Annotated in this window: 103 protein-coding genes and 8 tRNA genes; 44 read left to right on the plus strand and 67 right to left on the minus strand. The window is 64.8% G+C overall.

Annotation, left to right across the window (positions count from 1 at the left end):
• Positions 1 to 335 precede the first annotated feature (335 nt).
• Positions 336 to 1,913, plus strand: a complete 1,578-nt coding sequence (gene nadB, locus DWG20_RS14725; protein ID WP_115434828.1) for an L-aspartate oxidase — start codon at positions 336 to 338, stop codon at positions 1,911 to 1,913.
• Positions 1,914 to 1,927: 14 nt separating this feature from the next.
• On the opposite strand, the gene DWG20_RS14730 is transcribed toward nadB, so the two are convergent.
• Positions 1,928 to 4,243 carry an ATP-binding protein gene (locus tag DWG20_RS14730; protein WP_115434507.1) on the minus strand — a complete coding sequence of 772 codons (2,316 nt, stop codon included), beginning with the start codon at positions 4,241 to 4,243 and terminating at the stop codon, positions 1,928 to 1,930.
• 130 nt (positions 4,244 to 4,373) lie between these two features.
• Between DWG20_RS14730 and DWG20_RS14735 the strand changes: the two genes are divergently transcribed.
• From DWG20_RS14735 to dnaE, 4 genes are all read left to right on the plus strand, one after another.
• On the plus strand, positions 4,374 to 5,378 hold the full coding sequence (locus DWG20_RS14735) for a TRAP transporter substrate-binding protein (protein WP_115434508.1): 1,005 nt from the start codon (positions 4,374 to 4,376) through the stop codon (positions 5,376 to 5,378).
• A 390-nt stretch (positions 5,379 to 5,768) separates the two neighbouring features.
• Positions 5,769 to 8,048 carry an NADP-dependent malic enzyme gene (locus DWG20_RS14740; protein WP_115434509.1) on the plus strand — a complete coding sequence of 760 codons (2,280 nt, stop codon included), beginning with the start codon at positions 5,769 to 5,771 and terminating at the stop codon, positions 8,046 to 8,048.
• Positions 8,049 to 8,147: 99 nt separating this feature from the next.
• The gene (locus DWG20_RS14745; protein WP_115434510.1) at positions 8,148 to 8,396 is read left to right on the plus strand and encodes a PhaM family polyhydroxyalkanoate granule multifunctional regulatory protein; all 249 of its coding nucleotides are present in this window, start codon (positions 8,148 to 8,150) and stop codon (positions 8,394 to 8,396) included.
• Between the two features lie 129 nt (positions 8,397 to 8,525).
• Positions 8,526 to 11,969 carry a DNA polymerase III subunit alpha gene (dnaE, locus tag DWG20_RS14750; protein ID WP_115434511.1) on the plus strand — a complete coding sequence of 1,148 codons (3,444 nt, stop codon included), beginning with the start codon at positions 8,526 to 8,528 and terminating at the stop codon, positions 11,967 to 11,969.
• Between the two features lie 3 nt (positions 11,970 to 11,972).
• On the opposite strand, the gene DWG20_RS14755 is transcribed toward dnaE, so the two are convergent.
• Positions 11,973 to 12,821 carry a CHAD domain-containing protein gene (locus tag DWG20_RS14755; RefSeq protein ID WP_115434512.1) on the minus strand — a complete coding sequence of 283 codons (849 nt, stop codon included), beginning with the start codon at positions 12,819 to 12,821 and terminating at the stop codon, positions 11,973 to 11,975.
• Between the two features lie 494 nt (positions 12,822 to 13,315).
• Here DWG20_RS14755 and DWG20_RS14760 point away from each other — a divergent pair, with 494 nt between their 5' ends.
• The 4 genes from DWG20_RS14760 (at position 13,316) to DWG20_RS14775 (ending at position 15,764) form a co-directional block, all read left to right on the plus strand.
• Positions 13,316 to 14,059 (plus strand): hypothetical protein, encoded by a 744-nt coding sequence (locus DWG20_RS14760; protein WP_115434513.1) that lies wholly within the window; start codon positions 13,316 to 13,318, stop codon positions 14,057 to 14,059.
• 108 nt (positions 14,060 to 14,167) lie between these two features.
• Entirely contained in the window at positions 14,168 to 14,560 is a 393-nt protein-coding gene (locus tag DWG20_RS14765) for a hypothetical protein (protein WP_115434514.1), read from the plus strand.
• A 58-nt stretch (positions 14,561 to 14,618) separates the two neighbouring features.
• Positions 14,619 to 15,308: a C39 family peptidase gene (locus DWG20_RS14770; protein WP_220271970.1), complete on the plus strand. Its 690-nt coding sequence runs from the start codon at positions 14,619 to 14,621 to the stop codon at positions 15,306 to 15,308.
• Between the two features lie 9 nt (positions 15,309 to 15,317).
• Positions 15,318 to 15,764 carry a hypothetical protein gene (locus tag DWG20_RS14775; protein WP_115434515.1) on the plus strand — a complete coding sequence of 149 codons (447 nt, stop codon included), beginning with the start codon at positions 15,318 to 15,320 and terminating at the stop codon, positions 15,762 to 15,764.
• A gap of 67 nt (positions 15,765 to 15,831) precedes the next feature.
• On the opposite strand, the gene DWG20_RS14780 is transcribed toward DWG20_RS14775, so the two are convergent.
• From DWG20_RS14780 to DWG20_RS14825, 10 genes are all read right to left on the minus strand, one after another.
• Positions 15,832 to 17,007, minus strand: a complete 1,176-nt coding sequence (locus DWG20_RS14780; protein WP_115434516.1) for a transporter — start codon at positions 17,005 to 17,007, stop codon at positions 15,832 to 15,834.
• Positions 17,008 to 17,203: 196 nt separating this feature from the next.
• On the minus strand, positions 17,204 to 18,550 hold the full coding sequence (locus DWG20_RS14785) for a sigma-54 dependent transcriptional regulator (RefSeq protein WP_115434517.1): 1,347 nt from the start codon (positions 18,548 to 18,550) through the stop codon (positions 17,204 to 17,206).
• Positions 18,551 to 18,962: 412 nt separating this feature from the next.
• Positions 18,963 to 19,724: an endonuclease/exonuclease/phosphatase family protein gene (locus DWG20_RS14790; RefSeq protein WP_115434518.1), complete on the minus strand. Its 762-nt coding sequence runs from the start codon at positions 19,722 to 19,724 to the stop codon at positions 18,963 to 18,965.
• A complete protein-coding gene (gene nudB / locus DWG20_RS14795; protein WP_115434519.1) occupies positions 19,712 to 20,167 on the minus strand; it encodes a dihydroneopterin triphosphate diphosphatase in 456 nt (151 codons plus the stop codon). Before nudB ends, DWG20_RS14790 begins: the two co-directional genes overlap by 13 nt.
• Positions 20,164 to 20,805 (minus strand): response regulator transcription factor, encoded by a 642-nt coding sequence (locus tag DWG20_RS14800; RefSeq protein ID WP_115434520.1) that lies wholly within the window; start codon positions 20,803 to 20,805, stop codon positions 20,164 to 20,166. Before DWG20_RS14800 ends, nudB begins: the two co-directional genes overlap by 4 nt.
• A complete protein-coding gene (locus DWG20_RS14805) occupies positions 20,790 to 22,121 on the minus strand; it encodes a mechanosensitive ion channel family protein (RefSeq protein WP_245944730.1) in 1,332 nt (443 codons plus the stop codon). Before DWG20_RS14805 ends, DWG20_RS14800 begins: the two co-directional genes overlap by 16 nt.
• A 53-nt stretch (positions 22,122 to 22,174) precedes the next feature.
• The gene (gene lolD / locus DWG20_RS14810) at positions 22,175 to 22,858 is read right to left on the minus strand and encodes a lipoprotein-releasing ABC transporter ATP-binding protein LolD (RefSeq protein WP_115434521.1); all 684 of its coding nucleotides are present in this window, start codon (positions 22,856 to 22,858) and stop codon (positions 22,175 to 22,177) included.
• Positions 22,851 to 24,098, minus strand: a complete 1,248-nt coding sequence (locus tag DWG20_RS14815; protein WP_115434522.1) for a lipoprotein-releasing ABC transporter permease subunit — start codon at positions 24,096 to 24,098, stop codon at positions 22,851 to 22,853. The genes lolD and DWG20_RS14815 overlap by 8 nt, the downstream gene beginning before the upstream one ends.
• A gap of 9 nt (positions 24,099 to 24,107) precedes the next feature.
• Positions 24,108 to 24,326, minus strand: a complete 219-nt coding sequence (locus DWG20_RS14820) for a hypothetical protein (RefSeq protein WP_115434831.1) — start codon at positions 24,324 to 24,326, stop codon at positions 24,108 to 24,110.
• Positions 24,327 to 24,393: 67 nt separating this feature from the next.
• Positions 24,394 to 25,335, minus strand: coding sequence for a C40 family peptidase (locus DWG20_RS14825; RefSeq protein WP_115434523.1), 942 nt, complete (start codon positions 25,333 to 25,335; stop codon positions 24,394 to 24,396).
• Between the two features lie 114 nt (positions 25,336 to 25,449).
• Between DWG20_RS14825 and DWG20_RS14830 the strand changes: the two genes are divergently transcribed.
• Together DWG20_RS14830 and DWG20_RS14835 are read left to right on the plus strand one after the other, a co-directional pair.
• Positions 25,450 to 27,138, plus strand: a complete 1,689-nt coding sequence (locus DWG20_RS14830; protein ID WP_115434524.1) for an ABC1 kinase family protein — start codon at positions 25,450 to 25,452, stop codon at positions 27,136 to 27,138.
• Positions 27,135 to 27,923 (plus strand): hypothetical protein, encoded by a 789-nt coding sequence (locus DWG20_RS14835; RefSeq protein WP_115434525.1) that lies wholly within the window; start codon positions 27,135 to 27,137, stop codon positions 27,921 to 27,923. The genes DWG20_RS14830 and DWG20_RS14835 overlap by 4 nt, the downstream gene beginning before the upstream one ends.
• Positions 27,924 to 28,006: 83 nt before the next feature.
• Here the strand turns inward: DWG20_RS14835 and DWG20_RS16205 are convergent, their stop codons facing one another.
• Positions 28,007 to 28,174, minus strand: a complete 168-nt coding sequence (locus tag DWG20_RS16205) for a hypothetical protein (RefSeq protein WP_181880940.1) — start codon at positions 28,172 to 28,174, stop codon at positions 28,007 to 28,009.
• A 78-nt stretch (positions 28,175 to 28,252) separates the two neighbouring features.
• Between DWG20_RS16205 and DWG20_RS14840 the strand changes: the two genes are divergently transcribed.
• Entirely contained in the window at positions 28,253 to 28,600 is a 348-nt protein-coding gene (locus DWG20_RS14840; protein WP_115434526.1) for a DUF2325 domain-containing protein, read from the plus strand.
• A 130-nt stretch (positions 28,601 to 28,730) separates the two neighbouring features.
• Here the strand turns inward: DWG20_RS14840 and DWG20_RS14845 are convergent, their stop codons facing one another.
• Genes DWG20_RS14845 through hpnC form a run of 8 tightly spaced genes read right to left on the minus strand, consistent with a single transcriptional unit; the run spans position 28,731 to position 35,126 of the window.
• On the minus strand, positions 28,731 to 28,913 hold the full coding sequence (locus DWG20_RS14845) for a zf-HC2 domain-containing protein (RefSeq protein WP_115434527.1): 183 nt from the start codon (positions 28,911 to 28,913) through the stop codon (positions 28,731 to 28,733).
• 10 nt (positions 28,914 to 28,923) lie between these two features.
• Positions 28,924 to 29,469 (minus strand): sigma-70 family RNA polymerase sigma factor, encoded by a 546-nt coding sequence (locus DWG20_RS14850; RefSeq protein ID WP_115434528.1) that lies wholly within the window; start codon positions 29,467 to 29,469, stop codon positions 28,924 to 28,926.
• A 13-nt stretch (positions 29,470 to 29,482) separates the two neighbouring features.
• Positions 29,483 to 30,844 carry a DNA repair protein RadA gene (gene radA, locus DWG20_RS14855; RefSeq protein ID WP_115434529.1) on the minus strand — a complete coding sequence of 454 codons (1,362 nt, stop codon included), beginning with the start codon at positions 30,842 to 30,844 and terminating at the stop codon, positions 29,483 to 29,485.
• Positions 30,845 to 30,852: 8 nt separating this feature from the next.
• Positions 30,853 to 31,386, minus strand: a complete 534-nt coding sequence (locus DWG20_RS14860) for a hypothetical protein (protein WP_115434530.1) — start codon at positions 31,384 to 31,386, stop codon at positions 30,853 to 30,855.
• A gap of 25 nt (positions 31,387 to 31,411) precedes the next feature.
• Positions 31,412 to 32,170 carry an SDR family oxidoreductase gene (locus DWG20_RS14865; RefSeq protein ID WP_115434531.1) on the minus strand — a complete coding sequence of 253 codons (759 nt, stop codon included), beginning with the start codon at positions 32,168 to 32,170 and terminating at the stop codon, positions 31,412 to 31,414.
• Positions 32,160 to 33,446 carry a hydroxysqualene dehydroxylase HpnE gene (hpnE, locus tag DWG20_RS14870; protein ID WP_115434532.1) on the minus strand — a complete coding sequence of 429 codons (1,287 nt, stop codon included), beginning with the start codon at positions 33,444 to 33,446 and terminating at the stop codon, positions 32,160 to 32,162. Before hpnE ends, DWG20_RS14865 begins: the two co-directional genes overlap by 11 nt.
• Entirely contained in the window at positions 33,443 to 34,288 is an 846-nt protein-coding gene (hpnD, locus tag DWG20_RS14875; RefSeq protein ID WP_115434533.1) for a presqualene diphosphate synthase HpnD, read from the minus strand. Before hpnD ends, hpnE begins: the two co-directional genes overlap by 4 nt.
• A gap of 25 nt (positions 34,289 to 34,313) precedes the next feature.
• Positions 34,314 to 35,126 (minus strand): squalene synthase HpnC, encoded by an 813-nt coding sequence (gene hpnC / locus DWG20_RS14880; RefSeq protein ID WP_115434534.1) that lies wholly within the window; start codon positions 35,124 to 35,126, stop codon positions 34,314 to 34,316.
• A gap of 139 nt (positions 35,127 to 35,265) precedes the next feature.
• On the opposite strand from hpnC, the gene DWG20_RS14885 reads away from it, so the two are divergent.
• The 14 genes from DWG20_RS14885 to DWG20_RS14950 all read left to right on the plus strand — a co-directional run bounded on the left by DWG20_RS14885 (position 35,266) and on the right by DWG20_RS14950 (position 42,864).
• A tRNA-Ala gene (locus tag DWG20_RS14885) sits at positions 35,266 to 35,341 on the plus strand.
• Positions 35,342 to 35,378: 37 nt separating this feature from the next.
• Positions 35,379 to 35,454 (plus strand) — tRNA-Glu (locus DWG20_RS14890).
• 11 nt (positions 35,455 to 35,465) lie between these two features.
• Positions 35,466 to 35,541, plus strand: a tRNA-Ala gene (locus DWG20_RS14895).
• Positions 35,542 to 35,567: 26 nt separating this feature from the next.
• Positions 35,568 to 35,643, plus strand: a tRNA-Glu gene (locus DWG20_RS14900).
• Positions 35,644 to 35,645: 2 nt separating this feature from the next.
• Positions 35,646 to 35,722 (plus strand) — tRNA-Arg (locus DWG20_RS14905).
• A 6-nt stretch (positions 35,723 to 35,728) separates the two neighbouring features.
• Positions 35,729 to 35,803, plus strand: a tRNA-Glu gene (locus DWG20_RS14910).
• A gap of 463 nt (positions 35,804 to 36,266) precedes the next feature.
• Positions 36,267 to 36,446, plus strand: coding sequence for a hypothetical protein (locus DWG20_RS14915; protein WP_115434535.1), 180 nt, complete (start codon positions 36,267 to 36,269; stop codon positions 36,444 to 36,446).
• Between the two features lie 83 nt (positions 36,447 to 36,529).
• On the plus strand, positions 36,530 to 37,450 hold the full coding sequence (locus tag DWG20_RS14920) for a LysR substrate-binding domain-containing protein (protein ID WP_115434536.1): 921 nt from the start codon (positions 36,530 to 36,532) through the stop codon (positions 37,448 to 37,450).
• Between the two features lie 83 nt (positions 37,451 to 37,533).
• A complete protein-coding gene (gene aguA / locus DWG20_RS14925) occupies positions 37,534 to 38,640 on the plus strand; it encodes an agmatine deiminase (RefSeq protein WP_115434537.1) in 1,107 nt (368 codons plus the stop codon).
• 64 nt (positions 38,641 to 38,704) lie between these two features.
• Entirely contained in the window at positions 38,705 to 39,793 is a 1,089-nt protein-coding gene (locus DWG20_RS14930) for a polyamine ABC transporter substrate-binding protein (RefSeq protein ID WP_115434832.1), read from the plus strand.
• 100 nt (positions 39,794 to 39,893) lie between these two features.
• Positions 39,894 to 40,352 carry a YaiI/YqxD family protein gene (locus tag DWG20_RS14935; RefSeq protein ID WP_115434538.1) on the plus strand — a complete coding sequence of 153 codons (459 nt, stop codon included), beginning with the start codon at positions 39,894 to 39,896 and terminating at the stop codon, positions 40,350 to 40,352.
• Positions 40,353 to 40,369: 17 nt separating this feature from the next.
• The gene (locus DWG20_RS14940) at positions 40,370 to 40,951 is read left to right on the plus strand and encodes a DUF1415 domain-containing protein (RefSeq protein WP_115434539.1); all 582 of its coding nucleotides are present in this window, start codon (positions 40,370 to 40,372) and stop codon (positions 40,949 to 40,951) included.
• A gap of 88 nt (positions 40,952 to 41,039) precedes the next feature.
• Complete coding sequence (locus DWG20_RS14945; protein WP_115434540.1) at positions 41,040 to 41,306, plus strand: GlsB/YeaQ/YmgE family stress response membrane protein; 267 nt, start codon at positions 41,040 to 41,042, stop codon at positions 41,304 to 41,306.
• A gap of 262 nt (positions 41,307 to 41,568) precedes the next feature.
• A complete protein-coding gene (locus tag DWG20_RS14950) occupies positions 41,569 to 42,864 on the plus strand; it encodes an NCS2 family permease (protein ID WP_115434541.1) in 1,296 nt (431 codons plus the stop codon).
• Between the two features lie 79 nt (positions 42,865 to 42,943).
• Here the strand turns inward: DWG20_RS14950 and DWG20_RS14955 are convergent, their stop codons facing one another.
• The 10 genes from DWG20_RS14955 to acnB all read right to left on the minus strand — a co-directional run bounded on the left by DWG20_RS14955 (position 42,944) and on the right by acnB (position 60,003).
• Entirely contained in the window at positions 42,944 to 43,963 is a 1,020-nt protein-coding gene (locus DWG20_RS14955; protein WP_115434542.1) for an adenosine deaminase, read from the minus strand.
• 200 nt (positions 43,964 to 44,163) lie between these two features.
• Positions 44,164 to 45,387: a branched-chain amino acid ABC transporter substrate-binding protein gene (locus DWG20_RS14960; protein ID WP_115434543.1), complete on the minus strand. Its 1,224-nt coding sequence runs from the start codon at positions 45,385 to 45,387 to the stop codon at positions 44,164 to 44,166.
• A gap of 165 nt (positions 45,388 to 45,552) precedes the next feature.
• Positions 45,553 to 49,176, minus strand: coding sequence for a trifunctional transcriptional regulator/proline dehydrogenase/L-glutamate gamma-semialdehyde dehydrogenase (putA, locus tag DWG20_RS14965; RefSeq protein ID WP_115434544.1), 3,624 nt, complete (start codon positions 49,174 to 49,176; stop codon positions 45,553 to 45,555).
• Positions 49,177 to 49,439: 263 nt separating this feature from the next.
• Positions 49,440 to 52,574 carry an efflux RND transporter permease subunit gene (locus DWG20_RS14970; RefSeq protein WP_115434545.1) on the minus strand — a complete coding sequence of 1,045 codons (3,135 nt, stop codon included), beginning with the start codon at positions 52,572 to 52,574 and terminating at the stop codon, positions 49,440 to 49,442.
• A complete protein-coding gene (locus tag DWG20_RS14975) occupies positions 52,571 to 54,037 on the minus strand; it encodes an efflux RND transporter periplasmic adaptor subunit (RefSeq protein ID WP_115434546.1) in 1,467 nt (488 codons plus the stop codon). The genes DWG20_RS14970 and DWG20_RS14975 overlap by 4 nt, the downstream gene beginning before the upstream one ends.
• Complete coding sequence (locus DWG20_RS14980) at positions 54,034 to 55,272, minus strand: TolC family protein (protein WP_115434547.1); 1,239 nt, start codon at positions 55,270 to 55,272, stop codon at positions 54,034 to 54,036. Before DWG20_RS14980 ends, DWG20_RS14975 begins: the two co-directional genes overlap by 4 nt.
• A gap of 88 nt (positions 55,273 to 55,360) precedes the next feature.
• Positions 55,361 to 55,726, minus strand: a complete 366-nt coding sequence (locus tag DWG20_RS14985; RefSeq protein WP_115434548.1) for a hypothetical protein — start codon at positions 55,724 to 55,726, stop codon at positions 55,361 to 55,363.
• 159 nt (positions 55,727 to 55,885) lie between these two features.
• Positions 55,886 to 56,851 carry a beta/alpha barrel domain-containing protein gene (locus DWG20_RS14990; RefSeq protein ID WP_181880941.1) on the minus strand — a complete coding sequence of 322 codons (966 nt, stop codon included), beginning with the start codon at positions 56,849 to 56,851 and terminating at the stop codon, positions 55,886 to 55,888.
• A gap of 110 nt (positions 56,852 to 56,961) precedes the next feature.
• Positions 56,962 to 57,294, minus strand: coding sequence for a tetratricopeptide repeat protein (locus DWG20_RS14995; RefSeq protein WP_115434550.1), 333 nt, complete (start codon positions 57,292 to 57,294; stop codon positions 56,962 to 56,964).
• A 123-nt stretch (positions 57,295 to 57,417) separates the two neighbouring features.
• Positions 57,418 to 60,003 carry a bifunctional aconitate hydratase 2/2-methylisocitrate dehydratase gene (acnB, locus tag DWG20_RS15000; RefSeq protein ID WP_115434551.1) on the minus strand — a complete coding sequence of 862 codons (2,586 nt, stop codon included), beginning with the start codon at positions 60,001 to 60,003 and terminating at the stop codon, positions 57,418 to 57,420.
• 166 nt (positions 60,004 to 60,169) lie between these two features.
• On the opposite strand from acnB, the gene gcvA reads away from it, so the two are divergent.
• The 4 genes from gcvA (at position 60,170) to DWG20_RS15020 (ending at position 64,779) form a co-directional block, all read left to right on the plus strand.
• Positions 60,170 to 61,072, plus strand: coding sequence for a transcriptional regulator GcvA (gene gcvA, locus DWG20_RS15005; RefSeq protein ID WP_115434552.1), 903 nt, complete (start codon positions 60,170 to 60,172; stop codon positions 61,070 to 61,072).
• Positions 61,073 to 61,208: 136 nt separating this feature from the next.
• Entirely contained in the window at positions 61,209 to 64,028 is a 2,820-nt protein-coding gene (locus DWG20_RS15010; RefSeq protein ID WP_115434553.1) for an aconitate hydratase, read from the plus strand.
• Positions 64,029 to 64,097: 69 nt separating this feature from the next.
• Positions 64,098 to 64,367, plus strand: a complete 270-nt coding sequence (locus DWG20_RS15015) for a heavy metal-binding domain-containing protein (RefSeq protein WP_342767280.1) — start codon at positions 64,098 to 64,100, stop codon at positions 64,365 to 64,367.
• Between the two features lie 121 nt (positions 64,368 to 64,488).
• Entirely contained in the window at positions 64,489 to 64,779 is a 291-nt protein-coding gene (locus tag DWG20_RS15020; RefSeq protein WP_115434554.1) for a hypothetical protein, read from the plus strand.
• 79 nt (positions 64,780 to 64,858) lie between these two features.
• Here the strand turns inward: DWG20_RS15020 and DWG20_RS15025 are convergent, their stop codons facing one another.
• A complete protein-coding gene (locus DWG20_RS15025; protein ID WP_115434555.1) occupies positions 64,859 to 65,629 on the minus strand; it encodes an FCD domain-containing protein in 771 nt (256 codons plus the stop codon).
• A gap of 269 nt (positions 65,630 to 65,898) precedes the next feature.
• On the opposite strand from DWG20_RS15025, the gene DWG20_RS15030 reads away from it, so the two are divergent.
• The 5 genes from DWG20_RS15030 (at position 65,899) to DWG20_RS15050 (ending at position 73,497) form a co-directional block, all read left to right on the plus strand.
• A complete protein-coding gene (locus tag DWG20_RS15030; protein WP_115434833.1) occupies positions 65,899 to 66,672 on the plus strand; it encodes a (Fe-S)-binding protein in 774 nt (257 codons plus the stop codon).
• The gene (locus DWG20_RS15035; protein ID WP_115434556.1) at positions 66,669 to 67,367 is read left to right on the plus strand and encodes a LutC/YkgG family protein; all 699 of its coding nucleotides are present in this window, start codon (positions 66,669 to 66,671) and stop codon (positions 67,365 to 67,367) included. The genes DWG20_RS15030 and DWG20_RS15035 overlap by 4 nt, the downstream gene beginning before the upstream one ends.
• On the plus strand, positions 67,364 to 68,815 hold the full coding sequence (locus DWG20_RS15040; protein ID WP_115434557.1) for a LutB/LldF family L-lactate oxidation iron-sulfur protein: 1,452 nt from the start codon (positions 67,364 to 67,366) through the stop codon (positions 68,813 to 68,815). Before DWG20_RS15035 ends, DWG20_RS15040 begins: the two co-directional genes overlap by 4 nt.
• Positions 68,812 to 71,643 (plus strand): FAD-binding and (Fe-S)-binding domain-containing protein, encoded by a 2,832-nt coding sequence (locus tag DWG20_RS15045; protein WP_115434558.1) that lies wholly within the window; start codon positions 68,812 to 68,814, stop codon positions 71,641 to 71,643. The genes DWG20_RS15040 and DWG20_RS15045 overlap by 4 nt, the downstream gene beginning before the upstream one ends.
• A gap of 159 nt (positions 71,644 to 71,802) precedes the next feature.
• Positions 71,803 to 73,497: a lactate permease LctP family transporter gene (locus DWG20_RS15050; protein WP_115434559.1), complete on the plus strand. Its 1,695-nt coding sequence runs from the start codon at positions 71,803 to 71,805 to the stop codon at positions 73,495 to 73,497.
• 23 nt (positions 73,498 to 73,520) lie between these two features.
• On the opposite strand, the gene DWG20_RS15055 is transcribed toward DWG20_RS15050, so the two are convergent.
• From DWG20_RS15055 to DWG20_RS15085, 7 genes are all read right to left on the minus strand, one after another.
• Positions 73,521 to 74,048, minus strand: a complete 528-nt coding sequence (locus tag DWG20_RS15055; protein WP_220271971.1) for a putative antibiotic biosynthesis monooxygenase — start codon at positions 74,046 to 74,048, stop codon at positions 73,521 to 73,523.
• A 215-nt stretch (positions 74,049 to 74,263) separates the two neighbouring features.
• Positions 74,264 to 76,165: a M60 family metallopeptidase gene (locus DWG20_RS15060; protein WP_115434560.1), complete on the minus strand. Its 1,902-nt coding sequence runs from the start codon at positions 76,163 to 76,165 to the stop codon at positions 74,264 to 74,266.
• A 93-nt stretch (positions 76,166 to 76,258) separates the two neighbouring features.
• Positions 76,259 to 76,642 (minus strand): cytochrome C oxidase subunit IV family protein, encoded by a 384-nt coding sequence (locus DWG20_RS15065; RefSeq protein WP_115434561.1) that lies wholly within the window; start codon positions 76,640 to 76,642, stop codon positions 76,259 to 76,261.
• 9 nt (positions 76,643 to 76,651) lie between these two features.
• Positions 76,652 to 77,347, minus strand: a complete 696-nt coding sequence (locus DWG20_RS15070) for a heme-copper oxidase subunit III family protein (protein ID WP_115434562.1) — start codon at positions 77,345 to 77,347, stop codon at positions 76,652 to 76,654.
• Between the two features lie 32 nt (positions 77,348 to 77,379).
• Entirely contained in the window at positions 77,380 to 78,003 is a 624-nt protein-coding gene (locus DWG20_RS15075; protein ID WP_220271972.1) for a cytochrome c oxidase subunit 3, read from the minus strand.
• A 9-nt stretch (positions 78,004 to 78,012) separates the two neighbouring features.
• Positions 78,013 to 79,752, minus strand: coding sequence for a cytochrome c oxidase subunit I (gene ctaD / locus DWG20_RS15080; protein WP_115434564.1), 1,740 nt, complete (start codon positions 79,750 to 79,752; stop codon positions 78,013 to 78,015).
• 32 nt (positions 79,753 to 79,784) lie between these two features.
• Complete coding sequence (locus DWG20_RS15085; RefSeq protein WP_115434565.1) at positions 79,785 to 80,897, minus strand: c-type cytochrome; 1,113 nt, start codon at positions 80,895 to 80,897, stop codon at positions 79,785 to 79,787.
• 337 nt (positions 80,898 to 81,234) lie between these two features.
• Here DWG20_RS15085 and DWG20_RS15090 point away from each other — a divergent pair, with 337 nt between their 5' ends.
• The 3 genes from DWG20_RS15090 (at position 81,235) to DWG20_RS15100 (ending at position 82,358) form a co-directional block, all read left to right on the plus strand.
• On the plus strand, positions 81,235 to 81,756 hold the full coding sequence (locus tag DWG20_RS15090; RefSeq protein ID WP_115434566.1) for a DUF1269 domain-containing protein: 522 nt from the start codon (positions 81,235 to 81,237) through the stop codon (positions 81,754 to 81,756).
• 153 nt (positions 81,757 to 81,909) lie between these two features.
• Positions 81,910 to 82,122, plus strand: a complete 213-nt coding sequence (locus DWG20_RS15095; protein ID WP_115434567.1) for a hypothetical protein — start codon at positions 81,910 to 81,912, stop codon at positions 82,120 to 82,122.
• 160 nt (positions 82,123 to 82,282) lie between these two features.
• A tRNA-Ala gene (locus DWG20_RS15100) sits at positions 82,283 to 82,358 on the plus strand.
• 224 nt (positions 82,359 to 82,582) lie between these two features.
• Here DWG20_RS15100 and ribA read toward each other — a convergent pair.
• From ribA to DWG20_RS15175, 15 genes are all read right to left on the minus strand, one after another.
• Positions 82,583 to 83,188 carry a GTP cyclohydrolase II gene (gene ribA / locus DWG20_RS15105; protein ID WP_115434568.1) on the minus strand — a complete coding sequence of 202 codons (606 nt, stop codon included), beginning with the start codon at positions 83,186 to 83,188 and terminating at the stop codon, positions 82,583 to 82,585.
• Positions 83,189 to 83,394: 206 nt separating this feature from the next.
• Positions 83,395 to 83,877, minus strand: a complete 483-nt coding sequence (locus DWG20_RS15110; protein WP_115434569.1) for a GlcG/HbpS family heme-binding protein — start codon at positions 83,875 to 83,877, stop codon at positions 83,395 to 83,397.
• 153 nt (positions 83,878 to 84,030) lie between these two features.
• Positions 84,031 to 84,645: a response regulator transcription factor gene (locus DWG20_RS15115; protein ID WP_115434570.1), complete on the minus strand. Its 615-nt coding sequence runs from the start codon at positions 84,643 to 84,645 to the stop codon at positions 84,031 to 84,033.
• Entirely contained in the window at positions 84,614 to 86,131 is a 1,518-nt protein-coding gene (locus tag DWG20_RS15120; RefSeq protein ID WP_115434571.1) for a sensor histidine kinase, read from the minus strand. The genes DWG20_RS15115 and DWG20_RS15120 overlap by 32 nt, the downstream gene beginning before the upstream one ends.
• Positions 86,128 to 87,087 (minus strand): ABC transporter ATP-binding protein, encoded by a 960-nt coding sequence (locus tag DWG20_RS15125; protein WP_115434572.1) that lies wholly within the window; start codon positions 87,085 to 87,087, stop codon positions 86,128 to 86,130. Before DWG20_RS15125 ends, DWG20_RS15120 begins: the two co-directional genes overlap by 4 nt.
• Complete coding sequence (locus DWG20_RS15130; protein WP_115434573.1) at positions 87,071 to 88,591, minus strand: ABC transporter permease; 1,521 nt, start codon at positions 88,589 to 88,591, stop codon at positions 87,071 to 87,073. Before DWG20_RS15130 ends, DWG20_RS15125 begins: the two co-directional genes overlap by 17 nt.
• Positions 88,591 to 89,613 (minus strand): thiamine ABC transporter substrate-binding protein, encoded by a 1,023-nt coding sequence (locus DWG20_RS15135; RefSeq protein WP_115434574.1) that lies wholly within the window; start codon positions 89,611 to 89,613, stop codon positions 88,591 to 88,593. The genes DWG20_RS15130 and DWG20_RS15135 overlap by 1 nt, the downstream gene beginning before the upstream one ends.
• 118 nt (positions 89,614 to 89,731) lie before the next feature.
• A complete protein-coding gene (locus DWG20_RS15140) occupies positions 89,732 to 90,013 on the minus strand; it encodes an acylphosphatase (protein WP_115434575.1) in 282 nt (93 codons plus the stop codon).
• Positions 90,010 to 91,077 (minus strand): NAD(P)H-dependent flavin oxidoreductase, encoded by a 1,068-nt coding sequence (locus DWG20_RS15145; RefSeq protein WP_115434576.1) that lies wholly within the window; start codon positions 91,075 to 91,077, stop codon positions 90,010 to 90,012. Before DWG20_RS15145 ends, DWG20_RS15140 begins: the two co-directional genes overlap by 4 nt.
• Positions 91,078 to 91,336: 259 nt before the next feature.
• The gene (locus DWG20_RS15150; protein WP_181880942.1) at positions 91,337 to 92,494 is read right to left on the minus strand and encodes an MFS transporter; all 1,158 of its coding nucleotides are present in this window, start codon (positions 92,492 to 92,494) and stop codon (positions 91,337 to 91,339) included.
• Positions 92,495 to 92,727: 233 nt separating this feature from the next.
• Positions 92,728 to 92,910: a hypothetical protein gene (locus DWG20_RS15155; RefSeq protein WP_115434578.1), complete on the minus strand. Its 183-nt coding sequence runs from the start codon at positions 92,908 to 92,910 to the stop codon at positions 92,728 to 92,730.
• 217 nt (positions 92,911 to 93,127) lie between these two features.
• Complete coding sequence (metG, locus tag DWG20_RS15160; RefSeq protein WP_115434579.1) at positions 93,128 to 95,191, minus strand: methionine--tRNA ligase; 2,064 nt, start codon at positions 95,189 to 95,191, stop codon at positions 93,128 to 93,130.
• Positions 95,192 to 95,301: 110 nt separating this feature from the next.
• The gene (locus DWG20_RS15165) at positions 95,302 to 95,664 is read right to left on the minus strand and encodes a nucleotide pyrophosphohydrolase (RefSeq protein WP_115434580.1); all 363 of its coding nucleotides are present in this window, start codon (positions 95,662 to 95,664) and stop codon (positions 95,302 to 95,304) included.
• A gap of 77 nt (positions 95,665 to 95,741) precedes the next feature.
• Positions 95,742 to 96,983, minus strand: a complete 1,242-nt coding sequence (locus tag DWG20_RS15170; RefSeq protein WP_115434581.1) for an MFS transporter — start codon at positions 96,981 to 96,983, stop codon at positions 95,742 to 95,744.
• A 160-nt stretch (positions 96,984 to 97,143) separates the two neighbouring features.
• On the minus strand, positions 97,144 to 97,977 hold the full coding sequence (locus tag DWG20_RS15175; RefSeq protein ID WP_115434582.1) for an aldo/keto reductase: 834 nt from the start codon (positions 97,975 to 97,977) through the stop codon (positions 97,144 to 97,146).
• Positions 97,978 to 98,144: 167 nt separating this feature from the next.
• On the opposite strand from DWG20_RS15175, the gene apbC reads away from it, so the two are divergent.
• The 3 genes from apbC (at position 98,145) to DWG20_RS15190 (ending at position 100,160) form a co-directional block, all read left to right on the plus strand.
• Positions 98,145 to 99,239, plus strand: a complete 1,095-nt coding sequence (gene apbC, locus DWG20_RS15180) for an iron-sulfur cluster carrier protein ApbC (protein ID WP_220271973.1) — start codon at positions 98,145 to 98,147, stop codon at positions 99,237 to 99,239.
• Between the two features lie 187 nt (positions 99,240 to 99,426).
• Positions 99,427 to 99,891: a ribonuclease domain-containing protein gene (locus DWG20_RS15185; RefSeq protein ID WP_115434584.1), complete on the plus strand. Its 465-nt coding sequence runs from the start codon at positions 99,427 to 99,429 to the stop codon at positions 99,889 to 99,891.
• Entirely contained in the window at positions 99,879 to 100,160 is a 282-nt protein-coding gene (locus DWG20_RS15190; RefSeq protein ID WP_245944731.1) for a barstar family protein, read from the plus strand. The genes DWG20_RS15185 and DWG20_RS15190 overlap by 13 nt, the downstream gene beginning before the upstream one ends.
• A 58-nt stretch (positions 100,161 to 100,218) precedes the next feature.
• On the opposite strand, the gene DWG20_RS15195 is transcribed toward DWG20_RS15190, so the two are convergent.
• Positions 100,219 to 101,373 carry a pyridoxal phosphate-dependent aminotransferase gene (locus DWG20_RS15195; protein ID WP_245944732.1) on the minus strand — a complete coding sequence of 385 codons (1,155 nt, stop codon included), beginning with the start codon at positions 101,371 to 101,373 and terminating at the stop codon, positions 100,219 to 100,221.
• Positions 101,374 to 101,458: 85 nt separating this feature from the next.
• Between DWG20_RS15195 and DWG20_RS15200 the strand changes: the two genes are divergently transcribed.
• The gene (locus tag DWG20_RS15200; RefSeq protein ID WP_115434586.1) at positions 101,459 to 101,788 is read left to right on the plus strand and encodes a YegP family protein; all 330 of its coding nucleotides are present in this window, start codon (positions 101,459 to 101,461) and stop codon (positions 101,786 to 101,788) included.
• A 67-nt stretch (positions 101,789 to 101,855) separates the two neighbouring features.
• Positions 101,856 to 101,946, plus strand: a tRNA-Ser gene (locus DWG20_RS15205).
• A 518-nt stretch (positions 101,947 to 102,464) separates the two neighbouring features.
• Here the strand turns inward: DWG20_RS15205 and pxpA are convergent.
• The 4 genes from pxpA to DWG20_RS15225 all read right to left on the minus strand — a co-directional run bounded on the left by pxpA (position 102,465) and on the right by DWG20_RS15225 (position 105,538).
• Complete coding sequence (pxpA, locus tag DWG20_RS15210; RefSeq protein ID WP_115434587.1) at positions 102,465 to 103,202, minus strand: 5-oxoprolinase subunit PxpA; 738 nt, start codon at positions 103,200 to 103,202, stop codon at positions 102,465 to 102,467.
• Complete coding sequence (locus DWG20_RS15215) at positions 103,171 to 104,118, minus strand: 5-oxoprolinase subunit C family protein (protein ID WP_115434588.1); 948 nt, start codon at positions 104,116 to 104,118, stop codon at positions 103,171 to 103,173. Before DWG20_RS15215 ends, pxpA begins: the two co-directional genes overlap by 32 nt.
• Positions 104,111 to 104,881: a 5-oxoprolinase subunit PxpB gene (gene pxpB, locus DWG20_RS15220; protein ID WP_245944733.1), complete on the minus strand. Its 771-nt coding sequence runs from the start codon at positions 104,879 to 104,881 to the stop codon at positions 104,111 to 104,113. The genes DWG20_RS15215 and pxpB overlap by 8 nt, the downstream gene beginning before the upstream one ends.
• A gap of 303 nt (positions 104,882 to 105,184) precedes the next feature.
• Entirely contained in the window at positions 105,185 to 105,538 is a 354-nt protein-coding gene (locus tag DWG20_RS15225) for a DUF1428 domain-containing protein (RefSeq protein ID WP_115434590.1), read from the minus strand.
• Between the two features lie 197 nt (positions 105,539 to 105,735).
• Here DWG20_RS15225 and DWG20_RS15230 point away from each other — a divergent pair, with 197 nt between their 5' ends.
• Positions 105,736 to 106,755: an IS110 family RNA-guided transposase gene (locus DWG20_RS15230; RefSeq protein WP_115434591.1), complete on the plus strand. Its 1,020-nt coding sequence runs from the start codon at positions 105,736 to 105,738 to the stop codon at positions 106,753 to 106,755.
• Positions 106,756 to 107,143: 388 nt separating this feature from the next.
• Here the strand turns inward: DWG20_RS15230 and DWG20_RS15235 are convergent, their stop codons facing one another.
• The 8 genes from DWG20_RS15235 to DWG20_RS15265 all read right to left on the minus strand — a co-directional run bounded on the left by DWG20_RS15235 (position 107,144) and on the right by DWG20_RS15265 (position 113,945).
• Positions 107,144 to 107,551: a DCC1-like thiol-disulfide oxidoreductase family protein gene (locus DWG20_RS15235; RefSeq protein ID WP_115434592.1), complete on the minus strand. Its 408-nt coding sequence runs from the start codon at positions 107,549 to 107,551 to the stop codon at positions 107,144 to 107,146.
• Positions 107,552 to 107,656: 105 nt separating this feature from the next.
• Positions 107,657 to 108,121, minus strand: coding sequence for a GNAT family N-acetyltransferase (locus DWG20_RS15240; protein WP_115434593.1), 465 nt, complete (start codon positions 108,119 to 108,121; stop codon positions 107,657 to 107,659).
• Between the two features lie 93 nt (positions 108,122 to 108,214).
• Entirely contained in the window at positions 108,215 to 108,646 is a 432-nt protein-coding gene (locus DWG20_RS15245; protein WP_115434594.1) for a hypothetical protein, read from the minus strand.
• Positions 108,647 to 108,771: 125 nt separating this feature from the next.
• Positions 108,772 to 109,365: a hypothetical protein gene (locus DWG20_RS16040; protein WP_147289974.1), complete on the minus strand. Its 594-nt coding sequence runs from the start codon at positions 109,363 to 109,365 to the stop codon at positions 108,772 to 108,774.
• Between the two features lie 489 nt (positions 109,366 to 109,854).
• A complete protein-coding gene (locus DWG20_RS15250; RefSeq protein WP_147289975.1) occupies positions 109,855 to 110,961 on the minus strand; it encodes a hypothetical protein in 1,107 nt (368 codons plus the stop codon).
• Positions 110,962 to 111,105: 144 nt separating this feature from the next.
• Positions 111,106 to 111,585 (minus strand): hypothetical protein, encoded by a 480-nt coding sequence (locus DWG20_RS15255; protein WP_115434835.1) that lies wholly within the window; start codon positions 111,583 to 111,585, stop codon positions 111,106 to 111,108.
• Between the two features lie 433 nt (positions 111,586 to 112,018).
• Entirely contained in the window at positions 112,019 to 112,693 is a 675-nt protein-coding gene (locus tag DWG20_RS15260; protein ID WP_147289976.1) for a hypothetical protein, read from the minus strand.
• Positions 112,694 to 113,438: 745 nt separating this feature from the next.
• On the minus strand, positions 113,439 to 113,945 hold the full coding sequence (locus DWG20_RS15265) for an anthrone oxygenase family protein (RefSeq protein ID WP_115434597.1): 507 nt from the start codon (positions 113,943 to 113,945) through the stop codon (positions 113,439 to 113,441).
• Positions 113,946 to 113,996: the final 51 nt, after the last annotated feature.

Genomic DNA, 113,996 nt, shown 5'->3' on the forward strand with positions numbered 1-113,996 from the left:
GGTCCGCAAGGCTTGCGATCCGAAGATCGCTTGTCTTGCTGGTGCCAGTTTCTCGCCTCGGCCAGAAACTCACACCTATCGGTTGTCCATGTTCTTAAAGATCGGCGCCGCTTTCGCTTGGTTGCGTCTGCAGCAGAGGAGGCGAACTATACCCAGACCCGACCGAGCCGTCAACACCTTTGTGAAAGAATCTTGAAAGCACCGCTACACCCAAGGTTGGCCGAGCCCTGCAAGCCCTTTGACTATCGGGGTTTCCGCCCGTCAGACCCCCTGCCCCTTCGCCCGCGCTTTCTGCTAGTCTTGCCTGCTGAAGATCTTTTCGGGACATGATCGCGATGTTGAAGTTTGACGTACTGATTATCGGCAGCGGCCTGGCCGGGATGACGCTGGCGCTACACTTGGCCGAACACCGCAAGGTTGGCCTGGTCACCAAGCGTGACCTTCTTGAAGGCAGCTCGACCTACGCGCAGGGCGGGATCGCCGCCGTACTCGACACCGGCGACTCCGTAGAGGCGCATATCCAGGACACGCTGGTCGCCGGCGCAGGCCTGTGCAATGAAGACACGACGCGCTTCATCGTCGAGCACTCTAAGGAGGCGATCGACTGGCTGATCGAGCTCGGCGTGCCGTTCACCAAGGACGAGACGCACAAGACCGGCTACCACCTGACGCGCGAAGGCGGTCACAGCCACCGGCGCATCATCCATGCGGCCGACGCCACCGGCGCAGCGGTGACCAGCACGCTCGGCCAGAAGATCAAGGCACACCCGAACATCACGGTGCTCGAGGACCACATCGCGATCGACCTGATCACGTCGAAGAAGCTCGGCCTCGATGGCAACCGCTGCTTCGGCGCGTACGCGCTCGACAAGCAGGCCGACGAGGTGGTGACGCTGGCCGCCAGCCATACCATTCTCGCGTCGGGCGGCGCCGGCAAGGTCTATCTGTATACGACCAACCCGGATACCGCGACCGGCGACGGCATCGCGATGGGCTGGCGCGCCGGCTGCCGCGTATCGAACATGGAGTTCATCCAGTTCCACCCGACCTGCCTCTACCACCCGCACACCAAGTCCTTCCTGATCACCGAAGCGGTGCGCGGGGAAGGTGGCATCCTGCGCCTGCCGGATGGCACGCGCTTCATGCCCTCGCACGACGAGCGCGCCGAACTCGCGCCGCGCGACGTGGTCGCACGCGCGATCGACTTCGAGATGAAGCGCCACGGCCTCGACTGCGTCTATCTGGACATCTCTTATAAGCCGGCGAGCTTCATCCAGGAGCACTTCCCGAACATCTACGCGCATTGCCTCGAACTGGGCATCGACATCACCAAGGAGCCGATCCCGGTGGTGCCGGCGGTGCACTTCACCTGCGGCGGCCTGGTGACCGATCTCGACGGCCACACCGACGTCGACAGCCTGTACGCGGTCGGCGAGGTCGCGTGTACCGGCCTGCACGGCGCGAACCGGCTGGCGAGCAACTCGCTGCTGGAATGCATGGTGATCGGCCGCGCCGCCGCCGCCGAGATCCTCAACGCCCAGCCCGCCGAGTTGCCCGTGATCCCGAGCTGGGACGACAGCCGCGTCACCGACCCGGACGAGGAGGTGGTGATCTCGCACAACTGGGACGAGCTGCGCCGCGCGATGTGGGACTACGTCGGCATCGTGCGCACCAACAAACGGCTGGAGCGCGCGCTGAACCGGATCAAGCTCTTGTCCGAGGAGATCAACGAGTACTACAGCAACTTCCACGTCAGCAACGACCTGATCGAACTCAGGAACCTGGTGCAGACCGCCGAACTGATCGTGCGCTCGGCGCTATTGAGGAAGGAAAGCCGTGGCCTGCACTACAGCCGCGACTACCCCGAAATGTTGGCCGAGCCTCACGACACGATGCTGAGCCCGAGCGCGTAAGTCCATCCGGCGACTCATTCGACGGCGTCTTCGGACGCCGTTTTGTTTTCCGGGCCGGGGCGCGACAAGGGCAGCGTGAACCAGAACACGCAGCCGCCCGACAGCGTGCTGTGCACGCCGAACTCGCCGCGGTGGAACTCGACGATCGAGCGGCAGATGTTGAGGCCGATGCCCATACCTTCGGGCTTGGTCGAATAGAACGGCGTGAACAGATTGGCCTGCATCGCGTCGGACAGGCCCGGCCCGTTGTCGGCGACCTCGACGCGCCAGTACGCCGCGCCGACGTGCGTCCGCACCTGCACGTGCGGCCGTGCGGTACGCGCCGACACCAGCGCCTCGACCGCGTTTTTTATCAGATTGATCAGCACCTGCTCGATCAGCACCGGGTCGACCTGCAGCGACAGCGGCCGCGCGTCGGGCTCGAGCGTCAGCCGCACGCCGTGCTTGTTCGCCAGCGGCTCGGCCAAGCTCACCGCACGCGACACCATGCGCTCGGGGTCCGACCATTCGAGCTGCGGCTCGTGCTTCTTGATGAAGGCGCGGATGCTGTTGACGATCTGGCCGGCGCGCCGCGCCTGCTCGGCGATCGCCTCGACCGCGCCGTACGTGCCTTTGGGCAGGCTGCCATCGTCTGGCAAGCGGCGGATCAGGCCCGACGCGTAGGTATTGATCGCGGTCAGCGGCTGGTTGAGTTCGTGCGCCAGGCTGGACGCCATCTCCCCCATCGCGATCAGCCGCGACGTGGTCTGGAAACGCTCGGCCTGCGCGCGCTCGCGCGCCTCGCGCTCGTGCGCCTCGGTCACGTCGGCGAGGATATCGAGCCACGCCTCGGTGCCGTCGACCCAGGCGATGCGGCGACGCTGCAGCTGAAACCAGCGCCGGCCGTCGTCGAGCGTGAACTCGAGCGGCGCGCCGCCGGGCTCGGCCAACCTTGGCAGCAGCGGGCAATATCCGGCGTCGGGCTCGACGCGCCACCACAGGCGACCGAACGCCGGGTTCGCATACAGCAGCTCGCCGTGGTCGCAACCGGTGACGCATACGCCGGCGTCGAGGCCGTTGAGTACTGCGAGAAAGCGCTCGTGCGCGGCCTTGAGTTCGATGCGCTGGCGCCGCACCTCGGTCACGTCGTACAGCGACGCGATCCAGCCGCGCTGCGTGCCGCCACCAATCAGCGGCGTGATGAACAGCCGCACCTCGACCCGCTCGCCGCTGGCGCGCAGGAAGGACAGCTCGAGCCCCTGTTCGGGCACGTCCCCGACCAGCGCCCGCGCGAACACCTCTTCCTGTGCGACCGCCTCGTCGGCCGGCCAGAACGGGTACGGCCGCGTCAGGCCGACCAGCGCGTCGGCGTCGTAACCGGTCAGCTGGCAGAACGCCCGGTTGACGCGTTCGATGCGCCCGGCGCGGTCGAGCGACACCAGCCCGCCCTTCATGCTGTCTTCCATCGCCTGGCGGAACGACACCTCGTGCGCGAGCGTGCGCTCTGCCGCGGCGCGCTCGCGCACGTGACGGCGGATGCGCCACACGGTGAACGCGAGCGACAGCGTGAGGAACAGGATGAAGCCGCTCATCACCGGCAAGGTCAGGCCGATGCCGACCCGGTACGAGACGGCCCTCAAGGACAGACCGTGGCCGGGCGGGTCGAAGCCGATCTGGTAGGCCACGCCGTCAGGGTGCGCCGCTTGCTCGGACTTGCTCGCCAAGAGCTTTCCGCCGACGTCGACGATGCCGACGTGGTACTTCGACGCGATCCACCACGGCACCTGCTGCTGCAGCAGCAGGTCGAGCTGATAGGTGAGGCGCACGCTGCCCTGGTAGCGGCCGTCCTTGACCAACGGCACCGCCAGGTCGATGCGCACCTTGTTCTCGGCGCCGCCGCGGTAGGGTTCGCCGTAGGCCGGGCGCAACAGGCGGCTCGCGCGCCACACCGCGTCGTATTGGTCGCCGGCGAGCTTTGCCGGTTTTTCCAGCACACGCCTGCCGTCCCACCTCACCTCGCCGTGATCGCCGATGCGCTGCACCTCGGCCAACTCGCGGTTCTCGCGCAGGAAGGCTCGCACGTTGCGCCGGAACTGCTCCTCGTCTAGCCGCCCCTCGGCGATGTCGAGTGCCTGTCCCTCGCCCCACTCGCGGTGACTCTGCATCTGCAGCCGCAGCGACTGCTCGAGCCACAGCATTTCCTGAATCAGCCCGTCACGCTGCTCGTCGACCCAGTCGCGGTACAGCAGGTAAAAGAGGCCCGACAGCGTGAACAACAGCGCGAGCAACGACAGCGCGCTCATCAGCCACAGCGGACGAGGCGAGCGTTTGGGTTCGAGGGTAGGCTTCATCTAGTGAATGATGCGACTTGGCGCGAAAGGCGCAATGCGGAATTCCCCAATGGCATGTTCGGCGCCGCCGCGCCTAGTGTATAAAGGCGCGTCCTCGTGCCGTCGGACGCCCGACAGGAGAACCCGCAAGATGAAGCTGAAAGTTGCCGCCCTGCTGCTTGGCGCCACCCTCGGTCTGGCCGGCTGCATGCCGCGCGATGGCGAGATCGTGATCAAGTTCAGCCACGTCGTCGCGCCGGACACCCCGAAAGGCAAGGCGGCCGACTACTTCAAAAGGTTGGCCGAGCAGCGGACAAACGGCCGCGTCAAGGTCCAGGTCTACCCGAACAGCCAGCTCTACAAGGACAAGGAAGAACTCGAGGCGCTGCAACTGGGTGCGGTGCAGATGCTCGCCCCCAGCCTCGCCAAGTTCGGCCCCTTGGGTGTGCGCGAGTTCGAGGCGTTCGACCTGCCCTACCTGTTCGACAATTATCAGGATCTGCACAAGGTCACCGAGGGGCCGGTCGGCGAGAAACTGCTCGCCAAGCTCGAGAGCAAGGGCATCAAGGGCCTCGCGTTCTGGGACAACGGCTTCAAGGACTTCTCGGCCAACCGGCCGCTCAGGACGCCGGCCGACTTCCGGGGCCTGAAGATGCGCATCCAGAACTCCAAGGTGCTCGAGGAACAGATGCGCGCGCTCGGCGCGCTGCCGCAGGTGATGGCCTTTTCCGAGGTCTACCAGGCGCTGGAAACCGGCGTGGTCGACGGGACCGAGAACCCGCCGTCCAACCTGTACACGCAGAACATGCACTCCGTGCAGCGCCACCTGACGCTGTCGCAGCACGGCTACCTCGGTTACGCGGTGATCGTGAACACGACGTTCTGGGACGGCTTGCCGGGCGACGTCCGCGCCACGCTAGAAGGCGCGATGCGCGACGCGACGCGCTACGCCAACCAGATCGCCAAGACCGAGAACGACGTCGACCTCGCCAAGATCAGGGACTCGGGCAAGACGCAGATCTACACGCCGACCCCGGTCGAGCGCGCAGCGCTGAAGAAGGCGATGATGCCGGTGCACGCGAAAATGGCCGACCGCATCGGCCGCGACGTGATCCAGACGATTTACAAGGAAACCGCCTTCAACCCGAACCATTGACCACAAGAGGCTTCACCCTTCGGCGCAAGCGGACAGTCTAACGTCATGACTCTCTATTGCCGCGTATGCGGGGTGTTCCTGATCGCAGCGACGATCGGCGACCTTTAGAATGGTGCCCTCACCCGAGCCCGAAGACGTGGTCGGACGCTGCCGGTCATCACCCGCATGGGCCATAGAATCGCCGGTTCGTGCGTGGCGAAGGCCGCAGAAACTCGGGGCGAGACAGCTGTCAAAAAGCTCGGCCAACTTCGATGGCGCGCGGCGCGGAGGAACGCACCACTTTGCGCGCTTATAGGCGCTATAGCCTGGAGCCATAGCCCTAGAGAAGGGTTGGCCGTATAATAATGGAAACGTGTTCCAAACCTGCCCAAAGCCCTCAGGAGCTCCCAGATGGATGAGCAATTGCGCCAGAGCGCACTCGATTTTCACCAGTTCCCCACCCCCGGTAAGATCCAGGTCGCCCCGACCAAACCGCTAGCCACCCAACGTGACCTCGCCCTCGCCTATTCCCCGGGCGTGGCCGCGCCGTGCATGGCTATCGTCGAAGATCCGCTGAACGCGTACAAATACACCGCCCGCGGCAACCTGGTCGCGGTGATCTCCAACGGCACCGCGGTGCTGGGCCTCGGCAACATCGGCGCGCTCGCCGGCAAGCCGGTGATGGAAGGCAAGGGCGTGCTGTTCAAGAAGTTCGCCGGCATCGACGTGTTCGACCTCGAGGTCAACGAGCTCGACCCGGACAAGCTGGTCGACATCATCTGCTCGCTCGAGCCGACCTTCGGCGGCATCAACCTCGAAGACATCAAGGCGCCGGAGTGCTTCTACATCGAGAAGAAGTGCCGTGAGCGCATGAACATTCCGGTGTTCCACGACGACCAGCACGGCACCGCCATCGTCGCCGCCGCCGCCGTCCTGAACAGCCTGCGCCTGACCAACAAGGACATCGCCGACGTGCGCGTCGTCGCCTCCGGCGCCGGCGCGGCCGCGATCGCGTGTCTGGACCTCTTGGTCGCACTCGGCGTGACCCGCGAGAACGTCACCGTCTGCGACTCGAAGGGCGTGATCTTCGAAGGCCGCGACGAGAAGATGGACGACTCGAAGAAGCGCTACGCGATCAAGGACAACGGCCAGCGCAAGCTCGCCGACGCCATGGTCGGCGCCGACATCTTCATGGGCCTGTCCGGCCCGAAGCTGGTTTCGCAGGACATGGTGAAGTCCATGGCCGCCCACCCGCTGATCCTGGCGATGGCCAACCCGGAACCGGAAATCCTGCCGTCGCTGGTCAAGGAAGTCCGCCCGGACGCGATCATCGGCACCGGCCGTTCGGACTACCCGAACCAGGTCAACAACGTGCTGTGCTTCCCGTTCATCTTCCGCGGTGCGATGGACGTCGGCGCGACGACCATCAACGAAGAGATGAAGATCGCCTGCGTGCGCGCGATCGCCGACCTGGCGATGGCCGAGCAAAACGAAGTCGTCGCCTCCGCCTACGGCGGCCAGGAACTGACCTTCGGCCCGGAATACCTGATCCCGGTCCCGTTCGACCCGCGCCTGATCGTCAAGATCGCGCCGGCCGTCGCCAAGGCCGCGATGGACTCCGGCGTCGCCACGCGTCCGATCGAGGACTTCGCCGCCTACAACGAGCAGCTGTCGCAGTTCGTCTACAAGACCAACCTGTTCATGAAGCCGGTGTTCACCGCCGCCAAGCAGAACACCAAGCGTATCGTGCTGACCGAAGGCGAAGACGAGCGCGTGCTGCACGCCACGCAGGAAATCGTGTCGCAAGGCATCGCCTTCCCGGTGCTGGTCGGCCGCCCGAGCGTGATCGAGAAGCGCATCGAGCGCCTGGGTCTGAAGATCGAGGCGGGCCGCGACTTCGAACTCGTGAACAACGAGTCCGACCCGCGCTACGCCGAGTACTGGAAAGAGTACTACGAGATCATGAAGCGTCGCGGCGTGTCGCAAGAGCAGGCGCGTCGCCGCGTGATCGGCAACACCACGCTGATCGGCGCGCTGATGGTGCGTCGCGGCGAGGCCGACGCGCTGATCTGCGGCACCTACGGCGCCTACCGCCAGCACTTCGAGATCATCCAGGACGTCCTGGGTTACGACAATCCGAAGAAACTGGCCGCCGCGGTGAACGCGCTGATGCTGCCGACCGGCAACATCTTCATCGCCGACACCTACGTGAACGCCGACCCGACCGCCGAACAGCTCGCCGACATCACGCTGATGGCCGCCGAGACGGTGAAACGCTTTGGCATCCAGCCGAAGGTAGCGATGCTGTCCAACTCCAGCTTCGGCACCATCAACAGCGTCTCGGCGCAGAAGATGCGCGAAGCGCTGGCGATCGTCCAGCAACGCGCGCCGGACCTGGAAATCGACGGCGAAATGCAGGGCGACGCCGCGGTGAACGAGAGCCTGCGCCAGCAGACCATGCCGGACAGCACGCTGAAGGGCTCGGCCAACCTCTTGATCATGCCGAACGTCGAGGCAGCCAACATCAGCTACAACCTGCTGCGCGTATCGGCCGCCGACGGCGTGACCATCGGCCCGATCCTGATGGGCATCGCCAAGCCGGCGCACATCGTGACCTCCATCTCGTCGGTGCGTCGCATCGTCAACATGGTGGCGCTCGCGGCCGTCGAAGCGCAGGTGGCCCAGGCCTAAGCCTGACACCCGGCGCTATACTCAACGGGCAAGCTCAGGCTTGCCCGTTTTTGTTTTGGGCCGCATAAGCCGCTTCACCAATACCCAAAGGGAGACCGCATGAGCGCCGACTTCAACCCGAACGACCCCTTCGCGCTGCTGCGCCAGTTCTGGCAGAACGCCACGCCGCCCGGCGCGCAACCCTTCCTGCCGCCGATGAGCGAGGAAGAGATCGAAAGGCGCATCACCGAACTCAAGGTCGTCGAAGGCTGGCTGACGATGAACCTCGGCGCGCTGGCGATGCAGATCAAGACGCTCGAGATGCAAAAGGCCACGCTCGCCGCGCTGAAGCCCAAGTCCGACGGCTGAGCGCCCCTCTCGAACCGGGCTCGGCCAACCCTCAACCACTCACCCTCCTTAAGCAAGCCTAGCCGAGGCCAAGCACCGGCTAGGCCAAGCCTGCACGCAGCCGGTCGGGCGCGCGGTACAATAGCGCCCATGAATGCACCGGCTTTTATCCACCTCCGTCTCCACACCGAGTTCTCCGTCAGCGACGGCATCGTCCGCATCGACGATGCGGTCAAGCGCGCCAAGGCGCTCGGCCTGCCCGCGCTCGGCATGTCCGACCTGATGAACCTGTTCGGCATGGTCAAGTTCTACAAGGCCTGCCGCGGCGCCGGCGTCAAACCGATCGTGTCGGTCGACGCCTGGCTGGAAAACGAGGAAGACCGCGACAAGCCGTTCCGGCTGATGCTGATCGCCAAGAACCGCGACGGCTACGGCCGCCTGTCCGAACTGTTGGCCGAGGCCTTCCTGTCGAACCAGCACCGCGGCCGCGCGGAACTCAAGCGCGAGTGGCTGGAGGCCGGCGACAACAGCAACCTCTTGTGCCTGTCTGGCGCGCACCTGGGCGACGTCGGCATGGCGCTGGTCAACGGCAACCCCGACGAAGCGCGCCGCCGCGCCGAGTACTGGGCCGGCGTCTTCCCCGGCGGCTTCTATCTGGAACTGCAGCGCCTCGACAACCGCGAGGTCGAGCAGGTGGTTCAGGCGACCTTGTGGCTCGCCGGCGAGACCGGCCTGCCGGTGGTCGCGACGCACCCGATCCAGTTCATGGCAGCGGACGACTTCAAGGCGCACGAGGCGCGCGTGTGCATCGCCGAGGGCTACACGCTGGGCGACAAGCGCCGCCCTAAGAACTTCGCCGAATGCCAGTATTTCCTGTCGGCCGACGAGATGGCAGAACGCTTCGCCGACATCCCCGAGGCGCTCGCCAACTCGGTGGAAATCGCCAAGCGCTGCAACATCACCGTGCAGCTGGGCACCAACTACCTGCCCGACTTCCCGACGCCGGACGGCATGACGCTCGACGACTACCTGGTCGACTGCGCGCAAAAGGGCCTGGAGGAACGGCTGGAAAAGCTGTTCCCCGACCCCGAGCTGCGCGCCGAACGCCGTCCCGAATACGACGCGCGGCTGAAGATCGAGACCGACACCATCATCCAGATGGGCTTCCCCGGCTACTTCCTGATCGTCGCCGACTTCATCGTCTGGGCGAAGAACAACGGCTGCCCGGTCGGCCCGGGCCGCGGCTCGGGCGCCGGTAGCTTGGTCGCGTACAGCCTCGGCATCACCGACATCGACCCGCTCGCCTACGCGCTGCTGTTCGAGCGCTTCCTGAACCCGGAGCGGGTGTCGATGCCCGACTTCGACGTCGACTTCTGCCAGGACAACCGCTACCGGGTGATCGAATACGTGCGCCAGAAGTACGGCGCCGAGGCGGTGTCGCAGATCGCGACCTTCGGCACCATGGCGGCCAAGGCCGTGGTGCGCGACGTCGGCCGAGTCTTGGATCTTCCGTACATGTTCTGCGACGGCGTGTCCAAGCTGATCCCGGCCGCGCCGGGCAAGCAGTACTCGCTCGACGACGCGGTCGAGATGGAGCCCATCCTCAAGGAAAGGCTGGAAAACGAGGAAGAACTGCGCGAACTGTGGGAGCTCGCGCTCAAGCTCGAGGGCCTGACGCGCAACATCGGCATGCACGCCGGCGGTGTGCTGATCGCGCCGGGCAGGCTGACCGACTTCTGCCCGCTGTACCAGGCGTCCGGCGACGACGCGGTGCCGGTGTCGATGTACGACAAGGACGACGTCGAGGCTATCGGCCTGGTGAAGTTCGACTTCCTGGGCCTCAGAAACCTGACGATCATCGACCTCGCGGTCCGTTACATCAAAGACCTCGATGCGAGCTTCACCACCGACCTGAACCTGCTCGCCTTCACCGACCCGGCTGCGTACAAGGTGCTGCAGGACGCGAACACCACCGCGGTGTTCCAGCTGGAATCGGACGGCATGAAGCGCTTGCTGGAGAAGCTCAAGCCCGACCGTTTCGAGGACATCATCGCCGTCCTGGCGCTGTACCGTCCGGGTCCGCTCGGCTCGGGCATGGTCGACGACTTCATCCTGCGGAAGGCCGGCAAGCAGGAGGTCGACTACTTCCACCCCGACCTGACCGCGTGTCTCGAGCCGACCTACGGCGTGATCGTGTATCAGGAACAGGTGATGCAGATCTCGCAGATCATCGGCGGCTACACGCTCGGCGGCGCCGACATGCTGCGCCGCGCGATGGGCAAGAAGAAGCCCGAGGAGATGGCCGAGCACCGCGGCAAGATCGCGCAGGGCGCGGCGGCCAAGGGCTACGACCCGAAGTTGGCCGAGCAATTGTTCGACCTGATGGCGAAGTTCGCCGAGTACGGCTTCAACAAGTCGCACACGGCGGCATACGCGGTGGTGTCCTACCAGACCGCGTGGCTGAAGGCGCACCACTGCGCCGCGTTCATGGCGGCGACCATGTCGTCGGAACTGGACAACACCGACCAACTCAAAGTGTTCTATGACGATTCGCTCGCCAACAAGCTGGTCTTCCTGCCGCCGGACGTCAACGAGAGCTTCTATCGCTTCGTTCCGGTCGACCGCCGACACATCCGCTATGCGCTCGGCGCGGTCAAGGGCACCGGCGAGGCGGCGGTCGACCATATCGTCGCCGTGCGCCAGGAAGGCGGGCCGTTCACCGACCTGTTCGATTTCTGCCGCCGCACCGACAAGAAGCTCGTCAACAAGCGCGCAATCGAATCGCTGATCCGCGCCGGTGCCTTCGATCGCGTAGAAGCCAACCGTGCCAAGCTGATCGCCAACGTTGGCCTCGCGATCGAAGCGGCCGACCAGGAAGCGGCCAACGCCAACCAGGGCGGGCTGTTCGACCTGCTCGACGCCGGCTCGGCGCCGACCGTGGAGATGGTCGACACCAAGCCGTGGGACGACGCGACCCAGTTGGCGGAGGAAAAGCTCGCGATCGGCTACTACCTGTCGGGCCACCCGTTCACCGCGTACGAGAAGGAAGTGCGCGCGTTCATCAAGACGCCGCTGTCGCGGCTGATCCCGAGGAAGGAGCCGCAGCTGCTGGCCGGTTTCGTGACCGGCATCCGCACCAAGGTCGGCAACCGCGGCAAGATGGCCTTCGTGCAGCTGGACGACGGCAGCACCAAGCTCGAAGTGTCGGTATTCGCCGAGGCGTTCGACGCCAACCGCGCCAAGCTCAAGGAAGATACGGTGCTGGTGGTCGAAGGCAAGGTCAGCGAGGACAACTTCTCGGGCGGCTTGCGCATCATCGCCGACAAGCTGCTGGACCTCGGCGAGGCGCGCAGCCGTTTCGCGCGCGGCCTGCGTATCACGATGAACGGCAACAGCGACGTGATGAAGCTCAAAACGCTGATCCAGCCGTTCCGGAGCGAGGAAGGCGGCTGCCCGGTGCGCGTCGACTACCACAACGGTTCGGCGCGCGGCGATATCGCGCTACCTCAACGATGGGGCGTGCGCCTCGACGAAGGGCTGCTGATCTCCCTTCGGGACTGGCTGGGCAATTCGTCCGTCAAGGTGATGTGGTAAGGCTCAGTGCCGGCGTCGGGCCTTGGCAAGCTGCGGCTTGAGCTCGGCCAAGACCTTGACCGCCGCGCACTCGCTCTTCGCCTGATGGCGGCCGATCGCCGTCAACCACTCGGCCGGCGGCGCGTCTCCCTCGGCCAACCTGCCTTGCAGCACCGCCAGGTCCTGCAAATTTCCCAGGCTCAGCTGCAGAAAACGCAGCGGCTTGGCCAAGCGCCGCTGCCCGCGCGGCAGGCACTCCGAAAACCCTTCCACCCAGTAACGCAGGCGTTTGCCGAGCAGGCGCACCGGATGCCAGTCCGATAGCGCGGCCCCCTCCTTCGGCAGGGCAAGACAGGCCTTGTTCATGCGCGTGCTAAGCCTGAGCGCGCGCCGACGCACCCTTTGCAGCAGCGCTTTGCGCCTGATGCGGTTGAGCGCCTTGAACCAGGCGAGTTCGGCGTCGACCAGCGCTTCGTCCAGACGCGCGTGCTGCAGCCCCGCCATCAGCTCGGCCCGCGCACCGGCCAACTGCTCGGCCAAACTTTGCCGCGCCTCCGCCCCGACGCCGGTTTCAGCGAGCAAGGAATCTGCCCAGACCAGCGACACCTCCAGATCCCGCACCGCATTGCTCAGCCTGGCCGCCTCGGCCAACCTTCCGCTCGCCTCGGCCACCGACGCACGGCCGCGAAACGCCACCAACAGTACGCGCTGACTGCGCAGGCTTACCCGCAAGTCGTGCAGCGCCTCCGGATCGGCGTCCGCGTTCAGCCTGGCCATGGCGTGAAAGGCCATCTCCACCAGCGCCTCGTAATGCTGCGCCAGCCTGGCGCGCATCTCTTCCGGCTGACGGGTGCGCGACACGGTTTTCTTCATACCGCCACTCCTGTGCTGTCCTGCTTCATGCTATCAGCCCACCCCGCGCACCCCCAACCGCTAACTGCCTGCGCCGTCGCGACATGAACAAGACTGCGTTTCCCGCCGGAATGCCGCTCTGGTTCCCGCCATCAAAGTCAGAACAGACGCAGCCGGCATGGGCTACACCGCTTCTGAAACACTCCGCGAAACTGTTTCAGCTTTGAAACACTCATGCCACCTCACTGAAACCGCTCGCAACACCCCGGTTTTATTGGGGCCGCCGCAAAAACACCCCATAAGGAAACGCCACGGTGCTCCATTTTTGAGACACCGACCTGAACTGAAAAAAATGTCACAGGCAACACCAAACGCGAAGAAAGCCATTGCAAATCAATGCATTGGCAAATTCTTTTCGTGGTGGCACGGCGGTTGCGTATAGGAGAGTGCGCACAACGAAGCGCCTAGCTGAATCAACAACCTGTTACTCAAGATGAAACTTCAGGAGAACGATCATGAGAAAGCTTGCACTCGCCGCTGCTATCGCCCTGGCTTTTGCCGTACCGGCCGCGATGGCCGAAGAAGAGGGAATCGCGGACAACGAAGTGTCCGCTGAAGAGGGCAGCGTTGCCGCGCTGGGCGACGCTGAACAAAACAACTTTGAACTTGAAGACAACAGCGAGCATGAAACCGATAACAGCAATAACAGCGAGAATGAAGACAACAGTGATAACAGCACCGAAACCGATGACAACAGCGATAACAGCACCGATAACAGCGATAACAGCGATCACAGCATCGACAACAGCGTCGACGTCGATGTTGACGTCGACTGGGACTATGAAAACACCGTAGAGTCGAGCGTGGACGCCGACATGGAAGGCGAAGTGGGCGATACCGACATCAGCGGTGGCGATGCCGATGCCGGCGCGGATGCAGAGACGAGCGCGGATGCGGAAGGGGGGGCGGACTCCGAGGCCGACGCGACTGCGGAAGCAGACGCGGAGGAAGAAGAAGTCGGCGCGGACGCCGCGGCAGATGCTCATGCAGAGGCGGCTGCGGGTGCGGCCGGCGGAGAAGCGGGAGCGAATGGCGAAGCGGCCTCGATCAATTCCGTGATCACCGGTAACAACGAGATGGCTGGCGTTACTGTCCAGGGTATCGCCAACGCAGCGCAAAACACCGGCATCAACGCCATGATCCAGCAGCAGAACAACGTGAGCGCCGCGTTCAACCAGTCGGGTAACACTGGCCAATAATAACCTTCATCGGTAACGCCAATGGGCAAGAGCGAACGGAAAGCGGTTCTGCATCCTTACCGCTTTCCGTTTACCCCTTTTTGCCGGTGGATCACGCGGAGTGCCATCATGTTCAGGTTCTATCGATCCCTTATTGCCGGCGCATTGGGGCTGGCCGCCTTGGCCGGCCCGGCGCATTCCGGGACGGTCGAGGACGAATCGCCCGCGACGGTCTCCATGTCCTCGTCCTTCTCCAGGCTGTCGCTAGCACCAAGCCTGGAGAAGCAAAGGGGCAAGCAGGGCAGTCGCACCCTAGCCATCACCAATACCACCAGCGAGGCCGATATCGATGGGACGGTCGGCGATACAAACATTGCCGACTCGGCGAAGGTGCTCACGGGTAAAAACACGATTGCCGATGGGGCTTTCACTGGCATGACGGGTATCGGTACGGTCTTCCAGAACAGCGGCAATAACGTGCTGATGCAGAATATCACCACCGTCAACGTGACCATGCAGTAGCCGTTGTCCTCACAGCAGGCCGCGCACGCGGCCTGCTCTTCCAAGAGAGGAGCCGTCCATGCGCAGCAAGACTCTGGCATATTGCCTTGCCGTTGCCGGACTCACCTGGATGGCATCGGTCAACGCTGACGTCATCATATCCGGGCCGAATGCAATATATTCGCTGAATGTCACGAGCTACAAAGAGCAGGCTTTTCGCAACATCGTACGGCAGCAATACGACTTCAGCTGCGGGTCGGCGGCGCTGGCCACGCTGCTGAAGTACCACTACAAGTATCCGGTCGGCGAAAAACAGGTCTTCTTGGCGATGTTCAAAAAGGGAGATCAAAAGGAGATCCGCCGTTCCGGCTTCTCGATGGGCGACATGAAGCGCTATCTGGAAAGCCGGAGCATGTCATCGGACGGTTACGAAGTCAGTCTGGACGATTTGGCGGAACTGGGCGTCCCGGCCATCGTCTTGTTGAATACCGGCGGTTACAAGCACTTCGTCGTAGTAACCGGCATCCGTAAGAATAGCGTGCTCGTCAGCGACCCGTCCATAGGTGCGAAGATTTACCCGCGCGACCAGTTCGAAAAAATGTGGGGAAAGATAGCGCTGCTGATCACCGCCCGCGAGGAAGTGGGTAAAAAACATTTCAACCGCTCCCGTGACTGGCAAATCGTCGCAAAGGCCCCGTTGCGCACGGCCCTTCCCGACGCCAGCCTCTCCACATGGAGCCTGATGATGCGTGGGCCAACTGATTTTTAGGAGCCGACCATGTCTATGTCAGTCAAAAAACGCCTCGGCCTCGCCAGAGCCGCCCTGGTCTGCCTCACGGGCCTGCTCGCGCCGATGCAATTCGCGCAGGCCGACGACGCTGGTCCCGACCGTCTTACAGCCCGCAAAGTCGACGCGGCAAAGATGGACACGCTCAGGGGGGGCATGGCATTCAGCAACCTCGGCGTCGACATCAATCTGCGGCGATCGGTCTATATCAACGGCGTCCTGCAGGCGGAAAACCAGTTTCAATGGAACAGCAACGACGGGCTGGCCACCTCCCAGGCGCCCTTCCCCACCGCGCTGGTCATCCAGAATGTCGTGAACGACCAGATAATCCGGACGATCACGACGATCGATGCGCAAGTTGCCAACCTCTCTATCTTCCGGCAAATGATAAATAATTATTCAGTCAACCAGTCCCTCGTCCATGGCATCATACGCTGACCCTTCGGGTGCTTGAAAAAAGGCTGTCACTTCCGTGACAGCCTTTTTCGCCACTCCTGTCTCGCGATCACAACGAAAACGGAGCCCTCAACGTGATCTGCACGTCGGGAGAATCTCTGGTCGTACCGACCCCCAATATCAGGTTGACCGATTCCCTCGGATTCGTCGTATAAGAATAGCCGAACAGCAACGAGCCGACATGAATCAGCCTCTGCGCATCGGCGGCATATTGACCATTGATCTTCGTACGGAAGATCGCATTGTGGTCATAACCGATGCTGAAGGACGACTTGTTATTGATGGCGAAACCCATGCCGAAGTTGAACTGGAACACATCACCGGGATCCACCCTGCCGATACGCTGAGTCACATTATTGCCCGGCGTAATATTCAGCGTCTTGTCGACATCTTCGGGACGGTTCCACTGGTAGCTGACCCCACCGAAGAAGACCGCCGGATCGGACGGCAAGACTGCCGACCCGCCGACCTGCACCCCCCAAAAACCCGAACCGGTGGGCACCTTGGTCTGCAGATTCGTAGCGCTGTCGTATGGAACGTCGAACGGCCCTTCGCCGGTCGGCGCCTGCACACGCAGGCTGGCGATATAGAACGGGTCACCTCCTACCGGATCGTTCAATTGGTAGCGCAGCCCCACTTGAACGTCGCCGATACCGTTGCCATTGGTATTGAATACCTTATCACTAACTGCAGGATCCCCGATGGGTCGGCTGACCGACGAATCGTGCTGGTTCACATAAGGGATGCGCCCTTCTATTTCGAGGCGGTTGGTCACGCCGTAGCGGCCGCCCAAGGCGACGACGAAGGTGTTGCGGCTCACCGAACGGACGTCAACCACCCCAACGGTCAGCGCGGGAACGATCGTGTAGCCGAGTATCGCGACGCGGTTCGACGAGGTCGTCGAGAACTGTATTGAGGGGTCGAAGACGAACGAGCCCCTCGGCGTCAGCACCCCCGGCTTCTCGAAGGCCGTCGAGATATTCTTGACCCTTTGCGGAACGGACGATTGCGAAGACGCCTTAGACGAGGAAGCCGACGGCTGCCCCTGATCGGTCGACATCAACTCCGGGTCGTTTGCGGCGATCTTGATGGGGAAGATCTCGCCGCCGCCTGCGGTTTGCGGCGAGTGATCGGAGGTCGAAAGGGCAAATGCGGGCAAGGAAAAGAAACCGGCGGCCAAGGCTAGGCACAACGGTTTGGTGGAAAACGACGAGATCGGATTCATAAAACCCCCTTGAGCAATAGTCGTTAAAAAGAACGGCCAGGCCGGTTGGTCACTCCCTATGGCATCAACGCCATATGACAAAAATCATTCAAATCCAAATTCTTATCCGCGCGAATCACGACCGGGCTCCGATCCAGCCCTGAGCGGCATATCCTCTATCGCCCTGGTTGACGTAGTCCGCTTTCGGAGGGCAACGCTATTCTTTTTGAAGCTCAAGCTTGTTCATCATCCGGTACAGGGTGGAACGGGACAGCCCCAGCTGCCTGGCAGTTGCTGCCACATTTTGCTTGTTCAGCTGCAGCACCTGCTGAATAAGGCTTCGCTCCAACCTCCCACGCGCAACATCTAGCGCATTTACAGTGGCATCGCAAAACCCATTCTCGACGATCAGCCCCAAGTCTTCCGGCCGTATCAAACGGCTCTCACTCATCACCATCGCGCTACGTACCCGGTTAATCAGTTCACGTACATTGCCCGGCCATGAGTAATCACGCATCACCTGCAGAGCCTTATTGCTGAACCCTTGGACTTTGCTGTTTTTTTCTAGAGAGAATTCGTTAAAACACCAGCGAGCCAAAATTTCAATATCGTCACAACGTTCACGCAGGGGGGGCACGCTCAAGACCAGCACACTCAAACGATAGTAAAGATCCTCACGAAAACGTTTTTCAGCGATGGCCTTGCCAAGATCCACATGCGTGGCCGCGATCACGCGAACGTCGACACCGATACGCAGCACCGACCCGACCCGCTCTATTGTCTTTTCTTGCAAGAACCTCAGAAAATTGACCTGAAGGTCGAGCGGAAGATCACCGATTTCATCAAGAAAAATGGTTCCACCGTTGGACGACTCGATCAACCCTATCTTGCGCTGATGGGCTCCGGTAAACGCGCCCTTTTCATGACCAAACAGTTCTGTTTGTACCAAATGGGCAGGAATGGCTCCACAATTGACTGCAATAAACGGACCATCGGCACGCGGCGACGACATATGCACTGCCTTGGCAACCAGTTCTTTTCCCGTTCCGCTTTCACCATGAACGAGAACAGGAGCGTCGCTGCCACTGACTTTTCCGAGGCTAGCAAACAGTTTTTTCATTGCTTCGCTTGAGCCCACCATATTGAACTGGTTCGGTTTGCTGTACTGGCGACTGTGCCTGAGACGCAACTCTGCCCGTCCATGGGCATGCCCCAAAGTAATGGCCAAGCGCGAAGCGTCCAAGGGAAGCGTATGAAAGTCGTAGCAGTGATCTGAAATAAAGTGACAGACTTGGCCGGCACTAAGATGTTCTCTTTCGACCAAGGCGATCCACTCCATCACACCCGCTGCAACGCTAATGTTTTCCAAGGCATTGAGCGGGTCGATGTCATTTACATCGATGTGAATCAAGCCGATGATGGGACGAACCAAGTCTCCAATGCTGGCAAGCGCCTCGCCTACATTGTGTGCTGTGATGATCCGCCAGCCCGGGAGCGCCTGCGTCAACTCTTCGGCGACTCCCACACACCGCTGGCCGAGAACCAATACCTCACGCTGACTCACGGTGGCACCCCTAACTAAGCTTCCGCCGCTCCTCTAGCGGGAAGTCGGGAGCACAAACTCGGCATGAGGGGGGCCGACGTTTCTAACGAAAAGGGGGTTCCCTATCCATCGCTCCCTGCATCGCGGACACTTTTCAGTTGTTCAGTTTTCCAGAGCCGGCCGAATCGTAAAAAACGTAGCGCCGACCAAAGCGGAACACGCTATCAGTTCCAGCTTGATGAAAGTCTTTCAAGCAGTTCCTGATCAGTCCTTATCAGCAGAATGGTTCATGCCAGAAGTGAAATCAAGGAAAGAGACAAATTGACTGTCACGCCTTGATTACATTGGGAAATACAACGAGGAGCAATTGCAAGGACAATGTCAATGGCAAACGCAAAGGAGGCTGACTTCACTTCGGTATAGCGGATACCGTTCAGCTTTGCGAAGGCAAGAGAACGAGCTTGGCGGTGAGGGGGAGATGGTCGGACAAGGCCGCCCACGGCAGCCCCTGATGCACTTCGGCCGCAACCGGCGACAGGCCGCGGACGTAGATGCGGTCGAGCGGCAGCATGGGCATGCGGGCCGGGAAACTCCGCGCGTGGCGGCCGTACAGGCTCTCGAAAACCTCGTTCAGACCCAGCTCACCCGCGAGGATCGAGCTTGCCTCTCCGCGCCAGTCGTTGAAGTCGCCGGCCATGATCAACGCGGTATCGGTGGGAATGGCGTGGTCGATATAGGAGCGCAGCTTGGCCAGCTGTTTACGGCGGTCGTGCGCCAGCAGGTTGAGGTGCACGCAAAGCGCGGCGACCTTCACCGGCCAGCCGGTAAGCTGCAAATCGCAGTGCAGCAGGCCACGCTGTTCGAGGCGGTTGACCGAGATGTCGACGTTGCAGCGGGTGCTCAGCGGATAGCGCGACAGGATAGCGTTGCCATGATGGCCGTGATTGTAAGCCGCGTTCAGGCCGTAGGCAGCCTTGTGCGACAGCCTTCGCGCCAAGTAATGGTGTTGCGCCTCGCTCGGCCAGTCTGAAAAACGCAAGGAACGCAGCGCGTTCTTGCCCTGCACTTCCTGCAGGAACAGCAGGTCGGGCGACAGCTTGGCCAGGCCGTGGGCGATATTGGGCAGCTGCACGCGCCGGTTGAGCGGCGACATGCCCTTGTGCATATTAAAGGTCGTGATCGTCAGCGACCGCATACGACCACCCGGGTCGTCAGTTGGGTAATCGCCTCGGCGTTCGACGGCGAGAACACCTTGTCTCGAGCGGCCTCCCACGGCAACCATTCGAAATCCACGTGTTCGCCCGGCGCCAGCCTGACCGGCAACGGCTCGGGGACCTCGAGGCCGAACACGTGTTCGACATTGTGCGTCGTACCCGGCGCGTAGCGCGCGCGCCAGTGGTCGAAGATCTCGTAGGTATTGGTGTGCTGCCAGTCCTCTAAGCGATAAAGCGCGGCGTCGAGCCCGGTCTCTTCCTGCACCTCGCGGCGTGCGGTCTCGGCCAACGTTTCAAAACCCTCGCGGCTGCCGGTCACCGACTGCCAGTAGCCGGCCTTGTCGGCGCGTTCGATCAAGAGCACATCGAGTGCCGGCGTGTAGATCACCACCAGGACCGACACCGGCTGCTTGTAGCCGCTCATGCGCCCTCCCCGCCCAGCCCGAAACGGCTGGCCGTCTCGTCGCCGAGCACCGCCACCAGGTTGGCAAGTTCGACCGCAGACTTGACGCCCATCTTGTCGAACACACGCGCACGGTGCACTTCGACCGTTTTCATGCTGATCGCGAGCGTATCGGCGATCTGCTTGTTGAGCTTGCCGGCCAGCACCAGCGCCATCACCTGCTTTTCGCGTTCGGTCAGCGAGGCCAGTGCGGCTTCGACGCGCGACAGCCTCTGGTGCCTGCCGCGCGCGTCGTCGTCCTTCTGGATGCCGGCTTCGACGAGGGCCAGTAGCCTCGCGTTGTCGAACGGTTTTTCCAGGAAGTCGAAGGCGCCGAGCTTGAGCGCCGCCACGGCGTGCGGCACGTCGCCGTGAGCGGTCAGCATGATGACCGGCGGCACGTAGGCGAGCTCGACCAAGCTTTCGAGCAGCATGATGCCGCTCATGCCGGCCAGCCTGAGGTCGAGCACGATGCACTGATAGCTGTCGACCACGCCGGCACAGAGGAAGGCCTCTGCGCTGTCATAGCCGTCCACTTCGAAACCGTGGCCTTCGAGCAGCCACAGGAGCGCGTCGCGTACCGCGGCGTCGTCGTCGATGATCGCTAGCCTTCGCTGCACGGCGGTCCCTCTTGAATGGATGGGCTTGGGCCCGGCATCGCAGCCGGGTTGAGGATGCGGACTTCACGCTGCGGGAACGGCATCGCTACGCCATGTTCTTTGAAACTGCGCCAGATGGCGAGGTTGAGGTCGGACTTCAGACCCATGAAGCCGTTTTCCGGATCGGCGACCCAGAAGCCGAGCTCGAGCATGATGCCGTTGTCGCCAAAAGCGGTGACGAAGGCCGCCGGCGCCGGGTTTTTCAACAGCCTCGGATGCTGAGCCGCGTCGCCCATCAGCTTGAGCGCGAGGTCGAGGTCGGTGCCGTAGGCGACCTGCACTTGCAGGCTAGTCCAGATCGCCTTGTCGGAGTAGGACTGGTTGATCACGGTATTGGCGATCAGCGTGTCGTTCGGCACCAAGGCTTCCGAGCCGTCCAGGCCCTTGAGCACGACGTAACGCGCGGTGATCTGCGACACGTAGCCGACGCGGTTGTCGACCATCAGCCTATCGCCGATGCGGATCGAACGGTCGAGCAGGATGATAAAGCCGGACACGTAGTTGCTGGCGATCTTCTGCAGGCCGAAACCCAAGCCGACGCCGAGCGCGCCGCCGAACACCGACAGCACGGTCAGGTCGATGCCGACGATGGGCAGCGCGATCAGCACGGCGGCGACGATCAGGATGGTGCGCGCCAGCTTCGAGAACACGATGCGCAGGTTCATGTCGAGCTCGCCGATGCGCATCAGCCGGTTGTCGATCAGCCGGCTGACCCACATCGCGCCGACCAGGATCACCGCGACCCACAGGATGGCGGTGATCACGATCAACAGGTCGAGCTTCGACTTGCCGACGTGGAAGGTCACCGACTGCAGCCAGTCGATCACCAGGCTGTCGGCGCCGATCGCCCAGGTGATGAACGCCAGCCACAGCAGCACCGACAGCGACTGTTCGCTGCCGCGTTCGAACTTGCCCTTGGGCATCGCCTGGCGCAGCATCGCCGCGAGCACGCGGATCGCCGCCAGCCAGAACAGCATCGCCGATACGATAGGCAGCACGTGCGCCGGGCGCTTGAGCAGCAACACCCACACCGCCGCCGACACGATCACCAGGATCTGCGACGCGATAGGCAGCACGACGCGGAAGCCGACGTAGGGCAGGAAGCGGTCGAGCCGCCCTGGGTGTGGCTCGAAGAAGCGACGGTAGACCCGGCGCGCGATCAGCCAGCCCGCGCCGATACAGGCGAGCGTGATGGCAAGCTCCATCAGCCCCGACGCTGTCTGCAGCGCGTCCCACAGGATGTCGATGGTGAGTTCGTCGCGGTGGTAAATCAGCAAACCTTGCTCTCCCTTCAAAAGGTTGGCCGAGCCTTTGGCGCTCGGCCAGGCTTTCAGCCTTGCTCCGACAAGCCCGCTTCAGAGAGGTGCAGCACGCGGCCGGTGCGGGCGGCGAGGTCGTGGTCGTGGGTGACGATGACGAGCGCGGTGCCGAGGCTACGGTTCAATTCCAGCATCAGTTCGAACACCGCATCGGCGTTGCCGCGGTCGAGGTTACCGGTCGGCTCGTCGGCCAACAGGCAGGCCGGACGCGTGACCAGGGCGCGCGCGATCGCCGCGCGCTGACGCTCGCCGCCGGACAGCTCGCCCGGCTTGTGTTCTAACCTCGCGGCCAAGCCGACCCGCGTCAGCATTTCGCCCGCCGCGCGGGCCGCGTCGTCGCGCGACATGCGGCGGATCAACAGCGGCATCATCACGTTTTCCAGCGCCGAAAACTCGGGCAGCAGGTGATGGAACTGGTAGACGAAGCCGAGGTCGCGGTTGCGCAGCTCGCCGCGACGCTTTTCCGACAGCGTGTACAGATCCTCACCCGACAGCGTGACGCGGCCGTGGGTCGGCGTATCGAGCCCGCCCAACAGGTGCAACAGCGTGCTTTTTCCCGAGCCGGACGCGCCGACCACGGCGAGCATGTCGCCCTTGTCCACCTTCAGATCGATGCCGGACAGCACGGTCAGCGCGCGCCGGCCCTCTTCATAGGTCTTGGCGAGGCCGAAGGCCTCGAGTACCGGACTATTCATAGCGCAATGCCTCCGCCGGCTGCAGCCGCGCGGCGTGCCAGCTCGGATACAGGGTGGCGAGGAAGGACAGCACCAGCGAGATCAGCGCAATCGTGGTGACATCGCCCGACAGCACCTGCGACGGCAGGTGGTCGATCAGGTAGACGTCGCCCGAGATCAGCTTGGTGCCGAGCACGCGTTCGATCGCCGGGACAATAATGTCCAGATTCAGCGCCACCAGCACCCCGCCGGCGACGCCCGACAAAGTGCCGAGAATGCCGGACACCGAACCCTGGATCACGAAGATCTTCATGATGCTGGCCGGGCTCGCACCCAGCGTGCGCAGGATCGCGATGTCGGCCTGCTTGTCGGTGACGACCATCACCAGCGTCGACACCAGGTTGAACGCCGCGACGGCGACGATCAGCGTCAGGATGATGAACATCATCCGTTTCTCGATCTGCACCGCGCGGAAGTAGTTGGCGTTCATGTCGGACCAGTCGGTCGCCGTCGCCTCGGGCGGCAGCTTGCCGGCCAGCCTGATCTTCAGGTCGGGCGCGAGCATCGGGTCGGACAGTTTCAGCCGCACGCCGGACACCGCGTCGCCCATGCGGAACAAGAGCTGCGCGTCCTTCAGATCGACCATCGCCAGCGACGAGTCGAACTCGAACATGTCGACCTTGAACACGCCGACGACGGTGAACTGCTTGAGCCGCGGCATCAGCCCGGCCGGCGTCACGTTGCCCTGCGGCGTCAACAGCGTCACCTTGTCACCGACCGAGACGCCCAGCTGGCGCGCCAGTTCGACGCCGAGCACGATGCCGAAGCCGCCCGGTTTCAGGTCGGCAAGGCGCCCGGATAGCATCTTCTGGCCGACCTCGACCACCTTGTCCTCGCGCGCCGGCTCGACCCCGCGCACCAGCGCGCCTCGCACCACGCCGCGCGACGTCAACAGGCCCTGCGCGTTGACGAAGGGCGCGACCGCGCGCACCTCGGGCTCGCGCTCGGCCAACTTGACGTACGCCGGCCAGTCGGAAAGCCTGGCGTCGTAGGTGCTGATTTCGAGGTGGGACGCGACACCGAGGATGCGGCCGCGGATTTCCTTCTGAAAGCCGTTCATCACCGACAAGACGATGATGAGCGCCGCGACGCCGAGCGCGATGCCTATCATCGACACCAGCGAAATGAAGGAAATGAAACCATTGCGGCGGCGCGCACGCAGATATCTCAGGCCGATGAAGGCCTCGAACGGGAGGGACATGCGGGCCCTTCAGGATTGGTAGGGGTTTTCGAGGCGCTGCATCAGTTGCACGAGAACCTCGCGCACCTGGGTCTCGTCGCAGCCCATCAGGATCGCGTCTTCGAATGCGTCCTGCGCCAGCTGCGCCAGCTCCTCGAGGTTCTCGCGCATCACCTTGATCTTTTCCACGCAGGCGACGGTGTTGCCCTGCGGATCGCGCCAAACCGGCAAATCGAGATTGCTGCTCATCGTAATATCGTGCTTCAAAACGGCGATGCCCGCTCTTGCGGGCATCGCGGGGTTCATCTTCGTGCCACTAGCCGCGGCTGCTGGGCTGGGATTTCTTGTGACGGCCTGTCTCCGGCTTGTCCTTGCCGCCCTTCTTCGAGTTCGTGCTCTTCTCGCTCGACTTCTCGGCGGACCTCTTCTTCGATTGCCTCGTGCTTTTTTCTTCGGGCGGGTCCTTTTCGCGGCCCTTCTTCTTGCTCTTGGGCGCGTCGGCGACGTCCGCCTTTACCGCGGGGCAGCGCCGGCCCTTCTTGCACTTGACCGGTTCAGCCTCGGCCTTGTCGACCTTGCGGTAGCGCGATTCGGCCTTCGATTCCGGCTTCTGGGACCCAGCCTTCTTCGATTCTACGAGCCGCCTCGGTTCGGCCTCATACCTTGCCGGCGAGACGGCGACCGTTTCGCGCTCGCGCACCGGCTTTTCGGCCCGCTCGACCCGCGCCGGCTTCTCGGTCAGCTCGCTCGCGGCCGAGCCCCGTTGCACGCGACGGGCGCCGTTGTAGCGCTGCGTCCAGTAGCCGATGTTCAGGCTGGTGATCTCGACGCTCTTGCCGGTGCGCGGCGAATGGATGAAACGCCCGTTGCCCATATAGATGCCGGCATGGGAATAGGCGAAGCCGCGCGTGTTGAAGAAGACCAGATCACCGGGCACAAGTTCGCCCTTGTCGACCGGCTTGCCGACGCGCGCCATCTCGGCGGCGGTGCGTGGCAGGTTCACCTTTAGCGACTTCTGGAACACATACTGGATAAAACCGCTGCAATCGAGGCCGGAACTGGGGGTGCTGCCGCCGAAACGATAGGCGACGCCGATCAGGCTCATCGCCTGCAGCAACAGGTCGCCCACCGCCTCTTCTCCGGGCGAGGAGAATCGGGAAATCGGGTCGTCGTCGCCCTGGGACTTGTCTGGTGCCGCGTAGGCGCAGGCCATGAACGCGGCCAGCAGCGCAGCGAGTAAGCGCAGGTGCAATTTCATAGACCGCACTCTAACCAACGAGGCTAGGCGTGTAAAGCCGGCCCGCCGGCATGTTATGCTGCCGTCAGACCCTTGTCTGACAGGGGATGGTAACGATCGGCCACGGAATCATCCATGCTCCGCGAAACCCTGATCGCCATGCGCGACCTGCCGCGTTTGAAACAAATCAGCGGCGTTCTGATACGACACGGCCTCGGCGAATTCACGCAGCGGCTGGGCCTGCCCCGCGCGCTGGAAAAGGCCGGCGAATGGCTGCACCTGTCGCAGGCGGCCGAAGCGGAAGCCGGCCTGCCGACGCCGGTGCGCCTACGGCTCGCGTTCGAGGAGCTCGGCCCGACCTTCATCAAGCTCGGCCAGATCCTGTCGACCCGCGTCGACGTGTTCTCGCCCGACTGGATCGCCGAGTTCGAAAAACTGCAGAGCCGTGTGCCGCCGATTCCGCCGGCCGACGTCCCCCGCTTGTTGGCCAGCGCACTCGGCCAACCTCTGGAAGACATCTTCAGCCGTTTCGACAACGCGCCGATCGGTTCGGCGTCGATCGCGCAGGTGCACCGCGCCGAGCTCTTGGACGGCACGGTGGTCGCGGTCAAACTGCGCCGGCCGGGCATCGTCGACAAGGTCGAGGCGGACCTGCGCATCCTCAGCCACATCGCTTACCTGGTCGAACTCGAATTCCCCGACAGCCGCCGCTACCAGCCGACCGAGATCGTCAACCAGTTCGCGCGCTCGCTGCACCGCGAACTCGACCTCGCCGTCGAGGCGCGCAATATGGATCGCTTCGGGCGCGATTTCGCCGACGATATCGACATCACCGTGCCGCGCGTGTACTGGCCGTATACCAATGCGGCGGTCAACGTGCAGGACTATGTCGACGGGCTGCCGGCGACCCAGCTCGGCGAGGTCGCCGCCGCCGGGCTCGACGCGGTGCTGCTCGCTAAGCGCGGTGCCGACGCGGTGCTGCGCATGATCCTCGTCAACGGCTTCTTCCACGCCGACCCACATCCGGGCAACGTGTTCTTCCTGCCGGAAAACCGGCTCGCCTTCATCGACTTCGGCATGGTCGGCCGGCTATCGCACGCGCGGCGCGACGAGATCGTCGACCTGTTGGCTGCGCTCGCCGACCGTGACGAGCGCGCGATGCTCGACGTGCTGATCGAATGGACCGGCAGCAGCCCGGTCGACGAGACCAAGTTCGCCTACGACATCGGCGAGTTTATGTTCGCCTACGAGCATGTGCCGCTGAAGAACCTCAACCTCAGCCAGCTGATCAACGACATCATGGCGCTGGTGCGCGAGCACTCGATCGTGCTGCCATCGGAACTCACGCTGCTATTCAAGGCGCTGATCACGCTCGAGGGCCTCGGCCGCCAGCTCGACCCGAATTTCCAGCTGGTCGAGCACATCACGCCCTTCGTGCGCCAGCTGATGGTCGAGCGCTATCATCCGAAGGCGCTGCTGCAGCGCGGCAAGCACACGATGGCCGAGACGGTGTCGATGCTCGCGTCCTTGCCGCGCGACCTGATCCGCATCGGCAAGGACGTGCGCCACGGCAAGTTCCGCGTCAACCTCGACCTCCAACGCCTCGACCAGTTCGGCCGCCAACTCGACAAGAGCTCCAACCGGCTGACGATGGGCATCGTCACCGGCTGCCTGATCATCGGCTCGGCGATCGTGATCACGGTCGACGCCGGGCCGAAGCTGTTCGGCCTGCCCTTCTTCGGCTTCATGGGCTTCATGGTCGCCTTCTTCAACAGCGTCTGGCTGCTGTGGTCGATCTGGCGCGCCGGCAAGGAATGGCCATGAAAACGCCCGCCCTTAAATGCAGCCTGGTGCTGCTGCTCGCACTCGGGCTCGGCCAAGCCGCGCTCGCGATCGAAGTGATCACGCTCAACTGGCGCGATGCGAACGAGGTCGCCGACGCGCTCGCGCCGCACCTTAGGGCCGACGAGTCGGCCAGCGCGCTCGACAACCGGCTGATCCTCGACGTCAGCCCGGCCCGCGCCGCACAACTGCGCCAGATCGTGTCCTCGCTCGACGTGCGTCCGGTGTCCTTGCTGGTGGAGGTGGAACAACAGAGCAGCAGGCGCGGCGGCTCGGCCACCATCGACTGGGGAGGCAAGATCAGCGGCAGCGACGTCGAGATCGGCACCGGTGACGGCGTCGACCTGCGTGCCAAGGGACGCGACAGCCGCGCCGACAGTCGCCTGACGCTCAGGCTGCTAGACAATCGCAGCGCTTATATCGCGATGTCCGACAGCCGGCCGCTGCCGTGGCAGGTGGTAGGCCCGCGCGGCCCTATCGGCGGCATCGACTACCGCGAAGCGATCCGCGGCTTTCACGTCCGGCCGCGGCTGGCCGGCGGCGACCGGGTGCTGGTCGACATCGCCACGCGCGACGACGCTTTCCGCGGCCGTACGCTCGACGCGTCACGACTCGCGACCACGGTAGAAGGCAGGCTCGGCGACTGGATAGTCCTCGGCGGCGTCGGTCAGGACAATCGCGGCCGCGAGGTCGTGTTGTTCGGCGCCGGCGCGGCGCGCGCCAACGTCGCGCGCCAGGTGCGTCTGCGCATCACGCGTTTACCCTAGGCTTGCGGCGTGTGTCGCCGCCGCGCCACACGCCTTTCCTCCCCCCTTTCCTCCCCCTGTCTCTTTTTGGCTCTCCACGCACGTCAAAACTTGAGCAAAGCTCCATTCTCCTTGCCGCCCGTGCCGAGGCGATTTTTATATCCAATGGTTATTTTTAATAATTTTTCATAATTATTTCGATATAAGAAACCCGTATTGGACGCTATGCCGCCAGGCTTCTTACCTTGTGAGGCACGCAAGTCATTCCACATGGAATAATGTGCTTGCCAACAAAAATGAGAGTTATTATCATTAACTCGATCAGCGGACGACCTCACAAGGAGCAGCCCATGAAAGCCATGCTGGTAGGCGCCGATCAACTCGGCAACATTCCCGACGTGCTGAACGGCTTCGGCATCGACATCCACCGGCATCTGACCGGTCGCAACAGCTCGCACCAGCGCAAGGTCGACCGCCTGCCGGCCGGGACCGATCTGTTGATCCTGTTCACCGACTTTCTCGGCCACAACGTGATGAAGCACTTCCGCGAACTCGCGAACGCCGAGAACATCCGCTTCATCGCTTGCCGCCGCTCGGCGTGCGCGCTCAAGCAGACGCTCGAAGGCTGCGGCCTCGGCGAGGCCGGCCGGTGCGCCACCTGCCCGAACGCGGCCGCGAAGAAAAAAGGCCGCAAGTGAGCGCGCTCGTCGCGCGCTTTAGGCCCCGGCAGAACGCAAACAGGTTGGCCGAGCACTAAAGCTCGGCCAACCTGTTTGCGTATTTTCGTCCCCTCAAAGCGCCACCAGGCGCTCTCAGCGCTCCCTGCGTTCAGACCTCGCCGTTTCCGGCGCGTCGCGCGGCGACGCGGATCTGCCGCATCTGCCTGGTGAACTCGCGGCAGTTCACGCACAGGAACAGGTGGAAACGCAGCTTGCCCTGCTCCCATCTCGAGAGCGGGCGGTCGAGCGAGGCCGAAATCAGCCGGCTCGCTTCCCGGCAACTCATCATCATCAATCTTCCCCTACAGCCAGCGGATGGAAAAACATTCGCGCAGACTCATCCTTGCCCGGTACAGCAGCACTGAACAGTTGGTCGCGCTGATCTCGAGTTGCTTACAGATGTCGGCGATTTCGAGCCCCATCATCTCGCGCATCACGAACACCATCGCGGTACGGCGCGGCATCGCCTCCGAGCAGCGCTCGAACACCGCCCAGAATTCGCGCGAGATCAGCTCCTGTTCCGGCTGGCCCCAGGCCTTGACCGGCTCGCGCCAGCGGCCGGAGCGGTCGAACAGGCCGTCGAAGTCCGAGTCGTCGATTTCGTCGGGCAGCGGCTCGAATCGCTCGTCGCGCTTCTTGGCGCGCAAGGTGTCGAGCAGCTTGAAGCGCAATATCGACGTCAGCCACGTGCGCAAGGAAGACGCGCCCTTGAAGCTCGCCAGCGATTCGAGCGCGGCGAGCAGGGTCTCCTGCACCACCTCCTCGGCGGCGCCGCGGTCGCGTAACTGGGCGAGCGCATAGCGCAACAGGTAGTCGCGCTCGGCCTCGATCATTTCCGGTGTCGCCATTCCTGCTTCCCTTTCAGCCGCGGCAGTAGTCGACCGCCTCGGCCAACCTCTCGACGCCGATCACTTCCATGCCTTCGATCGCCTGGCGCGGCCGGTTGGCCGAGGGCACGATCGCGCGGGTGAAGCCGAGCTTGGCGGCCTCCTTGAGTCTTTCCTGGCCGCGCGCGACCGGCCGCACCTCGCCCGACAGACCAATCTCGCCGAACACCACCATCTTTTCCGGCAGCGGCTGGTTGCGCAAAGACGACACCATAGCCAGCACGACGGCCAAGTCGGCCGCCGGCTCGCCGATCTTCACGCCGCCGACCGCGTTGAGGAACACGTCCTGGTCGAAGCACGCGACGCCGGCGTGGCGGTGCAGCACCGCCATCAGCATCGCGAGCCGGTTCTGCTCGAGGCCTACGGTCAGCCGCTTGGGCTGGAAGCCGTGCGCGTCGTCGACCAGCGCCTGAATCTCGACCAGCAAGGGCCGCGACCCTTCCTGGGTGGCCAGCACGCTGGAACCCGGCACGTCGTCGCGGTACGACGACAGGAAGATCGCCGACGGGTTCGACACGCCCTTCAGCCCCTTCTCGGTCATCGCGAACACGCCGAGCTCGTTGGCGGCGCCGAAGCGGTTCTTGATCGCGCGGATCATCCGGTAGCTCGAGTGCGCATCGCCCTCGAAGTACAGCACAGTGTCGACGATGTGTTCGAGCACGCGCGGGCCGGCGATCGCGCCTTCCTTGGTCACGTGGCCGACCAAGAGGATGGTCGTACCGGTCTGCTTGGCGACGCGCGTCAGCTGCGCCGCGCACTCGCGCACCTGGCTCACCGAGCCGGGCGCCGAGGTGACCGCCTCGGTGTACAAGGTCTGGATCGAGTCGATCACCGCGACCTCGGGCGCCTCGGCCTGCAGCGTCGCGAGGATCGTCTCCAGCCGGATCTCGGCCAGCAAATGCACGCGGCCCGGGTCGACCGCGAGCCGGCTTGCGCGCAGCGCAATCTGCTGCGGCGATTCCTCGCCCGACACGTAAAGCACCTTCTTCGTCGCGCCGAGGCTGGAGAGCGCCTGCAGCAAGAGCGTCGACTTGCCGATACCCGGATCGCCGCCCAAGAGGATCACCGCGCCCTTCACGATGCCGCCGCCGAGCACGCGGTCGAGCTCGTCGATGCCCGACGGCGTGCGCGGCAGCTCCTCGGCCTGCACCTCGGACAAGAGCTGCACCGCGCTCGCGTTGGCGGTCCAGGTCTGGAAGCGCGGGTTGGCGGACGGCGCCGCGACCGTGGTCTCGGTCAGCGTGTTCCACGCGTTGCAGTGCGGGCACTGCCCCTGCCATTTGGGGCTCTGTCCGCCGCATTCGCTGCAGCTGTAAACGGTCTTGATCTTGGCCATGCGCGGCCCTAGCTGTTGGCCTGGCCCGGCGTCTTGCCCGGCTGGCCCTGGTTGAGTTCGCGGATCAGGTTGAGCATGCGGCCCTGCTCGTTCGCCTCGCCGTCGAGCTTGGGCGCCGCCTTGGGCTTGATCGCCGACAGTACCGCCTCGACCTGCGGGTCGGCCTCTGCGGCCTTGTCGGCCGCCTCGTCGGTCAGTGGTGAACGCTGGGTGACCGGGGCGCCCGGCTTGATGACGGACGTCTCATTCCTGCCGTCCGCCGGCTTCTTGGGCGGGCCGCCCTGCGGCGCCGGCTCGGGCAGCGGTTCCATCGTCGCCAGCCTGTGCTTTTCCATGTACTCGTGCATCTCGCGCCAGCCCGAATAGACCTGCGCCTTGTCGGCGTCCGGGTTGCGCAGATAGCACTCCTCGAGCGACCGCCCGGTCTGGCGGCAGGACGCGCCGACCGCCTTGTTGGCGTCCTTGCCGAGGCCGGTCACGTTGTTGATCCAGTTGCAGCCGGCCACGAGGCCCAGCATCGGCAACCACAGCGCGCTACGCATGACGCCCTCCTTGTTCTTGTGAGACTCAGCCCTGCTGCGGACGCAGGTCGAGTTCGATGATCTCGCCCGAACGGCCGGCGCTGTCCTCGCCGATCCAGTAAGTCAGGTGCGGCAACAGGTCGGCGATCGTGCCGCGCTCGTAGCGCGCTTCACCCGGGTGGGTGCGGGTGCGCAAGGGCGAGTCGATCGAGCCTGGCACCAACAGGTTCACACGCAGGTTCGGGTACGCGTCCCACTCGTTGGCCGCCACCTGGGTGAGATACACGAGGCCGGCCTTGGACGCGCCGAACGCGCCCCAGAACGGGCCGGCCTTCAGGCCGTGCGTCTCGCCGAGGAACAGCACCGACGCGTCCGGCGCCGCCTTCAACAGCGGCAGGCACGCGCGCGTCAGCGCGAACGGCGCGACGGTGTTGACCCGGTACTGGTTCATCCATTCGTCGATGCGCTGGTCGACGAGCGGCGACGCCGCGTAGAAATGGCTGGCCGAGTGCAGGATGCCGTCCAGACGCCCGAGCGTCTGCTTGATCTGCATCGCGAGGTTCATAAACTCTTCGTCGCTCGCGGTGAACAGGTCGAGCGCGATCGCCACCGGCTCCGGACCGCCGGCCGCGACGATCGCGTCGTACACCGCCTCGAGGTTGCGCTGGCTGCGCGCGAGCAGCACCACGGTCGCACCGCGACGGGCGAAGTCGAGCGCGGCCGCGCGGCCGACGCCCTGCGTCGCGCCGGTGACGAGGATCACGCGGCCGTCGAGCCGGTTCGCGCCAAATTCTTTATCGTTCATCAGTTACACCCAAATCGTCGATCAGGGCGCGGGCGGCGGTCACGCCGCTTTGTACCGCGCCTTCCAGCGTGGCCGGGTAATCCGGATGCATCCAGTCACCGGCCAGATAAGCGTATTGTATCCCGAGCCGCACGTCGGGGCGGGCAAGGCCGGGCTCGGCGGCGAAGGTCGCGCGTTTTTCGGCGATCACGCGGGATTGCAAAGCTTGGCCGAGCCCGGCGTCGACCTTGTGCATATCGGCCAGCACGCGCGCGGCGACCTCGTCGTGCGACAGCTCGGCCAAGTCGCCCGCGGTGCTGACGACGGCGGCGACCCAGCCTTTTTCGCCGGTCAGCGCGCCCTTGTCGAACAGCCAGTGCGCGGTGCCATGCGCGAGGCCGGTGATGGCCGACGGCAAGCGCGGCGCGCGGGCAAACTGCAGGTACACGGTATATATCGGCTCGAAACGCCAGCGCTTGACGGCGTCGTGCCACGGCGCTTCGTCGGTGAGCCGCACCGCGTGGTAGGGCGCGACCGCCATGACCACCGCATCGAATGCCTCACCGTCGACCGACACGCCGACCTGGCATGCATCTATGCGTTCAATACGTTGGCCGAGCCTTATCGTCGCGCCCTGTCCCGAGAGCCAGGCCAGCGCCGGCGTCGGAAACAGGCTCGACAGGTCGACGCGCGGCAGCAAGAGTTCGCCGTCCTGCCGGCTGCCGCCGAGGCTGTCGCGCAGCATCTTTGCACACGTCTTCATCGAAGCACGTTCAAGCGGCGTGTTCATGCCCGACAGCACCAGGGGGCGCCAGAAGGTATCGATCAGGCGTGCAGGTTGGCCGAGCGTTTCCAGCCAGCCGGCGACGGTGAGTTTGTCGTCGACGCGCCAGTTTTCTTTCTTGAGCTTCGACAGCGCGCGCGCCAGCGCCAGCTTGTCGCGCCACGTCAGTCCCTTTGCCGTCAGCAGCCCCGCCGCCAGATGCAGCGGAGCCGGCAGCGGCAGGCAGCGCATCGCGACACCGTCGGCCTGCAGCCATTGCAGCGGCAGGCGCCGGAAGGCCTCGTCGGGGTCGACGCCGACCACGCGCATCATGCGCAGGCATTCGCGATAGGCGCCGATCAGGATGTGCTGGCCGTTGTCGAGCGTCACGCCGTCCACCTCGACCGCGCGCGCCCGCCCGCCGGGCATCCGCCCGGCCTCGAACACCGTCACGTCGCAGGAGTGGACGAGCTCTACCGCGGCGGCGAGGCCCGCCCAGCCGGCGCCGACGATAGCAATCCTTGGACGCGTCACGCCTTGTAGCCGAAGGTCGCCGTTTTCCACGCGAGCCACAGCTTGCGCAGCGGCGTCAGCGACAGGCGCTGGTTCAGCACGCGCTCGGGGCCGTCGATCCTGATTTCCTCGAGCGTCGCGCGGTAGATCGCCGCCATCGCGAGGCCGACCTTCTGCGGCTTGCGGTCGACGGCCGGCAGCAGTTCCCACGCCTGGCGGTAATGGCCGAGCGCGCGCTCGATTTGGAATGCCATCAAGGCCTTGAACTCGGGCGTTTCGCGGTAGTTCTGGATGTCGGCGGCCGGCACGTTGAAGCGTTCGAGCTCTTCGACCGGCAGATAGATGCGGCCGCGGCGCGCGTCCTCGCCGACGTCACGGATGATGTTGGTCAGCTGGAAGGCGACACCAAGCTCGTGCGCGTACTTTAGCGTCTTCTTGTCCTGATAGCCGAAGATCTGCGCCGACAGTTGGCCGACCACGCCGGCGACGCGGTGGCAGTACAGCAACAGGTCGGAAAAGCCCGAGTAGCGCGCATAGTTGAGGTCCATCTCCATGCCGTCGACGATCTCGAGGAACCACGCCTCGGGCAGGTCGAACGCCTGGATATGCGGTTGCAGCGCGCGCGTCACCGGATGGTTCGGTGCGCCGGTGTACAGCCGCGACAGCTCGAGCCGCCACCATGCGAGCTTGGCGCGCGCGACGGCCTCGTCCTTGCACTCGTCGACGACGTCATCGACCTCGCGGCAATACGCGTAGAGCGCGGTCAGCGCGCGCCGCTGCGCGTCGGGCAGAAAGCGGAAGCTGTAATAGAAGCTCGAACCGCTCTTCGCGGTCTTGTCCTCGCAATACTCGTCGGGCGTCACGCGCCACTCCTCTCCATGTCTATTGTCATTTTGCCCGCAGCGCGCGCCAGACCATATACCCCCAGTCGCGCCGGCTCAGCACCGGGCGCTGGTGGAACACGTCGCCGCCCGACTCGTGCAGCTTCTGCAGCATGCGCTCGCCGCCGAGGATGATCATCCGCAACTCGAAGCCGATCCGCCCCTTCAGCTTTTTCCCGAGCGGCGCGCCGGCGGCGAGCATGGCCCTCGCGCGCTCGATTTCTTTCATCATCAGCGCGCGCCACAGGCCGCCCGCGTCGCCGGCGGCGATCTGCTCTTCGCGGATGCGGAAACGCGCGAGGTCTTCCTGCGGGATATACACGCGCCCCTTCTTCCAGTCGATCGCGACGTCCTGCCAGAAGTTGATCAATTGCAGCGCGGTGCAGATGCCGTCGCCCATCGCGACGCTTTTCGCGTCGGTCTCGCCGTAGAGCGCGAGCATCAGCCGGCCGACCGGGTTGGCCGAGCGACGGCAGTAGTCGATGAGCTCGGCAAACGTCGCATAACGCGTCTTGACCACGTCCTGGCTGAACGCCGACAACAGGTCGTAGAACGGCGCGAGCGGCAAGCGCTGTCTCTCGATAACGGCGGCCAGCTCCTGCATCAGCGCCGTTTGCGGCGCCTCGCCGCGCGCGATGCGGTCGAGCTCGGCGGACAACGCGGCCAGCTCGGCCAACCTTTGCTCGGGGCTGGCGTCGCCCTCGTCGGCAATGTCGTCGGCAGTACGGGCGAAGCGATAGATCGCGTGCACCGGCGCGCGCAAGGCGCGAGGCAGCGCGAGCGAGCCGACCGGGAAGTTCTCGTAATGCCCGACGCCCATGACAGAATCCCGAAACCAAAGCCCAACATTATAACCGAGCTGGCCTTCCTTTTTTTCGCAAAACCCCCTTTACAAGCCCGAAACCCCTCCCTATAATCCGCCTCCACTTGCGAAACGCAACAAACGCGCAAGGCACCGTGGGGGTATAGCTCAGCTGGGAGAGCGCTTGCATGGCATGCAAGAGGTCAGCGGTTCGATCCCGCTTACCTCCACCAAAGATTGACGGTTTTGGTTTATTCCGGAACCGGTTTTGTCCCCATCGTCTAGAGGCCTAGGACACTACCCTTTCACGGTAGGTACCGGGGTTCGAATCCCCGTGGGGACGCCACAGTTCACCGTGGGGCTATAGCTCAGCTGGGAGAGCGCTTGCATGGCATGCAAGAGGTCAGCGGTTCGATCCCGCTTAGCTCCACCATTAGTTTCTCGAAAGAGAAAAACGACGTCCCCATCGTCTAGAGGCCTAGGACACTACCCTTTCACGGTAGGTACCGGGGTTCGAATCCCCGTGGGGACGCCAGTGCACCCGTAGCTCAGTTGGATAGAGTATCTGGCTACGAACCAGAGGGTCGGGCGTTCGAATCGCTCCGGGTGCACCACCCGCAGTCCCTATAGTTTAGCGGTTAGAACACCGCCCTTTCACGGCGGTAGCCGGGGTTCGATTCCCCGTGGGGACGCCAGTTAAATCGACGAGTTGGACAGCAGCTGTTAAGACTCGTCGGTAGTAATTAAGCAATACGCACAAAAGCGCTCAAGCCATCTTGAGCGCTTTTTATTTTTCTGCCTGCATCCCGACGACCGACTTTTCCGGAAGGCCGATCGCTTCGCGCCATCTATTCACTGGCAGCACCTCACCCGCCCGGTCACCGGGGCACTGGCCGCTTCGACCTTCCCCCTGCATCGCCTCAAGACCGGCCCCGCCCAGTCACCGGCCATGGCGTGTTCTGCAAGCGTTTCCCGGGTGATCCGCCGGGCTCGCCACGATGATCGCCGGCATCCGCAGCGCCACCGACGAGCTGTCGCGCACCGCCGTGTCGCTCACGCGCGAGCTGGGCCAGCTCGACGGCAGCGCCGCGCGCGCCAGCGGCGACGCTCGACGCGCTGACGCGTCAGGCCGGGGACTGCCTGGCGCAGATCCGCAGCGTGGCCGCCGCGGCCGCCGAACAGAGCCAGACCGGCGTCGCCCTGGCCGGCAATATCGAGCAGGTGGCGGCCATGGTAGAGGACACGCAGCGCGCGGCCGGCCAGACGGTCGGCGCGGTGCGCCGCATCGACACGCTGTCGGCCACGCTCAAGCACTCGGTCGACCGCTTCCGGCTGTAGCTGCAACGTTGGCCGAGCCTGCCGGTTCCGCGCCGGCGACGCTTGGCCTATCATCGGGCCGTCTGCCCACGACGGTCCCTTATATGCGCAAACTCCCGCCGCTCAGCGCCCTCAAGGCCTTCGAGGCCGCCGCCCGCCACCGCCACTTCGGCCGCGCCGCCGACGAACTCTTCGTCACGCACAGCGCGATCAGCCATCAGGTGCGCTCGCTCGAAGACGCGCTCGGCGTCGCGCTGTTCGAGAAGCAGGGGCGGCAGGTCGCGTTGACCCACGTCGGCACGCGGATGCTGCACGCGGTCGAACAGGCGCTCGACATCATGGCCGAGGCGTGCGCCGACGCAAGCCACCCGGGCATGCGCGGCGACCTGACGCTATCGGCGCCGCCCGAGCTCGCGCACCGCCTCTTCACGCGCATCGCGGCCGAATTCGCCGACCGCTACTCCGACCTGACGCTACGCCTCTTGGTGCACGACAGCGACAGCCGCGAAGTGAATCCTTCGGCCGACCTCACCCTGCTCTACGACCTGCCGGCGACCGACTGGGACCGCTACTGGGCGGTGCCGATGAGGGCGATCGACTTCTTCCCGGTTTGCCACCCGGCGCTGGTGCAGCAGGAAAACCATCTCGCCCAACCTTCCGATCTCGCGCGCCACCGCCTGCTGCACGATGACCAGGACGGCAAGAACTGGGCGACCTGGCTCGGCGCGTTCGCGCCCGAGATCGCGCCGCCGCGCGGAAACCTGCATTTCGCGCACTCGGGGCTCGCCATCGAGGCGGCGCTGTTGAAAACGGGCGTCGCGCTCGCCGACGAGCTGACCGCCGGCGAGGAACTCAAGAGCGGCCGCCTGGTGCGCCCCTTCACCGGCGGCGTGCCGTCGCCCGGCCAGTACTATCTCGTCTACGAACGCCGCAAGCGAGACGACGCGCGCCTCGCCGCCTTCCTCGCCTTTCCCGCGCTCGCGCCGTACCTGTGTGAATCCAACTCACCGATCATCGAAAATTGATCGTTAGTCGGTAAGAAAATCTAACCCTACGATACGTCCATGAGCAGCGGCGCCCCGCCGCCTGCCTCCCTCTGGAGACCCTCATGGCGCGTACCCTTACCTCCCTGCCCCGCGACGACGGCTTCACCGTGCCCGGTGAATTCGAGCCCAAGGCCGGCTGCTGGCTCGGCTGGCCCGAACGGCCCGACGTGTGGCGCAACGGCGGCAAGCCGGCGCAGAAGGTCTGGGTCGACATCGCCGCCGCGATCGCTAAGACCGACCCGGTCACCGTCTGCGTGTCGGCCCAGCAGTACGCCAATGCGCGCGTCATGCTGCCCGCGCATATCCGCGTGCTCGAGATGAGCGTCAACGACTCGTGGTTCCGCGACAGCGGCCCGGCCTGGCTCGTGAACGATTCCGGCGACGTGCGCGGCGTCGACTTCCGCTTCAATGCCTACGGCGGCTTCGACGGCGGCCTCTACTTCCCGTGGGACAAGGACGAAGAGATCGCGCAGAAGATCCTCGAGGCCGAGCGCGCCGACCGCTACCGCTGCCCGCTCATCGCCGAGATGGGCGGCATCCAGAGCGACGGCGAAGGCACGATCCTGACCACCGAGCAGTGCCTGTTGAACGCCAACCGCAACGGCCACCTGGGTAAGGATGCCGTCACCGATACGCTGCTCGACTACCTCGGCGCCGACAAGGTGATCTGGCTGCCGCGCGGCTGCAAGTTCGACGAGACCGACGGCCACATCGACGACCTCGCGTGCTTCGTGCGCCCCGGCGAAGTCGTCATGCAGTGGACCGACGACGCGAGCGACCCGCAGTATGAGATCTACCAGGAGGCATACGCGATCCTGTCGACCAGCACCGATGCCAAAGGCCGCAAGCTGAAGATCCACAAGATGCACGCGCCCAAGCCGCTCGTATGGACCGAAGAAGAAGCCGCCGGCCTTGACCACGGCGATGCGGCGATGGCGCGCGTCGCCGGCACGACGATCTGCGCGTCGTACATCAATTACTACGTCGGCAACGGCGTCGTCGTCGTCCCCGAGTTCGGCGACGCGAACGACAAACCGGCGCAGCAGCTGCTCGCCGACCTGTTCCCGACGCACGAGGTCGTCGGCATCGCCAACACGCGCGAGATCCTGCTCGGCGGCGGCAACATCGCGTGCATCACCTCGCCGCAGTACGCCGCCCGCCGCCGCTGAACCGTTCAAGGAAAAAGCTCGGCCAACGTTGGCCGAGCCCCGCCGCCGTTTGAAGGAGATCAAGATGAAAACGCGTGTGCTCGCCGCCGTCTTCTGTGCGCTGCCTGGCTTCGCCCATTCCGACGCGGTGCTCAACGTCTACAATTGGTCGGACTACATCGCGCCGGACACGGTGAAGAACTTCGAGAAGGAGACCGGCATCAAGGTGCGCTACGACCTGTTCGACTCGAACGAGATCCTGCAGGCGAAGATGCTGACCGGCCATTCGAGCTACGACCTCGTCGTGCCGTCCAACGGTTTCCTCGCGCGGCAGATCCCCGCCGGCGTCTACCAGAAGCTCGACAAGGGCAAACTCAAGAACTACGGCAACCTCAAGCCCGACATCCTCGAGGCGATGGCCGAATTCGACCCGGGCAACGCCTATGCCATCCCCTACCTGGTGTCGACGATCACGCTCGGCGTCAACGTCGACAAGGTGAAGGCGGCGCTAGGCCAACTGCCGATGCCGGCCAACGAGTGGGACCTGCTGTTCGACCCGCAATACGTGTCGAAGCTGAAGTCCTGCGGCGTGTCGGTGCTCGACACGCCGTCCGAATCGCTGTTGATCGCCATGCACTACCTCGGCAAGTCGCCGAAGAGCACCGACCCGGCCGACTGGCGCGCCGCGGCGGCGCTCTACCGCGACAAGGTGCGGCCGTCGATCACGCGCTTCTCGTCGTCGGGCTACGTCAACGAATTCGCCAAGGGCAGCCTGTGCCTGGTGATGGGCTACGGCAGCGACCTCAACATCGCCAAACGGCGCGCCGCCGACGCCAGGCCGCCGGTGAGGCTGAAGACGCTCGCGCCTTCGCGTGGCGTGATGATAGGCATCGAGAGCCTGGTGATCCCGCGCGACGCGCCCAACGCCGCCAACGCGCACCGCTTCATCGACTACCTGTTGCGCCCCGACGTCGCGGTCAAGATCGCTGAGGCGGTCACCGCGACCACGCCGAATAGCTTGGCCGAGGCGCGGCTGCCACAATCGGCAAAGGACGACCCGACGCGCACGCTGCCGCCGGCGATGCTGAAAGCGAGCTTCCTGCAACCGCCTGCCGACGCCGCGCTGCAGCGGCTGCAAACGCGGCTGTGGACCGGGGTCAAGACGCGCAAGTAGGCTCGGCCAACGTTGGGCCGAATCGTCGGCAGGCGATCCGTTACAATGGCAAGGCCGGCACGCCTCTCGCGCGCCGGCCTTGCCATTTCAGGATTCCACCATGCATATCTGGGTCGACGCCGACGCCTGCCCGAAGGTGATCAAGGAAACGCTGTTCCGCGTCGCCGAACGCACCCGCATCGCGACCGTACTCGTCGCCAACCAGCTCTTGCGGGTGCCGCCGTCGGCGCATATCCGCGCGGTGCAGGTACCGGCCGGCTTCGACGTCGCCGACAAGCACATCGCACAGGCGGTCGAAGCAGGCGACCTAGTGATCACCGCCGACATCCCGCTCGCCGCCGCGGTCGTCGACAAGGGCGCGCTGGCGCTGAGCCCGCGCGGCGAACTGTTCAGCGCCGACAACATCGCATCGCTGTTGACGATGCGCAACTTCATGACCGGGCTGCGCGATTCCGGCGTCGACACCGGCGGCCCGGCGGCGATCAGCCAGGCCGACCGCCAGGCTTTCGCCAACCAGCTCGACCGGCTCTTGACCCGTCTCGCGGCGCGCCGTCCCTGATCACACGAAAGGCCACCATGTACCAAGCCCCCGCACAAGACGATGCATCGCAAGACGAAACCGTCGTCGACATCACCCGTCAATGGCTGGAAAAAGCCGTGATCGGCCTGAATCTCTGCCCGTTCGCCAAGGCGGTCCACGTCAAGAAACAGATCCGCTACGTCGTCAGCCACGCCAAGAACATCGACACGCTGCTGGAAGAGCTCACTATCGAACTGGAAACCCTGGCCGAGGCCAGTCCCGACGCGATCGACACTACCTTGCTGATCCACCCGTGGGCGCTGTCTGACTTCCTCGACTACAACGATTTTCTCGACATCGCCGACGCGGTCGTCGAGGAACTCGAGCTCGACGGCATCCTGCAGGTGGCGAGCTTCCATCCCGACTACCAGTTCGAAGGCACCGAAGCGGACGACATCGAGAACTTCAGCAACCGGGCGCCCTTCCCCACGCTGCACCTTCTGCGCGAGGACAGCATCGAACGCGCGGTCGAGGCCTTCCCCGACGCCGGCGACATCTACGAGCGCAATATCGAAACGCTAAAGAAGCTCGGCCACGACGGCTGGAACGCGCTCGGCATCGGCCAGAAGAAGCACTGAACGCCGCACGGCCCCCGGTCTGCTGGCCTAATTCCGATTCATTGCCTACGGTTGAGAAAAACCCCTAACGCATGACAAGGAGCACAGCATGGGCTGGATCCTCACGATCATCGTCGGCGGCCTCATAGGCTGGCTGGCCAGCAAGATCATGAACACCGACGCTCAGCAGGGCATCATCGCCAACATCCTCGTCGGCGTCGTCGGCGCGGCGCTCGGCCGCTGGCTGTTCGCCGACGTGCTCGGCATCGGTTCGGCGGGCGCCGCCGGCGCGTCCTCGCTCACGGGTCTGCTGTTCGGCGTGCTCGGCGCGGTCGTACTGATCTTCCTGCTCAAGCTCGTCGGCGTATTCAAATAGCGCGAACGCTGTCATCAAGAAAATAGCCTGCCGCTCGGCAGGCTATTTTCTTGGATCCGTGCCTTGGCTGGCCCCGGGGGCCAAGCGCGCCATCCCGCCCTCTCAATATCTCTAGGTAAAACCCTGATTTCTTCCAGCCAGCCCCCATACCGTCCGGCAGACTGAAATCGCCCACATATAATTCTTCTTATGAAAAAGTAATTTGTGCCACCAAGACGCTGATTACACAAAATAAAAGCATCACGCCACGAGGAGAACCGACATGCTGGACAGGATCTTCAAGCTGCAGGAACACGATACCAACACCCGCACCGAGATCATCGCGGGCGTCACCACCTTCCTGACGATGGCCTACATCATCTTCGTGAACCCGACCATCCTCGGGACCACCGGCATGGACAAGAACGCGGTCTTCGTCGCGACTTGCCTGGCGGCGGCGACGGGCTCTCTGATCATGGCCTTCGTCGCGAACTGGCCGATCGGCATGGCGCCGGGCATGGGACTGAACGCCTTCTTCGCCTTCACCGTGGTCGGCGCGATGGGCTACACCTGGCAGCAGGCCTTGGGCGCGGTCTTCATCTCGGGCTGCATCTTCATCGTGCTGACCATCACCGGCGCGCGATCGTGGCTGATCGCCGGCGTCCCCAAGTCGCTGCGCTGTGCAATCGGTGCAGGTATCGGCCTCTTCCTCGCGATCATCGCACTCGGCAACGCCGGCATCGTCGTCGCCAACCCCGCGACCAAGGTCGGCCTCGGCAATCTGCATTCGCCTCAGGCGCTGATGGCCATCTTCGGATTTTTCCTGATCGCCGTACTCGACGCCATGCGGGTGCGCGGAGCCATCCTGATCGGCATCATCGCCGTAACCGTCCTCAGTATGGTGCTGGGCTACAACCAGTTCACTGGGATATTCTCGATGCCGCCTAGCCTCGAACCCACCTTCCTGAAGCTGGATATCACCAGCGCTCTAAGTGGCGGCCTCCTGCAGGTGATTCTGGTGTTCGTGCTCGTCGAGGTGTTCGACGCCACCGGTACGCTGATGGGCGTGGCGCGCCGCGCCGGCCTGCTCGAAGGCGACCGCTACAAGGGGCTCGGCCGTGCGCTGTTCGGCGACAGCATCGCTATCTTCCTCGGCTCGCTGCTCGGCACCAGCAGCACGACCGCCTATATCGAGAGCGCCTCGGGCGTGCAGGCCGGCGGCCGAACCGGGCTGACGGCGCTGACCATCGCCGTACTCTTTCTGGCCGCGCTGTTCCTGTCGCCACTCGCGGGCTCCGTGCCGGCTTACGCGACCGCGCCCGCACTCTTGTACGTCGCAGGCCTGATGCTGCACGAACTGCTTGAAGTGGAGTGGGGTGACATCACCGAAGCGACCCCCGCCGCGCTGGCCGTGCTGGCGATGCCGTTCACCTACTCGATCGCCAACGGCCTCGCGTTCGGCTTCATCACCTACGCCGTCCTGAAACTGTTCACCGGCCGCGCGAAGGAAGTCCACCCGGCGGCCTGGACCATCGCCGTGCTGTTCCTGATCCGCTACGCCTTCTTCGCCGGCGAATAGCTCGGCATGTTGGCCGAGCCGCAAAAAAGCTCTTCACGCATCGCCGTGAAGAGCTTTTTTTATTCGCCTGTCGACGATCTCAGGCGATGAATTTCTCGGCGATGATGTCGCACTCGCCCATCCACCAGCCGCGCTCGCCCTCTTCCAGCCAGCACGCCTCGAAGCCGTTCTTCACCAGTTGCAGGATTTCCTCGACGGACAGCTTCAGTTCTCGCGCACAGCCCAGATAGTTCTCCTGCACGTAGCCGCCGAAGTAGGCCGGATCGTCCGAGTTGACCGTCGCGCACAGACCCTTGGCCAAGAGATCGCGCAGATTGTGGTCGGCTAGTCGATCGAACACCTTGAGCTTGACGTTGGAGTAGGGGCAGACGGTCAGCGGCAGGCGGGTCTCGGCCAAGCTTTCTACCAGTTTCTCGTCCTCGAGCGCGCGTACCCCGTGGTCGATGCGGCACACGTCCAGAAGCTTGATCGCCTCCCACACATACTCGGGCGGGCCCTCCTCGCCGGCGTGAGCGACGCGCGGCAGGCCGAGCGCCTTGCATTCGGCGAACAGGCGCTCGAACTTGGACGGCGGGTGACCGACCTCGCTCGAATCGAGACCGACGCCGTCGATCTGCTCGAGGTAAGGACGCGCCATCTCCAGCGTCTTGAAACCCTCTTCTTCTGACAGGTGGCGCAGGAAGGACATGATCAGCTTCGAGCTGATCCGCAATTGCTCGTTGCCGTCTTTCAACGCGCGCCGGATGCCGTTCAGCACCGTCTCGAACGCGATACCGCGGTCGGTATGCGTTTGCGGGTCGAAAAATATTTCCGTGTGCACCACCTTGTCGGCTTCGCAACGCTTGAGATAGGCCCACGTCAGGTCATAGAAGTCCTGCTCGGTGATCAGCACGCCGGCGCCGGCGTAATACAGGTCGAGGAAGGACTGCAGGTTGTCGAAGTCGTACGCCTCGCGCACCGCCTCCACGCTGTCGTACGGCAGCTTGATGCCGTTGCGGCGCGCCAGCTCGAACATCATCTCCGGCTCCAGCGAGCCCTCGATGTGCAGATGGAGCTCCACCTTGGGCAGAGCGCGGATCAGGGCTTCTTGCTGCGTCATGCTTTTCTCCTTCTTGTTCTGGGTTTCGGCCTTGCGGGTGGTGCCCGTCCCTCTTGCCCAGACAAGGCGCTATGGCGCCTCAGCTATTGTGGACCCGTTTTCGGCACTTTTGTCGAGCCCTGCCTGGGCTTGGCAATGAAAAAAACGGCGCAAGCAACGCTTGCGCCGTCGAACTTCGGCCAGGGCCGAAAATCAGCAGCTTATTGAGCGGCCGAAGCGCCGGCAGCCGCCGGTGCAGCGCCGCCGCCCATGGTCTGGAGCACTTTCCACTCGCCGTTTTCCACCTTGTAAACGGTGATGTCGCCGTCCTTCAGGTCGCCCTTATCGTCGTAGGCCCAGCTGGACGAGGTCACGCCGGTGTAGTTGATCTTGGCGAGCACCGGCAAATACTTGGCCGGATCGGACGAGTTGGCCTGTTTCATCGCGTCGATCATCGCGCGGGTCGCATCGTAACCGTACGGCGAGTAGGTCGCCACATCCATATTGAAGCGCGACTTGTAGCGGCTCTCATAGTCCTTGCCTTTGGGCATCTGCTCGAGAGGCAGGCCGGCCAGCGAAGCGATCGTGCCGTCACCTTCCTTGCCGGCCAGCTTCAGGAAGTTCGGGGTCTTGGTCATCTCGCCCGACACCAGCGGCGCCTTCAGGCCCAGGCGCTTCATCTGCTTGGCCATCGGGGCGGACTGCGAATCGGCGCCGCCGTAGAAGATGACGTCCGGGTTGACGCCCTTGATCGAGGTCAGGATCGCGGCGAAGTCGGTCGCCTTGTCGTTGGTGAATTCACGTTTCACGACGTTGCCGCCGGCGGCCTTCACCGCCTTCTCGAACTCGTCGGCCAGACCCTGACCGTAGGCGGTACGGTCGTCGACGATCACGATGTTCTTGGCGCCGAGCTTGTCGACGACGAAACGCCCCATCACCGAGCCTTGCTGGGTGTCGGACGTCATCGAACGGAAGGTGGTCTTGTAGCCTTGCGAGGTGAACACCGGCGACGTCGCCATCGCGATCATCGGGATGCCGGCGTCGGAGTAGATCTTGGACGCCGGGATCGAGGTGCCCGAGTTGAAGTGACCGATGATGCCGTTCACCTTCTGGTCGACGAATTTCTGCGCGAGCTGGGTCGCGGTCTTCGGGTCGGCCTGGTCGTCTTCGGCGACCAGTTCAAAAGCGACAGGCTTGCCGTCGATGCTCGGTTTCTCGGCGTTGGCGTCTTCGATGGCGAGCGTCACGCCATTCTTGTATTCCTCGCCGTAGTGGGCTTGCGGGCCGGTGAGCGGCGCGGCGAAGCCGATCTTCACCACCTGAGCGCCAGCTTCGACGTTCGAGGCCTGACCGCCGGCCGGCGCTTCTTCTTTTTTACCGCAGGCCGAGATCGCCAGGGCGGCGGCTACCGCGACGGACAGCGTCGTGAGTTTGGTCAATTGCATGGTTTCCCTCTGATGTTTGCAGACTTGCTTTTTTCCCGCCCGTCAAGCTTGTTCCGGGCAGGTTCCGACCACGTTTGGTAAACGTAGCAAACATTATTTCAACGCCGTGACGCGATGGCAAGCCGCCCCGCCCCGGGACTACCCGCATCCCGGGGCGGTCCAGGCTTACGCTTCCAGACTCATCAGGCTGGCGTTGCCGCCCGCCGCGGTGGTGTTCACGCTGACAGCACGCTCGACGATCAGACGATGCAGATTCCATTCGCCCTCGTCGTTCGCGGTGACGAGGGACACCAGCGCACCCTCACGCGTGGCCAGGCGCTGCCGCAAGGCGGCGGCCTCGGCCGCCACGCCGTCGAACAGCAGTACGGCGATGTCGGCGGAGGCCAGATCCGGCGCGACGGAAACCGCGGCGCCAAGACCCGCCTTAAGCGTAGACGAGATTCCGCCGTCGGCCAGTACCGCCTTGTTGCCGGTGGCGAAGGCGGCGATCAGCATCGCAACCAGCGCGGCGTCGTTCGACGCGAGGCAGCCGACGGCACCGCGCGGCGCGAAGCGCAGCGAGTTGTTTTCGCCGGTCGGACCGGGCAGTTCGACGTCGTCCCAGAGCGGCGATGCAGCACGCGCCTGCGCCAGTTGGCGAGCGAGCCGGTGCTGCGTTTCGGGCGTCAACGGCAGGCGCGGCAGGAGCTCGGCCAAGCTTTCGAGCGCCGGCAACTTGACTTCGCTGCGGCGCGCCTTCAGCGATGGGTGCCATTCCCCGGCGCCGGAGAGACGGTAGAGATAGAACGGACCGCCAGCCTTCGGGCCGCTACCCGACAGCCCTTCGCCGCCGAATGGCTGCACGCCGACGACAGCGCCGACGATGTTGCGGTTGACGTAGACGTTGCCGGCGGCGACGCGCGACACGATCGCGTCGATCGTTTCGTCGATGCGGCTGTGCACGCCGTGCGTCAGGCCGTAGCCGCTGCTGTTGACCTCGTCGATCACGCGGTCCAGCTCGCTCGCGTCGAAACGGATCACGTGCAGCACCGGGCCGAACACCTCGCGCTTGAGCCGGCCGATGTGGTCGATCTCGAACAGCGTCGGCGGCACGAAGGTGCCGTCTGCGCACTCGGTGGTCAGCGCGGCCTGGTGGCAGCGTTTCGCGACGCCCTTCATCGCGTCGATGTGGTTCATCAGGTTCTGGCGCGCCTCGGCGTCGATCACCGGGCCGACGTCGGTAGCCAGACGCGCCGGGTTGCCGACGGCCAGCTCGTCCATTGCACCCTCGATCATCTCGACCACCTTGTCGGCGATGTCCGATTGAAGATAAAGCACCCTGAGTGCCGAGCAGCGCTGGCCGGCCGAGTCGAACGCCGAGCTCAACACGTCGGCGACCACCTGCTCGGGCAGTGACGAGGAATCGACGATCATCACGTTCTGGCCGCCGGTCTCGGCGATCAGCACGGTGTCGGTGTCGCGCTCGGCCAACGTTTTATTGATGATCTGCGCGACCTCGGTCGAACCGGTGAAGATCACGCCTTTGACGCGCGCATCGCGCGTCAGCGCGGCGCCGACGGTCTCGCCGCGGCCCGGCATGAACTGCAGCACCGCGCGCGGCACGCCGGCCTCGTGGAACAGGCGCACCGCCTCGGCGGCGATCAGCGCGGTCTGCTCGGCCGGCTTGGCCAGCACCGGGTTGCCGGCGGCGAGCGCGGCCGACACCTCGCCGATGAAGATGGCGAGCGGGAAGTTCCACGGGCTGATCGCGACGACCGGGCCGATCGCCGGCTGCGACACGTTGTCGAAATTCACGCGCACCTGCGACGCGTAGTAGCGGCAGAAGTCGACCGCCTCGCGCACTTCGGAGATCGCGTTCGGCAGCGTCTTGCCGGCCTCGCGCACCGCGATGCCCATCAGCACGCCCATCCGTTCTTCCATCAGGTCGGCCATACGCTCGAGACAGTCGGCGCGCTCGTCGACCGGCGTCGCCGCCCATTCGTCGGCGGCGTCGTGCGCGGCGGCGAGCGCCGCCTCGACGTCGGCGGCGCTGGCCTCGATCACCTCGCCGACGATGTCGTGCCGGTTGGCCGGGTTCAGCACCGCTTGAACCTCGCCGTGTTCGACGTCGCGCTCGGCCAGCATCGGCACCGCGCGCCACACCGTCTCCTGCGAGACGAGCAGGTCTTGCTGCAGCCGCGAGAGGACCTGTTCGTTGGAGAGGTCAATGCCGGCCGAATTGAGGCGCACGCCGCCGTACAGGTCGACCGGCAGTGGGATCTTGGCGTGCGGCACGCCGTCGAGCGCTATCGTCTCGGCGACCGGGTCGGCGACGAGTTCGTCGATCGACACCGACTCGTCGACGATGCGGTTGACGAACGAACTGTTGGCGCCGTTCTCGAGCAGGCGGCGCACGAGGTAGGCCAGCAGCGTCTCGTGCGAGCCGACCGGCGCGTAGATGCGGCACGGCTTGTTAAGGTTGGCCGAGCCGACCACCTGGTCGTACAAGGTCTCGCCCATGCCGTGCAGGCACTGGAATTCGTAATCCTTGCCCTGGGCCATCTGGTAGACCGCCGCCAGCGTGTGCGCGTTGTGCGTGGCGAACTGCGGGTAGATCGCGTCCTGCGCGGCCAGCAGCTTCTTCGAGCACGCGAGGTAAGCGACGTCGGTGTACACCTTGCGCGTGTAGACCGGGTAGCCGTCGAGGCCGTCGACCTGCGCGCGCTTGATCTCGGCGTCCCAGTACGCGCCCTTCACCAGGCGCACCATGAAGCGGTTGTGGGTAGCGCGCGCCAGGTCTACCAGGTAGTCGATCACGTAGGGGCAGCGTTTCTGGTAGGCCTGCACGACGACGCCGATGCCCTTGAAACCGGCCAGTTGCGGGTCGCGCGCGATCTCGGCGACGAGATCCAAGGACAGCTCGAGCCGGTCGGCCTCTTCGGCGTCGATATTCAGGCCGATGCCGTACTGGCGGGCCAACAAGAACAGCTGCTTCAGGCGCGGCAACAGCTCGGTCATCACGCGCTCGTGCTTGGCGCGCGCGTAGCGCGGGTGGATCGCCGACAGCTTGACCGAAATGCCCGGCCCTTCGTAGACGCCGCGGCCATTCGACGCGCGGCCGATCGCGTGGATCGCGGTCTCGTAGTCTTTCAGATAGCGCTGCGCGTCGGCCTCGGTCATCGCCGCCTCGCCGAGCATGTCATAGCTGAAGCGGTAGCCGCGCGCCTCGCGTTCGCGGCCGTTGGCGAGCGCCTCCTCGATCGTCTCGCCGGTCACGAACTGTTTGCCGAGCATGCGCATCGCGAGGTCCACGCCCTTGCGGATCAGCGGCTCGCCGCCCTTGGCGATCAGCCGCGTCAGCGCGCTCGACAAGCCCTTCTCACTCGCCGACGACACCAGCTTGCCGGTGACGAGCAAGCCCCATGCCGCCGCGTTGACGAACAAGGACGCGCTATTGCCCAGGTGCGACCTCCAGTCGCCGCGCGAAATCTTGTCGCGGATCAGCTTGTCGGCGGTTTCGCGGTCGGGGATGCGCAGCAGCGCCTCGGCGAGACACATCAGCGCGACGCCCTCCTCGCTCGCCAGCGAGAACTCGTGCATCAGCGCGTCGACGCCGCTCGACTTGGTGCGCTCGCGGCGCACCTGCGACACCAGACGGCGCGCCAGGTCCTGGATGGCGGCGACCTGATCGGCGGGCAGGGCCGCCTGCGGCAGCAGCGCGCGGACGCAGTCGCGTTCGTCCAGACGGTAGGCGGCGGTGATGGCGTCGCGCAGCTCGGACTGCGCGTGGGCGAAAGGCTCGAAAGTCATGGAATCGGCTCCAGCAAAGACAGGCCCCGTCATGGGGCGATCATGGCGCGCATCTTAACATTGAAGAAAATATATTGTCTGACAATATAAAATATCTACTCCCTCAAATCAGGTCCTGAACGCAGAAATGCGACAAGGGGTTTTCCCGGCATCGGGGATACGAAGCGACCGGCGCCAACATGGCGGCGCCCTTTCTTTTTAGTCGAGCGGAGCACTCAAGTTGGCGATGCCTTGCGGGACATCGCCGGGAGGGAGTCAAACCATCATGAAGCGGCCCGGCGCCGGCCGTGCATCAGCCGGTACGCGGCGGGGATCACAAACATCGACAGCAGCGGCGCGGTGATCATGCCGCCGACCATCGGCGCCGCGATGCGGCTCATCACCTCGGAGCCGGCGCCGCTGCCCCAAAGGATAGGCACGAGGCCGGCCAGGATCACCGCCACCGTCATCGCCTTCGGCCGCACGCGCAGCACCGCGCCCTGGCGGATAGCCTGGTCGAGCGTATGCGCGCTCAGCGCCATCCCATGTTCCTGCCTCTGTGCCGCCGCCTGCTTCAGATACAGCAGCATCACCACGCCGAACTCGGCCGACACGCCGGCCAGCGCGATGAAGCCGACGCCGGTCGCCACTGACAGGTTGTAGCCCGCCAGATACAGGAACCACACGCCGCCTACCAGCGCGAACGGCAAGGTCGCCATGATCAGCGCCGCCTCGTCGAGACGTCGGAAGGTCAGATACAGCAGCACGAAGATGATGACCAGCGTCGCCGGCACGACGAGCTTGAGCCGCGCGTTGGCGCGTTCCATGAACTCGAACTGCCCCGAGTAGGCGAGGCCGATGCCCGGCTCGAGCTTCACCTGTTGCGCGACGGCGGCGCGCAGGTCGGCGACGACCGATGCGAGGTCGCGGTCTCGCACGTCTATATACACCCAACCGGAAGGCCGCGCGTTCTCGCTCTTGAGCATCGGCGGACCGTCGCTGACTCGTATATTCGCGACGGTGCCGAGCGTGATCTGCTGGCCGGCGTCGGTCAGGATCGACAGATTGCGCAGACCGTCGAGCGAGTCGCGAATCTCGCGCGGATAGCGCACGTTGATCGGATAGCGCGCCAGACCTTCTACCGTCTCGCCGACGTTCTCGCCGCCGATAGCCGACGAAATGACCTGCTGCACGTCGGCGATGTTGAGTCCGTAGCGGGCGGCGGCGGCGCGATCGATGTCCACATCGACGTAGCGGCCGCCGGTCAGGCGCTCGGCCAACGCCGAACTGACGCCCGGCACACCTTTGGCCACCCGTTCGATCTGCTGCGCGACGCGGTCGATCGCGGCCAGCTCGGTGCCCGACACCTTGACCCCGATCGGGCTCTTGATGCCGGTCGCCAGCATGTCGATGCGGTTGCGGATCGGCGGCACCCAGATGTTGGACAGCCCCGGCACCCTGACCACGCGGTCGAGCTCTTCTACCAGCATCGAAGGGGTCATGCCCGGCCGCCACTGATCGCGCGGCTTGAACTGGATGGTGGTCTCGAACATCTCGATCGGCGCCGGGTCGGTGGCGGTTTCGGCTCGGCCGGCCTTGCCGAACACGCTTTGCACCTCGGGCACGGTCTTGATCAGCCGGTCGGTCTGCTGCAGCAGTTCGGACGCCTTCGCCGCCGACAGGCCGGGCAGCGCCGACGGCATATAGAGCAGATCGCCCTCGTCCAGCGGCGGCATGAACTCGCCGCCGAGCCGGGTGACCGGCCAGATCGTGGTCAACAGCACCAGGCCGGCGACGACCAGCGTCGCCTTCGGCCGGCGCAGCACCGCGTCGAGCAGCGGGCGGTAGCCGCGGATCAGCCAGCGATTCAGCGGGTTCTGGTGCTCGTCGGGGATGCGGCCGCGGATCCAGTAGCCCATCAGGATCGGGATCAGCGTGACCGACAGTCCGGCCGCGGCGGCCATCGCGTAGGTCTTGGTGAACGCGAGCGGCCCGAACAGCCGGCCCTCCTGCGCCTCCAGCGTGAACACCGGGATGAACGACAGCGTGATGATCAGCAAGGAAAAGAACAGCGCCGGCCCGACCTCGGCCGCCGCCTCGGTCATCACCCGCCAGTGCGCTTCGCCGTGCAAGGTTTCGCCCGGATGCCGGTCATGCCAGGTCTCGATGTGCTTGTGCGCGTTCTCGATCATCACCACCGCCGCGTCGACCATCGCGCCGATGGCGATCGCAATGCCGCCGAGCGACATGATGTTGGCGTTGACGCCCTGAAAGCGCATCACGACGAACGCGATCAGTATCCCGAGCGGCAGCGACACGATGGCGACCAGCGCCGAGCGCAGGTGCCACAGGAACAGACCGCAGACCACCGCCACCACGATGAACTCCTCGACGAGCTTGTGGCTGAGGTTGTCGATCGCGCGGTCGATCAGCTGGCTGCGGTCGTAGGTCGGCACGATCTCCACCCCCGGCGGCAGGCCCTTCTTCAGCTCGGCCAACCTTGTCTTGACCGCGCCTATCGTCTCGCGCGCGTTCTTGCCGCTACGCAATATCACGACGCCGCCGACGGTTTCACCCTGGCCGTCGAGTTCGGCGATGCCGCGCCGCATCTCCGGCCCCAGTTGCACCGTGGCGACGTCGCCCAGCCGCACCGGGATGCCGGTTTGCGAAACATTCAGCGGGATGTTGCTAAAGTCGGCTAGCGTCTTCAGGTAGCCACTGGCGCGCACCATGTACTCGGTCTCGGCCATCTCGAGCACCGAGCCGCCGGTCTCCTGGTTGGCCTTCTTGATCGCGTCGATCACCTTGCCTTGCGGGATGCGGTAGGCGGCCAGCTTCAAGGGGTCGAGAATGACTTGGTACTGCTTGACCATGCCGCCGACGGTCGCGACCTCGGCGACGCCCGGCAGGCTCTTGAGCTCGAACTTCAGGAACCAGTCCTGCAGGCTGCGCAATTGGGCAAGATCATGCCGGCCGGTCTTGTCGACCAGCGCGTACTCGTAGACCCAGCCGACGCCGGTCGCGTCCGGGCCCAGCGATGACTTGGCCGAGGCCGGCAGGCGCCCCTGCACCTGGTTCAGGTATTCGAGCACGCGCGAGCGCGCCCAGTACAGGTCGGTCCCGTCCTCGAACAGCACGTAGACGAAGGAGTCGCCGAAGAACGAGTAGGCCCGTACCGTCTTCGCACCCGGCACCGACAGCATCGTCGTCGCCAGCGGGTAGGTCACCTGATTCTCTACGATCTGCGGCGCCTGGCCCGGGAGACTCGTACGGATGATGACCTGCACGTCGGACAGGTCCGGCAGCGCATCGAGCGGCGTGGTCTTGACCGCCCACACGCCCCATACGGCGAGGAACAGGGTGGCCAGCAACACCAGGAAGCGGTTGGCTACCGACCAGCGGATAAGTTTCTCGATCATGGTCGGCTCCCGCTCTTCGCCAGCTTCTCGATGACGTAGCCGCCGTCACCCTGCCGGAAGCCGAAGTCGACCGTATCGCCCGGTTTGAGCGAAGCGGCCATGTCGGGACGCGCCAGCTTGAACGGCATGGTCATAGCCCCCCAGCCGAGCGACGCGACCGGGCCGTGCGAGAGGGTGATTTCACCGTCCTTGATCGATTCGACCTTGCCTACCGCTTCATAGAGCGCAGTAGCCTTGTCGCCCGATGTCGCAGCCGAGCCCTCTTGCATGCGGGCCATCACGCCCTTGAGACTGGCCTCCGAGTCGATCAGGAACTGACCGGAAGCGACGACCTTCTGGCCTTTGGTGAGGCCGCTCAGCACGGCGACCTTGCCGCCGGCCTCTTTGCCGAGTTGGACTTCTACCGGCTGGAAGCGGCCGCCGGCTAGCTCCACCAGCACCACGTTGCGGGTGCCGGTGCGGATCACCGCCTCGGCCGGCACCAACAGCACGGGCTGGCTGATGCCTGCGTCGAGGCGAACCTGGGCGAACATCCCCGGCTTTAGCCGCCCGTCACGGTTCGGCAGTTCGACCCGTACGCGCAGCGTACGGCTTTCGGCGTTCATTTCCGGCAGCACCGCGACGACCTTGCCCTTGAAGACGTCGCCCGGGTAGGCGGCGAGGCGGGCTTCCACCCCTTGCTTGGCCGCCACCTGTCCGGCCTGGGCTTCGGGCAGGGCGGCCTCCAGCCAGACGGTCTCGAGACCGTTGATCTTGAACAGCGGCGCGCCCGGGCCGACGCTCATGCCGGCGCGTACGTCCAGGGTCTGGATCAGGCCGCTAATCGGCGACGAGATCGTGACCACCGGACGCGCTTGCCGGGTCTTCTCGACGCGGGCGATCAGCTCAGATGGCATGCCGAGCAACTTCAACCGCTCGCGGGCGGCCTGTGCCAACGAGGGGTCGCCGGTTCGCAGCAGCGCCAGGAATTCGTGCTGCGCGCCGGCCCAGTCCGGCACCAACAAATCTACGATCGGCGCGCCGCGCGCGATCACGTCGCCAGGGGCGCGCGCATAGACGCGCTCGACGAAGCCGCCGCTACGCGCCTGCACGATCGCCACCTGGCGTTCGTTGAGCTGCACGGTGGCCGCCACGTCGGTGGTGTCGGCCAAGGTGCCGAATTCCACCGTGGCCCAGCGGATGCCGAGGTTCTGCACCACCGAAGGATCGATCTTGACGCCGGCCGCTTCGCCGCCTTCGTCGGCGTACTTCGGGACCAGCAGCATGTCCATGAAGGGCGACTTGCCCGGCTTGTCGAAGTGCTGGTTCGGCACCATCGGGTCGTACCAGTAGAGCACCTTGGGGCCTGCGCCGGCTTCCTGCGCCGGAGCCTCGCGCTGTACCGCGACCCAATAGCCCGCCCCGCCGCTTGCCGCGGCCACAACGGCGACCAGCACCGCGAGCTTGATCGTGTTCTTTCTCATCGTTCGGTCTCCCCGTAGGCGAAATGGAGTCGGGCGGCGAGCGCGGCGCGCTGGCCCTCGAGGTCGATCACCTTCAGGCGCTGGTCGATGAGCTCGCGGCGTGCCGCCAGCAGCGCGGCCAGATCGCCCTTGCCGGCCTGGTAACTGGCGGTTTGCAGATCGATCTTCTCGCGGGCGAGCGGCAGCGAGGTCTGCCTGGCCCGCTCGACCTGATGCGTGACGGCGGCCAGCTCGGCGAGGGTGTTTTCCAGCTCAAAGGTACGCTCACGCCGCATGGCTTCGCGCTCGGCGTCGATCCGCACCAGTTCCTGCCGCTTCGCTTCGATCAGCGGGTCCTGACGCGTCGACGGGGAGACGGGAAGGTCGACGGTGAACTGCACCGAAACCATGTTGCCGAACTGCGGCGCGCGACGCTGGTACGCCAGTTCGACGCCCCAGTCCGGCTTCTTCATCGCGTCGGCTTCGCGCAATTCGGCTTCGGCGCGGCGGATCGCGGACCCGAACGCATGCAGTTCGGCTTGTTGATCCAGCCGTTCGCGGAAGCGTTGCGCGTCGACCGGCAGTGCGGGGGGCTCGCCCGCCAGCGCTTCGTCCGCTTCGGCGCCGACGTAGCGACGCAGATCTGCCCTGGCCTTGGCGATGTCGCGCTGCAGTTCATCACTCCGGTCCGCCAGTTGGGCGGCTTCCTGCTTCGGCATCACGGCATCGGCGATCTGGCCGCGCCCCGCCGCGATCTGGGCCTTCACCGCGATGGCCAGCACGCGGTTCTCGCGCGCCAGTTCGTCATACAGCGAGACCTTGCGTTCGACGTAGAAACGGTTGAGCCAGGCTAACGCGGTTTCTCGCCGCACTTTCAGGCGCTCGATGCGGCGCTGCGCCTCGGCCACGTCGACGTTGGCCGAGGCGACGTCTTCCCGCGCCCGGCGCTTGGCCGGGTTCGGGAACTCCTGCATCAGACCGATCTTCTGCATCGTCATGAAATCGCGCTTCAGGTGCCCGGCGTCCATGCCGGACACCGGGTAGTTGTCGACCCCGGCGATGAGCTTAGGGTCCGGCAACGCGCCGGCGGGAACAGCCGTAGACTGCGCGGCGCCGGTCTGGGCGGCGTTGGCCGCGAGGATGGGGGATTGCCGCTCGGCGATCTCGAGCGTGCGGTTGAACGATAGCGGCGCGGCGTGGACGAGGCCGGCCAGCCCTGCCAACGGCAGGGTCCAAAGCATCCAGCGAGGGGACATGCTCCAACTCCATGTTTTTGACGGCGCGCGAAAACCGCGCGCATACACCCCTAAGGCTAGGCCTAAGGGCGCAACGAATGAATGGGAGTCAGAGCGAGCGAGGGGGACGCCACCAGCCGGACGGGTCGCGGGAAAGGACGACCGCGTCGGAATGAACCACGACAGCCAGCGTCGCAGACACGGGCCAGACGCCGGCCGACGCGAACACCGGCGAGTAGACATGGCCGATCTTGCATTCCTGCCCGGGCTTGCACGGGCTGGACGATTCGGCCTTCGCAGACGGGCCGGCCTGGCTACCGTCCGCGTCCATCTGGCAGCAATCCGCCGGCATCGCCATGGTCATGTCGTGCTGCATCGGGCAGGGGCTGGGCATCATCATGACGACGGCCGGCGCTCCCATGGCAGGGATAGCCAGCGTCAGCAGGAAGATGAGGGCCAGCCGCAGGAGCTTCATAGTGGGCGATTATAGGCAATCCGTTTGCCGCCTGCACCGGATTGATGGGACTGACCCTGCATGGGCCGGGATGGGTCTGAGGAGCGAATGCGCCATCCCGTACGTAAGGAACGGCCCGGCGGCTCCCGATGAGAGCAGAGGCATGCAAGCTCGCTCGGCTTACCGCGCCAGCGAATGGAGGACCGGGAGGTCGTCGGCACAGGAAACGGCCGGAAAGGAAAAGAGTGAGGCGCCGGTGTCTGCCGGCATCAGGCTGTCGGCGACGCCGAGGCCGAGGCTCAGTGGCTGCGCGACCGACCAGCTGGCCGATACCGGCAGCGCCGGCGCCTGCATCAGGTCGGGCACGATCAGCCAGTCGAGCCCGCACGCCGCGTAGCGCGCCCAGCCGGCGTCGCCGGATGGCACACAGCAGGCGAGCCGCGTGCGCGGCGACAGCCGGTGCACCGACTTGCACAGCTCGGCCAACTTCGAGAGCGGGAGACAGGGCAGTTCGAGGAAATCGGGTTCGGCGCGCGCGAGCCTGAGCGTCTCGCTCTCGCTGCCGGCGATCAGCGTGAGCGGCTTGCCGCCGGCCGAGCGCTTCAGGCGTGCGATGCGCGGCAACAGGCCTTCGATGCCGCCGACGAACTGCCAGTGTTCGCGGCCGATCTCGATGCTTTCCGACAGGCCGAGGCGCAGCGCCTGGCCGCCGCCGGCGAGTACCGCCTGAGCGGCGAGCCGGCGCGTGCCGGGAAAGCCCTGACGCGGCAGCGCGACGACCAGCTCCGGGTTGACGCGCTGCGCGCTCTCGACCAGCGTGCGCGTCTTGCTCGCGATGCCGGAAAACCGCTCAATGAGATTCAGCGCCTGGCGTGCCGCCAGGTGCAACGCCGACGCCGGGCCGCTGGCGGTCAACAGCGTCGCACCGGGCAACAGCGCGTCCCCTTCGTCGACCCTCGCTTCGGCCCTGACCCCGAGGTAGGCGAACAAGTCGAGCGCCGCCTCCACCCCCGACGCGACCCCGCCGTCGCGCGCCACGACGGTCAGGTGCGCGCTCTGGCGGCGCACGCCGAGCAGGCGACAGGTCAGATCCTGGTAGGGCGCGTCTTCGCGGAACAAGCCCTCGATTTCGCTGGGCAGCAGCACGCAAGCTCCTTGGGCGACGGGTGGGTTCGGACAGGGTAAAACAGCCGTCCGACGTGAGGCTGCCAGCATAAATCTTTAATAGTTCCGATGACAATCTCGGCGCCGAGAAATCAGCCACCGTCCGCCGCCTTCTCCAGCCGGCGCAGGAACACGTGCATTTCCTTGGCCGCCTGCACGTCGCCTCGCGCTTCGGCGACCTCTATCCCGCGCCGGTAGGCGGCGATCGCCGCCGCCGTGTCGCCGGCCTCGGCGCACGCACGCCCCAAGAGCTTCCATGCAGCCGAGTAGTCGGCCTGCCAGGCGACCGCCTGTTCGAGGTGCGGCACCGCGTCGGCGAAACGGCCGGCCGACACCAGCGCGTTGCCGATCGCGAAGCGCAGCAGTGCGTTGTCGCGCGGCCCGCCGACCATTTTCATCAGCGCGTCGATCTGGCTCGCCTGCATGGATGCCTCCTCGATGTTCGCAATGGCCGTCAGTCTAGCCCAGGCCGAGCCCAAGCGTACGGGCAAGAAAAAACCCCGCCCTTCATATCGAAGGCGGGGTTTTGCATCGGACCTCGGTCGCGTTTACGCCTTGACGGCGTCGGCCACTTCCTTGAAGTCATCGATCTGGTCGAAGTTCAGATACTGGTAGACGTCGTCGGCCTGCTTGTCGATGACGCCGATGTCGGCCATGTACTCGTCCTTGCTCGGGATGCGGCCGAGCTTGGAGCAGATCGCCGCCAGTTCCGCCGAGCCCAGATACACGTTGGTGTTCTTGCCCAGACGGTTCGGGAAGTTGCGGGTCGAAGTCGACATCACGGTCGCGCCTTCGCGCACCTGCGCCTGGTTGCCCATGCACAGCGAGCAGCCCGGCATCTCGGTGCGGGCACCGGCGGTGCCGAACACGCCATAGTGGCCTTCCTTGGTCAACTGCTGCGCGTCCATCTTGGTCGGCGGCGCGATCCACAGCTTCACCGGGATGTCGCGCTTGCCTTCCAGGAGCTTACTTGCAGCGCGGAAGTGACCGATGTTGGTCATGCACGAACCGATGAACACCTCGTCGATGGTGGCGCCGGCGACTTCGGACAGCGTCTTCACGTCGTCCGGGTCGTTCGGGCACGCGACGATCGGCTCGTGGATGTCGGCCAGGTCGATCTCGATCACGGCGGCGTACTCGGCGTCGGCGTCCGGCTGCAACAGTTCGCCGCCCTCGATCCACTCTTCCATCGCCTTGATGCGGCGCGCCAGCGTACGGGCATCCTGATAGCCTTCGGCGATCATCACCTTCATCAAGGTGATGTTCGACTTCATGTACTCGACGATCGGCTCCTTGGCGAGGCGCACGGTGCAGCCGGCGGCCGAACGCTCGGCCGACGCGTCGGACAGCTCGAACGCCTGCTCGACCTTCAGGTTCGGCAGCCCTTCGATCTCGAGGATCTTGCCCGAGAACTCGTTCTTCTTGCCGGCCTTGGCGACGGTCAACAGGCCCTGCTTGATCGCGTAGAGCGGGATCGCGTTGACGAGGTCACGCAGCGTGACGCCCGGCTGCAGTTCACCCTTGAAGCGCACCAGCACCGATTCGGGCATGTCGAGCGGCATCACACCGGTCGCGGCGGCGAAGGCCACGAGGCCCGAACCGGCCGGGAAGGAGATGCCTACGGGGAAGCGGGTGTGCGAGTCGCCGCCGGTGCCGACGGTATCCGGCAGCAACAGGCGGTTGAGCCACGAGTGGATCACGCCGTCGCCCGGGCGCAGCGAAACGCCGCCACGGGTCGAGATGAACGCCGGCAGCTCCTTGTGCGTCTTCACGTCGACCGGCTTCGGGTACGCCGCTGTGTGGCAGAACGACTGCATCACGAGGTCGGCCGAGAAGCCGAGGCAGGCGAGGTCTTTCAGCTCGTCGCGCGTCATCGGGCCGGTGGTGTCCTGCGAGCCGACGGTGGTCATCTTCGGTTCGCAGTAGGTGCCCGGGCGCACGCCCTGGCCTTCAGGCAGGCCACAGGCTCGGCCGACCATCTTCTGCGCGAGCGTGAAACCCTTGGTCGACGCCGCCGGCGCTTGCGGCAGGCGGAACTCGCTCGACGCCGGAAGATTCAGCGCTTCGCGCGCCTTGCCGGTCAGGCCACGGCCGATGATCAGGTTGATACGGCCGCCGGCGCGCACTTCGTCGAGGATCACGTCGGACTTAAGCGCGAAGGTCGAAATCACTTCGCCGTTCTTCTCGATCTTGCCTTCGTACGGGTAGATGTCGACCACGTCGCCCATGTCCATCTTCGACACGTCGACCTCGATCGGCAGCGCGCCCGAGTCTTCCTGCGTGTTGAAGAAGATCGGCGCGATCTTGCCGCCGAGGCACACGCCGCCGAAGCGTTTGTTCGGCACGAACGGGATGTCTTCGCCGGTCGCCCAGATCACACTGTTGGTCGCGGATTTGCGCGAGGAGCCGGTGCCGACCACGTCGCCGACGTAGGCGACCAGGTTGCCCTTCTTCTTCAGGTCTTCGATGAACTGGATCGGGCCGCGCTTGCCGTCTTCTTCCGGGACGATGCCGGGACGGGCGTTCTTCAGCATCGCGAGATAATGCAGCGGGATGTCCGGGCGGGACCACGCATCAGGCGCCGGCGACAGGTCGTCGGTGTTGGTTTCGCCGGTGACCTTGAACACGGTCACGGTGATCTTGTCGGCCACTTCCGGACGGCTGGTGAACCACTCGGCGTTGGCCCAGGATTCGATCACTTCTCGCGCGAAGGCGTTGCCCTGGTCCAGCTTCTCCTTCACGTCGTGGAAGGCGTCGAACATCAGCAGGGTTTTCTTCAGCGCGTTGGCGGCGATTTGCGCCAGCGCGGCGTCGTCCAAGAGGTCGATCAGCGGCTTGATGTTGTAACCGCCCACCATGGTGCCCAAGAGTTCGGTCGCCTTCTCGCGCGAAATCAGGCCACAGGCGACGCTGCCTTCGGCGACCGCGGCAAGGAAGGACGCCTTCACCTTGGCCGCATCGTCGACGCCCGGCGGTACGCGGTACGTGATCAGGTCTACGAGGACGTCTTCTTCGCCGGCCGGCGGATTCTTCAACAGTTCGACCAGTTCTTCGGTCTGGCGCGCGGTGAGCGGGAGCGGCGGAATGCCCAGCGCGGCGCGCTCGGCAACATGCTGACGGTAGACTTCGAGCATAGATTTAACCTTTTTGCGGGGTTGGCAATGCGTTCGCCGGCGGCGTCACCACCGCCTGTCGGCAAACAAGGAATTCGGGCCAATGATGATCGCACGAAGAGTACGCGCTCCGACTAGTCCAGACAAACGAGTAATCGCCACAGCGACTGTGAGATAAAATCACAGCATGAGTACCTACCCTCCCCTCAACGCGCTGCGCATTTTCGAGGCCGCGGCACGGCTGGAAAGCTTTTCCGCCGCCGCCAACGAACTCTTCGTCACCCACGGCGCTGTGAGCAAGCAGATCAAGCAGCTCGAAGACTGGCTGGGCGTGAAACTGTTCGAGCGCGCCGGCGGGCGTGTCAGGCTGACCGACACCGGCTGGCGCTACCTGGTGCAGGTTCAGGACGGGCTCGACCTGATCGCCAACGCGACGTCGCAATTGTTGCAGCCCGACCGGCAGCGCCGCTTGACGATCAACTCGACGCCGACGCTGGCGATGTACTGGCTGCTGCCGCGACTGCCGGCTTTCCGCGAACGGTTTCCCGAGATCGAGTTCCGAATCATGACCTCCGACCGCGACATCAGCCGGCTCGACACGCCGTTCGACGTCGCGATCCGCCGCGGCCCCGGCGACTGGCCCGGCTACATCGCCAAGCCTTTTCTCGACGAATGGGAACTGCCCTTATGCAGTTCGGGTCTGCTGGACAAGGCGCCGATCGCGTCGCCCGCCGATCTCGCCGCGCATACGCTGCTATACGCCGACACGCGCCCTACCGCGTGGCAGCGCTGGCTGACGCTGGCCGGCGTGCCCGAACTCAAACCCGCGAGCACGCTGCACTTCGACCATTTTTATCTGGCGCTGCAGGCGGCGATGGATGGCCTCGGCGTCGTACTCGGGCCGCTGCCGATGGCGCAGAGCCTGATCGACGCCGGACGTCTCGTCGCACCGCTGTCCGTGCCGGTGGTGCCGGTGCGCGATTACTGCTGGGTGGTGCCGCGCGCCGCGATCGACGATGCTGCGACGAACGCCTTCTGCCAGTGGCTGGAAGACTGCGCCGAGCGCCTGAAAACGAAACACGTGGTTTGATCAGCGGCGTCGGACTTGCCCCACAGCCTTCGCCGAGCCATAGATTTAAAGGATAGCCGCACCCGCCTTTCCCCCATCCCCCGGCAACGGCGGAGGCCGCACGCGCCCCCGACCGCGACGGAACAAGGAGCCTGCCATGACCCACCGTTTCGAGAACACCCGCCAGACACTGTCGCTGCCCGGCGGCAACTTCGATTACTTCAGCCTGCCGGCGCTCGAGGCCGCCGGCGTCGGCCCGGTGTCCCGGCTGCCGGTGTCGATCCGCATCGTGCTCGAAGCGGTGCTGCGCAACTGCGACGGCAAGAAGGTGACGGCCGAGCATGTGAAGCAGCTGGCCAACTGGGGCCCGACCGCGCCGCGCGTCGACGAGATTCCCTTCGTCGTCGCGCGCGTCGTGCTGCAGGACTTCACCGGCGTGCCGCTCCTGGCCGACCTCGCCGCGATGCGCAACGTCGCCGACGCGCAAGGCAAGAACCCGAAGACGATCGAACCGCTGGTACCGGTAGACCTGGTGGTCGACCACTCGGTGATGATCGACGAGTACGGCACGCCGCAGGCGCTGCAACACAATATGGAGCTGGAATTCACTCGCAATAACGAGCGCTACCAGTTCATGAAGTGGGGAATGCAGGCGTTCGATACTTTTAAAGTGGTTCCGCCCGGCGTCGGCATCGTCCACCAGGTGAACCTGGAATACCTGTTCCGTGGCGTGCAACAGAAGGACGGCGTGCTCTACCCCGACACGCTGGTCGGCACCGACAGCCACACGACGATGATCAACGGCGTCGGCGTGGTCGGCTGGGGCGTCGGCGGCATCGAGGCCGAGGCCGGCATGCTCGGCCAACCCGTGTATTTCCTGACGCCCGACGTGGTCGGCGTCGAGCTGACCGGCAAGTTGAATGAGGGCATCACCGCGACCGACCTGGTGCTGACGATCACCGAGCTGTTGCGCCGCGAGAAGGTGGTCGGCAAGTTCGTCGAGTTCTTCGGCTCCGGCACCGCCAGCCTCACCGTCACCGACCGCGCGACGATCGCCAATATGGCGCCCGAGTACGGCGCGACGATGGGCTTCTTCCCGGTCGACGAGAAGACGGTCGACTACATGAAACGGACCGGCCGCGAGGACGCCGAGGTCGAGCGCTTCGAAGCCTACTTCCGCGCGCAGCAGCTGTTCGGCGTGCCGAAGCAAGGCGACATCGACTACAGCAAGACGCTGAAGCTCGATCTATCCACCATCGTCCCCAGCCTCGCCGGCCCGAAACGGCCGCAGGACCGCATCGAGCTGCCTGAGATGCGCGCCACCTTCGAACGGCTGTTGTCGGCGCCGATCGCCGACAACGGCTTCGGCCGCGCCGCCGCCGAGCTCGGCCGACGTTATACGACCGGGCCCAACGGCCAGGAGTGTTCCGACGACACGCAGCAGCTCACACAGGACACGCCCGCGCCGGCCGATCTGGTCGAGATGGTCGACAACCGGCCGACGTCCGACCATGTCGCGCCGCACGACGGCGGGCAGATCGACCTCGGCCACGGCGACGTGCTGATCGCGGCGATCACCAGTTGCACCAACACGTCGAACCCGGGCGTGCTGCTCGCGGCGGGCCTCTTGGCCAAGAAAGCGGTAGAGAAAGGCCTCACCGTCCACCCACGCGTGAAGACCAGCCTCGCACCGGGCTCGCGCGTCGTCAGCGAATACCTCTCCAAGACCGGCCTGCAGCCTTATCTGGACAAGCTCGGTTTCAACGTCGCCGCCTACGGCTGCACGACCTGCATCGGCAACGCCGGCGACCTGAGGCCCGAGTTCAACGACACGATCAACAAGAACAACCTCGTCTGCGCGGCGGTGCTGTCGGGCAACCGCAACTTCGAGGCGCGCATCCACCCGAACATCAAGGCCAACTTCCTCGCCTCGCCGCCCTTGGTGGTCGCGTTCGCGCTCGCCGGCCGCGCCAATATCGACCTGACGACCGAGCCCTTGGGCAGCGACGACAAGGGCGCGCCGGTCTTCCTCAAGGACGTCTGGCCGACGAGCGACGAGGTCGGCGCCCTCTTGGATACCGCGCTCGACGCCAACACCTACCGGCGCCTGTACGCCGACTTCACACGCGACCACGACCTGTGGAACGCGATCGCCGCGCCATCCGGCCAGGTCTACAGCTGGCCGAAGTCGACGTATATCGCGCGTCCGCCGTTCTTCGACGGCTTCTTGATGACGCCTGGCGCCTTGCCCGATATCAAGGGCGCGCGCGCGCTGTTGCTGCTCGGCGACTCGGTGACCACCGACCACATCTCGCCGGCCGGTTCGTTCAAGGAGACCACGCCGGCCGGGCGTTATCTGTTGGCCGAGGGCGTGCAGAAGCCCGACTTCAACAGCTACGGCAGCCGGCGCGGCAACCACGACGTGATGATCCGCGGCACCTTCGCCAACGTTCGCGTGAAGAACCTGATGCTGCCGGCAAACGCCGACGGCAGCCGCGTAGAGGGCGGCTTCACGCTGCTCGACGGCAAGCAGGCCACGGTGTACGACGCGGCGATGGAATACATCCAACGTGGCGTGCCGACCGTGGTGTTCGCCGGCGAGGAATACGGCACCGGCTCGAGCCGCGACTGGGCGGCCAAGGGCACGCAGCTTCTCGGCGTGAAGGCGGTCGTCGCCAAGAGCTTCGAGCGCATCCACAGGAACAACCTCGTCGGCATGGGTGTATTGCCCTTGCAGTTCAAGGACGGCGGCAGCTGGGAAGGCCTAGGCATCGACGGAACGGAAAGCTTCGACATCGAAGGCGTCACCGACGCGCTCAAACCGCAGCAGGACCTGACGCTGGTGATCAAACGGGCCGACGGCAAGGTCGACCGGGTGACGGTGCTGTGCCGCATCGACACGCCGATCGAAGTCGACTACTACCGCCACGGCGGCATCCTGCCCTACGTGCTGCGCGAGCTGCTGAGCCGCACCTAAAGTCCCCCTGCCCCGGCCGAACGGCCGGGGCTCGGTCAAGCTTTCCCTCAAAATTCACGGAGAACATTCATGATCGTGACCAGCACGCCTAGCGTCGAAGGCCAGCGCATCGTCGAGTACAAGGGCATCGTCACCGGCGAGGCCATCGTCGGCGCCAACATCTTCAAGGACCTGTTCGCGAGCATCCGCGACATCGTCGGCGGGCGCTCGGCCGCATACGAGAACGAGCTGAAGAAGGCACGCCAGATCGCGCTGTCCGAGATTGAGGAAGCCGCACGCGCGATCGGCGCCAACGCGGTGGTCACTATGAGGTCGTCGGCCAGTCGGGCAGCATGCTGATGGTCAGCGTCAGCGGCACCGCGGTGCGCGTCGACTAGCCGCGCGCCAAACGCAAAGCCCGCTGCGCGCCACCCTCGCCCCCCCCCCCCGGCGGGTGCACCACCCCGCAAGAAGGAAAATCATGAACAAGCTGCTGATCCTTGCCGCGCTCGCGGCGCTGGCCGGCTGCGCGACGCCCGGTCCGCAAGCCGCTTCTCACGCCGCTCCCGGCCCGGCGTGCGCCGCCGCCAAGATGGACGACGCGTCGCTGGTCGGCAAGGCCGAGGCCGAGGCCGACGCGCTGCTCGCCGGCTGCCCGTGGCGGGTCTCCCAGCGCGACGGCCAGAGCCTGCCCGGCACGATGGACTACCGGCCGGACCGGCGCAACCTCGGCGTCGAGAACGGCAAGGTGGTCTGGGTGCGGCGCGGCTGACCCGCTTTCGCCGCACGGAATAAAGGCTCGGCCAACCTTGCGAGGTTGGCCGAGCCTTTTATGTCCCGACGCCGGCGCGTCAGCGCCCGGCGTCGTGGTGGGCGAGCCGCGCCAGCGCGCGCTCGCGCCGCTCGGCCTCGGTCTTGAGCTGGTCGAGCGTCTCGGCGACGAAGTCGATGTGCGCCTCGGCCGCCTCGCGCGCCGCCGCCGGGCGCCGGTCGTTGATCGCGCGCCAGATCGCGCGGTGCTGCGACAACAGTTCGTCCGACACCGGGCCGACGTCGAACAGACCGGCGATATTGTTCTTCACATGCGTGTTCAGCGTGGTCAGCAGGCTGGAGATCAGGTGCGCGAACAGCAGGTTGTGCGAGGCCTCGGCGACGCCGAGGTGGAAGGCGACGTCGGCCTCCGCCTGCGCGGCGAGGTCGCCGCCGGCGTAGGCGCTTTCCAGCGTATTCATCAAGCCTTCGAGGCGGACCAGGTCGGCGTCGGTCGCGCGCTGCGCGGCGAACGCCGCCGCCGTGCCCTCGAGCACGCGGCGGAACTCGAGCACGTCGTCCTGCAGGTGCGGGTGACTGGAGAGCATCTGCTGCCACGGGTCTGTGAAGGACGCGCCGAGCTGGTCGGTGACGTAGGTGCCGCCGCCCTGACGGCTTTGCAGCAGGCCGCGCGCGGCGAGCTTCTGGATCGCCTCCCTGAGCGACGGGCGCGACACGCCGAGCTCCTCGGCCAGCACCCGCTCGGGCGGCAGCCGGTCGCCGGGCTTGAGCGCGCCGCCGAGGATGCGCTCCTCCAGTTGCCGCATGATTTCGTCGGACAGACGCGGCACGTTCACCCGCTGATACCCCATCGCACTCACCTGTTGCTCAAAGACGACATTCTGCCAGCCGCAACACGCCGGCGGCCAGCCCGGACGGCGCGTCGCGGCGACACAGGAAACGGCGTCCCGCGCGCCGGGCGGCTTGTCGATCCGCCCCGACGGCACAAAATACAAATTGGTCTTACCAATTATAAACCCTCTCATCCTCCACGCAATCGGCGAATACGCCGAAAACACGCATTGACAGCCCAGATCGTTCGCTCTAGATTGCAGTTATCGCAAAAATATTGGTCTTACCAATTAACCAACGGGACGCAGCCGTGAGCCACCCTCCGAAGCCAGCCGACGTGTACTTCTTCGGCACCTGTCTGATCGACGTGTTCCAGCCGCAGGCCGGACTCGACGCCGTCACGCTGATCGAGCGCGAGGGTGTGCGGGTGCACTACCCGGACGCGCAAAGCTGCTGCGGCCAGCCGGCCTACACCAGCGGCGAGACCGCCGCCGCGCGCCGGGTGGCGCGCGCCCAGCTCGCGCTGTTCCCCGAGCCCTGGCCCATCGTCGTGCCGTCCGGCTCCTGCGCCGGCATGATGAAGCACCACTGGCCCACCCTGTTCGCCGGCACGCCCGACGAGGCGCGCGCGCTCGAGGTCGCCGGCCGCATCGTCGAATTCGCCGGCTTCCTGCTGAACGCGCTCGACTGGTGGCCGACCGACCTCGGCCAACCTTTGACGCTGGCCGTGCACACCTCCTGCAGCGCGCGCCGCGAGATGGACACCCACGTCAAGGGCTGGGCGCTGGTCGACCGCCTCGCCAACGTCAGGCGCGTGGTGCACGAGCGCGAGGCCGAATGCTGCGGCTTCGGCGGCGTGTTCTCGGTTCGCCACCCGGACATCGCCGGCGCGATGGTCGCCGACAAGGCCGCCGCGCTGAAGGACAGCGGCGCCGAACAATTCGTGACGGCCGACTGCGGCTGCATGATGAACATCAACGGCAAGCTCGAAAAGGACGGCGACGCCTTCGCCGGCGAACACCTGGCGAGCTTCCTGCTGAAGCGGACCGGAGGGGCGGCATGAGCGCGCGCGACACCATCCTCGGCAAGCTGCGCGCCGCGCCGCGATCGGCGCCCGTCGAAGCCGACGTCGCCGCCTACTACGCCGGCACCGAAAAACTCGTGGGGCTTACGGCGCTGAAACACTGGGCCGCGCTGATGCGCGCGGTGCGCACCGAAGTGCTGTGGGTGCGCGAGTCCGACTGGCCGCAGACATTGGCCGAGGAGGTCGCCACGCGTGGCGTCAGGACGCTGCTGCTGGCGCCGTCTACCGCGCACGGCGCGCGCGCCGCCGCCGCGCTGGCCGAACTGGCCGAGCCGCCGCTGCGCCTCGGCTTTGACCGGCCGATCGACGGCTGGAAGGCGACGCTGTTCAACACGGTCGACGCCGCGTTCACCCGCGTGCGCGCCGGCATCGCGCTGACCGGCTCGCTGATCGCTTGGCCCGGCCAGGACGAGCCGCGCACGATGAGCCTGGTGCCGCCTATCCACTTCGCGCTGTTCGACACCCGCACGCTCCACCCGGACTTCTTCTCGGCGATGAGCACCGAGAACTGGGCCGCCGGCATGCCGACCAACGCGCTGCTGATTTCCGGCCCGTCCAAGACCTCGGACATCCAGCAGACCGTCGCCTACGGCGCGCACGGCCCGCGCGAACTGGTGGTGCTGGCCGTGGTGCCCGACGACATCGACCTTGCCGACCTGGAGGCCGACGCATGAACGAAGCCACCCTCACCTACTACCCGTCGCGCGACTTCAAGGCCAACGCCCGCGCGGCGCTGGCCGATTCGAACCTGCGGCAAAGCTTCCGCGGCGCGATGGACTTCCTGATGGGCAAGCGCGCCGCGCAATTCCCGGACGCGCACGAGTTGGCCGAACTCAGGAAACTGGGCGAGAGCATCCGCCAGAAGAGCCTCGCCAGGCTGCCGGAGCTGCTCGAACGGCTGGAAGCGAAGCTGAACGAGAACGGCGTCACCGTGCACTGGGCCGAGACGACAGAGGAAGCCAACGCCATCATCCACGGCCTGATCGCCGCGAAGGGCGGCAAGCTCGCGGTCAAGGGCAAGTCTATGGTCAGCGAGGAGACCGAACTCAACCACTATCTCGAGGCGCGCGGCGTGACCGCGATCGAGAGCGACATGGGCGAGTACATCGTCCAGCTCGCCGGCGAGAAGCCGAGCCACATCATCATGCCGGCCATCCACAAGACCCGTGCCGACATCGCCAAATTATTCAGCGAGCACATCCCGGACACCCCGTACACCGAGGACGTCGACGCGCTGATCCAGATCGGCCGCCAGGCGCTGCGCCAGATGTACGTGACCGCCGACGTCGGCGTCTCGGGTGTCAACTTCGCCATCGCCGAGACCGGCACGCTGTGCCTCGTCGAGAACGAGGGCAACGGCCGCATGTGCACCACCGTGCCCGACATGCACATCGCGATCACCGGCATCGAGAAGGTGATCGAGAAGCTGGCCGACGTGGTGCCGCTTTACAGCCTGCTGACCCGCTCGGCGACCGGCCAGCCGGTGACGACCTACTTCAACATGATCAGCAGCCCGCGCCGCGAGGGCGAGATGGATGGCCCGCGCGAAGTGCACCTGGTGCTGCTCGACAACGGCCGCTCGCAGGCCTATTCGGATGAGCAGCTCAGGAAGACGCTGCAGTGCATCCGCTGCGGCGCGTGCATGAACCACTGCCCGGTCTACACCCGCATCGGCGGGCACGCCTACGGCACCGTCTACCCGGGCCCGATCGGCCAGATCATCTCGCCGCACATGCTGGGGCTCGAGAACACCGTCGACCTGCCGACCGCGTCGAGCCTGTGCGGCGCCTGCGGCGAGGTCTGCCCGGTCAAGATCCCGATCCCCGAGATGCTGATGCGCCTCAGGGAGGAGTCGGTGCGCGACCCGCACGAGAAAGTCGCGCATCCGCTGCGCGGCCAGGGCGCCGGCGTCGACCGCGAGGTCAAGCTCGCCTGGCGGCTGTGGTCCGGCGTCTACAGCAAGCCCGGCGCGTATAGATTCTTCGGCTGGGCGGCGACCCGCCTCAGGGGCCTGACACCCAGACACCAGCTCGGCTGGACGCAGAACCACGTGCCGATGAAGCCGGCGCCGAAGACGCTGCACGAGCTGATGCGCGAACGCCGCAAGGAGACCGCGCGATGAGCCCGGCGCACCAGGCATTCGCCCGGGAGCTCGCCGGCTTCGTACCGGCGAACCGGATCTACACCGACCCGGTTTCGACGCTGGCCTTCGGCACCGACGCGAGCTTCTACCGGCTCGTGCCGCAGGCCGTCGTCAAGGTCGACAACGAGGCCGAGGTCGGCCACGTGCTACGCCTCGCCCGCGAGCACAAGGTCGCGGTGACCTTCCGCGCCGCCGGCACCAGCCTGTCGGGCCAGGCGGTCAGCGACTCGGTGCTGGTGGTACTCGGCGACGGCTTCGCGCACGGCGAGGTGCTGGACGGCGGCGCGCGCGTGCGCCTTGCGCCCGGCCTGATCGGCAGCCGCGCCAACGCGCTTCTGGCGCCGTTCGGCCGCAAGATCGGCCCGGACCCGGCGTCGATCGCCACCGCCAAGATCGGCGGCATCGCGGCCAACAACTCGTCCGGCATGTGCTGCGGCACCCGCCAGAACAGCTACCACACGCTCGATACGCTGCGCGTGACGCTGGCCGACGGCACGCTGCTCGACACCGGCGACGCGGCGAGCGTCGCGGCCTTCCGAGCCAGCCACGCGACGCTGCTTGCCACCTTGGCCGAGCTCTCTGCCGACATCCGCGCCGACGCCGCGCTCGAAGAAAAAATCCGCCACAAGTACCGGCTGAAGAACACCACCGGCTACGGCATCAACGCGCTGGTCGACTTTGCCGACCCGGTCGACATGCTCGCGCACCTGATGATCGGCTCGGAGGGCACGCTCGGCTTCATCGGCGAGATCACCTACCACACCGTGCCCGACCAGCCGCACAAGGCGAGCGCGCTGGTGCTGTTCGACGAACTGGACCGTTGCTGCCGCGCGGTCACCGCGCTCAAGCAGTCCGCGCCGGTGGAGTCGGTCGAACTGATCGACGCGCGGAGCCTCAGGGCGATCCAGGGCAAGAAGGGCCTGCCCGACTTCATCTACGGCGAGATCGGCGACGCGACCGCGTGCCTGCTGATCGAGACGCGCGCCGAGAGCGCGGCAAGGTTGGCCGAGCAGATCGCCGCCAGCAACGCGGTGCTCGCCGGTTTTTCGCCGAGCGCGCACAGCGGCTTCTCGACCGACGCCGGCGTCTGCGACACCTACTGGGCGGTGCGCAAGGGGCTGTTCCCGGCGGTCGGCGCGGTGCGCCCGGTCGGCACGACGGTCGTCATCGAGGACGTCGCCTTCCCGATCGAATACCTGGCCGACGGCGTGCGCCGCCTGACCGCGCTGTTCGACCGCTACGGCTACGCCGAGGCGCTGATCTTCGGCCATGCGCTCGAGGGCAATCTGCACTTCTGCTTCACGCCGAGCTTCGACACCCGGGCCGAGATCGACCGCTACGACGGCTTCATGCAGGCGGTGGCCGACCTGGTCGCCGGCGAATACGGCGGCTCGCTGAAGGCCGAGCACGGCACCGGCCGCAACGTCGCGCCGTTCGTGCGCCAGGAATGGGGCGACGCGGCCTACGCGGTGATGTGCGCGATCAAGGCGGCGTTCGACCCGGACAACTTGCTGAACCCGGACGTGATCATCAGCGGCAACGCGCGCGTCCACCTGGAAAACCTGAAGGCGATGCCGGCGGCCGACGCGATCGTCGACCACTGCATCGAATGCGGCTTCTGCGAGCCGGCCTGCCCGTCCAACGGCCTCACGCTGACGCCGCGCCAGCGCATCGTGCTGTGGCGCCGCATGCAGCAGCTGTCGCGCACCGAGCCGGACTCCGAAGAGCTAGCCGCCTACCGCGCGCGCTACCGCTACGTCGGCGTCGACAGCTGCGCGGCGACCGGCATGTGCGCGACGCGCTGCCCGGTCGGCATCAACACCGGCCTCTTGATGAAGAAGCTCGGCGCGCCCGCATCGCCGTCGCCGCTGGCCGGCCTCGCGCAGCGCCACATGGCGGCGGCGACCGCCGGCGCGCGCTTCGGACTGTTCCTCAACCGCCAGCTCGGCGACAGCTCGGCCAGGGTCGCCCGCACGCTGAAAAAGACCTTCCCGCTCTTGCCGGTGCCGCCCGAGGGCACGCCGGGCCCAGCCGCCGCCCTGCCCGACCCCAAGCCGATGCGTTCGGCCGGCTCGCCGCAGGTGGTGTACCTGGTCAGCTGCGTGAACCGGACGTTGGCCGAGGGCCGCGACGGGACCGAAAGCGTCGCGGCAAGCACGCTGCGCCTGTTCGCGCGCGCCGGCATCGCGGCAGTCTACCCGGACGGCCAGGCCAGCCTGTGCTGCGGCCAGCCGTTCGAGTCGGCCGGCGCGACAGCCGCCGCCGACGCGGCGCTCGCCGCCGTCGAGGCGGCGCTGCTGAAGGCGTCGAAAACCGGCGCGATCCCGGTCTACCTGGACAACAGCCCGTGCTCGCTGCGGCTGATCGACGCGCAGAAGGCCGGACGGCTCGACGCGCGGCTCAAGCTCCACGACCCGGCCAGCTACCTCGCCGAGGCGGTGCTGCTGCGCCTGACCATCGCCGCGAAGCTGCCGCGGCTGGCGGTCCACGTGCCGTGCAGCGCCAGCAAGATGGGCGTCGGCGGCAAGCTGCTGGCGCTGGCGCGCGCCTGCGCCGACGAGATTGTCGTGCCCGACATCGCCTGCTGCGGCTTCGCCGGCGGCAAGGGCTTCACGCTGCCGGAATTGAACGCCAACGGCCTGCGCGGACTGAAGGCCAGCCTGCCCGACGACTGCGGCGCCGGCGTGTCGATGAGCCGCACCTGCCAGATCGGCCTGAGCACCCACTCGGGCCGCGACTACCACAGCATCGAGGCGCTGCTCGACTTCTGCACCACCCCGACACCCGAACCGAGCCGGCAGCGATAAGCCGGCCGCAACACCACGACCCGCATCAAAGGAGAGAACCATGAAGATCCCCGACGACGCCCTCGGCTGAACCTCGGCCAACCTTGCCGCCCGCGCGGCCCCCTTCCGATTGTTTTGACCGAGCCCCGCCTTGCGCCGGGGCAAGAGGAGTGTTTGACCATGCAGACCTGGACCCAGGTGTACGCCCCCTTGGGCAGCCTCGGCCTTTCGGCCCTGGTAGCCGCCATCCCGATCGCCTTCTTCTTCGTCGCGCTCGCCGTGCTGCGCATGAAGGGCCACGTCGCCGGCACCATCACCGTCGCCATCTCGCTGGCGATCGCGATCTTCGTCTACCAGATGCCGGCCGACATGGCCTTCGCCGCCGCCGGCTTCGGCTTCGCCTACGGCATCTGGCCGATCGCGTGGATCATCGTCGCCGCGGTGTTCCTGTACAAGATCACCGTCAAGACCGGCCAGTTCGACATCATCCGCGCGTCGGTGCTGTCGGTGACCGAGGACCAGCGCCTGCAGATGCTGCTGGTCGGCTTCTCATTCGGCGCCTTCCTCGAGGGCGCGGCCGGCTTCGGCGCGCCGGTGGCGATCACCGCCGCGCTGCTCGTCGGCCTCGGCTTCAACCCGCTGTACGCGGCCGGCCTGTGCCTGATCGCCAACACCGCGCCGGTGGCGTTCGGCGCGATGGGCATCCCGATCATCGTCGCCGGCCAGGTCACCGGCCTCGACCCGTTCCACATCGGCGCGGCCGCCGGTCACCAGCTGCCCATCCTGTCGGTCATCGTGCCGTTCTGGCTGGTCATGATGATGGACGGCGTCAAGGGCGTGAAGGAGACCTGGCCCGCCGCGCTGGTCGCGGGGGTGTCGTTCGCGGTGACGCAGTACTTCACGTCGAACTACATCGGCCCGGAGCTGCCGGACATCACCTCGGCGCTGGTGAGCCTGGTGTGCCTGACCGCCTTCCTCAAGGTATGGCAGCCGAAGCAGGTGTTCACCTTCGCCGCCGCCGGCATGGGCGGCATCGGCGGTTCGGTCAGCGTCGGCGGCTTTGGCGGCGGCGCGCAGCGTCCCGACAAGAAACCGCTCGAGTACAGCCTCGGCCAGGTCGCCAAGGCGTGGTCGCCGTTCATCATCCTGACCGTCATCGTCACCATCTGGAGCCTGAAGCCGTTCAAGGCGCTGTTCGCGAAGGACGGCGCGCTCGCCTCGTGGGTGTTCAAGTTCCACGTGCCGCACCTGGACAACCTGGTGGTCAAGGTCGCCCCGATCGTGACCGACGCCAAGCCCTACGAGGCGGTGTTCAAGCTCGACCTGTTCTCGGCCACCGGCACCGCGATCTTCTTCTCGGCGCTGATCGCGATGGCGGTGCTGAAGATGAAACCGGCCGACGGCGCGAAGACCTTCTTCGAAACGCTCGTCGAACTGAAGCGCCCGATCTACTCGATCGGCATGGTGCTCGCGTTCGCCTTCGTCGCCAACTATTCGGGCCTGTCGTCGACGCTGGCGCTGGTGCTGGCCGGCACCGGCGGCGCCTTCCCGTTCTTCTCGCCCTTCCTCGGCTGGCTCGGCGTGTTCCTGACCGGCTCGGACACCTCGTCGAACGCGCTGTTCGGCTCGCTGCAGGCGACCACCGCGCACCAGATCGGCGTGTCGGACACCCTGCTCGTCGCGGCGAACACCACCGGCGGCGTGACCGGCAAGATGATCTCGCCGCAATCGATCGCCGTCGCGTGCGCCGCCGTGGGCCTCGTGGGCAAGGAGGCCGACCTGTTCCGCTTCACCGTCAAGCACAGCCTGATCTTCTGCGCCTTCGTCGGCGTGCTGACCTACGCGATGGCCTACTACTTCCCGCTGGGCTTCTAAGCCCCGCCCGTTTGCTTCGACCCTCATTCGGGCGGCCTCGGCCGCCCGTTTTTTTTGACAGCCCTCAGTCGCTCGCGACGCGCCGCGCCGGCAGCGCGGCCGGCTGCAGCCAGCGCCGCAACAGCCGTGTCGCGAACGGGATGAAGACGAAGACCATCACCGGGGGTCAGGATCGCCGTGCTCGACAGCACGCGCCAGAACACCGGCAGCGCGGCCAGACGCTCGCCCAGCAGCAGCGTGAAGGCCAGCGACACCGGGAAGAAGGCCAGCCAGATCGCCACCGCCTGCTTCCAGCGCGGCGGCGCCGACGGCGCGGGGCCGAACCAGGCGTCGAGCCCACTCGCGCAGCGCACGCGACTGTCGTGCACCAGTTCGGCGCCTTCGCGCAGCCAGTCGCGCCGCTCGGCCGAGTCGGCCCAGCACGCGAGGCACGCCTCGTCGGCGAAGCGGAACACGACCTGGTATTCGTCGCCGCCCTCGGGCGGCAAGAACATTCCGGCGCCGAGAAAGCCGGCGAAGCCGGCCGCGAGGCGCTCTCCGCGCCGGGTCACGCGAGAAAGCCGCGGTAGCGCGCCGGCGCGACGCGCCGCGAAACGAGCAAGGTAACGGGTTCGATGGGCGATGCGGACATGTCGGGTTCTCCTGCTTGTCGTCGGAAGCGGGCCCACGGTGGCGGGCCGCTCAAGCCCCACCCCCGGTCGGGGCGGGCCTTAGCATTGAACAAGCAAACGCCGCTCCTGTCATTGGCCGTTCGCTATCGGCGCGTTCATTCCGGATTGACCAGCCAGGTGGGAAACGACGGCGCGGGCAGACCCCGCGACCTGACGCGCGACAGCGCGCCGGCCGACACCGGCACGCCCCAGTTCAGGAAGTGGGACGAGAGGTCGCGGCCGACGACGTCGGACAGCAATTCGAGCAGCGTGTCGGTCTGCCTCGCCTCGCTCGCGCAGATCGCGCGCTGCCCGGAGGCCGGCAGTTCGCGGTAGCGGCGGTTCAGTTGCCGGAACAGCGCCCAGCCCAGGTCAGGGAACGCGTAGCGCAGCTGGGCGAGAAAGACGAGCTTGTCGTCCTTGTCGGCGTTGCGGTCGAAGTCGAAGCCCGGACCGAGCTTGGCGATCGCCCTCGAAAAGCGCAGCGTGCCGATCAGCGCAGGCCGGCCGCGCAGCGTCTCGGCGACGTAGAGCGGGATCAGGTTCACCGTCGACTCCAGCCCGTAACGCGCCGCCCACAGGCAGAGCGCCTGGTAGTTGTGGCCGGTTTCGTGCATCACGCCCCAGTTGGTCGCCGCGTCGACGCTGGCGAGCCTCCAGTCGAGCCGCGTCATGATCGGGAAGCCGGCATGGCCGTAGCCGACGCTGATCTGCCGGTCTTCGACGAACCACTGCCGGCCGTGCAGCCTGGGATGCAGGGACGACGAGCCGTCGAAACCGGCCAGGTCCATCGCCGCTTGCTGCGCGGTGTCGTAGGCCTTCATCACGCTTTGTGCGTCTTCGAGTTCTCTGACCTGGCTCGACGGCACGACCAGCAGCGCCTTGTCGCCTTCGAGCACCGCCCACGGCGCCGGATTGTTGCGCGCGAGCGCCCAGTCGGCGTTGCTGTCGGTGCCCAGCCTGAAGCGCGGCGCCTTCACCGCGCCGGCGATCGTCAGCGGCAGCGTCACGTTGGCCGAGCCTGCCGACTCGACGATCACGAGGCCGCCATACTGGCTGCGCACGCGGTTCACGCCGGGTTTGAGCGGTACGGCAAGGCTGACGCTGGCGTAGCGGTCTACCGTCTCGCCGGGCTTCGTGCGTGCGATCACGTCGGTGTTCGCGCCGATGCGCAGCGACACGCCGGCCAGCGCGGCCGCGTCGTCCGACGCGGTGACGGTGACGACTTCGCCGGCCGGCGCGTAGAGGCCGGTCGCCAGCCAGTTCTTCGGCTTCTGGCTCCAGCCGACGTGGCTGAAGCGCGTAAAACGGCGGTCGAGCGACACGGTTTCGGTGACGCGAGGCGCGTCGGCGGGCACCTCGCCGGGGAAGGCCGACACGTCGCGCGGCGCCGGCAAGGGCTCGTCCGGCGGGGTCAGCTGGTTCACGACGTGGCGCGCGCGTTCCAGTTCGAGCGACGCGGTATCGGTCGCCGCGATCGGGTACTGGATGACGACCGACCTGCCCGCGTCGACCCGGGCGGCGAGCTCTGACAGCCGCGTCCAACGTGGCTCGAACCCCGCGTCGTTTGTCGCCACCACGACCAGCTTGTTGTCGCGCGAGAGCGTCAGCGCCGCTTCGCCGAGATGCAGACCCTGCTCGGCCAACGTCCACGGCTGCGTCCCGCTGCGGCTGTCGCAAGCGGCCAGCGCCAACGCGCCGCCGTCGCCGGGACGACCGGACAGGCACAGCGCCGGATCGCTGGCCGGCTGCACCGCCGCCGCGTCGAACACCCAGCGCTGGCGCGGATCGCTACCGTCGCACGCGGCGGCGATGACTTTGTCGGTGGGCGCCGCCGCATCGCCCGCTCGCGCGACGCACCAGCCGCGAGCGCCGGAAATCAGCAGGTCGCCCGGCAGCTGCGCGAAGGCGAACGCCGGCCAGACCAGCACGCCGGCGGCGAGCCCCTTGCCGAGCATGGCAAGCCGGGCTTGTGATCTACCCCTGATGGACGGTTGATTCAACTGCGAGTCGCTCATTGCGCCCCTCGAACGCCATCGCGCGCAGGCACGCTAAAGATCGAATGACGGCTCGTTTCCCGGCCTCAGCGCCCCTAGACCACCGCGGCCAGTCTAACGTCTTTCCTGCCCCGTTCCGGGGTGCACCGCCGTCTGCTGAACGTCGCTCGTGAAATAGGCGCCGCGCGTCGAGAAGGTGTAGTCCGCCTCGACATGCATCAGCCCGACCAGCACCAGGAGGCAAAACGGCGGCAGCAGGATCGCGACGATCAGCGCCAGCCGCTCCCAGCGCATATGCATGAAGACGGCGATGATCAGCCCGGCCTTCATCAGCATGAAGGCGACGATCAAAAACCAGCGCAGATAGCCTTCGATGCGGAAGTAGTCGACCAGATAAGACAGCGTACTGAGCACGAACAGCAGCGCCCAGACCCTCAGGTAGAGCCCGATCGGATGCTGCTGGCCGGACGCGTGCTCTGCGGCGGGAACGGTTTGCATGGCGCGGCCTCACCACAGGTAGAAGAACGCGAAGATGAACACCCATACCAGGTCGACGAAGTGCCAGTAGAGGCCGGCGATCTCGACGATCTGGTAGTTTCCACTGCGCTCGTAACGGCCCAACAGCACCTTCAGCGCGACGACAAGCAGATAGATCACGCCGGCCGAAACATGCAGACCGTGAAAGCCGGTGATCGTAAAAAAGGCGGCGCCGAACTGCGCCGCGCCCATCGCGTTGCCCCACGGCCGCACGCCTTCGTCGACGATCAGATGGGTCCACTCGAACGCCTGCAGACCGACGAAAGAGGCCCCGAACGCGGCGGTCGCCAGCATCAGCAAAGCCGTTTTCACGCGCTCGCGGCGGTAGGCGTAGTTGACCGCCATCGCCATCGTGCCGCTGCTGCTGATCAGGATGAAGGTCATGATCGCGATCAGGATCAACGGGACCGACGTGCCGCCTATCGTCAGCGCGAAGACTTCGCTCGGGTTGGGCCAGACGGCGGTGGTCGACACGCGCACCGTCATGTAGCCGACGAGGAAACAGCTGAAGACGAAGGTGTCGCTGACGAGGAAGATCCACATCATCGCCTTGCCCCACGGCACCTTGAACGCCTCGCGGTCGGCCGACCAGTCGGCGACGAAGCCCTGCCAGCCGGCGGGCGACGCGAGCAGATCTTCGCGGGAAGTCGGGGGACGTTGCGCCATGGCTCACCTCGTACGAAAACCGTGCTTCCCCCTCAGGAAGCGCCGCAAATGAAAGCGACGATGGCCGGCGTCAGGAAGGACAACGCAGCGTAGAGCACCAGCCACAGCGCGAGCAGGAAGTGCCAGTAGCGCGCGCACAAGGCGATGCTGGCCTGAACCCGCGCCGCCGCCCCGCTTAGACGGCTGTGCGCGACGGCCCGCCCCAGCGCCACCAGACCGCCTGCCAGATGCAGGCCGTGCAGACCGGTGATCAGGTAGAAAAAACCGTTGGCCGGGTTGGCCGAGGCCAGGTAGCCGAATTCGACGAGCCGCTGCCACACCCAAAGCTGCGACGCCAAGAAAGCGACGGCGAACACGGCGGTGGCGAGCAGCGCCTTGTTAAGGCTTTTTCGCTCGCCACGTCGTGCCGCTACACTCGCCCACTGCAGCGAGGCGCTACTCAAAATCAGCATAGCCGTGCTCAAACCCAGCTGCCACGGCACCGGCAGCGTCCGCCAGTCGCCGGTGCGCATGCGCATCGCGTAGGCGACGATCAACAGCGAAAAGAGCACGCCGACCACGCCGATGAAGACCGACAGCGCGACCGACTCCGGCGTGCTCTCGCGACAGGCCCGGCCAAGCCTGCCCCGCCCCGATGTCCGCATCGACGTTTCCATCATCGCTCCTCAGCCTGCCGGCCGTTCGGCCACGGCCGGGCCTTCGGGCGCGGCGTTCTGCGGCACGAAGTCGCGCTCGTCGCCGGGCACGCTGTATTCGTACGCCCAGCGGTACACCACCGGCTGCGCAGACCCCCAGTTGCCGTGGCCGGGCGGCGTCTCGGGCGTCTGCCATTCGAGCGTGGTCGCGCCCCACGGGTTGCCGCCGGCACGCCTGCCGCGAAAAGCGCTCCACGCGAGGTTGAACAGGAACAAGAGTTGCGTCGCGCCGACGATCAGCGCGGCGACGGTGATGAAGGCGTTCAGCGACTGCGCCGATGCCGGGATCGTCTGATAGCCGTCGTACGCGTAGTAGCGGCGCGGCATGCCGAGAAAGCCGAGGTAGTGCATCGGGAAGAAGATCGCGTAGGCGCCGACGAAGGTCACCCAGAAGTGCAGCTTGCCGAGCGTGTCGTTCAGCATCCGCCCGGTGACCTTGGGGAACCAGTGATAGATGCCGCCGAACACGACGAGTATCGGCGCGACGCCCATCACCATGTGGAAGTGCGCGACGACGAAATAGGTGTCCGACAAGGGGATGTCGACGCTGACGTTGCCGAGGAACAGGCCGGTCAGCCCGCCGATCACGAACATGCTGATGAAGCCGATCGCGAACAGCATCGGCACCGTCAGATGGATGTCGCCGCGCCACAACGTCAACAGCCAATTGTAGACCTTGATCGCGGTCGGGATCGCGATCACCAGCGTGGTGATCGCGAAGAAGAAGCCGAAGTACGGGTTCATGCCGCTGACGAACATGTGGTGCGCCCACACGACGACGCTCAAAACGCCGATCGCGACGATCGCCCACACCATCATCCGGTAGCCGAAGATGTTCTTCCTCGCGTGCGTGCTGATCAGGTCGGACACGATACCGAACGCCGGCAGCGCGACGATGTAGACCTCGGGATGGCCGAAGAACCAGAACAGGTGCTGGAACAGCAGCGGGCTGCCGCCCTGATAGTCGAGCTGCTGCCCCATCGACACGATCGCCGGCATGAAGAAGCTGGTGCCGAGCACCTTGTCGAACAGCATCATCACGCCGCTGACGAACAGCGCCGGAAAAGCGATCAGCGCGAGCACCGTCGCCATGAAGATGCCCCACACCGTCAGCGGCAGGCGCATCAGCGACATGCCCTCGGTGCGCGCCTGCAGCACCGTCGTCACGTAGTTGAGCCCGCCCATCGTCGCCGCGACGATGAAGATGATCAGCGACACCAGCATCAGGACGATGCCCCAGTCGGCGCCCGGCGTGCCGGGCAGGATCGCCTGCGGCGGGTACAGCGTCCAGCCGGCGCCGGTCGGCCCGCCGGGCACGAAGAAGCTCGCGACCAGCACCAGCACCGCGACCAGATACACCCAGTAGCTCAGCATGTTGAGGAAGGGAAACACCATGTCGCGCGCGCCGACCATCAGCGGGATCAGGTAATTGCCGAAGCCGCCGAGGAACAGCGCCGTCAGCAGATAGATCACCATGATCATCCCGTGCATGGTGACGAACTGGTAGTAGTGATTCGCGTCGATGAAATCGAAACGGCCGGGAAAGCCGAGCTGCAGCCGCATCAGGCTGGACAGCGCGAGCCCGACGATGCCGATCAGGATCGCCGTCAGCGTGTACTGGACGGCGATGACCTTGTGGTCCTGGCTCCAGACGTAACGCGTCCAGAAGCCGTGCGGCTCGGGGTGGCCTTCGCCGGTGGAGTAAGCCATCGTCCTCTCTCCTCGCTTGCACGGATCGCCCGTCACTCGCCGCCGCTCACGGCATTTTTGCCCAGGCCCGCGATGTAGGCGCCGATCGCGTCGACGTCGGCATCGTCAAGCGCGAACGGCGGCATGATAGGCGCGTAGCCCTTCACGAGCTTGGCCGCCGGCTTGCGGATCGATTCGGCGATATAGGCCTGGTCGGCGACGAGGCGGCTGCCGTCGGCCAGGGTCACGGTCCTCCCGAACAGCCCCTTCCAGCCCGGACCGACGCTCGCGCTGCCGTCGACGCTGTGGCAGGCGAAACAGCCGCGCGCCTCGGCGATGCCACGGCCCTGCTCGGCCGCGCTCATCGCGGCCTTCACGGCCCGCGCGCCGGCGAAGGTCGGCTGCGCTTTCAGCCACGCGCGGAAAGCCGCCCCGTCCTCGACCACCACCTCGCCGCGCATATTGGAGTGGCCGACGCCGCACAGCTCGGCGCACAGGATCTCGAAGCGGCCGGCCTTGGTCGGCGTGAACCAGAAATACGTGACCATGCCCGGCACCATGTCCATGCGCGCGCGAAACGGCGGCACGAAGAAGCCGTGCAGCACGTCTTTCGAGCGCAGCAGCACCTTTATCGGCCTGCCCAGCGGCAGGTGCACTTCCGAGCCCGCCACCAAGACATCGTCGCGGCCGCGAAAGTCGGCGGGATTCAGCCCGAAAGGATTGTCGGCGCCGACATACTGCGCGCCGGATGCGCCGAGCCGGCCGTCTTCGCCGGGAAAGCGGAAGCTCCACTGCCACTGCTGGCCGACCACCTCGAGCACCCACGCGTCCTTCGGCGGCGTGACGTATTCGGCGTAGACGAGCAGCCCCGGCGCCAGCATCGCGACGATGCCGACGGCGGTGATGCCGGTCAGCCAGCGCTCGAGCTTCCTGTTTTCGGGTTCGTAGGCGGCGCGATGGCCGGCGCGGTGGCGATAGCGGATCAGCGCGTAGGCGATGAAGACGTTGATGGCGACGAAGACGGCGCCGGTGATGACGAGCGTGATGATCAGCGTGTTGTCGATCTGGCCCCAATTGGACGCGAGCGGCGTGAGCCACCACGGGCTCAGCGCGTGGAACAGCAGGGCGGCGACGGCGATGCCGATCAAGACGATTGCGAGTGCCATGTGCTGTCGCCCCTCTCCCGTCGTCGCCGAGGCCGCGCGCTCAGGGCCCGGCCAACCTTGGGACCGCGCACGCCGCGCCCGCCCCGCCTTTCTCAACTTAGCACATCGATCGCAGCGGGCATGAAAACAACGATGTCTGCTTGCCAGACGCAAAAACCGGCGCGGGAATTGCGTCGAAAACGCGGATCGTGGCGGGGGGTCTTTCGAGGAGAGCGGCGCGTCCGGTACGCGGAGGACCCCGGGTTTGAAGCGTCAAACGGCGGGGTATATATATAAAGGTATCGCCGGGGCGGTTCTCTACCGCCTTGTTTTCAATCGGCATCCGGGAGGTGCGGCCATGCTCAAACGGAAACGGATCTACTACCTGATCCCCGATCTACCCAGCGCGCAGCGGATGATGAACGACCTCCTGCTCGCCCGGATCGAGGAAAGACACATCCACTTCCTCGCGCGCGAAGGCGCGGACCTCTCCAGCCTGCACCGCGCCAACCTGCTGCAAGAATCGGACATCGTGCACGGCGCCGAAATGGGCCTCGCTGTCGGCGGCGCAACCGGCCTGTTCGCCGGGCTGGTCGCGGCCTTCTTCATGCTGTCGGGCAGCGGCCTGCCATGGGGCGGCGTGGTGCTGGCGACCTGCCTGCTCGGCGCGTTGTTCGGCGCGTGGACGGCGAGCATGATAGGCAGTTCGGCCCCCAACAGCCGGCTCAAACCGTTCCGCGCGGCGATCGAACGCGGCCAGATCCTGTTGATGGTCGACGTGCGCTACGACCAGGTCGAAGACATCGAGCAACTGCTGCGCAAGATCCACCCCGAAGCGCACCTTGAGGGCACCGAGCCGACGATCCCGGCCTTCCCGTAGCGATAAGCTTGGCCGAGCCCCCGGCCATGAAGGACAAAGCGCCCGGCAGCTTGCGGGCGCTTTTTGCTGGGCTCGGCCACCCCCTTGTCCAGCGCGCGCGCGACGGACGATAATGGCGCGCAGTCCCTGCCCTACCCGTTCCAGGAAGCCCCCGTGGGAAAACACATCGACAAGATCGTTCTCGATCCGCAACGCACTCGCGAACTCATAGACGACGGCTACCGCTACGCGGTGGTGGTGATCGACGGCTACGGCGACATCGCCACCGGCGACGTCATCAGCGTGCACAAGCTGCTCGAAGTCGCGCAACGCAAGGCCAACTACACCGGCCACTGGGCGGTCCAGCCGCTCGATAACTATCTGTAGGCTCGGCCAACGTCAGCCAGCATCGCACCCAGGCCCACCCGCACCGCGCGCGGCGTAGGGGCCGAGTCCCGGCGGTGGTTGACGCGTCGATCCGCGCCGGTTATAGTTCATCCCTCTCGCACGACGCCGGGCAGCAAGCCGGCGCGGGCAGCAGTTTTCTGGGGGTATAGCTCAGCTGGGAGAGCGCTTGCATGGCATGCAAGAGGTCAGCGGTTCGATCCCGCTTACCTCCACCAGACAGAACCCGAGGCTCAGGCCTCGGGTTTTTTCTTTGTCCGTTCTCGAAGACTTCACCCCCTTCCTGCATCACGCCACCCTGCGAGCCCCTCTTGAAGGCGCTTGAGCAACAGCGGGACCGCGCACCCCGGCCTCACCTTCTCAGCCACACCGCCCCCGCCTTCTGACGGAATGAAAAACGCCCGGCAACCCCGGGCGTCTCGACGTTCGACCTTGACCTAGCCTACAGGCCGAACAGGTGGCCGAGCTTGTCGGCCTTGGTGTCCAGGTACTTGTCGTTGTACGGGTTGCGGCCAACTTCGAGCGGCACGCGCTCGACCACCTCGATGCCGACGCGCTTGAGCGTGTCGATCTTGCGCGGGTTGTTGGTCATCACTCGCACCTTGCAGATCTTGAGCTCGGCCAACATGTCGCGCGCGATGCGGAAGTCGCGCGCGTCGGCCGGAAAGCCGAGCTGCTCGTTCGCCTCTACCGTATCGGCGCCGCCGTCCTGCAGCCGGTACGCGCGGATCTTGTTGATCAGGCCGATGCCGCGCCCTTCTTGTCTGAGATAAAGCAAGGCGCCGCGGCCTTCCTTGGCGATCGCCTCGAGCGCGGCGGCGAGCTGGAAACCGCAATCGCAGCGCAGCGAGAACAGCGCATCGCCGGTCAGGCATTCGGAGTGCAGCCTCACCAGCGCCGGTTCGCCGTCGCCGAAGTCACCCAGCGTCAGCGCGACGTGTTCCTTGCCGCTACCGGCTTCCTCGAAGCCGTGCATGGTGAATTCGCCCCACTGCGTGGGCAGCTTGCAACGGGCGACATGGCGGACGGCGGCGGAGTGCTCTTGCATGGTGTGTTCCTGCTGAAATCTTGTCTGGCGATAAAGAGGCCCGATGGTAACGGGCTTGGCCGGGGAAGAAAAGCCGACGGCGTCATTCGGGGGTCCCAGTGAGCGCCGGCCCCACCCTACCGCTTGGGACAAAAAAAATGCCCCGGGGTTGCCGGGGCAAGAGAAACGTCGGTAACTACACCGACTGCGCGGGGTTCTGTACGGGCTTACTTGAGCTCGCCCTTGGCCTTGTCGAGCGCGGCCACGGCGCATTGCTCGTCGAGATGGCCGCCGGGGGCGCCGCCGACGCCGATCGCGCCGATCACCTCGTTGCCAACTTTTACCGGCACCCCGCCACCCAAGAGCAGGAAGCCGGGGATATCGGTCAGGTTCTGTGCGCCCGGATTCTTCTGGGCGGTTTCCATCATGGCCGACGTCGGGCTCTTCGCCGACGCGGCGGTGTACGCCTTCTTCAGGCTGGAGTCGATCGTGTGCGGGCCGGCGTTGTCGGCGCGCAGCAGCGCCTTGACCTGGCCTGCGCGGTCGACCACGGCCGCGGTCACGGCGTAGCCCTTGTCCTTGCAAGCGGCGACGGTGTTGGCCGCCAGCGTCTGCGCGAGGTTGGCCGAGATAGTCTTCTCGGTGCGCACCTCGGCGTGGGCGGCGAAAGCGGCGCTCAGCAGTGCGGCGGTCAGCAGGATCTTCTTCATCTCTTTGTCTCCATCTCTGGTTGATAGCGTAGTCGCCGGCGGGTCCGGCGCCTATCCGTTCGACTACGCGAGGGCATCCGTAATATTACGGATGTAATCGCATGAATGCCGCTAAATTACAAGGGTATACCCTGAAATTCGCCGAAAACACGCTTAGGACTCGGACAACAGGCCGCAATAGCTGCGGATCAGCTGCACCAGCGACTCGACCTCGAGCTTGGAAAAGAGATGAGCGCGGTGCGTCTCGACGGTGCGCGGCGACAGGCCGAGTTCCTTGGCGATCTGCTTGGTCGACAGGCCCTCGGCCATCAAGACGAACACCTCGCGCTCGCGCTCGGACAGCCGCTCGAACTTCTGGCGCGCCTCGAGCGACACGCGCTGCTTCTCGCGCGTCGCGATGTGCTGCTTGACCGCCTTTTGCAAGGTGTCGAGGAAGAGCTGGTCGTCGATCGGCTTTTGCAGGAACTCCATCGCGCCGGTCTTGAACGCGCGCCGGCACAGATCGACGCTGCCGTGGCCGGTGATCATCACCACCGGGTGGGTGACGCGCGCCTTGTCGAGGCGCTCTAGCACCTCGAAGCCGCCCATGCCCGGCATGCGGATGTCGAGCACGACGCAGCCGATCGCGTTCGCGTCGTAGGCGGCGAGAAAATCCTCCGGCCGGGCGAACGCCTCGACCTGCAGGCCGACGGTGCGGATCAACAGCGACAGGCCCTGCCGCACCGCTTCGTCGTCGTCAACCAGATAGATGATCGGGGAGTGATCCATGGTAGCGGTCTTCCTTGGTTTCTACGCGCGGCAGGGTCACGACGAAGCGCGCCCCGCCGACGGCTCGGTTGTCGGCGGCGACCACCCCGCCCATTTCGCCGATCAGCGTCTCGCAGATCGACAGCCCCAGCCCCATGCCGGTCTGGCGGGTGGTGAAGAAGGGTTCGAACAGGCGCGGCAGCACCTCGGGCGGGATGCCCGGGCCGCGGTCGCTGACGGTCAGCATGACTTCCTTGCCGCGCGACACGACGGCCAGCTCGATCAGCCGGCGCTCGGGCGGCGTGTCGCGCATCGCCTCGAGCGCATTGGAGAGCAGGTTGTGGATCACCTGCTCGAGCGCGACGCGGTCGGCGCGCACGAAGAGGCTGTCGTCGCGGCGGTTGAATTTCACCCTGACCTCGCGCTTGCGGCATTCGGGCTCGACGAGGAACACCGTCTCGTCGACCACCTGTGCCAGCGCCAGGATCTGCGTGCGGCGCGCCTCGCGCGGACGCAGCACGTCTTCGCGCAGGCGCGCGATGATCTCGCCGGCGCGCTTGGCCTGCGTCACCGACAGAGACAGCGCCTCGCGGATCAGCGCGGTGTCGGGCTCTTCGTCGTCGAGCACCCTGAGCGACGCCTGGCAGTTGGCGAGGATGGACGTCAAGGGCTGGTTCAGTTCGTGCGCCATGCCGGCGGCCATCTCGCCGAGCGTGTTGAGCCGCGCGACCTGGACGAAGCGCGCCTGGCGCCTGGCGCGCAGCACCGTCTGGCGCTGGTCGAGGAAGGCGTTCAGCCCCCACAGGATGAAGCCGGTGGCCAGCGCCAGGCTCGCCACCGTCGCCCACGGCAGCTGTTTCGGCAGGATGCGCGTCTCGGCCTGCATCAGCATCGGCTGGCTTACGCTGGCGAGGTTGCGCGTGAGCACGAGGCGTACCGCGAGGGGCGCGTCCGGGCCGGCCTGCACCAGCGGGATCGTGCCGTGGCCGTCGCGCAGCAGCACCGGCTTCAGCGTGTTCGGCCATTCGTTGCCGGCGACGAAGCGCGCCGGGTCGAGCCACAAGGCGTAGGCGGCGCCGTCGTCGCGGGTACGCACCAGCCAGTAGCGCGCCGGGCGGCCGGAAAAACGCGTCATCACGCTGCGCGACAGCGTCGCGCTCTTCGCGTAGGCCTCGGCCAACTCAGACGGCGCGGCGCGGCCGCTCGAGAGCCGCCAGCCGCGCCCGGGCAGCGAGAAGGCGATGTCGGCGATCTGCGGGTAGATCGCGGCCAGCTGCGCGTCGAGCCTCTCGAGCGCCTCGGGCGTGTCGGCGCGCGGGTGCGCCGCGACCAGCGTGTTGAGCACCGCGTCGAGCTCTACCGCCTCCTGGCTCAACAGCCGGTGCGCGATGCGCGCGTCCTGCTCGAACTGCAATTCGAGCGCGTCGAGCCGGTTGCCCATCATCAGGCCGGCGAACACCGCCTGGATGAACACCCACAGCAGCACCAGCTGCAGTTGGCGGCTCATGCGATGTCCTTCGCCGCGAAGCGCCGGAACGCCTCGGGCCGCAGCGCTACCGGCACGCGAGCGCCGACGACGGGCGGCTCGGCCAACGCCGCCGCCTCGCGCAGCGACAGCTCGACGATAAAGCGCCCCTCGGGCAGCGCGACCTCGAGCGTCAGCCCGTCGGCGCGCGGCGTCAAAGCGACGACCTCGGCCAAGGTCTGCCCACCCAGCTGTAGCGCCTGCTGCGGCCAGTAGCCTTGGCCGGTGACGTTGGCGAGCCCGAGAAAGCGCGCGACACGCTCGTTCGCCGGCGCGGCCATCAGCTCGGATGCCGGCGCGATCTGCGCGATGCGGCCGGCGTCGAGCACCGCGACGCGGTCGGCCATCGCCAGCGCCTCGTCTCTATCGTGCGTGACAAGCAAAGCCGGGATGTTCGCCTCGGCCAACCTCTGGCGCGTCGCCGCCTGTAACGATGCTCTAAGATGCGCGTCGAGGCTGGAGAACGGTTCGTCGAGCAGCATCAGCCGCGGGTCGGTAGCCAGTGCCCTCGCCAGCGCGACGCGCTGCTTCTCGCCGCCGGACAAGGCCCCGATGCGGCGCGCCTCGAAACTGGCCAGCCCTACCGCTTCGAGCTCGGCCCTCGCGCGTTCGCGCGCGGCCTTTTTCGGTACGCGCCGCTCTGCGAGGCCGAACATCACGTTATCGAGTACCGACAGATGCGGGAATAGCGCGAAGTCCTGGAACATCAGCGCGAAGCCGCGCCTCTCCGCCGGCAGCATGTCGATGCGTTCTTTATTGAAATAAATCGCTCCCGCATCCGGCGCGACGAGGCCGGCGACCATATTGAGCAGCGTGCTCTTGCCGCAACCGGACGGTCCGAGCAGCGCGACGAGTTCGCCCGGCGCGAGCTTGAGCGACACCGAATCGGCGACGACGCGTTCACCGTAGCGCTTGGACAGCTCAGCGAGTTCGAGCATGGGCGGCCTGCCTTTCGATCAGCCAGAACGCGATGAGCGACAGCGCCATCAGCAAGGTGGCGAGCGCTTGCGCGGCGGCAGCCGAGCCCGGTCGGCCGAGAAGCTGGTAGATCAGCGTCGTCAGCGTCAGCCATTCGGGACGCGACAGGAACAGCGTGACGGCGAACTCGCCGACCGCCGTCGCCGCGGCGAACGCGAGGCCGCGCGACAGCGCCGGGCGCATGAGCGGCCAACGTACGCGCCAGAAAGCGCGCCACGGACTCGCACCCAGAGTGCGAGCCGCACGCGCCAGCTCCGGCGGCTCGGCGTCGAGCGCGGCGGCGAGGCTCTTGGCGACGAAGGGATAGGCGAGCAAGAGGTAGGCGCCGATGAGCAGCGGCAGGCTCGCCGTGAACTCGGGGTAGAGCAACAAGAGGCCGAAGGCGACGCACACCGGCGACACGATGAACGGCAAAAACGCCGCCGCGCGCCAGAACACCGAACGCCGCGCGGCCAGCGCGTGCGCGACGCCGAACAGGCCGGCGAGCAAGGCGGTCGTCGCCGTGAAGCGCAGCGTGTTGAACAGCGCGAGCCGCCCTTCCTCGTTCCACAGCCCCATCCACACGTCCCAGCCGGCCGCCAGACCCGAGGCGGCGACCGCCGCGAGCGGCGCGAAGCTGACGAAGGCCAGCGTCGCCAAGGCCGCTGCGAGCCCCAGATGCTCGGCCAACGTTTGCGGTTTTTGCGGCGCCAAGGGTTCGACCTTGAGCGCGACCGACAGCCGTTTCTCGCGCCACGCGTACGCGAGCGCGACCGCGCCGCTGGCGACGAGGTTGACCAGCGCCAACAGGCCGGCGTCGGCGAAGTTCAGCTCGTAGGCGACCAGCGTGTAGATCTCGACCTCTACCGTCGCGTAGCGCTGGCCGCCAAGCAAGAGCGCGAGGCCGAAGCCGGCGAAGCAATAGACGAACACCAGGCACAGCGCCGACGCGAGCCACGGCCGCACCAGCGGCCATTCGACGCGCAAGAACGCGCGCACGCGGCTCGCGCCGAGCGTCCGCGCGGCAGCCAGTTGCGACGCGGGTACCGCGGCGAAACCGTCGACGCCGGCGCGCACCACCAGCGGCAGGTTGTAGAACAGGTTGCCGTAGAGCAAGAGCCAAGGCGTGTCCTGCAGGTTGATTCCGGCGACGCCGTGCGGGCCGAAGATCGCGAGCACGCCGATCGCGGCGACCAGCGTCGGCATCACGAAGGGCAGCATCAGCGCGCGCAGCACGAAGGTACGCAGCGTGAAGTCGAAGCGCGCGAGCGCCCACGACAGCGGCAGGCCGATCGCCAGCGCCAGCACGCAGGTCACGCCGGCCTGGATGAACGACCACGCGAGCCGCCAGCCCAGATACGGATCGACCAGCAGCGCGAAGTCGAAGCCGCCGGCGCCCTCGGCCAACACGCGAACGAGGGGCGCGACGAGGCCCGCGGCGAGCAAGATCGCCGGCGGCACGATCAGCGCGCGGCTTAGCACCATCAACGGCCGCCCTTGATCACCACGCGCGTCCAGCGGCTCACCCAGCGCTGCGCGTTTTCATCGATCTTCGCCGCGTCGACCGGCTTCACGCCGGCCGGCTGCGGCGCGAAGCGGAACACCGGCGCCAGCGCCGTGCCCGGCACCGCCGGGTACATCCACATGCCGGTCTGCAGCGCCTTTTGCACCGGCGCGCTCTGCAGCCAGGCGACGAAACGCTTGGCCGCCGCCGGCTCGCGCCCGCCCTTGACCGGCGCCGCGCCCTCGATCTGTAGAAAACTGGCGCCGGGCAGCGGCAGGCTCGCGGTCGGCGCGTCGTTCAGCTTTTCCTTGCCGTAGAACACCTCGGCCGCCGGGCTCGTCGCGTAGCTGACGACGATGGGCCGCGCGCCACCGTTCTTCGAGAAGTCGGTGTAGTAGGCCTCGCTCCAGCCCTTGGCAACCTTGAGGCCGTTGTCGCGCAGCTTCGCCCACCACGCGAACGCCGCCTCCTCGCCCATCGCGTCGACGGTCGCGACGAGGAAGGCGAGTCCGGGGCTCGACGTCGCCGGGTTCTGCACGACGAAGAGGTCCTTGTACGCCGGCGTGGCGAGCTCGGCCAACGTTCTGGGCAGGGCTTTCTTGTTCTTCGCGAACCACGCCTTGTCTACGTTCAGCGTGACCACGCCGTAGTCGACGGCGGCGAGACCGCCCGGCAGCGTGTACACGGTTTTGACGGTCGGCGCCGCGTCGAGCACGCCGGCCTTGATCGCCTTGGCGGCCAGCGTGTTGTCGATGCCGTAGACGACGTCGGCGATGGGATTGGCGCGCATCAGGATCAGCTTGTTCAGCATCTCGCCCGCGTCGCCGGCCTTGATCACCGTCAGCTTCACGCCGGCCTGACGCTCGAAGTCGGCGATCAAGGGCTTGGGCAGCTCGAACGAGGCGTGCGTCATCAGGCGCAGCTCGGCCGCCTTCACGGACAGGCTGGACAGTGCGAGCAGGGAAAGCAGCAGCGCGGGCGCGACGCGGCGCAAGGTGATCATCGGCAGACTCCCGGAACGGAACCCCCGCGCACGACGCGCGCGGGCAAACCCCGAGTATACCGCGACGTGCAGCGCCGCTGCCCGCGCCTATGGATGGCGGACTCAGTAGCAGCACGGTTCAGGCGCTTGGCCGCTGCGAAAACCCTTCGGGAACCGGCACCGCGGCGTCGGCGACGTCTACCTGCGTCACGTGCGCGCCGGGCGGGCCTTCGTGCGTCCAGGCGATGAAGGCGGCGACCGAGTCAGCGTCGCCGCAGGCGAGCGCCTCTACCGTGCCGTCGCGCCGGTTGCGCACCCAGCCGCTCACACCGAACCGCTCAGCCTCGGCCACCGCGCTGGCGCGGTAATACACGCCCTGCACCCTGCCGTGGATAGTCAGACGCTTGCACAGCGTGTTCATTTCGCTTCCCCGGTCTTCAAAGTCTCCGCCTTCAGTGTCGCCACCAGTTCGGCCGCCGGCAAGGCGCGGCTCTTCGCGGCGCCCTGCCCCGCCCACAACGACAAGAGATCGGCGCGACCCTGCTCCGCCGCCGCGGCGCGCATGGGGCCGGTCAGCGCGTTCATCAGCGGGTAAGCCGGCAGGCGCGCTTCGAGCCCGGCCAGGCGTTCCATATAGGCGTTGGACAGGCCGCGCGCATAGCGGCCGGAAAACGCACGCGTCAGCCGTGTCGCGGTGTCGCCGGCCTCGGCCAACTTCGTCTTCCACAGCGCCGACACGCCCGACTCGGGGCAGCGCAGGAACGCGGTGCCGAGCTGCGCGCCGGCCGCGCCGAGCGCGAGGCAGGCGGCGATGTCGCGCCCGCCCATCAGCCCGCCGGCGGCGATCACCGGCACCGGCAGGCTCGCGGCCAGTTGCGACACTAAAGGCAGCGTGCCGATCAGCGCGTCGCGCTCGTCGCCGATGAAGGTGCCGCGATGGCCGCCGGCCTCGGCGCCCTGCGCGCACACCGCGTCGGCGCCGGCCGCGACCCACGCTTCGCCCTCGGCCAGATGCGTCGCGGTGCCGACCACCGTGATGCCCGCCGCGTGCAGCCGTTCGATTTGATCCTTGTCGAGGGCGCCGAAGGTGAAGCTCGCCACCGCCGGCCGCGCGGCGATCAGCGCGTCGAGCTGCTCGGCGAACGGCTGGCACCAGCGCGCAGGCCGTTCAGGCGGCGCGATGCCCAGCTCGGCATGAAACGGCGCGAGTGCTTCGAGAGCCAGCGCGATGGCGGCCTCGTCGACCCGAGGCGCGTCGAGCACGAACAGGTTGATGGCGAAAGGCCGGACGGTGAGCGCGCGGATCGCCGCGCACTGCGGCCCGATCGCCTCGGGCGACAGCAAGGCGGCGGCGAGCGAGCCGAGCGCCCCGGCCTGGCTGACGGCGGCGACCAGCGCCGGCGTCGTCGCGCCGCCGGCCATCGGCGCCTGGATCAGCGGGAAGTCGATGTCGAGAAGGGGACACAACGGAGAAGGAAAAGCCATCGCTAACTCCTGCGGGGGACGATGCTCTCATCATGCGCGGCCGGCGCGCACACGCCAAGCACGGCTATCCCTGAGCCTGCGGGCGATCCACGCATGCCGGCTCCAACGCAAACGTCCGGCTCCGTGCCGGGCGTTTGCGTTGGCCGAGCGATCACCAGTGCGCATGGAAGTGGTTCACCGGGTGGATGCCGGCGACGGTCAGTACGTTGGGAATCACCATCGGGCGGACAAGGTTGGCCGAGCTCGGCCAAGCCTGGCCTTACGCGACCGCGAGGCGCCGGTACGGTAAGCGCGCCGAGTAGCGCGCGACGAGGACGCCGAATATCACCGCCAGCGCCCCCACCCATGGGTTGTAACGGATCGACACGAACTCTAAGGTCAAACCGCCGACCGCGGCGCCCATCGAGATGCCGAAATTCAGCGCGGCGAGGTTCAGCCCGAGCTGGATGCCGGCGGTCTCGGGCGACGTCGACGTGATGTAGTGCTGCACCGACGGCGTCGACCCCCAGGCCGACATCCCCCACAGCATCACCACCGGCAGCACCAGCCACAGGCTCGCCGCGGCGAACGGCAGCAGCGCGAGCGCCAAGGCCAGCGCACAGCCGGCGCCGGTCACCGAACGCACGCCGCCCCAGCGGTCGCTGCTGTAGCCGCCGAGGAAGCCGCCGGTCATGCCGGCCGCGCCGAACGCGAGGTAGACGACGCTCATCCAGCGCGAATCGAGGCCGACCACCTGCTCCATGAACGGCGCGAGGAAGGCGTACATCGCGAAGTGGCCCCACATCAGGAGGAAGGTCACCGTGTGCGCCGACAACAGCTTGGCGCTCCGCAAGGTGCGCAGCTGCTGCGACAGCGGCACCGCGCCGCTGCCCTGCACCTTCGGCAGCCAGCGCCACACGCCGACGAAGGCGAGCGCGGCGAAGACCACCGTCAGCACGTACATCGCGCGCCAGCCTATCTGTTCGGCGACCAGGATGCCGAGCGGCACGCCGAGCACGATCGAGCTGCTGATGCCCATCGCCGCGAGCGCGATCGCGCGGCCACGGAACGCCGGGTCGGCGATCTGCGCGGCGAGCGCGAACGCGGTGCTGCACATCAGGCCGCCGGCGGCCGCCTGCACGACGCGCGCGGCCATCTGTTCGGCGAAGGTCGGCGCGAACACGCCCCACAGCGTGCCGGCGGCGAACACCGCGAGCGTGATCATCAGCACGCGGCGGCGCTCGAAGCGCGCGGTCAGCACTTGCAGCACCGGCGCGGCGATCGCGAACGTCAGCGAGAACAGGCCGAGCATCTGCCCGGCGACGCTGACCGACACCGACAATTCTTCGGCGATGCGGCTCAGGATGCCGGCCGGGAACATCTCGACCAGGCCCATCGAGAAATTCACGAAAGCGAGTAGATAGATCCTCTTGTCCATGACCATCCAGCTGGCTGCGCCCGCCTCGCCACCATGGCGTCACGCGAGCGGTCCAGACATCGGATGATTGTCCGGGAAGCGATGCGTTTGCAATATCCGTACTGATACTGAAGGCGCCGGATTCGTTGCAGACCGGTCGTGCGACCGGTAGCAACGATCAGAATCGGGAAGGTTCGGGCAGAAACGCCCGTGGGGACGACAAGAAGACGCGCCGGAGCCGGCAGCGTGGGGACTTACGAGGCGACGGTGACGAAGGCGTTGCCCGGGTAGACGGCGCTGGCGTGGCCGAGCGGCGAGCGGAAGGTGACTTCGAACTTGCTGCCGACCGGTTTGACGTCTAGCACTTCGAAATGGATGACCTTGCCGTTCAGCCAGTCGCGGATGGTGACACCGGGTTTCAGTTGGTTGATGCGCATTAACTTCTCCTTGGACAGACGATGCGGGCGGTACCTGCCGCCCGTCTTTTCTAAAACAACAGCATATCAGACACGATATAACGAAAAACTTCCTTTAGCCAGACCAACTTAACAAATATTTATGACATGCCCGTTTCACGAAAGGGAATAAGAAAGCCCGCCGGCTAGACGCCGGCGGGCTTTCAACGTTGGCCGAGGTTTCGGCCTTAGTCGGCGATCAGCCGATGCGCATCCCCGGCTCAGCGCCTTCGTCGGCGTCCAAGAGGAACAGGCCCGACTGATCGTCGGCACCCGACGCGCAGACGATCATGCCGCTGGAGGTGCCGAAGCGCATCTTGCGCGGCGCGAGGTTGGCGACGACGACGACCTTGCGGCCGACTAGTTTCTCGGGTTCCTGGTAGGCCTTGCGGATGCCCGACAGGATGTTGCGTTGCTCGAAGCCGAGGTCGACGGTGAACTGCAACAGCTTGTCCGAGCCGTCGACGAACTGGCACGCCAGCACCTTGCCAATTCTCAAATCCAGCTTGGCGAAGTCGTCGAAGGCGATGGTGTCGGCGACGGGCTCGAATTGGCCGGCGGCGGCCGGCGCGGTCAGGGTTTCCATGCTTTGTTTGTTCGCTTCGGTCAGTTTTTCGATCAGCACCGGATCGATGCGCTGCATCAGGTGCTGGTAGGGCATGATGGTGTGGCCCAAGAGCAGGCTGTCGGCGTCGCTCCAGTTCAGCGACGACACGTTCAGGAACGCCTCGACGCCCTCGGCCAACTTCGGCAGCACCGGCTTCAGGTAAATCGCCAACAGGCGGAAGGCGTTGATCAGCACGGTGCAGACCTCGGCCAGGCGCGCGTCCTGCCCTTCCTGCTTGGCCAGTTCCCACGGCTTGTTCGCGTCGACGTAGGCGTTGACGACGTCGGCCAGGGCCATCACATCGCGCAGCGCCTTCGCGTATTCGCGCGCCTCGTAGGCGGCGGCGATACTCGCCGCCTCGGCCTGCAGCCTGGCGAGGATCTCGGTGTCGCCGACGCTGTCGGCCAGCTTGCCGCCGAAGCGCTTGGTGACGAAGCCGGCGGCGCGGCTCGCGATGTTGACGAACTTGCCGACGAGGTCGCTATTCACGCGGGCGACGAAGTCGTCGAGCGACAGGTCGATGTCCTCGATGCGCGCGTTCAGCTTGGCGGCGACGTAGTAACGCATCCATTCCGGGTTCAGGCCGACGTCCAGGTAGGACTTCGCGGTGATGAAGGTGCCGCGCGACTTCGACATCTTGTGGCCGTCGACGGTCAGGAAGCCGTGCGCGAACACGCCGGTCGGCGCGCGCAGGCCCGCGAAATGCAGGATCGCCGGCCAGAACAGCGCGTGGAAGTACAGGATGTCCTTGCCGATGAAGTGGTAGAGCTCGGCCTTCGAATCGGCGCCGAAGTAGGCGTCGAAGTCGAGGCCGGTGCGGTCGCACAGGTTCTTGAACGACGCCATATAGCCGATCGGCGCGTCGAGCCATACGTAGAAGTACTTGCCCGGCGCGTCCGGAATCTCGAAGCCGAAGTAAGGCGCGTCGCGGCTGATGTCCCAGTCGTGCAGGCCGCCGTCGATCCACTCGTTCATCTTGTTGAGCGACTCGGCCTGCAGGTGCGGCTGGGTTTCGCCGTCGCTGCGCAGGCTCGAACCCGCCGTCCAGCCTTTGAGATAATCGGCGCAATCACCGAGGCGGAAAAAGTAGTGCTCGGAGCTCTTGAGCACCGGCGTCGCGCCGGACACCGCCGAGTACGGATTTTTAAGCTCGGTCGGGCTGTAGGTCGCGCCGCATACCTCGCAGTTGTCGCCGTACTGGTCCTTGGCCGAGCACTTCGGGCATTCGCCCTTCACGAAGCGGTCGGGCAGGAACATCTGTTTTTCCGGGTCGAACAACTGCTCGATGGTGCGCGAGACGATCTTGCCGTTGTTTTTCAGCGTGCGGTAGATGCTCTCGGCGTAGTGCCTGTTTTCCGGGCTGTTGGTGCTGTAGTAGTTGTCGTGGCCGATATGAAAGCCGGTGAAGTCGGCCAGGTGCTCGGCCTTCACGCGTTCGATCAGCGCCTCCGGGGTGATGCCCTGCTTTTCGGCTGCCAGCATGATCGGCGTGCCGTGCGTGTCGTCGGCACAGACGTAATGGCAGTCGTGGCCGCGCATCTTCTGGAAGCGCACCCAGACGTCGGTCTGGATGTGTTCGACCATGTGGCCGAGGTGGATCGCGCCGTTGGCGTAAGGCAGCGCGCTGGTCACCAGAATCTGGCGTTTTTGGCTCATGCCGGGGCTCCCCTAATGAATTGGAATCGCTGAAATCGCAAACCGCCAAGTATAGCAGCAGTTAATGGCCCGCCCGGGTGCTCGGCCGGCCGAGCCCTACCCTGCCGGGCTTACAGGTCGCGGTATTTCGTCGACACGCCCCTGGCCTTGTCGACCGGATAGCGCGTCTCGTTGATCGCCAGCTTGTCGATGACGGATTGATATAGATCGACGCCGGCCGCGTCGGACAGCATCAGCAGATACATCATCACGTCGGCGCATTCGTGCGCGAGCGCCTGGCGGGCGTCCGGCTCGGTCGCTAAGCGCTCGGCCAACCCTTGTTCGGTCTGCCACTGCGTGAATTCGAGCAGCTCGGCCGCCTCGAGATTCAGGCTGACGATCAGGTTGAACGCCGAGTGAAAACGCTGCCAATCGCGTGCGTCGCGGAACGCGCGGCAGCGCGCCAAGAGGTCGGCGAGTGTCGCCTGGTCCATGAGTGCTCCCCAATGAAAAGCTTGGCCGAGACAGAGCGAAGGCATGCTCGGCCAACCTTGTGGTTTCTCGCAGCGGCTCAGGCCGTCTGGTCTGCCAGCTTTCCGTCGCGGCGGTCGCGCATCGCGCCGGCGACCACGCGCCGCGACAGGCGCCAGAACGCGAACGTGCACGCGAGCGACAGCACCGCGTAGCCGAAGGGACCGACGCTGAAGTAGCCGTGCTTGAACACCTCGATGCCGACCGCGTATACGCCCATCGACAGCATGCCGATCGTCGCCGCGACCGTGCCCTTGCTGACGTCGCTCGCGGTCAGCGCGAAACGGTACAGCACGGCGTACGACAGCCCCTCGCCGAAGGCCATCAGGCTGACGCCGGCCATCAGGCCGAGCCCGGCCGCCAACGGCGGCAACAGGCTGGTCGCGACCATCACGGCGACGCCGAGCAGCAAAAAGAACTGGCCGTAGACCACCGAGCGGCCGAGCGGCACCTTGTCGGCAAGGCGCACGAGCGTGAGGTTGCCGAATATCAGCGCGCCGAACACCGGGATCTGCGCGAGGCCGTAGTCGACCGGACTCATGTCGGCGCCCTCCATCAGCAACACCGGCGACAGCGCGATCCAGCCCAACAGCGGCAGCGACATCAAGGGCAGCACCAGCGTCGCGGCGAGAAAGCGCCGGTTGCTCAGCAGCGCGCGGTAGTCGCCGGCGACGCTGCCGACCGACAGCTTGCCCGCCGGCTTCGCTACTGTTTCCGGCATCTTACGGAGCAGCCCCAGCCACGACACGAAGGCGCAGGCGGCGATCAGGCCGAACACCATGCGCCACGGCCAGTGCGCGATCAGCGCGGCGCCGGCGAGCGGGCCGACCAAGGGCGCGATCAGCGCGACGTTGGCCATCAACGCGGTCACCTTGACCGCGGCGTTTTCCTCGAATGCCTCCTGCACCGACGCGTAACCGATCGCGGTGATGAAGCACAGCCCCATGCCCTGCAGCACGCGCAGCGCCATGAAGCTCTCGATGCTCTGTGAGAAGAAGGTCGCGACGCAGGACACCACGAAGAAGGCGGCGCCGAACAGCATCACCGGACGGCGGCCGATGCGGTCGGACAAGGGGCCGAGCAGCCACTGCAGCATCGCGCCGCCGACGAGGTAGGCGGTCAGCGACGACGGCACCCAGCCGGAATCGACACCGAACTCGGACACGACCGCCAGCATGCCCGGCTGGATCATGTCGTTGCCGATGTAGACGGAGAATTCGAACAGCACCAGCGCCAGCGGGAACCACAGCGTGGCGCGGGTCAGCGCGGAGATTTTTTGCATAAGGTATCCATACGTAAAGAACAGAAAGCCGCCGGGCTCTTGTGGAGCACAGCGGCTTCGGAGCGGGCGGCGGGATTGCCGCCCGTCGTGTCAGGCCTTTGAATTATATAGAAATAGCCAATTTCCGGCTAGCGACCCGCCGCCGATTAATGCCGAATGATTACAGCATCTCGAGTGGCATCTTGTAGTCCGGTGCCGGGAACTCGGCGTCGAGCGCGGTGAGGTCCTCTTCGTCGAGCACCAGATCGAGCGCCGCACGGTTTTCGGCCACGTGCTCTGCGCGCGCCGCCTTCGGGATCGCGATCACGTTATCGTCGCGGATCACCCACGACAACGCGACCTGGTAGGGGCTGACGCCGTGCTTGGCGGCGATGTCGGCCAACGCGCCGTCTGCCGGCACGCGGCCCTGTTCGATCGGGCTGTAGGCCATGATCGGCATCCGACGCTCGCGCGCCCACGGCATCAGGTCGTACTCCGGGCCGCGGCGCGTCAGGTTATAGAGCACCTGGTCGGTCTGGCAGCGCTCGCCGTCCAAGAGTTCGTACAGCTCGTCCATATCGTCGGTATCGAGGTTGCTGACGCCCCAGTAGCGGATCTTGCCCTCGGCGACCAGCTCCTCCATCGCGGCGAGGGTGTCGCGGAACGGCACGTTGCCGCGCCAGTGCAGCAGGTACAGATCCAGCCGGTCGGTCTGCAGCCGCTTCAGGCTCTTCTCGCACGCCTGCTTGGTGCCCTTCTTCGACGCGTTCCACGGGTAGACCTTGCTGACGAGGAAGGCCTCGTCGCGGCGGCCTGCGAGCGCCTCGCCGACCAGCTCCTCGGTCGCGCCGTCGCCGTACATCTCGGCGGTGTCGATCAGCGTCATGCCGAGGTCGATGCCGTGTCGCAGCGCGGCGATCTCGTCGGCACGGCGCGAACGTTGCTCGCCCATGAACCAGGTGCCCTGGCCGAGCGCCGGCACCTTGACGCCGGAAGGCAGCGTGACGGTTTTCATAATGTCTCCTTGTTTTGGTTCCGTGATCTTGGCCGCCATTGTAGGGCGATGCCGGCTCAGGGAAAAAGCGAGTAAAATACTCGGGTATTTCCATCCCCGGCGCCGCTGCCATGCTGTCCAGACTGAGCAAACTTTTTTCCGATTCCGCCAAGGAGCCCTCGCCCGCCATGCCCGAACTGACCGATGCCCAGGTGCTCGACGCCGTCGCCGGCCTCGTCGACCCGAACACCGGCAAGACCTATACCGCGAGCCGCGCGGTGAAGAATGTGAAGATCAGCGACGCCGCCGTCACGCTCGACGTGGTGCTCGCCTACCCGGCGCAAAGCCAGTTCGCGCGCGTACGCGGCGAATTCGAAGCCGCGATCGCACCGGTCGCCGGCGGCCGCGCGGTCTCGGCCAACGTGCGTAGCGAGATCGTCAGCCACTCGGTGCAGCGCGGCGTGACGCTGTTGCCGGGCGTGAAGAACATCGTCGCGGTCGCCTCGGGCAAGGGCGGCGTCGGCAAGTCGACCACCGCCGCCAACCTCGCGCTGGCGCTCGCCGCCGAGGGCGCGCGCGTCGGCATCCTCGACGCCGACATCTACGGCCCGTCGCAGCCGCTGATGATGGGCCTGGCCGGCCAGCGCCCCGAGACCGAAGACGGCAAGCACCTGATCCCGATCGAAAACTACGGCATCCAGACCATGTCGATCGGCTACCTGGTCGACCCGGACCAGGCGATGGTGTGGCGCGGCCCGATGGTCAGCCAGGCGCTGCAGCAATTGCTGAACGACACGCGCTGGAACGACCTCGACTACCTGCTGATCGACATGCCGCCGGGCACCGGCGACATCCAGCTGACCTTGTCGCAGAAGGTGCCGGTGACCGGCGCGGTGATCGTCACCACGCCGCAGGACATCGCGCTTCTGGATGCGAGGAAGGGCGTGACCATGTTCCAGAAGGTCGGCGTGCCCATCATCGGCCTCGTCGAGAACATGGCGACCCATATCTGCTCGAACTGCGGCCACGCCGAGCCGATCTTCGGCGAGGGCGGCGCGGAAAAGATGGCGGCCGACTTCGGCGTCGAAGTCCTCGGCTCCTTGCCGCTCGACATCGGCATCCGTCTCGCGGTCGACGAGGGCAAGCCGACCGTCGCCGCCGACCCCGACGGCCAGGTCGCCGAACTCTACAAGGCGATCGCGCGCCGCGTCGCGGTCAAGGTCGGCGAGAAGGCGCAGGACTTCTCGACCAAGTTCCCGAAGATCGTGATCCAGAACAACTGATAGCGCTTCTGCTACAAAAAACGGCCTGCTCGCTGCGGGCCGTTTTGCTTTTACGCTCGAAATGATTTTTGCCGTAAGGCCAGGGCTCAGCGCCTTCCAAGAGCGGCACGGACGATCCGGCTCGGCCAACGTCGATCCGAAAACGCTATCATGACAAACCGCCCTTTTCCCTGAGAGAGAGCCAGGCATGACCCCGTTCCGCTCCCTTAGCTTGCGCGTCGCCGGCCTCGCGCTGATGCTCGGACTCGGCGCCGCCCACGCCGCGCCGGACTGCAAAGACGCCGCCGCCACGGTCAACCGCGACACCGGCCGCCAGCTCGACGAAAGACAGCTCGCCGACGTGCTCGTCAGCCTGAACCGCAGCGGCCGGCTGCCCGCCAGCTTCGTCACCAAGCGCGAGGCGCGTGAGGCCGGCTGGCGCCCCGGGCGCAGCCTGTGGAGCGTGCAGGCGCTTTACGGCAACTCGATAGGCGGCGACCGCTTCGGCAACCGCGAGCGACGCCTGCCCATTGATGCCTGGCGCGAGGCCGACCTCGACTACCGCGGCGGCAAGCGCAACGCCAAGCGGCTGTTGTTCGCCGACTCGGGGCGGCGCTTCGTCACCGTCGACCACTACCAGACCTTCCGGGAGATCCCGCCATGCCGCCGATGAAAACCTGCCTGATCGAGAAGGTCGACACCCTCAACGAGCTCTACGACGCGCTGATCGCGCAGCTCGACCTGCCCGCGCACTTCGGCCGCAACCTCGACGCGCTGTTCGACTGCCTGTCGGCCGACGTCGAAGGGCCGTTCACCATCGAATGGCGCAACACGGACGCGGCGCGTACCGCGCTCGGGGCGACGGTCTACGCGAAGGTGATCGATCTCTTGCGCGAGGTCGCCGACGAACGCGACGACGTCACGCTGCGCCTCGAACCCTGAGGCGCGCCCACGAAAAAAGCCGGCCCGTTTGGCCGGCTCTTTTCATTCCCGCTGCGACTCACAGACGCGCGATCCGTTCGACCGCCTCGGCCAACCTGTCGACGCCGGTCGTGTACGCGATGCGTACATGCTTGTCAGCACGATAAGATCCGAAATCGAGCCCCGGCGTGATCGCGACGTTGGCCTCTTCGAGGAGGCGTGCGCAGTAGGCGAGGCTGTCGTCGGTGACGGCGCTGACATCGGCATACAGGTAGAACGCGCCGTCCGGCACCACCGGCACGGTCCAGCCCAGGCGCGGCAAGGCGTCGACCAGGAAGTCGCGGCGGCGCGCGAATTCGGCGCGGCGTTGTTCCAACAAGGCGATGGTGTCCGGCTCGAACGCGGCGAGCGCCGCCGCCTGCGCCGGTGCGGGCGCGCACAGGTAGAGGTTCTGCGCGAGCCGCGTCGCGGGCTCGGCCAACCCTTCGGGCACCACCAGCCAGCCTAGGCGCCAGCCGGTCATCTGGAAGTACTTCGAGAAGCTGTTGATCACCAGCGCGTCGTCGGCGACCTGCAAGGCGCTGGCCGCGTCGAGCCCATAGCTCAGGCCATGGTAGATCTCGTCGACGATCAGCGTGCCGCCCTTCGCGCGGCAGACCTCGGCCAACGTTTGGATTTCTGAAGCCGACAGCACGCCGCCGGTCGGGTTGGCCGGGCTCGCGACCATCGCCGCGACGGTGCGCTCGCCCCAGGCCTCGGCCAACATCGCCGCCGTCAACTGGTAGCGCGACGCGGGCCCGGCCGCCAGCGTCACCGGCGTGCCGCCGTACAGGCTGACAAAGTGGCGGTTGCACGGGTAGGTCGGGTCGGCCATCACCACCTCGTCGCCGTCGCCGACCAGCATCGCCAGCGCCACCATCAGCGCGCCGGACGCGCCCGGCGTCACCAGGATGCGCTCGGGCGACACGTCGACCCCGTAGCGGTCTGCATACCAGCGCGCGATCGCCTCGCGCAGCGCGGGCAGCCCCTGCGCCGCGCTGTAGAAGGTCTGCCCCTCGGCCAACGCCCGCCGGCCCGCTTCAATGATCGCCGACGGCGTGCCGAAGTCGGGCTCGCCGACCTCCAGGTGGATCACGTCGTGCCCGGCCGCCTCCCTTCTCCGCGCCGCCTCCAGAATCGCCATCACCCGGAACGGGGCGATCGCCTGCATACGCTCGGCCAACTTCAAAACCACACTCCTTGTACGCGGGGGATGACAAACGGGACGCCATCGCCCAACCTGAGAAGGTCGAGTTTACCAACCCGAAGAGGAGCTCACCATGGCAGGAAAGTTCGAAGTGAAAACCGCCAAAGACGGCCAGTTCATGTTCAACCTGAAAGCCGGCAACGGCCAGGTCATCCTCACCAGCGAACTGTACAAGACCCACGCAGCCGCGCTGAACGGCGTCGAGTCGGTCAAAAAGAACGCCCCCGACGACGCGCACTACGAACGGCGCGAGAACAAGAACGGCGAACCCTACTTCATCCTGAAGGCCGCCAACCACCAGGAAATCGGCCGCAGCGAGTACTACAGCAGCAAGGCGGCGCTGGAAAACGGCATCGAGTCGGTAAAAAAACACGCGCCGGACGCCACAGTGGTCGATATCTGAATGCCGTATGAAAAAAACCGTTGACAAGCACGGTCGGGTTTTCTATACTGCGCCCCACTGATTCAGCGGAGAGGTGGCAGAGTGGTCGAATGTACCTGACTCGAAATCAGGCGTACGTTTATAGCGTACCGAGGGTTCGAATCCCTCCCTCTCCGCCAGTCAGCCAATGAAGACCCGCACACCGCAAAGGTTTGCGGGTTTTTCATTTTCTCTTACCCACAAATCTACCCACAAAATTCTGCCGCTTAAGTCCGCCCCTTCAAGCGCGCGGCAACGCCTTCCCTGCTAAAATTCTGCCTAACATCCTGTCAGCTCCACGCAACTCTCTTGACTCTCCTCGGTCGGCCACCCCGATCAGACCCCGCCATTCTCGATCTGGACATCATTAAATCGCCCCGTTATACCTAATTTTTGGCATGACCCGTGGCGAGTGGTCTGTCCCGGCGGGCGGAGGACCGTTGGTTAAGCGCGAAACCACACCGGCAAGGAGACCACACTTGAGGTCCGCCTTCTCCGGATCATAAAGCGTTTGCACGCGGAAGTGACCCCGCACATCTGTTGGCTTGGCCACATTATGTTTCCCTGTGCTGGTCAACTAATGGTTCTGGCCACACTTTGCTCTAGTCTCTGCGTTTCTTCTCGCGAACCGAACCCGGCGTAAACCCGCCGGGGCGGCTCACGGGGCGCGCACGGTCAGTCCTTCGCTGATGAGGGCTTGGCGTAGCAGTTGGGCAAAGGCCACGGCATCGGCGCCATCGCCATGGAGACAGACCGTCTGTGCATGAATGGGGATGGAGGTACCATCCAGCGCGGTAACGGTAGACGTGCGGATCATTTGCAGCGTCTGGGCGAGGGCCGCGTCGGCATCCTCGATGACGGCCCCGGGTATGCCACGCGGCGCCAGCGAGCCGTCGGCGAGATAGGCCCGGTCGGCAAAGACCTCTTCGACAGCGGTCAGGCCGGCACTGCGGGCGGCCGCGACGAGTTCGCTACCGGCCAGTCCAACGAGCTTCAGCCCGGGGTCTGCGTCCCGGACTGCTGTGGCGATGGCGGTAGCCAATGCGCGGTCTTTTGCGGCCTGATTGTAGAGGGCGCCGTGAGGCTTGACGTGATTCAGGTGCAAGCCTTCCGTCCGGGCCAGTGCCATCAGTCCGCCAATCTGGAACAGCACGCCGTTGTAGACCGTGTCAGGGGGCAAATCGAGATTACGGCGCCCGAAGTGTTCACGATCGGGGTAGCCCGGGTGAGCACCGACCGACACGCCCCGTTCGCGCGCCGCGCGCAACACCCTGCGCATCGTGTCAGTATCGCCGGCGTGCCAGCCGCAGGCGATGCTGATGGAGCTGACACAATCGAGGATCGCGTCGTCGTTCCCGCAGCCTTCACCCACGTCCGCATTCAGATCGATGTCCATATGCTTCCTGTTCAAAGAGGTCCAACTTATCGCGTGATTGTTGTAAGGCTTGGACCGCGTCAGCCTCAGTGCAACAGGCAAAACGCAGCCGCGCGCCGGGGCGGGCTTGCGCGAGCTTCCATAGGTCGGCTTCGATGACGACGGCGATACGCGGATAGCCGCCGGTGGTTTGGGCGTCGGCCAACAGCACAATGGGCTGGCCGTTGGGCGGTACTTGCACGACGCCGGGTAGTACACCGTGCGAGAGCAAGTCGTCGCCGGCTTCGCGAATCAACGGTTCACCTTGTAAGCGATAGCCCATGCGGTTGCTTTGCGGCGAAACCGCCCATTCGCTGTTCCAGAAAATATCCCGTGATTCGGGTGAAAACTCGTCGTATTCCGGTCCGGGGATCGACCTAAGCGCAGGCGACCATACCGGCAGACGGCATCCGATGCGTCCTTTTAGGGGGACGGGCTCACCCTGGTTCAGGTGGTCGCCGGCCCGTAGGGCGCGGCCTTGATGCCCGCCGAAGCCTGCCTTGATATCGGTAGCGCGCGAGCCCAGCACCGGCGGAACGTCGATGCCACCGTCCACGGCCAGATAAGCCCGCATGCCTTGCCGACAACCATGCAGGGTCAGCACCTGCCCAGCACGCACTCCTTGCCGCCAGCCGCTCCTCACCGGGGCATCATCGAGCGTGCCGTCAAAGTCGGCGCCGGTGAGCGCCAAGAAGCCAGCGCGGTGAAAGCGGATGACAACCGGCCCAATGACGATTTCCAGGCCGGCGGCACCTTCCGGATTGCCGACGAGACGGTTCGCGAGTCGCAGTGCGGGCCTGTCCAGCGCGCCACTCACGGCGATGCCCAAATGTCGCAAGCCTTGGCGCCCCAGGTCTTGCACCGTGGTCTGGACGCCGGGGCGAAGGATCTCAAGCACGGTCGGCCGCCACAGGAATGAACTGTACCCTGTCTCCAGGTAGCAGCAGGGTGGGCGTGCAAAGAGAGGGGGCAAACAGGGGGACTTCGGTTCGGCCAATGATCTGCCAGCCACCGGGCGTGACGGTCGGGTAGATACCGGTCTGGCTGCCGCCGATGCCGACCGAACCCGCCGGTACGGCCAGTCGCGGCTCGGCGCGACGCGGAGTGACCAAGCTCTCGGGCAAGCCTCCCAGATAGGCAAAACCGGGCTGAAAACCGAGAAAGTACACAACATACTCGGCGCCACTATGCCGCGCGATGACCTCTTCTTCGTTCAGCCCGGTATGGTGCGAGACCTCACCCAGGTCGGGACCGTCTGTACCGCCATAGCTGACGGGAATGCTCACCTCCCGCGAGGTCTCTTCAGCTTGCCCTGCTTGAAGCCACAGCGCACGCAATCGATCGAGCAGGGCTTTTCCATCGACGGACAGGGGATCAAAGATCAGCGTCAGGTTGTTCATCCCCGGCACGATATCGATCAAGCCGGCGTCGCCATGCAGCCGGTCCGCTATCCACCAGATCCTGCGCTGACAGGGCAAGCTGGCGGGCGCACGCGAGGCCAGGACGGCGGCACGTTCCCCCATCAAGTAGAAGCGGACTTCTCCTTCCATCGCGGGACGTCCTTCAGAAGAGGAGGCGGCCTGTTTCGCGGGAAGTAGGTCGCCGTGTCCGACCATGCGAAAGCGCATCGTCGATGATTTATTTGTAAATCGTTTTTGCATGGTTGGGCGAGAAGGGGCTTGGGTGCCTGTCTACTCGCCCGTTCCTATTTCTTGCTCCCCCTCCTGACTAATCGGTGTGCAATTGCACACATCTGCACGCCTGTTTGCATTCGATCTGAACATCCGTTTGCATGCGACTGACCACCACCGTATTGCCTGTGGGCCGATGGGCCGAGATCGACCCGAAGCGGTCAATCGCAGGGATAACGTCTGAATTAAGCCGCGCCGCTTTGCGGCATCGGCTTGAGTGAATTGTTATGGAGCGGCTTAGTAGAATGAAACATCATTTGAAAGTGTTAGTGCTCATAGATCCACGATCATTTCGAAGCCGCCATAGATCATGCGCATACCGTCAAACGGCATCGGATTATTATCTGGCTGCAATCGTGGATCAGCCATGGCCTTCTCCATGCCGTGGTCACGTACTTTGCGCGAAGGCCAGATGATCCAGGAAAAAACAACGGTTTCATCAGGTTTGCATTTAACCGCCATGGGAAAGGAAGTGACTTTGCCCTCAGGCACATCGTCGCCCCAGCACTCGACTAACTTTAGTGCTCCATGCTCCTTGAAGACGGTAGCAGCTGCCTCCGCATGTTGCTTGTAGATTTCTTTATTTGCCGTGGGCACGGCGACGACAAACCCGTCAACGTATGACATTTCAATCCTCCTCGATCTGCGTGGACTGTTGAATGTGTTCCAACAAACTGATCTTAGGTCAACGCCAGATGGTCGCTACCGCTCCATAACGAATGAAAGGGACTTCCCCATCCCAAGGCTGCGGCGGAAGCCGCTGGCAGCATCAGCTGCCATGATGGAGTTTCCACACCTCATCCCTACCGCAGGAGGGGAAGTCCATGACCATTATCACTTTGGGGATCGATCTCGCCCAGAATGTATTCGCTTTGCATGGCGTTGACCAAGTTGGCAAAGCCACCCTGGTCAAACCTAAAGTCCCCCGCGACCAACTGCTACCGATCATCGCCCAGCTGCCTCCTTGTCTGATCGGCATGGAAGCCTGCTCCGGCGCCCATCACTGGGCCAGGCTGTTTCAGGGTTACGGCCACACCGTCAGGCTGATGGCGCCCAAGTTCGTCGCCCCCTATCGCATGAGCGGCAAACGTGGCAAGAACGACGCCGCTGACGCCGCCGCGATCTGCGAAGCGGTCAGCCGCCCCGCCATGCGCTTCGTGCCGGTCAAGGATGCGCATCAGCAAGCCATGCTCTGCCTGCACCGCACCCGCCAGGGGTTGGTGACCGAGCGCACCGCCCTCTACAACCGCATCCGCGGCCTGATCGCCGAGTTCGGCATCGTGCTGCCGCAGAAGGTCGAACGCCTGCGCCACCACATCGGCGCCCACCTCGAAGACCTGCCCGGCTGGGCCAACCGCTGCATCGGCGACCTGTTGGCGCACGCCGACCGGCTGGACGAGCGCATCGCCGAGTACGACGCCGCCATGCGCGAAGCGGCCCGCCAGGACAGCCGCAGCCGACGCCTGATGCAGCTGCCCGGCATCGGCCCCACCACCGCCAGTGCGCTGCTGGCCACGCTGGGCGTCGGGCATGAGTTCGACAATGGCCGCCAGCTTGCCGCCTGGCTGGGGCTGACACCCGGTCAGTACAGCAGCGGTGGCAAGGTCCGGCTCGGACGCATTACCAAGGCCGGCGATGCCTATCTGCGAGGCCTACTGGTGATGGGCGCCCGAGCGGTGCTGGCGGGTTTGGGGGACAAGCAGGACCGCTTCAGCCGTTGGGCCAGAAGTCTGCAGGAACGACGTGGCTACTGGAACGCGGTGGTGGCGATTGCCGCCAAGAATGCCCGGCGGGTCTGGGCGGTCTTGAAGTTTGGTGATGACTTCCGGCTGGCACCAGCCTGAGTCTCGCCGCCAGCCTGGAAACCCGTCTGCAGCAAAAGGGCAACACCATGCCGTGAATCGTGTTCTTTGCAGGACATCGCAGCGTTGATGTGAAGCGGGTTGGACCCGCGCGGGGAGTGCCTGGTTAACTCAAGGGGATGGCGTTCAATTCCGGCTAACGAATGAGGCCCCCACGCGCGTCTTTCATCAGGGTCCGGGCGAGTCGCCCAACATGACCGGTTGTAGTCTGGCAGTCCTTCACCTTCTTGCCTCGCGCTGTGGTCTTGCTGCAATGGAAGCAAACCGTTCACATCGTTATTGAAAACGATGGGGAAGCCCTTGTAGTTCGAGTTAAGGCCGCGGCTAGTCAGAGCCGTCGGCCTTCAACGAGTTGTTTGGTGCCGCTTCACTAGAACCTATCATTGCCACTGACTCTGAGATTATTGATCTTGGTCTTGCCAAGAATCTTCAGCAAAAGATTGCGGCACGCCCGGAGCACTGGGTATAGCACCCGAGACAATGCATGTGAGCGGAAGGCCCAGTAGGCCGCCCGGTTAAAGAAGCCCTTGTTTGTACCCATTAGCGCAAGAACATGGATTGCATCTGAGCCGTAGTAGAGTTGCGCGCCCACCTTCACGACCATGCCTTGATCAATGTCGAGGCCTGCTGCCGTTATTTCCTCCATGATGGGTCCGCCATCTCTGGCATCAACGAGCACAAGCCGACCGACTGATTCGCGAATACGAACTAAATTGCAGTAGTAGTCACAAGCAGGACACTGCTTGTCATAGACAAGTAAGACCTCTTGCTCACTCATTGCCTATTCCTGCCCATAAGCGGCACCTAACGCCCCAGCTCAGCCGCGGGCTTGCCGGAGCGAAGCGGAGGCAAGACCGTCGGCTGGAGCGCCTTGTTAGGCCCGCTACAGCGACAAACTGTAGGCATAAAACTTGGTGTCACGAACCCACCCCTGAGAAACATACAAAGCCTGTGCTGTTTCATTGTCTGTGGCTGTGGACAGAGACAAACGAACCGCCCCGACAGAACGGCCAAATTGTGCCGCAGCCTGCAACAGTTTGATGCCAACACCGCCGCGCCGCGCCTCTGTTGCTACAAAGAGGTCGTTGAGGATGAACGTGCGTGCTGCTGAAACAGACGAGAACGTGGGGTAAAGCTGAGTAAACCCAACTGCTATGCCGTTGGGCTGTGCGGCAATGAAAATGACGGACTGGTTGTGCTCGAACCGCTCCAGCAGAAATGCGCGAGCCAACGCAATGTCACTGGGCTTGCCATAAAACTGCCGATAACCGTCGAAGAGAGGCGCCAAAGCCTCAAGGTCTGCGACCGAAGCCTGCCGCACTTGGATGGTGGCTGCTGAAATGCTCATGCTTTTAAGGGCCTAACGATTAAGCTAAGGGGCCGCGGAACGCGGTCCCAGCGAACGAAGTGAGCGCTTTGAGCGCATTGTTAGGTGCCGGCTTCACAGCATTGACCAGACTTGCGTAAGGCCAAAGAGATGGACGATTCCGTAGCCGCAACAAATTGCGGAACTCCATAAGAGAAAAGGGGTTGTTTTCTCTCGGGCAATAACGAGTAAAGGGACAATAGCAAGACCGCGCACCAAATAAATGACGGTGATAACACTGAGCCCAAACTTAAGCAGCGGAAGCGTTTGAATTACGCCAGCCCCTGAGAGGGCGTAGGCTGCCCACACGCTGAGGACGAGAGCAATGCCGGTGGTAACAATGGCTGGATACCAACGTCCGGCAGCGGCGGCTAATGCCATACGTTCGCCGGCGCCGAAGAAGCGATACCACTGAGAGCCGCCAAAGATAATAGCGACGTGAAGCAGCGCAGCGATTGCGCTCAAGCCTGCCGCAACGATTAGCCAAGTGTTGTATGGAATGGGCATGGTGGTGCGGCGCCTCCTTGGCACCTAACGCCTAAGTTAAGGGGCGTTTCGCGCTACGCGCGGAACGTCCCAGCGCCCTTTAGGGCGCGCCTTCAACGCTCTGTTAGCACATTATTCCGGACAGCTCACTTTAATTTTATGACTTCCCGGCACATCTCATCATAAAGCTTAGGAGGCTCATTTATTTTATAAATTTCAGCGCAAATCTTTATATTACTTTCTATAGCAGGAATTGAAGGCTTACCGCATGCCACATATTTTTGCGGAACTCTTGTTTCAGCTAAGGAACTACCCATATTCAATTCAGAAATACACATTTCTAAAATTCTTTTTTCCTGAGGCAAATTATAATTAAATATTGGCGCATAGAACTTACCTGGCTTAGCATTAAATTTAATATCATAGTGACCCTTGAAGTTTTTTGTCTTCAGAGAAACTACATTCGGCGCAATGACCCACAAAAATACATCTTCATAGTCATCAAACGTTACCCTAACCTCTACATCACCGGGGACCATTGAAATGTATGGTCCAAATGGGATTTCAGAAAAATATTCTCTCAAAATTTTTCCATTTAGGTGAGTAGTTAGTATTGAGGGTCCATTGAAGTCCCCACGATTATTAGGGGAGTACACCGCAACTTCATTGATTGGGCGTTCTGGCCCTGTATAACTTTTGCTGATGTTTGGTGTCGAACAGCCAACGGAAACGAACACCATAAAAGAGATACAAATAGATCGAAGATGTAACATTTACCTTCCTACTGCTAACGCCTAAATTAAGGGGCGGGGAAAAGCGGCACGCTTTTGCCCGTCCCAGCCGCGCAGCGGCGACTTGAATGAGTTGTTAGGCTGGCTCCAGCGCCAAAACCCTCGGCCAACCCGACACGCTTTCCAGCCCGGCGCGACCGGAAAACCAAGACCCCACACCGCCACGCATTAATTGCTGACGACCACCGGCACCAGCCAATGCGACCACCGGCAAAGCCCAACACCACGAAAGACCATCGGCTGGAACCGGGACCGACGTTGCCTCGGCCTACCGTGCCAGCCGACCCCGAATTGACGGCCTGGACTGGGACCGGCGTACCCCTCGGCCAACCTTTTACGCCGACCACGAACGAAGGCCTCAACGTTGGCCGAGCTGCTTAAAAAGAAAACGCCTAACTATTAATTAGGCCGCACCTCATTTAATATGACTGCGGAAAATCATTTCTTAAGAATAACCTCGAGAATTGAATTGAGGGCTTGTAGCTCGTCCTTTTGAAGTTTCTTCGATTCAAGAATCTCCGTTGTCTCTCCGCTATTTAGTATTCCTTGCTGAACACAAAGCGCTCTAAGTTTCACCAAGTCCAAAGGATCATATTTGCGCTCGTTGTCTGCCAGCAATCCAAGCAGGACTATTAGATCGTGTCTCGACCTTACCATGTTTTCGTAGTAACGATATTCATCCATCCCTGAACGGTACTGGCGCAAGAAGAAGAATGCAATGAGCTCTACAAAGGTGAGGCCAGTTATGCTAATAATAATCTTCGTCGTCAAGACTGAAGTCGGCAAGCTAAAGACGCCATGAGAGAAAGAGACCGAGAAGAATCCGAGACCAGCAAAGGCGATAAGTACCCCTACGACAAGATAGATGCCAGCCCTAGAGTAAACACTGCGAGCGACTTGCTCCAAGCGAAGCGCCTGTCGCTTCAGCGTTATAAGCGGCCCGAAATCATGAGATTTTATGGCGTTCGGTTTTTCGAAATTGCCCGGCGAGATTTCAGATTCGTCCATGCTAGCACCGCGTGAGAGCAAATTGAAAAGCACGCTTAGGGGGTAGGCGCCATATATGTGAAAAAAGGCGTAAGGGAAAAGAAAGAAGAGTCCTCCGATAATGAGGTCTGAGTAATATTCTCTGAGGAAGTAGGAAGATTGATCAGGATGGCGGAATAAGAGAATCGCCACACGTCCCAAGGCGAGCGTTCCAATAGCTATCCATGGGAGAGGTTCGGCGGCGACTTTCTTAACACCGAGCATTGGATTTGCCCGTGACTCAGTCTCCTGCGGGTCTACTTCGTCGAATGAGGCAGAGTTCTTTCCACGAGAGAAAAGGAGTGTCAGGGGTGGCGCCCCCAGAGCCTGAAAGAAGACGATTGGAACCAATAAGAGTAAGACGGTGACAACAATTCGTACGCCGTGCCCTTCAACAAAGCGAGCAAAGTCGTCGTAGTAAGAGGTCGATAGCAGAACGACGTTGTAGAGGGCTGCAGCGCCCCATGCGTACACTTCTAGCAATGCGCGGCGTCGGCGTTTGGCTTGGTTGGTACTCATGCAGACTCTCGGTGCTGGCTGTGGGGCCTAACGATTAAGCTAACAGGCGAGCAAAAGCGTAGCTTTTGCGAGTCCAGTGAGCGGAGCGAACGGTGTTGAGCGCATTGTTAGGCATACATTACTCCGCTGCCTGATATTTAGGCGTCACTGGCGACTCCGAATGGAGTCAATGACGTCAACAACATATTGCTGATTAAACCCTGCGACGAATGCCCAGAAGAGAAGCTTCGCGTAGGCAGCTGGACCATCCGCATGCTGATGAAAGATTGCCCCAAAATCTTCCGGTGCCGCACCGGAGTCATTGACGATGTTGGGAAAGAGCTCGCCTCTGATGATCCCCGAGATGAACAATGTATAGAGCACACAAGCCAAGATGCCGCCGACGAAGGATGGCACGATGAGTCCCAGCCATGAGGTGGAAAGTTCAACTACCTCTTGGTCTTTTAGCCCGCTAAGGCTCCGATGTATCCCTACATACCCACCGACGTTTCCGGCAATAAATGTAAGTAGTGGCACCGTGAATGGGCCGCCAAGTAGCGAAAGTGGAATGGATATCCCCAGCAGCAGCACGAAGATCAGAAGCAATTTGCGCCAGATAACGGATAGTGCCTGTTGACGTGTCATGTTCATTCTCCCTTGTTGTGACGCCTAACGGTTGAATTCAGCGGCCCGCTTTAGCGGGTCCGCTGGAATGACTTGTTAGCAACTTAACACCTAGCTTTCTCCATGAGCCAGAAGCTCTATCAGGCAGTTCTAGAGCCCATATCGACTTGCATGCTGAACACTCATAAAACTGCACAATCCCAGGAGGAAATAATGGTTCACGCCGAAAAACCGGGTTTCTTAGCTCAACTAACCAGGATTTTTCGACCGCCTTGTCAACCGCTGAGCAACATGCCTCCCGGCTACCAACAAAATTAAGATCTGACTTGTCGTAAATGTGAGTGCAGCGGCATTCGTACATGACTGCTAACGCCCAAGTTAAGGGGCGGGCTGCGCCCTGCGCGGACCGTCCCAGCGCCCAAAGGGCGCGCCTTCAACGACTTGTTAGCACCTTTTAGTGCTCTTCCCAACGTACTGGAATGTTCTTGATTTCTTTATCATTCCAGGCAGTAACAATGCCAGAGACGAATGTACCCTGGTTGTTCTTGGCGATGTTTAGCGAGCTGACGTAAAAACGATAACCAGAACCGATCTGCTGTTCTGCCATGGACTTTGCACGTTCCGCCGACTCCCCACCTAGCAAGAACGTTAAGAAGACGCCCATGACAGCGACCAACCCAACACCAACAGCCGCTGGAATGCGCATGTTTCGCTGTTTGCGCCCAGCACTAGTACGTGCAGCTTGAATTGGCTCACGCCCTAACTCCCTGGCTAGCCAGAACAAAAGACCAAAGACAAACACCATAAATGCCGTGGTGACAACGAAAGTGCCAGGGGCCAGGCGGATTTGAGTGACCGTAAGATCAAACGGCTGCATGAAAGGCCAAACGATTAGCAGCGTAGCAAACGCCGCTAACATAAAGACGGCAAGCCAGCGAACCACTGAAGCCGCCCGCAGGCTGCCACGCAACAGAAAAATGCCTGCTAGGACTGCAAATATATTGAAGCTTGACGAATACGAAATGCGATTGATGATGCAGTAGATCATCACAGCAATGTCGATTAAGCCAGCAGCCAGTAGAACACCACCGACGCGTTTAAGAATTGAAGTATGCAATTGAGTTTCCATGAGATACGACTGCTAACGCCTGAATTAAGCCGAGCCGCGAAGCGGCTTCGGCTTGAATGAATTGTTAGGCGCCAACAGCGATATGTCAGTACGCCTTGCCCCAAACACCGTACACCAGCTTGAGTAAGTTGTTTTTGTTTTTGGAGGCAGTGACAAGTTGCTCAGCGGGAACATGCCGTAGTGCATCCCAAAGGGCAGCTGACCATGACTCCGAGACTTTGAGGCTCTCTGAAGAGTCAGCCGGCAGTGTTTCAAAGTAGCACTGTCTAAACGTTGCCTCGTCGTAAGGGCTCCCCTCCTGAATCTTACGTGCCATGCACGTGGCAAGAAGCATCTGATCCTCAGCTTGGCTTCTTATCGAGTCCACGGCAGTGCTCCCTTGGCGCCTAACTATTAATTAACTATCACCACTGAAGTCTAAACCAGTAACGATGTGATCCCTAAACCAGTAACAAAGTGAGGTCTAAATATCGCATGACTGACGCGCTGGTCGCCGCTAAGCCTTTCCCTGCCTAAGCTTCACAGCCTTAAATATTCTTTTATCATATACAAAACACGTCACATCTGTCGAGGCGTGGATTGCGGTTAGAAGTCCGCTTCTGGACGCTGAGTGTCCTTCGATCGAGGACGTTTACGACGCTAAGCGGCCGTTCGTGAGGATAACGTTCGAAATGAGCGGCGGCCTTTGGCTGACCGCTCGATGGAGAGGTTAGGCATTCCGTTCTCGTTGGCGCTCTCATTCATCCTATCGCGCGACAGCCGCCAACTGACAAAGCGCAATCGTGAGTGAGGCTGCCGCTGCGAGCGCAGTGATGGTCCTCACGTGGTTCCACCTCGTCCAGCCGGTGACGTAGCTGCGCCAGACGTGGATGGCTTCGGCGTTCGACGCATCGATGCGCGCCAAGGCATCGTTTAGCGGCACGTTGAAGGCCATCGTCACCACAATGTTGCCGATGAGATAGAACGTGCTAGCAGCCAGCAACCAGACGGTGCCAGGGTTTTGCCAACGCAAAAGTGAGTAGAACACGAGGAGCAAGCAAGCTGCGGCGGTGCCAAGGAAGAGAGTCAGGAACAATGGGTTGAGAACCGCAACGTTGATGGACTGCATGGACGCGATGCCGCTGTCCGGAGGGAGCCGGGCGAGGGCCTTCATCACGAAGTTCGAGAAGGCAAAGAAGAGTCCAGCCATCAACCCGCAGCCAAGCGCTGCGAAGAGCGTTATGGGGAACAGTAGTTCATCAACTAGCGGCATGTGCTTGGTCCAGGGGAGCAGAACGCCTATTAACGAAAAAACAGGTGGCTG

Source organism: Crenobacter cavernae, assembly GCF_003355495.1.
Classification (GTDB): domain Bacteria; phylum Pseudomonadota; class Gammaproteobacteria; order Burkholderiales; family Chromobacteriaceae; genus Crenobacter; species Crenobacter cavernae.

Coding starts and splice junctions, on each gene's coding strand:
- ctaD (WP_115434564.1), bottom strand. CDS start 79,752: ATGGCTTACTCCACCGGCGAAGGCCACCCCGAGCCGCACGGCTTCTGG.
- DWG20_RS14935 (WP_115434538.1), top strand. CDS start 39,894: ATGCATATCTGGGTCGACGCCGACGCCTGCCCGAAGGTGATCAAGGAA.
- DWG20_RS15265 (WP_115434597.1), bottom strand. CDS start 113,945: ATGCCGCTAGTTGATGAACTACTGTTCCCCATAACGCTCTTCGCAGCG.
- DWG20_RS15020 (WP_115434554.1), top strand. CDS start 64,489: ATGAACAAGCTGCTGATCCTTGCCGCGCTCGCGGCGCTGGCCGGCTGC.
- nadB (WP_115434828.1), top strand. CDS start 336: ATGTTGAAGTTTGACGTACTGATTATCGGCAGCGGCCTGGCCGGGATG.
- DWG20_RS14790 (WP_115434518.1), bottom strand. CDS start 19,724: ATGCGGTCGCTGACGATCACGACCTTTAATATGCACAAGGGCATGTCG.
- DWG20_RS14940 (WP_115434539.1), top strand. CDS start 40,370: ATGTACCAAGCCCCCGCACAAGACGATGCATCGCAAGACGAAACCGTC.
- DWG20_RS14740 (WP_115434509.1), top strand. CDS start 5,769: ATGGATGAGCAATTGCGCCAGAGCGCACTCGATTTTCACCAGTTCCCC.
- DWG20_RS15170 (WP_115434581.1), bottom strand. CDS start 96,983: ATGCAAAAAATCTCCGCGCTGACCCGCGCCACGCTGTGGTTCCCGCTG.
- pxpB (WP_245944733.1), bottom strand. CDS start 104,881: ATGCAAAAACGATTTACAAATAAATCATCGACGATGCGCTTTCGCATG.
- DWG20_RS15145 (WP_115434576.1), bottom strand. CDS start 91,077: ATGGCTTTTCCTTCTCCGTTGTGTCCCCTTCTCGACATCGACTTCCCG.
- DWG20_RS15225 (WP_115434590.1), bottom strand. CDS start 105,538: ATGTCATACGTTGACGGGTTTGTCGTCGCCGTGCCCACGGCAAATAAA.
- DWG20_RS15200 (WP_115434586.1), top strand. CDS start 101,459: ATGGCAGGAAAGTTCGAAGTGAAAACCGCCAAAGACGGCCAGTTCATG.
- DWG20_RS14920 (WP_115434536.1), top strand. CDS start 36,530: ATGCGCAAACTCCCGCCGCTCAGCGCCCTCAAGGCCTTCGAGGCCGCC.
- DWG20_RS15140 (WP_115434575.1), bottom strand. CDS start 90,013: ATGAACACGCTGTGCAAGCGTCTGACTATCCACGGCAGGGTGCAGGGC.
- DWG20_RS15235 (WP_115434592.1), bottom strand. CDS start 107,551: ATGAGTGAGCAAGAGGTCTTACTTGTCTATGACAAGCAGTGTCCTGCT.
- DWG20_RS14745 (WP_115434510.1), top strand. CDS start 8,148: ATGAGCGCCGACTTCAACCCGAACGACCCCTTCGCGCTGCTGCGCCAG.
- DWG20_RS15010 (WP_115434553.1), top strand. CDS start 61,209: ATGACCCACCGTTTCGAGAACACCCGCCAGACACTGTCGCTGCCCGGC.
- DWG20_RS15085 (WP_115434565.1), bottom strand. CDS start 80,897: ATGGCACTCGCAATCGTCTTGATCGGCATCGCCGTCGCCGCCCTGCTG.
- DWG20_RS14760 (WP_115434513.1), top strand. CDS start 13,316: ATGAGAAAGCTTGCACTCGCCGCTGCTATCGCCCTGGCTTTTGCCGTA.
- ribA (WP_115434568.1), bottom strand. CDS start 83,188: ATGCAAGAGCACTCCGCCGCCGTCCGCCATGTCGCCCGTTGCAAGCTG.
- DWG20_RS15185 (WP_115434584.1), top strand. CDS start 99,427: ATGACCCCGTTCCGCTCCCTTAGCTTGCGCGTCGCCGGCCTCGCGCTG.
- pxpA (WP_115434587.1), bottom strand. CDS start 103,202: ATGGACATCGATCTGAATGCGGACGTGGGTGAAGGCTGCGGGAACGAC.
- DWG20_RS14860 (WP_115434530.1), bottom strand. CDS start 31,386: ATGCGTAGCGCGCTGTGGTTGCCGATGCTGGGCCTCGTGGCCGGCTGC.
- DWG20_RS14960 (WP_115434543.1), bottom strand. CDS start 45,387: ATGCAATTGACCAAACTCACGACGCTGTCCGTCGCGGTAGCCGCCGCC.
- DWG20_RS15045 (WP_115434558.1), top strand. CDS start 68,812: ATGAGCCCGGCGCACCAGGCATTCGCCCGGGAGCTCGCCGGCTTCGTA.
- DWG20_RS15130 (WP_115434573.1), bottom strand. CDS start 88,591: ATGGTGCTAAGCCGCGCGCTGATCGTGCCGCCGGCGATCTTGCTCGCC.
- DWG20_RS15190 (WP_245944731.1), top strand. CDS start 99,879: ATGCCGCCGATGAAAACCTGCCTGATCGAGAAGGTCGACACCCTCAAC.
- DWG20_RS14770 (WP_220271970.1), top strand. CDS start 14,619: ATGCGCAGCAAGACTCTGGCATATTGCCTTGCCGTTGCCGGACTCACC.
- metG (WP_115434579.1), bottom strand. CDS start 95,191: ATGAGCCAAAAACGCCAGATTCTGGTGACCAGCGCGCTGCCTTACGCC.
- DWG20_RS14950 (WP_115434541.1), top strand. CDS start 41,569: ATGCTGGACAGGATCTTCAAGCTGCAGGAACACGATACCAACACCCGC.
- DWG20_RS15075 (WP_220271972.1), bottom strand. CDS start 78,003: ATGGAAACGTCGATGCGGACATCGGGGCGGGGCAGGCTTGGCCGGGCC.
- DWG20_RS14775 (WP_115434515.1), top strand. CDS start 15,318: ATGTCTATGTCAGTCAAAAAACGCCTCGGCCTCGCCAGAGCCGCCCTG.
- DWG20_RS15125 (WP_115434572.1), bottom strand. CDS start 87,087: ATGCTCGAACTCGCTGAGCTGTCCAAGCGCTACGGTGAACGCGTCGTC.
- DWG20_RS15070 (WP_115434562.1), bottom strand. CDS start 77,347: ATGGCGCAACGTCCCCCGACTTCCCGCGAAGATCTGCTCGCGTCGCCC.
- DWG20_RS15155 (WP_115434578.1), bottom strand. CDS start 92,910: ATGCGCATCAACCAACTGAAACCCGGTGTCACCATCCGCGACTGGCTG.
- DWG20_RS14755 (WP_115434512.1), bottom strand. CDS start 12,821: ATGAAGAAAACCGTGTCGCGCACCCGTCAGCCGGAAGAGATGCGCGCC.
- DWG20_RS14970 (WP_115434545.1), bottom strand. CDS start 52,574: ATGATCGAGAAACTTATCCGCTGGTCGGTAGCCAACCGCTTCCTGGTG.
- DWG20_RS14820 (WP_115434831.1), bottom strand. CDS start 24,326: ATGAGCAGCAATCTCGATTTGCCGGTTTGGCGCGATCCGCAGGGCAAC.
- DWG20_RS15015 (WP_342767280.1), top strand. CDS start 64,098: ATGATCGTGACCAGCACGCCTAGCGTCGAAGGCCAGCGCATCGTCGAG.
- DWG20_RS15260 (WP_147289976.1), bottom strand. CDS start 112,693: ATGGAAACTCAATTGCATACTTCAATTCTTAAACGCGTCGGTGGTGTT.
- DWG20_RS14830 (WP_115434524.1), top strand. CDS start 25,450: ATGCTCCGCGAAACCCTGATCGCCATGCGCGACCTGCCGCGTTTGAAA.
- DWG20_RS15120 (WP_115434571.1), bottom strand. CDS start 86,131: ATGAGCCGCCAACTGCAGCTGGTGCTGCTGTGGGTGTTCATCCAGGCG.
- hpnC (WP_115434534.1), bottom strand. CDS start 35,126: ATGGGCGTCGGGCATTACGAGAACTTCCCGGTCGGCTCGCTCGCGCTG.
- DWG20_RS15115 (WP_115434570.1), bottom strand. CDS start 84,645: ATGGATCACTCCCCGATCATCTATCTGGTTGACGACGACGAAGCGGTG.
- apbC (WP_220271973.1), top strand. CDS start 98,145: ATGCCCGAACTGACCGATGCCCAGGTGCTCGACGCCGTCGCCGGCCTC.
- DWG20_RS14845 (WP_115434527.1), bottom strand. CDS start 28,913: ATGATGATGAGTTGCCGGGAAGCGAGCCGGCTGATTTCGGCCTCGCTC.
- DWG20_RS15240 (WP_115434593.1), bottom strand. CDS start 108,121: ATGAGCATTTCAGCAGCCACCATCCAAGTGCGGCAGGCTTCGGTCGCA.
- DWG20_RS15050 (WP_115434559.1), top strand. CDS start 71,803: ATGCAGACCTGGACCCAGGTGTACGCCCCCTTGGGCAGCCTCGGCCTT.
- DWG20_RS16040 (WP_147289974.1), bottom strand. CDS start 109,365: ATGGTGTTCGTTTCCGTTGGCTGTTCGACACCAAACATCAGCAAAAGT.
- DWG20_RS15250 (WP_147289975.1), bottom strand. CDS start 110,961: ATGAGTACCAACCAAGCCAAACGCCGACGCCGCGCATTGCTAGAAGTG.
- DWG20_RS15150 (WP_181880942.1), bottom strand. CDS start 92,494: ATGGACAAGAGGATCTATCTACTCGCTTTCGTGAATTTCTCGATGGGC.
- DWG20_RS14850 (WP_115434528.1), bottom strand. CDS start 29,469: ATGGCGACACCGGAAATGATCGAGGCCGAGCGCGACTACCTGTTGCGC.
- DWG20_RS14730 (WP_115434507.1), bottom strand. CDS start 4,243: ATGAAGCCTACCCTCGAACCCAAACGCTCGCCTCGTCCGCTGTGGCTG.
- radA (WP_115434529.1), bottom strand. CDS start 30,844: ATGGCCAAGATCAAGACCGTTTACAGCTGCAGCGAATGCGGCGGACAG.
- DWG20_RS15230 (WP_115434591.1), top strand. CDS start 105,736: ATGACCATTATCACTTTGGGGATCGATCTCGCCCAGAATGTATTCGCT.
- DWG20_RS14865 (WP_115434531.1), bottom strand. CDS start 32,170: ATGAACGATAAAGAATTTGGCGCGAACCGGCTCGACGGCCGCGTGATC.
- lolD (WP_115434521.1), bottom strand. CDS start 22,858: ATGAATAGTCCGGTACTCGAGGCCTTCGGCCTCGCCAAGACCTATGAA.
- DWG20_RS15040 (WP_115434557.1), top strand. CDS start 67,364: ATGAACGAAGCCACCCTCACCTACTACCCGTCGCGCGACTTCAAGGCC.
- DWG20_RS14955 (WP_115434542.1), bottom strand. CDS start 43,963: ATGACGCAGCAAGAAGCCCTGATCCGCGCTCTGCCCAAGGTGGAGCTC.
- DWG20_RS14980 (WP_115434547.1), bottom strand. CDS start 55,272: ATGTCCCCTCGCTGGATGCTTTGGACCCTGCCGTTGGCAGGGCTGGCC.
- DWG20_RS15255 (WP_115434835.1), bottom strand. CDS start 111,585: ATGACACGTCAACAGGCACTATCCGTTATCTGGCGCAAATTGCTTCTG.
- DWG20_RS15025 (WP_115434555.1), bottom strand. CDS start 65,629: ATGGGGTATCAGCGGGTGAACGTGCCGCGTCTGTCCGACGAAATCATG.
- DWG20_RS14735 (WP_115434508.1), top strand. CDS start 4,374: ATGAAGCTGAAAGTTGCCGCCCTGCTGCTTGGCGCCACCCTCGGTCTG.
- gcvA (WP_115434552.1), top strand. CDS start 60,170: ATGAGTACCTACCCTCCCCTCAACGCGCTGCGCATTTTCGAGGCCGCG.
- DWG20_RS15165 (WP_115434580.1), bottom strand. CDS start 95,664: ATGGACCAGGCGACACTCGCCGACCTCTTGGCGCGCTGCCGCGCGTTC.
- DWG20_RS15060 (WP_115434560.1), bottom strand. CDS start 76,165: ATGAGCGACTCGCAGTTGAATCAACCGTCCATCAGGGGTAGATCACAA.
- DWG20_RS15035 (WP_115434556.1), top strand. CDS start 66,669: ATGAGCGCGCGCGACACCATCCTCGGCAAGCTGCGCGCCGCGCCGCGA.
- DWG20_RS14995 (WP_115434550.1), bottom strand. CDS start 57,294: ATGCAGGCGAGCCAGATCGACGCGCTGATGAAAATGGTCGGCGGGCCG.
- DWG20_RS14835 (WP_115434525.1), top strand. CDS start 27,135: ATGAAAACGCCCGCCCTTAAATGCAGCCTGGTGCTGCTGCTCGCACTC.
- dnaE (WP_115434511.1), top strand. CDS start 8,526: ATGAATGCACCGGCTTTTATCCACCTCCGTCTCCACACCGAGTTCTCC.
- DWG20_RS15110 (WP_115434569.1), bottom strand. CDS start 83,877: ATGAAGAAGATCCTGCTGACCGCCGCACTGCTGAGCGCCGCTTTCGCC.
- DWG20_RS14985 (WP_115434548.1), bottom strand. CDS start 55,726: ATGAAGCTCCTGCGGCTGGCCCTCATCTTCCTGCTGACGCTGGCTATC.
- DWG20_RS14780 (WP_115434516.1), bottom strand. CDS start 17,007: ATGAATCCGATCTCGTCGTTTTCCACCAAACCGTTGTGCCTAGCCTTG.
- aguA (WP_115434537.1), top strand. CDS start 37,534: ATGGCGCGTACCCTTACCTCCCTGCCCCGCGACGACGGCTTCACCGTG.
- DWG20_RS14825 (WP_115434523.1), bottom strand. CDS start 25,335: ATGAAATTGCACCTGCGCTTACTCGCTGCGCTGCTGGCCGCGTTCATG.
- putA (WP_115434544.1), bottom strand. CDS start 49,176: ATGACTTTCGAGCCTTTCGCCCACGCGCAGTCCGAGCTGCGCGACGCC.
- DWG20_RS15175 (WP_115434582.1), bottom strand. CDS start 97,977: ATGAAAACCGTCACGCTGCCTTCCGGCGTCAAGGTGCCGGCGCTCGGC.
- DWG20_RS15090 (WP_115434566.1), top strand. CDS start 81,235: ATGCTCAAACGGAAACGGATCTACTACCTGATCCCCGATCTACCCAGC.
- DWG20_RS14815 (WP_115434522.1), bottom strand. CDS start 24,098: ATGTCCCTCCCGTTCGAGGCCTTCATCGGCCTGAGATATCTGCGTGCG.
- DWG20_RS14930 (WP_115434832.1), top strand. CDS start 38,705: ATGAAAACGCGTGTGCTCGCCGCCGTCTTCTGTGCGCTGCCTGGCTTC.
- acnB (WP_115434551.1), bottom strand. CDS start 60,003: ATGCTCGAAGTCTACCGTCAGCATGTTGCCGAGCGCGCCGCGCTGGGC.
- DWG20_RS15245 (WP_115434594.1), bottom strand. CDS start 108,646: ATGCCCATTCCATACAACACTTGGCTAATCGTTGCGGCAGGCTTGAGC.
- DWG20_RS14840 (WP_115434526.1), top strand. CDS start 28,253: ATGAAAGCCATGCTGGTAGGCGCCGATCAACTCGGCAACATTCCCGAC.
- DWG20_RS15135 (WP_115434574.1), bottom strand. CDS start 89,613: ATGATCACCTTGCGCCGCGTCGCGCCCGCGCTGCTGCTTTCCCTGCTC.
- nudB (WP_115434519.1), bottom strand. CDS start 20,167: ATGAGCGGCTACAAGCAGCCGGTGTCGGTCCTGGTGGTGATCTACACG.
- DWG20_RS14945 (WP_115434540.1), top strand. CDS start 41,040: ATGGGCTGGATCCTCACGATCATCGTCGGCGGCCTCATAGGCTGGCTG.
- DWG20_RS14765 (WP_115434514.1), top strand. CDS start 14,168: ATGTTCAGGTTCTATCGATCCCTTATTGCCGGCGCATTGGGGCTGGCC.
- DWG20_RS15065 (WP_115434561.1), bottom strand. CDS start 76,642: ATGCAAACCGTTCCCGCCGCAGAGCACGCGTCCGGCCAGCAGCATCCG.
- DWG20_RS14975 (WP_115434546.1), bottom strand. CDS start 54,037: ATGAGAAAGAACACGATCAAGCTCGCGGTGCTGGTCGCCGTTGTGGCC.
- DWG20_RS16205 (WP_181880940.1), bottom strand. CDS start 28,174: ATGTGGAATGACTTGCGTGCCTCACAAGGTAAGAAGCCTGGCGGCATA.